Raw genomic sequence first — 110,064 nt, forward strand, 5'->3', positions numbered from 1 at the left:
ACGTCTTCCGCGGCCTCATGCGCTGGGGATTCAGCATGATCGTCATCGCACCCCTGCTCACCTGGCTGATCTTCCTCGCGCCCAGCTGGTCCTGACGCATGGTGGCCCCGCGGAGGATGTACTCTTCCGTATGGTAGAAAACGCCACCTGCCTCCGGAGACTGTGGACATGTCGGCACCACGCTCGGCCAACGGCGTGCAATCGCTGGAACGGGCTTTCGCGATACTGGAGCTGATGGCGGAAGCGGGTGGAGAGCTGCAGCTCAGCCGCCTGTCCACGCTCTCGGGCCTGCCGCTGCCGACCATCCACCGGATCATCAGGACCCTCGTGGGGTCGGGCTACGTCCGCCAGCTCCCCTCCCGCGGCTACGCGCTGGGGCCCCGGCTGATCCGGCTCGGTGAGAGCGCCTCCAGCATGTTCGCCACCTGGGCCCGGCCGGTCCTGACCGACCTCGTCGCCGCGGTCGGCGAGACGGCCAACATGGCGGTCATGGACGGCGACCGCGCCGTCTACGTCGCCCAGGTGCCCTCCACCCACTCCGTCCGCATGTTCACCGAGGTCGGCCGGCGCGTCTACCTCCACTGCACCGGGGTGGGCAAGGCCCTGCTCGCCCAGCTCCCGCCCGAGGACGCCCGCGCCCTCGTCGAACGCGCCGGCATGCCGGCCCAGACCCCCAACACCATCACCGACCCCGACCTGCTCATGGTCGAACTCGCCGAGATCAGGCAGCGCGGTTACTGCGTGGACGACGCGGAGCAGGAGCCTGGCGTCCGCTGCCTGGCCGTGCCGGTCACCGGGGCGCCGACGCTCTCGGCGATCTCGGTCTCGGGACCGGAGGGACGCATCGGGGCCGACGCCGTCGAATCCATCGCCGCCCAGCTCCAGGCGGCCGTCCCCAAACTTCTCGCCGAGATCACCTGACTCCGCGCCGATGGCGCCCTATCCGCTCCATGAACACCACAACGTACTTGGAGGTGCGGCGATGGACACGCCCGCGTATCTGAAGGCCGTCGTCGAGCAGACGAGCACGTTCGCCGACTGGGTGCACGGCGGGGACGCGGCGGCCCCGGTGCCGACCTGCCCGGAGTGGACGCTGACCGAGCTGGTCGACCACGTCGGCGGAGTGCAGCGTATGGTCACCATGCTCGTGGGCGAGCGGATGACCGAGCCGAGCAAGGCGTTCGCCGGCTACGTTCCGGGTCCGGCCGACTCAGGCCAGTGGCGCGCCTGGCTGAGCGACGGCGCGGCCGAGGCGAGCCAGGCGTTCGCATCGGTCGCCGACGACACGCCGGTGTGGGATCCCTCGGGCGCCGCCGCGGGTGTGCCGTTCTGGTCCCGCCGGCTCCTGGGCGAGGTTTGCGTGCATCGCGCGGACGCGGCCGCGGCGCTCGGCCTGCCGTACGAGCTGGCGCCGGAGTTCGCCGTCGCGGCCCTCGAGGACTGGCTGGAGACGCTGACGTCCCGCGGCTACTGGGAGAACCGGCCCGGCTTCGCCGACGCGATGCGCGGGAGCGGTCAGACCCTTCACTTCCACGCGACCGACGCGCCCGGGGAGTGGGTGGCCCGCCGGGAACCGGACAGGGTCGTGCTGGAGCGCGCGCACACCAAGGCGGACGTCGCGGTACGCGGCCCAGCCGCCGACCTCCTGCTCGTGATCAGCAGGCGCCGCCCCCTGGACGCGGCTCCCGCGCTGGAGGTGCACGGGGACCGGGCGCTGCTCGACCACTGGATCGAGCACATGGACTGGGTCGCCAACGGCTGACCCCCACCCGGACGCGACCCGTCCACCCTGCACCTGCCCCCGAGCAGGCATCCGGCCTTCCTCGTGCGGGAGCCGGGCATGAGGCCCGCGTAGCCTGGTGCCCATGGCATCGGAGCTCCAGCGACTGGTCGACAGCCTCGGCGCCCGCCTGAGCCGGTCGGTGGCGCTCGACGACGTGAGCATCCACCTGCTCGCCTACACCGCGCACACCGGCGAGGTCGACTCCGCCCGCGTCGAGTCGATCATGCGCCGGCGCGTCTCCCCCGAGCTGGTGGCCTACGTCCATGCCAGCGGCGCGCTGGCGGCCCACGACGTGTTCACCGTGCCGGCGAGGCCCGAACTCGGGCTCGACGTGGCTCGCGTCGGCATGGCCGTCCGCCACGAGCAGGCACTTCTGGGCTTTCTCTGGCTGCTGCAGTCGGACGGTCCCGTCAAGGACAAAGATCTCGCCGCCGTACGGCAGGCCGCCGAGAGCGCCGCGCTCACGCTCCACCGGGAATACCTGATCGGCGAGGTCAGCCGTGGCCGCGAACGCGAGCTGGTACGCGACCTGATCTCGGCCGACCCGCGGCTGCGCGACGACGCGGCGCAACGGCTGATCGAGGAGGAACTGATCACGGCCGGCCCGGTGCGCGCGCTGGTGGCGACGATCACGCATGACCAGGGCCGGCCGCTCGGCGAACGGGACCGGCTCGCCCTGGCGGCCGGCCTCGACCACGCACGGCGCCGCCTGCCCCCGCGCACGACCATCCCTCTGCAACGCCCCGACCACGGCATCCTGATCCTCGTCCAGCCCGTCCCCGCCAGGGCCGAGATCGACGACCTCGCCGCCGCGCTCCACCAGCGCCTGGCCGCCGAGAGCGGCCGGACCCCGCAGGAATGCTGGATCGGCATCGGCGCGGATCAGCCGGGCCTGACCGGCGCGTACCGTTCCTACACCGAGGCCAGGCAGGCCGCCGACGTGGCCCGGATCATCCGCGTCCTCGGCCCCGTCGTCCCCCACTCCGGGCTCGGCGTCTACGGGCTGCTGGCCGAACTGCCCGCCGACCGCCTCGGCCACAGCCTTCACCCCGGCCTGCGCCGGTTGCTCGACCACGACGCCGGTCACGAGGCGCTGGTCACCACGCTGGAGACGTTCCTCGACCACGCCGGCGACATCAAGCGCACCGCGGCGAGCCTGTGCATCCACCGGGCCAGCCTCTACTACAGGCTGCGCAGGATCGAGGAGATCGCCTCCGTCGACCTGTCCAGCGGGGACGACCGGCTCACCCTTCACCTGGGGCTCAAGATCGCCAGGTTGACCTCTCTGAGATGAGCGCCGTGCGAGCGTGCCCGGGTCAGGAGGTCTCGCCCTCCTTCACGCAGAGCCCCGATTCCTTGTTCGCGTGTTCCCCTTCAGGGGGCGTTCAGCGCAGGCGCCTGAGCCGGCCGGCCGCCGCGAGCACGGGGGTCGCCGCCGCGGTGACGGCGGCGCCCACCGGAGTGTCGGTGGCCAGGATCCAGCGGACCGTCCGCATGGCCAGGCCGAGGATCTCCGCGCCGCGGACCCTCATGTCCGCCTCGAACCGGCTGATCGCCACGGAGAGGGTGCTGGTCCCGGCGGAGACCTCGCACACGTGCGTGAACAGGTCGGCGGCATCGCGGATCGCGGCGCCCGCCCCCATGCCGGCCGTCGGCGGCGTGGCGTGAACGGCGTCGCCCAAGGCGGTGATACACCCGGCGGGCCAGGGAGCGAGGTCCTGTGCCCGTGTCGAGGCGGCGTTGAACCGGAACGCGGCGATGCTGTCCGCGTCGGCCTTGGCGATGACCTCCAGCGGGCCCTCGCCCCACCCGTGGCGGCGGAACCTGGCCAGCAAGGCGTCCCGCAGCTCGTCTCCGCGCAGACCGCGTACCGAGCCGGTCTCGGCGGACTCGGGAAACATCGCGCCCCAGATGTAGGCGGGGCCGGTCGTGACCGAGGCGCGCAGGTGAGGGGCATCGAGTACGGCATTGCCCACCGGGTCGAGGAAGCCGACGTACAGGGCCGCGCCGCGAGGCGCGATCACCATCCCCGACCGCGGCCCGAGCCGCTTCCGCTCCGGCGGGCTCAGGTCCCCGGCCGACGTCCTGCCGGAGAAGCCGATGATCCCGACGGGCCTGTTCGTGGGGCCTCCGGCGAGGTGCCTGGCGACCAGCGAATGGGCGCCGTCCGCGCCCACCAGCAGGTCGCACTGCCGCGTGGTCCCGTCCGCGAGGACGACCTGCGGCGTACCGTCGTCGGCGTGCCCGACGCCGGTGACGGTCTGCCCCAAATGAAGATCGTCGCCGACCGCGTCGGCCAGCAGGGTCCGCAGCGTGATGCGGTCGATGTCCACGCTCGGGCTGTCGGCCAGCCGCGGCCCGTGGCCCAGGACGCGTCCGTGCCAGTCCCAGAACGCGTCCGGGTCGCGGAGCCGGAGCGCCGATGACGAGGCCAGCAGTCGTTCGATGATCTCCGGCGGTACGAGCCGGCGCAGGGCCGCCTGGGCCCGGCCGTCGAGGGTGATGTGGTAGCCCCCTGTTGCCGTGACGTCGGTGTCACGCTCGAAGACCGCCACGTCGAACCCGTGCCGGCGTAGACCCGCGGCCAGCGCCAATCCGCCGATTCCGCCCCCGATGACGATGATGCGCATCCTTCTCCTTTGCTGCTTGTCCGAACAGGTGTCGACGGAGACAGTGCCATCGGTAGTGGACATCGAATGTCCACTACTGGTGCAGGATGGATCTCATGGCCGAAACCTCACGACGTGCGCTGCGGCTGCTGTCGCTGCTCACGACGGCTCGATGCTGGTCGCTGGGTGAGCTCGCCGCGCGGCTGGACGTCAGCGAGCGCACGGTACGCCGCGACATCGAGACCCTGCGCGAACTCGACTACCCGGTCACCACCGTCCACGGCCCGGCCGGCGGATACCGCCTGGGCGCCGGGCACGCCCTGCCGCCGTTGCTGCTCGACGACGAGCAGGCGCTCGCGATCACGGTGGCCCTGCAGACCGCGCCCAGCAGCGTCTTCGGGCTCGGCGAGGACGCCGAGCGGGCGCTGGACGCGCTGAAACGCATCATGCCGGCCAGGCTCAGAACGGCCATGGAGTCACTGAACCTGACCAGCCTGCAGAACTATTGGGAGTTCCCGGCCGACCCCATTGGCTCCGAACGGCTCAAGGCCGCCGGAATCGCGGTACGCCACCGCCACGTCCTGATCGTCGACACGGTGAGGGCCGACGGCACCCGCCCGGCCCCGGGCGAGGACGGCTTCTCCCCCGCCCGCCGGATCGAGCCCCACCACCTGGTGCTCTGGGCCGGGCGGTGGTACCTCGTCGCCTACGACCTCGCCGACGCCAGCTGGCGGGTTCGCCGCCTCGACCGCCTGCACCTGCGCTCCCCCACCGGTGTTCCCTTCCCGCCCAGAGAGCTCCCCGGCGGCGACGTCGCGCGCTTCGTCATGACCAGCCACGACCGCGGCGACACCCCCGCCACGTGGCCGTGCACCGGGACCGCCCGCCTGAACCTGCCCGCCGAAACCGTCGCACGCTGGGCGCCGGGCGGATCGGTGGTCGAACACCTCGGCCCCGATCACTGCCGCCTCACGATCGGAGCGTGGTCGTGGGCGGGTGTCGCCGGCATCCTCGCCACCTTCGACACCGATCTGGATGAGGTGACACCCGCCGAGCTGCGACAGGCCTGCCGCCGGCTCGTACGCAGATGGCGTGCCGCAGCGGCCGGCGATTGACACCCGTGCGGCCCTTACCGCGAATCCGCGCGCAGCGATGCGGGAGTCCCGAGAACTACTCCCGCCAGACATGAGCGATCGTTCATGACCCACAAGTGGTCCCGCATTGGTGCTCAGAGCGGGACACCGGCACCATGAGGGTCATGGACCGAACTCTGCGGGTCGCGGTCATCGGCGACCGCGACCCGGCCTTCCCCCCGCACCAGGCCACCGACGGCGCCCTGGCGCACGCGGCCGCGTACCTGGGCGTCGGCGTGGACGTGCGCTGGCTCGACACGCGACCGCTCGAAACCGACCTCGCCGAGGTCAGAGCAGCCGACGTGCTGTGGTGCGCGCCCGGCAGCCCGTACCGGAGTCTGCGTGGCGCCCTCGAAGCGCTCCGGTACGGCCGGCAGCACGACGTGCCCACCCTCGGCACCTGCGGCGGCTGCCAGCACATGATCATCGAGTACGCCCGCCACGAACTCGGCTACGAGGATGCCCAGCACGCCGAGTACGACCCCTACGCCTCCACGCTCTTCATCTCGTCGCTGGCCTGCTCGCTGGTGGGCAAGACCATGCCCGTCACCCTGAGCCCAGGCTCCCGGGTGGCCGGCTGCTACGGGCGGACCGAGGCCGAGGAGCGGTACTACTGCGACTTCGGCCTCGACCCCGCGCGCCAGCGGACCCTGCACGACGGCGGCTTCTCCGTCACCGGCGTGGACGCCGGCGGCGAGGCCCGCGTGCTGGAGATCCCCGGCCACCCCTACTACGTGGCGACGCTGTTCGTGCCGCAGGCCCGCTCGCGTCCTGACGCGCCGCACCCGCTGGTCGTCGGCCTGCTGCGGGCGGCACTGTGACCTTCACCCAGCTCAGGATCCTGCAGGCGGTCGCGCGTACCGGCAACATGACGCGCGCCGCCGAGGAACTGGCCATCACGCAGTCCGCGGTCAGCCACGCCCTGCGTACCCTGGAGAGCGAGCTCGGCGTCGCCCTGCTGGTGCGCGGCAACCACGGGGTGAGCCTCACGGCGACCGGTCGGGCCGTGTGCCGCCGCGCCACGCTCATCCTCACCCAGGTGGAGGCGCTGGAGCAGGAGGTCGCCGGGGTACGCGAGCGCGGCAGCCTGCGCGTCGGCACCATCCCCAGCGCCAACGTCCGCCTGCTGCCGCCGATCCTGCGCCGCTTCGAAGACGCCTGCCCGCGGGTGCGGCTCACCGTCATGGAGGGCTCGGACCACGAGGTGCTGGAATGGCTGGAAACGGGCGCGGCGGACGTCGTGACGGTCTCGGCCGGGATCCCGTTGCCCGCCGGAACGACGACGCGGACGCTGGCCACCGACCGCATGCTGGCCATCCTCCCCAGCGGCCACGACCTGGCCGTCCGCGACTCCGTGACGATGGCCGAGCTGGCCCGGCGCCCGTTCATCATGTCCACGGGCGGTTGCGAGCCCCTGATCACGAAGGTCGCCCAGGCGGCGGAGGTCAGCCTGCGCTGCCACTACCGGGTACGCGACACCAACAGCATCCTGGCCATGGTCGCCGAGGGGCTCGGCGTGAGCATCATTCCCGAGCTGTCCCTTCCCGCCCATAGTCCCGGCGTGCACGCCGTCCCGCTGGACCCGCCGGCTGGACGCACCGTCCTGCTCGCCCTGCCCGCCGACCCCCTCCCCACCGCGGGCGCCTTCGCCGAGCTGGCTGCCGTCCCCCTGGCACCTCGGCCCGTGTCGCTTGAGTCCTCGGATCGGGCTTGAGCCGGGTTCTCCTCGGCCTGTCCCGGTTCGAGAGCAGGGCCCTTTTCAGGCATCGTCCGTATGACAGGAGGAGGATTCGTCGTGTGGTTGCGGGGTTCCACGGACGAGGTGGCGGCCGGGGAGCGGGTGGAGTGGTAGCGGGATCTCGTGTCCCGGTCCGTGGTCCCTTACGACCTGGCGGTCACCGGCCCCGCGACGTTCCGCGTCCACTCGGCCATGCTCAGCCTGGGACAGGTCAGCCTTTCCCGGCACGTCGCCGCGGGCCACCAACTCTGGCGGACCATGCGGCTGATCCGCCGCGGTGATGCGGAGCACTACCTCCTGGGGCTGGTCACCCATGGCAGCTTCGTCCTCTCCCAGGGCCGTGCCGCCATCCGGCTGGAGGCCGGGGACGTGGTCCTGTGGGACACCCGTTCCGTCAGTTCCTCACCTGTCTGCACATCCACGCCGCCGAATGCGCCCCGCACGAGCTACCCGCGCTGGAGCAGACGGCGCTGGACCTCGCCTCCGGGCTGCTCGCCCAGCGCCTCAGCGCCTCCGACTTGCTACCGCCGGAAACCCGGCAGCAGGTACTGCTGCGCCGCATGGACACCTTCATCGGCCACCAGCTCACCGACCCCCGTCTGGCACCCCGATCCATCGCCGCCCACCACCACATCTCCCTGCGCACCCTCTACGCCCTGTTCGGCAGCCGGGAGGAGGGTGTCGCCGCGCTGATACGGCGCCGCCGCCTGGAACGCTGCCGCGCCGACCTGGCCCACTCCGGCCGGCCCATCCACGCGATCGCCCTGCGCTGTGGGTTCGCCAGCCCGTCCGCCTTCACCCACGCCTTCCGCCGCGCCTTCGGAATCACCCCCCGCGCCTACCGCCGCTCCCTGCCGGCGCCACCCGGTCGGACCGCGTAGAACTCCCGCCCGCCGTACCCCATCGAAACCGCGCGGCGGCCGCGGCGGGTGCCCGACCACGCCCGTGCCGTGCGAGATTTCTGTGCGATCCGTGCGCGGATCTTCCCGGCCGTGGCGGCGGTTGATATCCAGACTGAGCCCCGCCGGTCCCGCTGCCGCTCCGGCCGTGAGACCCGCGGGTGTGGTGTGCCCGAGATGACCGTGACCGGCGGCCCGCCCGGTCCAGAAAGGTGAGCAGATTGTCCGACGACTCCGTTGCAGAGCAGACAGATCCGGAGGTGTCGTCGAGTCCCTGGGCAGACGCACCGTCCGCCGGGATCAGCTCATGCCCGCACACTCCGAAGTGCCCGCCCTCTGGGTGCCTCCCGCCGAGCCTGCGGGATGGCTACGCTCCGGAAGCCGCGGGGCGCGAGGCGGCCGAGCCCGCGCGGGACAAGGGCGGTGTGGGGTTCCGTAGCGACTCGATCGTGTCGTTCGCCGAGGTGATGAACTCCTCGGCCGACGTGGTCGGCGTCATCCAGAGTGCCACCCCCAGGTTCGAGGGGTGGCAGCTCGCGCCCGTGGCCGGTGTCCCGATGATCGGGCTGATGTTCGTCAACAGGCTGAACACCATCGCCGACTCCTGGGCGGACTGCGCGGGAATCCTGCGCGAGGTGCTGAAAGAGGACGGCCACAAGCTGATGAAGGTCGCCCGGAACTATCGCGCCACCAACGAGCGGACCGTGGCCACCATCGAGCAGAGCGATCCCCGGAAGACGACCCCATGACGCCTCCCCCTCCCTCCAACCTGATCGTCCCCGGCGAGCCGTCTCCGCCCGGCCCACGCCAGGTACACGTGTACGGCCCCGACGGCAAGATCCTGCGGACCGTCTCCGTCGGGCAGCGCAGTGACCCCGGATTCTTCAAGAATCTGGTCACCCAGGTCCGCAATCACGACCAGCCGATCCGGCTCGGGCTGGCGATGTCCGGCGCCGGCGCGGCGGGAGGGGCGCTGGTCGTGGCAACGGTCCTGAACCTCGGCAATCCCTTCCTCTACCGCGACCGCCGGGAAACGTGGAAGGAACTGCACGGCACCCTCAAGGGCAGCGCCTGGGACGTGTGGATCACCTACTTCAGCGAGATCTCCGGCAACTGGACGGGCCACGCGGTCGAGACGTTCCAGCAGTACCTCAGGTTCAAGCTGATCGGCATGTTCGACCAGCTCGGCAGCCTCGCCAAGGACATGACCGAAGCCATGAACAGCCAATACAAGGAGGTGCACGAGTACGACGCGTCGGTCGGCGCGCTGTGGGCCACCTCCGCGCCGGTCTTCAAGGCGCTGATGGCCATGAGCGGCCATCCGGTCGGCAGGGTCGCCCTGATGACGCAGACCGGCCTCTTCCTCACCGCGGCCGGCACCCTGCTCAAGCAGTTCGCCGACGTCTACAACACACACGAGAGCACCCTCATGGATCTCGAACTCAAGCTCCACGAAGTACGCGGCATCTTCTACAACGCGGGCCGGCCCGGCATGGGAGCCCGGGACCTCAGCGTGCACCCGGACATCGAGGACCCCCGGCACTGGCGGCCCGCCTCCGAGGCGGAGCCGAAATGACCCACGGCAACGCCTTCCAGGAAGGCAGAGACGGCGACCTCGCCGGGCTCATCCGCGACTTCGAAGGATGGGTCGACGCGTTCGCCGGCGCGCTCCGCGAACTCGCCGAAGAGCGACTGACCGGCGTCGACGACACCGGCCTGGTGGCGGCCACGGTCTCGGGCACGGGACGCCTGCTCCGCGTGACCATCGACCCCAGGGCGATGCGCGACCTCGGCCACGCCGACCTGGGCCCGGCCGTTCTCCAGGCCATCCTCGCCGCCCGCGCGGCGATGGGAGAGGGACTGGAGAAGGCGATGACCGCCCTGTCCGGTGGCCGGTCATCGGCCGGACAGGACGTGCTGCAACCGTACTTCGACGCCGTGCTGCGCCAGGAGTGAACATGGACGAGATGTGGGAACCACGGACGTCCGCCGAGCAGCTCGCGGCCGCCTCCGCGAAGATCAACCCCATCGTCGAGAGCTGGAGCGCGCGGACCTTCACCGCCACCTCCGCGGACGGAGGCGTCGTGGCGACGGTGGACGCGGTGGGATCGCTGCTGTCGCTCGACATCAGCGCGCTGAGCAGGCGCAGGCACGACGGCGTCACCCTGGCGGACGCGGTGGTCGCGGCCGTACACGCGGCCGAAGAGATGGCAGCCCAGGCCAAGGCCGCGATGTCGGCCGAACTCGACGCGGCGGCCGGACACCACCTCGGCAGCCTGCGCGGCGATGCCCAACGCGACTTCGAGGCCCGCGCGCACGGCCGGACACCCTGAGCGTCCCACCGGTTCACCGGGCCGGGCAGAACTCGGCTTCGACGGTGGTGGTGAGGCCGGCGCCCACCCTCCGGTACGCCCTGATCTGGCGCACCGCCGCCGGCAATGCCGCCATCCATGCCCTCGGCCGGGTCGTCCTCTACCGGCGGGGCCCTCTAGTGGTCCTCGGCCCGGATCGACGCGCGGAAGTCCGCGAAGTCGCCGCCCTGGCCGCCGGCCGCGGGCATGGCGTCCAGCAACGCCTGAGTGCGCGCCTTGATGAGGTCGATCCCCGCGCGGTCGGTGTGCACGTAGGGCCGGTCCTCGCGGATGGCCTCCACCACGAGCTCGCCGACATGGCCGGGGGCCGCGCCGTACCTGGCGAGGGTGGCCTCGACCTTCGGCGCGAGTCGTTCCACCCGGTCCCGGGCCGTGGACAGGCCCCCGGCCGGGCCGGCGAACGCCTTGCGCGTGCTCTCCGCGATTCCGGTGGCGACGGCGCCGGGGCACAACACCGTCACCCCGACGGGGCTCTTGGCGGCCCGCAGCTGGTTGCCGAGTGACTCCGACAGTCCCACGACCGCGTACTTGGAGGTGGAGTACATGTAGCCGACGGCGGCGACCAGTCCGGTGCCACGTTCTTCAACTACTTCCCCGACAAGGAGGCCGTGCTCTTCGACGACACCACCGCCCACCACGATCTCCTCCGGGAGGTCCTCACCGACCCGTCCCACGCGGCCACGCCCCGGCAGGCCCTGCTTCAGGCCGTGGACCGCATGCTCGCCGCGCCGGTCTGGAGCCTGGAACCGGACAGCGAACTCGTCCCGGTGCGAGCCCGCCTGATCTCCACCGAACCGGCTCCGCGGGCCCGGGCGCTGCTCCGCGTCGCCGACGTACACGCGATCTGGGCCCGCACCCTCCATGAGGCGTTTTCCGGGCAACTCGACCAGGTGGAGGCCGCCGCGCTGGCCGGTGCCGCGATCGGCGCGGTCCTCGGCGCCGCCGCCATTCACCTGAACAGTGGCGCCGGGCACGGTTCCCTTCCCGAGACCGCCCGCAAGGCGGCTCGCTCCGTCCTGGCTCCCGGCGCCGTGCGTTAGGGTCACCGAGATCATGAAGCTTCCCACCCATCTCCCCAAGGACCTGTTCGATGCCTTCCGCGCCGTCGGCCTGGTCTGGCCCGGCCTCCGGCTGGACCTCCTTGACGGGGTGGTCGCCGAGCTGGGCGCGGACCCCGCGGCCGAGTCGCTGAGCGACCAGGTCCGGGTGATGCGGAAGGCGCAGCGCGTGTTCTTCGAGCACCTGCGCGACCTCGCCGACGAGCACGGCGGCGACGGCACACGCACCTCCTGCTGGACGGCCGCACCGGCCTGGTCTATGACGTCGACGAGGGGCTGGAGGAGGCTCGGCCGGCCCACCGGGGCATCGAGTCGTACGCGTACTTCGCCTATGTGATCGACCGGGAGCGCAGGTTGTGGTGTTACGAGGGCGCGCCGTCCGACGCCGCGTACTGGTGCGCCGAGGACCTCGCGCTGGAACTGCACACCTACGAGCCACAGGCCATGGCGGGCGACGACCGGCTCTGGCCGGCGACCCTGCTCGACTACACCCTGCTGACGTAGTCACCGATGCGGGGCCGGTGTCTTCCCGGCCGTGTTCGGCGTCCACCGGGCGAGGACGCGGCGGGCAGCCTCAAGCTGCCGGTCCTTGACGGCCGCTCCACGCGCCGAACGCGCGGGTGACCCGCTCGTCGCGCTGGGAGGCCTCGAAGGTGGCGAAGATGGTCTTGTTGAAGAAGGCCGCGTCGGCTTTCGCGGCTCCGGCACCGAGGTGATCGCGGGCCTGGCCGAGGCACTTCTTGGCGGCCTCACGCACGTACGGCGGCGATGCGGCGGGGCGCTCTCGCTGTCGGCGGGGACGGGCAGCGCCCGCCAGGCCAGGCCCCGGCTCTTCATGCAGTCACGGACGAGAAGATCCTCGGCGACGTCCAGCGTCATGAGCTCGGCAGGGCTGAAGTTGTAGGCGTCGAAGGGCAACGTGAGCCGCCGCGCCTGCGCGCCGGGTTCGGGGATAGTGATCTTCGCCGGTGGGTCCGAGCACGCCGAGGCCGTACCGGCGAGGAGCAGGACGAGGGCCGCGCGCCATCGCCGGAACGACATGGCTCATCTCCTACGTTCGGGTGGGCATTCGTGGTCCCGCGGGAGTCACAGCAGGAGCGAGGTGGTCTTGTTGTCGAAACCGTTGTTCGTCAGGTCCTTGTCCTGACTGTTGGCCCGAGCGCTGTAGCCGTGCGTTCCGGCGCAGTTCGCGCGGTCATAAAACCACACGGACCGGTCGTTGGTGTTCTTCTGCGAACTCGCCCAGTTGTTATATGCGCTCGGGAGATTCCCGCGGATACCCGCCGTGAGGGTGATCTGCAGGTAATAGCGACCGGTGAAGTTGTCGTGCTCATACAGACACAGCCGGTTGTTGGTGCATGCGGACTGGGCGGACACGCGGGAAGTGTCGACGACTTCGACGAGCGCTTCCTCCACGGCCTGAGCGGTCGGCTTGTCGGCAGCTTGGGCGGCAGGACCGAATCCCGCGAACCCCGCGAGGCCGAGCGAGAGAGCGCCGGCAACAATTGCGGCTTTGCGTTTCACGCGCATTCCCTTCCTTGCTTGCGGACGCTTCACAAAGCAATTCGCGCCCGGGAATCACCGGAAGATCGTTGCACGGAATCCTCGAATTCCCCGCACACCGGTCAAGCCCCTTGGCCGCCGCGACGCTGGCCTGTGGCCCGAGAATCTGGGCCATGAACTCCGATGAAGGGAACCGATCGCCATGTCTGATCATCAAACAGCCATGGGCAAATCGACATGGTTTCCGCTGCCGTTCGCCTTCGCCGTGGTGGTCATCAACGTCCTCGCCGTCCGCGAGGTGATGGATCGCCTTCCCGGCGCTCCCATCGACGCGAACGAGCACGTGGTGCCGCGGGCGATCGCCGCGTACCTCCCGTTCGCCCAGGGGCGTGTCGCTCTGCTCGCGGGCGTCTTCGTCGTGGCCGCGCTCCTGTTCGCCCTGGTCGAGCTGGGTTTGGGCGGCCGCCCTGCCGGGCTCGCGCTCGGGGCGGGCTTCCTGTGCGCCACCTACCTGGTCGCGATGATGGCCGTGTTCGCCCTGAATCCGGTGACCGGCTACGACGAGGAGTTCCCCGAGCCGTCGGGCGGATACTCCACGATGCCCTTCGACATGGGCGCGCTCTCGCCGCCTTGGTACCGGCCGCTGCTCGGCGGCGTCCTCCTCGCCGCGGCGATCGCCCAGATTGTCGCGGTACGCGGCCTCCTGCGCCGGCAGGCGCACGTTCCATCCGCTTCCCGGGGCACGTGGCTCCTGCTGCTGCCGTCGGCGTTCGTCCTGGCCTTCGCGGCGGCCAACTTCGCCTCCGACCGGATCGCCCGCGCCACCGCTCCGCCCGGATCCTTCTGGGAGGCCGACTACGCGCTGCGCCTCATGGTGCAGGTGACGGCGGTCGCCGCCGTACCCGCCGCCGGGCTCGCCGCCCACGGGATCCTCGTGTACAGGAACGGCGTTCGCCCGCGCTCCATGCTGGTCGTCGGCGTCCTCACCGCCGCCTTTGTGTTCACGCTGCCGCTCGTGGCGCTGGGCAACCTGCAGATGTACTCGAACGAGCAGTCGGGCTTCACCGAGCACCTGCCCGGCTGGAGGGAGGCGGTCACCGGCGGCATCCTCGGCGCCGCCGCCCTGGTTCAGCTCGCCGCCTTCCCCCTGCTGGCCCGGCGTGAGCGATCAAGCCGCTAGTCAGGCGAGCGGCAGGCGCCCGACGCCGGTCATGATCGACGTGTCCAGGAACTCCACGCCCTGGTCCGTGTCGACGCGCAGGTCATCGTAGCGATCGAACAGGAGGTTCAGCACGATCCTCCCCTCAAGCCGGGCCAGTGGCGCCCCCACGCAGAAGTGGCTGCCACGTCCGAAGGCCACGTGCGGGTTGGCGGCACGGCCCCCGAGGCCAGGACGTCGGCGGGAAACTGGCAGGAGATGGCCTTGCGCGCGTCGCTGACGTCCTTGTAGGAGGACGGGTTGTTGTTCAGGAACAGCATGTCCGCCCAGCGCTTGAACAGTTCGCGGTCGCTCGCGGGCACGCCGAGGAGTTCGGCGATGACGACGACCGGCAGCGGATAGGCCAGATCGGCCACGAGTTCCAGCCGGCCGCGTTCGCGGGCCGCGTCGAGCGGTTCGCCGGCGAGCGCGGCGATTCTGGGTTCGAGGTCGGCGATGATCTTGCGGGTGAACGCACTGCCGGCGAGCTTGCGCAGCTTGCCGTGCCCGGGTGGGTCCATGTGGGTGATGAAGCCGTCCAGGTGGACCGTCCCCTCGGAGGTGAGCTCCTCGGGGATAAGCCGAATGGTGTCGGAGGAGAACGCCACCGGGTCACCGAAGATGTCCAACGCCTCCTGGTAGCCGTGGACGTTCCACGACTCGGTCGCGGGGTCGTACTCGACCGGCGGTTGGGTGATCGGGCCGTGGAGCCAGAAGAGGTGGTGCGGGATGTCGTACTTCTTGGCAAATTCGACCATGGTCAACCTCACCGTCCGAAGTCTCGGCGGCGCAGGGTGAGCAGCCCGCCGTACAGCAGAATCGCCGTGATGATGAGCAGGGCGGCTTGGGGACCCACGTTGAACGGCTGCCCGCCGAAGGGGTTGGGGATGTAGTGGAACGGCTCCAGCGGGCTGCCGCCCCATAGCCCGTACAGGGGCCCGACGACCTGGCCGGACGCGGCGGTGAGGATCCAGGCGATCCAGCAGATCGCGGTGCCCGCCCGGGGAAGCAGGCCGTAGGCGAGCACGCAGACCGCCCCGACGCACCACGCCGCCGGCACCATGCTCAGCGAGCCCGTCAGGAACCTGGGCAGGTCGGTGGACAGATCGCCCACGAGCACGGAGAAGAGCGTGCCGAAGACGAGGCCGGCCACCGCCATCAGCGCCGCGGTGCCGAATCCGGCCACGACCAGGTGCCCGCCCGCCCATCGCAGCCGGGTCAGCGGCGTGGCCTGGACGGCTTCCGCCCGCCCCGACGTCTCCTCCTCACGCAGCCGCAGGGTCATGAGCACCGGGTACAGCGCGACGACGTAGGCCAGGATGAGGATCAGGTACCAGGAGTAGCCGCCGATGGCCGCGGCCGGCATGCCGAGCATCGTGATGATGCCGTCGGTGACGACGCTCGGCCGCGCGAGCAGGTCCCGGACGAAGGGGCTCAGCCCCGCGCCGGCGGCGGCGAAGAAGGCGACCCCGGCCGCCCACGCCACGAGCAGCGAACGGTGCAGCCGCCAGGCGATGCTGATCGGCCCGCGCAGGCGTGTGGTACCGGCGGGCCCGAGGCGTTCGGGCAGGATGCCGGCGCCCAGGTCGCGCCGGTCGCGCAGCCGGTAGGCGACCGCCAGGAGCGCGATGCCGGCCAGGATCGACAGGCCGAGCATCCACCACCTTTCGTCCTGGTACGGCCGCACCAGGTGGCTCCACCCGATCGGTGACAGGCTGATCAGGTAGTGCTGTCCTGTGGCGTCGCCCGCGTAGCGCATCACGTACGACACGGCCAGGACGGACAGGCCGATCATGGTGGCGGTCCGGGCGTTGCGCGCGAGCTGCGCGGCGACGGCGGCGATGCCGCCGAACACCCAGCCGGCCGCCGCGACGGCGGCCGCGTAGGCGAGCGAGCCGACCGGCTCGAACCCGATCCCGATGAGCACGACGGCGACGGCGAGCCCGCAGGCCGCGCTGACACCCGCCGCCACCAGGATGGCGGCGGTCAGCGGGGCGCGGCGGCCGACCGCGGCCGAGCCGACCAGTTCTGCGCGCCCGCCGTCCTCTTCCCCGCGGGTGTGCCGGATGACGGACATGACGGCGGCGAACGCGCTGAACACATACAGGAATCCGCCGCTGCGCCAGGTGGCGAGCACTTCCAGCCGGGGTTCGACGGTGCCGCCGCCGAGCGCGTACAGGAAGGCGTTGCGGCTGATGGTCTCGGTGTATTCGACCTTGAGCGCGTGGGTGCCCATGCGGGTGGTGATGTAGTTGACCATGATCAGGGCCAGGGCCACGATGAGCAGCACCCACCAGGGGGCGATGGCCCGTTCGCGGCGCAGCGCCAGGCGGATGAGCCGGCCGGTGCCGGTCAGCGCGCTCACCTGTGGGCTCCGGTCCTGTCGTAGTGCCGCAGGAACAGTTCCTCCAGTGTGGGCGGCCGGCTGACCAGGCCGCGCACGCCCGCCCGGGTGAGGTGGCGCAGCGCGGTGTCCAGCGCGGGCGCGTCGACCTCGAAGGCGACGTGGGCGCCGTCGACGCGCAGGTTGTGCACGCCGGGCAGGACGGCGAGCCCGTCCGGCGGCCCGGCCAGCTCGGCCTGGATGCTGGTGCGGGTCAGGTGCCGCAGGCCGGCCAGCGTGCCGGTGTCGACCGTGCGACCGTCGCGGATGATGGTCACGCGGTCGCACAGGGTCTCGACCTCGCTCAGGATGTGGCTCGACAGCAGCACGGTGCGGTCGCCACGGGCCTTCTCCTCCCGTACGGCTTCGCGGAAGACCTCCTCCATGAGCGGGTCCAGACCGGAGGTGGGTTCGTCGAGGATGAGCAGCTGGGCGTCACCGGCCAGCGCGGCGACGAGGGCGACCTTCTGCCGGTTGCCTTTGGAGTAGGCGCGGCACTTCTTGCGCGGGTCGAGGTCGAAGCGTTCGATCAGCTCACCGCGGCGCTTGGGGTCGAGGCCGCCGCGCAGCTCGCCGAGCAGGTCGATGACCTCGCCGCCGGACAGGTGGGGCCAGAGCGTGACGTCACCGGGCACGTACGCCAGCCGGCGGTGCAGCGTCGTCGCCTCGGTCCAGGGGTCGCCGCCCAGGAGCCCGATGTGACCGGCGTCCGCCCGGACCAGCCCCAGCAGGATCCGGATCGTGGTGCTCTTGCCCGCGCCGTTCGGCCCGAGGAAGCCGTGCACCTCGCCGGCGCGGACGACGAGGTCGAGGCCGTCCAGCGCCCGGGTGGAGCCGAACGTCTTGACCAGCCCGGCCACCATGACGGCGTCAGTCATCGTCTTCCTCCTCATCGTCGTGGGATCGGAGTGCGGCCACGCGCTCACGCGGGGGCGGGTTGCCGCGATGCCGGTCGAGGGCGTCGACGGCGGCGGCGGCCTGCTCCGGGGTGAGCATGGGGTGCGAGCGGATGTCGAGCAGGGCGCGGGCGAGCAGGTCGTCGCCTTCGGGGCTGAAGATGTCGATGCCGATGTTGCGCGACAACTGCCGGTGCAGAATCGGTACGGCCAGCGCCATCGCCACCCCGAGCGCCGCGCGGACCCGGCGGTCGGCGAGCGGCGGGTCGAGGCGGTCACGTTCGGATTCGGCCAGCCATTGCTCGCCCATCTCGACCATGCCGTCGAAGACGGGGGCCGCCCGGCCCTCGGTCAGGGCGCGTGCCAGGTACGGCTGGTAGGGCCCCAGGACCGCGCGGCCGAGCGCGACGTAGTTGACGTCGGCGGCGCTCATGTCAGCGGCTCTGACCTGGTCGTTGAGCCTGCGGAGCATCTTGGCGAGGTAGGCGTCGCACTCCTCGCGCAGTGCCTGTTTGGAGCCGAAGTGGTGGCGGACCAGCCCTGCTGACACGCCTGCGGTGCCGGCGATCTCCTTGAGGGTGGTGCGCTCGAACCCGTGCTCGCCGAAGTGCCGCAGGGCCGCGTCCCTGATTCTGGCGCGGGCGGTCAGGTCTTCCGAGCCGGGTGCGGGTGTGGCCATGTCCACTGATCCCCTATTCCGCCATGCAGATTACTATATGGCGAGAAAGCATACTACACACGTGTGTAGTGGCAGCGGGGGGCCAATGGGGCATTCCGGGTGGCCGAGCGCGCGTTCGCCGCGGCCGTGGAGGTACACGCGTGATTGCCGGCGCGTACACTGTCAACCTAGAGTGCACAGCGTGAACTCCTTTGACACCCCGAAACCCATCCAAGCCGCGGTCGACCTCGCGGCGGGAGAAGTTCGGCTCGTGGCCGAGCGCCGCGCCGACACACGGGTCAGGGTGAACCCGCTCGACCCGGCCAGCGACGACGACGCCACCGCGGCCGGTCTGACCGAGGTGGAGTACTCCGGCGGCCACCTGAAGGTGCGCACGCCGCGCCAGGGCGCGGTCACGGTGGAGATCCAGCTCCCCGAAGGCTCCGGCCTGGAGATCGACCTGTCGGCCGGCCAGGTGCGAAGCCACGGCCGGCTCGGGGAGACCAGGATCCACAGCGCCCACGGTGGAATCCAGCTCGACCAGACCGCCGGGCTCGACGTGGAGTCCGGATCGGGTGACGTGTGCGTCGCCGCCGTCGAGGGACCGGCCGTCATCACGATGCGGAACGGCGACCTGTGTCTCGGCGAGGCCGCCGGCGGTCTGCGGGTCACGACCACCCGTGGCCGGATCGAGGTCGAGCGGGCCCACGCCGACGTCGAGGTCACGACCGGGGAGGGCGACGTCAGGATCGGCGAGGTGGCCAGAGGCTCGGTGACCCTCGTGGCCTCGGGCCAGGTCGAGGTGGGCGTCAGAAGGGGAAGCGCCGCCCGGCTCAGCCTCGACTCCACCTACGGCGCCGTGCGCAACCTGCTGGAGGCGTGGCCGCCGCCCGAGGAGAGCGTGGAGATCCACGCCTCGGCCACGTTCGGCGACGTGGTGGTGCAACGGTCCGTACCGAAGTAGGGCCGCGCGCCCGCGGCTCTACGCGCGGGAGCCGACCTCATCAGGCCCGCACGAAGGCTCGGCGGGGACGTCAGGCTCGTGCCAGCGGCCGTCCGCCTGGGCGCGTTCGACCTCGGCGAGCCCGGCGGGCCGCATCCGGCCCTCCTTCCGCAGCCGTGCCACCCGCGCGATGTTCGGCCGCGACCAGGAGCTGCGCGGGCGGCGCGGGGTGTAGCGCTGGGTGTAGGTCGCCTCGTCGCGCCTGCGGGTGAGCCCGTCGATCCAGCCATGGCACAGCGCTTCCTGAACCGCCTGCTCGTGGGTGAGGCTGGTCGGCTCGGTGGTGCCCTTCTTGGCCAGCACCACCCACACCTCCGTGTCGGAGGTGTGGTGGGCGCTCAGCCACTCACGCCAGGCGGCGGCGTCGGTGAAGATCTTCACGACTCGCTCTTCATGGAGTTCAGCACCTCCAGGTAATGCGGGTTGTACATCAGGCCCAGGATGTTGCCCCACGGGTCGATCACCGTGGCGGTGATGAAACCGGTGCCGCGGTCGCGGGGCGCGTCGTGCTCCTTGGCTCCCATGGCCACGAGCCGCTCCAGTGCCGCGGGCACGTCGTCGACGTGCCAGAAGACCACCGCGCCCGCCGGCCGGCCCACCGCCTCCGGAGACGGGGTCCTGGCCAGCTCGCTGTCGGCGTAGGAGCTGTCGATGACGCCGAACTCGTGCTGGTAGTCGCCGATGCGCCACTCCAGGTAGGCCGGGGTGTCCATGTAGGGCGCGATCCCGAACAGCTCGGTGTACCAGTTCTTGGTGGCGTCCAGGTCGGGCGAGTAGAACGACGTGGTGGTGAGTCCTCGCAACATGCGATCTTCCTTCTCTCTCGAGGTCGTGTATCCATCATCCCGCTTAAAGTGCTCACCGATTGAGCACTTTGTTTGCCAAGATGAGGACATGCGCGCCGACCGTCTCGTGGCAGCCCTGCTGCTGCTCCAGGCCCGCGGCCGGGTGACCGCCGCGGAACTGGCCAAGGAACTGGAGACCTCCGTGGCCACCGCCCGCCGCGACCTGGAGTCGTTGTCGGCCGCGGGCATCCCGGTCTACCCCCAGCCGGGCCGCGGCGGCGGATGGTCACTCGTCGGCGGCGCCCGTACCGACCTCACCGGCCTGAACGCGGACGAGACCCGCGCCCTGTTCCTCCTGCTCGGCCGGGCCGGCACGGCCACCCCCGAACTGACCTCCGCCCTGCGCAAGCTCGTCCGCGCCCTGCCGGCGACCTTCCGCGCCGACGCCCAGGCCGCCGCACAGGCCGTCGTGTCCGACCGCGCCGGCTGGGGCGAGGCGGACCGTGAACTTTCCGTCCCGCACGAGTCCCTGCAGACCGCGGTGGTGCGCAGAGTCAAGGTACGGCTGGCCTACAACGGGCAGGACCGGCTCGTGGACCCCCTGGGCCTGGTCGACAAGGACGGCATCTGGTACCTCATCGCGGACACGCCCGCGGGCCGACGTACCTTCCGCGCCGACCGCATCACCGAAGCGGTCATCACCGACCTGCCCGCCGAGCGGCCGGAAGAGTTCGACCTGGCCACGGAGTGGTCGCGCACCGTCGAGCAGATGGAACAACGACGCTCACTCGTCACCGCGCAGGTGCTGATCGACGCCAGGTTCCTGCCCGTGCTGCGCTCACACTTCGGACGGCACTGCGAAGTCGTCGCCACCGAGCCCGGTGGACGCGTCCGAGCACGCGTGGCCGCCCACATGCCCCGCGCGATCGCCGAACAACTGGCCGGCTGGGGCGCCATGGTCGAGGTGATCGAGCCCCGCTCCGTCCGCGACGAACTCGCCCGCATCGGCCAAGAACTCACCGACCGCTACGCCGAGTCCTGACAATGGCGGCCGTGAAGACCGCACCTGATCTTCTCCAGCCATTCAGGCAGGATGCGCGCGCGGGGCGACGGCCGGCTGAAAGAGATCGGGCCGGTGCCGGCGGATCCGGTCACCCATCGGGCCGTATTCCCACAGGGGATCGACAGCGCCGAGGGGGATGCTGATTTTCTGTAGCCCCGATGCCGGATCGAAGGGCAGCCGGGCCCGATGGGCCGATAGCCAGGTGGGGGCGTGGCGGGGAATCTCGTAGTCGCCCCAGCCGACCAGGCCGACGCATTGCCTGGCTCCGGTTCGGACGCCTATCCTGCCGGCCTTGGTCAGGGTTCGCGGACTGGGAATCCGGCTTTCCACGACATCGATGCGCTCGATGTGCCGCCAGGCCAGGTGCACACGCGATCCGTACCGATCCTCCATCTCCACGCCGTCAGGAGACAGGCGCGCGACCGTGGCCGCGGCCAGTTGCCGCCACCAGGCCAACCGCACGGCCGGTAAGACCACCGTCGCCCCTGCCGCAAGGAGTATCGGCCCGATGCGGTGATGATCAGGGACCAGGGCTATGAATATCAGCCACACAGGAATCAAGAGCACAAAAGGAAGACACAGCCGAACAACGGTCGCGACGGAAAATGCCCGCGCCATGCGAAACTCCTCCATGACCCCAACCTGGGACCTCGACGCCATCGATGTCAACGCGGGATGTGCCGCTTGTGTCGTGACCGCGAAGGCCCTGACCTGCCGGGGCGGAACCACGTCCTCGCCGACGTAGCGGACGAGCGCTATTTCTTGATTCCGTAGCGCAGGATTACCACGCCGTTCTCGAACGGGGTGGCGTCGATGAGCTCCAGGTTCTGCCGATCCTCGAAGACGCGCGTTCCCTTGCCTCGGGTGACCGGGCAGACGAGCAGGGTGAGCTCGTCGACGAGGCCGGCGTCCAGCATGGACCGCATGAGTGTCAGGCTCCCCCACATCCAGATGTCCTTGCCGCTTCGCCGCTTGAGTTCCCGGATGGTGGCGGCCGGGTCGCGCGTCACGGTCGCGGCGGGAAAGTCGCCCCAGGGGGCGTCATCCAGCTTCGACGAGGCGACGTACTTGGTGAGGTTGTTGAGCTTCTCGCCGTACTCGCCCTGCTCGGTGGCGTACGCCCAGCCCGTGGACTGGGCGTAGGTGGTCGCACCGAGAATCAGCGTGTCGACCGCGTCGATGAGCCCCATCACGCTCGCCTTGTACGCGGGCTGTGTGGTCTCGGAAAAGGGCTCCACCGACACGAAGCTGAGCCCGCCGTCCTCCTCCGCGGCGATGTTGTCGACGGTGACCCACTGCTGAACGATGAGCTTTCGCATCACTGACCGTGCCTTTCGTGTATCTGCCGGCTGTACCCGGAGCCTTGGTGACGAACCCGACGCCGAGGGACGCTATCCCTCCGCTGGGCCTCCTCGCCGGTCGCTGATGCCCCGGGGACGAAGCAGACGCCAGGTTCTCGACACCCGAGAGCAGGTGGATTCACAGAATCTTCTTCTGGTGGCTGAAGCGAATCTGGCGGCAAGCCGGTGCGAACCCGTGATCCCGCATATGCGCCTCCCTCCTGCAAGGTCTGTGGTGCGTCCATCCTTTGAGAGCGTCAGATCGGGCGTCCCGGCTTACTGTCACGAACAGGGCATCCCGCAGACCCCCGAGAACGGATGACAGATGACGGCGAACGTCATCGCGATGTGGCTCACGGCAGGTTTCAACCTCCCGCCCCCCTGCATGACCGGACCCATCAGAGTCCGGACGCCGAGAAGTGTCGCCTGCCCTCGGGCGGCGCCGGGCCGGGTGAACGAGTCCGGAATCTCCGCCGGCCGATCGCGCTGACCGCCGACGGGGACGGCCTTCTGCGGCTCTGGGACCTGCGCGGCCGTACCCTTTTGCGCAGGTCCTTCAGGTTCGCGGGCGGTGCGCGCGGTGTTCGGCGTCACGACGGGTCAGTCGCTCACCGGACCGTGGATGTGACGCCGCCGGTGGTGGCGGAGCCGAAGGGCGGGTTCCAGGCCAGGGCGCCGCCGACGGCCTTCATGAGCAGAGGGGTGGGCAAAGCGGCGGTGATGGTGTCGCGCAGCAGCGCCGCGGTGGGGCCGGCGGTCTGGAGGATGTGCCCGAGCCCGCCGGACATACGGGCCATGCGCTCCGTCCGGGGTCGCCGGAGCCTGTCGTGGGCGTGCAGCCCGTCGTCGATGCCCCTCTTGCCGATGGCGGCGGCGAGCGTCACCGCGTCCTCCACGGCCAGGCACGCGCCCTGGCCGATGTCCGGCGTGACCGCGTGGGCCGCGTCGCCGAGCAGGACCACCCGGCCGCGGACGAAGCTGGGCAGGCGTTCGCGCAGGTAGTAGACATCGTGCCGGAGCAGCGTCCCGGGAGAGCCGGCGGCGAGCATGGCGGGGATGGGTGCGTGCCAGTTCCGGAAGCGGATGGCGAGCCGCGCCAGGTCGTGGGCGGGCTGAGCGTGTTCGGCGATGGTTTCGCAGGCGAACCTGTAGATCTGCCCGTCGTTGATGGCGGCGTGGCCGAACCGGGCGCCGCCACCGCCCCAGGTCTCCGACAGCACGCTCGGCACGTTCAGTGATCGGGCGGGCACGAAGCCGCGCCAGACGGTGTATCCGGCGAAGGCCGGCCCCGGATAGCCGGGGAACAACTGGGCGCGCAGTGCGCTGTTGACCCCGTCGGCGGCCACGATCAGGTCGGCCGATTCCGTCACGATGCCGTCGGGTGCGCAGCACGACCGTGGCCTGCCCGGCTTCCGTGGTGATCTTCTCGGCGCGGTGGCCCACGCGCAGCGTGCCCGGTTCGAGCCCGGCCGACAGGATGCGATGCAGTTCGGCCCGGTGCAGGGCGTAGAACGGGGCGCCGTAGCGGCGTTCGATGCCTTCCGCCGGGATGTGCCCGACGCGAGCCCCCTTCACGCCCTTCCCGGTCTCGACGACAACGCCGTCCGGTTCGCCTACACCAGCATGCTGGGCCTGCTCAGCCTCCACCAGTCCGGCGCCTTCACCGCACTCGACTGGCCGCACCACCTCAGCCCCCGCACCGGCCGGACCGTCACCGCCGACCGCGAGCGCCTCATCACCTTCATCACCGCCGGCATCCTCACCGCACTCACCGCGCAGGAGACCCCAACAGGTCAGGCTCTTAGCCCTTGAGCTAGTCAATACGCATGACTACAGTTCTGGCCATGGATCACGCCGTGCTGTCCGAGCGCCTGTCCGCCCTGGTGGGCATCGAGTCCCCCTCCGGTCACGCGGAGGGACTGGAGGGCTGTTACGCCCTGATGCGCTCCTGGGGAGAGCCCCTGCTCGGCAGGCCGGCGGAGATCGTCACGGTGAACGGCACCCCGCACCTGCTGTGGCGCGCATCCGCGGAGGGCGGGGTGCTGCTGCTCGGCCACGCCGACACGGTGTGGCCGCTCGGCACCGTCGCCCGCCGCCCGTTCCGTGCCGAAGGCGGCCGCGCGTACGGTCCGGGGGTGTTCGACATGAAGGCCGGGCTCGTGACGGCGTTCGCCGCGCTCGCCGGGTGCCGCGATCCCGGCTCGGTGAGCATCCTGATCACCGGCGACGAGGAGATCGGCTCGCCGACCTCGCGGGCGCTGGTCGAGGAGATGGCCGGGGCCCGCGACGCCGTACTCGTGCTGGAACCCAGTCAGGCGGGGGCGCTCAAGACGGCGCGCAAGGGCGGGGCGTTCTACAGCGTGGAGATCACCGGCAGGGCGGCCCACGCGGGGCTGGAGCCGGAGCGCGGCGTCAACGCGCTGCTCGAACTCGCCGCGCAGGTGGTGGCGGTGTCGGAGCTGGCCGACCCCGAACGTGGCACGACGGTCACCCCGACGGTCGCGCGCGCGGGCACCGCCACGAACACCGTGCCCGCGCGGGCGCACCTGCGCGTGGACGTCCGCGCGTGGGAACCGGCGGAGCTGGCGCGCGTCGACGGGCGCCTGCGCGCGCTCGCCCCCACCCTCCCGGGAGCCGTGGTCCGGGTCGACGGCGAGATCAACCGTCCGCCGCTGGAGCCGGCGAGTTCCCGGGAACTGTTCGCGGCGGCCCGCAAGGCCGCGGCGCGCCTCGGGCTGCCCGATCCCGAAGAGGTCGCGGTCGGAGGAGCGTCCGACGCCAACTTCACCGGCGCGCTGGGCATCCCCACGCTCGACGGGCTCGGCCCGCCGGGGGACGGCGCCCACGCGGAGCACGAGTGGGTCGACCTGGCCTCACTCCCCGGCCGGGCCCGGCTCGTCACCGCTCTGATCGACGCGCTGACGCGCGCGTGAGCGTTCGGCGCGCACCTCGATCGCGTCGAGCATCATCTCCAGGCCGACGTCGAAGGCGGACGGGCCGCCGAGGCTCGGGAGCCGGTCGGCATGATGGGCGATGGCGGGGTACGCGTCGGCGTCCAGCTGCCGGTACTCCACCTGCCAGGCGAGCTCGTCCCTGCGCCGTACCTCCGGGTCGAGCGCGTGGACGGCCGCCTCCAGGCTCGCCACGGAACGTACGAAGCTGCCGAACGCGCGCTGCACGACCGCCACCTCCTCGTCGGCGACTCCGGCCCGCCGTACGGCGTCGAGGGTGAAGTCGACGCTGGAGAACTCCGTGGGCCGCCGCGTGGTGCGCATGACCATCTGCTGGGCGAACGGAGCGTAGCGGAGGTAGTGCTCGCGTACCCGCTGGGCGATGTCGCGCAGGTCGGCCCGCCAGTCGTCGGTGGGCGTGACGGTGCCGCCGTAGGAGCGGGCCCTGAGGCCGTCGACCAGTTCGAGGAGCAGTTCGTCCTTGTCCTTGAAATGGCGGTACAGCGAGGTCGGGTGGGCCTCGAGCTCGGTTCCGAGCTCCTGGAAGGTCAGCGCGTCCAGGCCGTCGCGCAGAGCGATCTTCTCGGCGGCCGCCAGGATCACCTCCCGGTTGAGGCTGTCACGCGCACGGCGTGGCCGCGCCTCCCCCTTGGCACCCGTCTCCTTCGACTGGCGTGTTGATGCCACCAAAGCCTCCCTCGTCGACCCACGCATTTTCGCACCACCTGATCGCAGTGACGGGCTAAAGCATAGTCAACGCGAATGACTATAAACATGCCCAATACCCTTGCCTAGCTTCTGACTTGCCCATACTCTCCCTCTCATCACCCCCCAGAAAGGTCAGAGCATGAGCACCAGGTTCAGACTCGGAGCAATGGGGCTCGCCGCCCTCGCCCTCCTCGCGGCCTCGTGCACGAGCGGAGGCACCGGCACGGCCCTGAAGCCCGACGCCCGCACCGCCACGGCCGCGCCGGTGCGTCAGGGGGGAAGCATCGTCATCGGCGCCGAGCAGGAACCGGACTGCACCGACTGGATCGCGAGCTGCGCCACCTCGATCTGGGGCACGTTCATCATGGACATCCCGACGATTCCCCGGGTGTTCGAGCCCAGGAAGGTCGACGGCACGTGGGGGCTCGCGGCCACGAACGTCATGGCGTCGGAACCCGAAGTCGCCGCCGGGCCGCCGCAGAAGGTCACCTACCGGATCAACCCGAAGGCCGTCTGGTCGGACGGCGAGCCGATCACGTCGGCGGACTTCGCCTACACGGCACTGGCGATCCGCGACGGCAAGGACGTCCTGAACCGGACCGGATACAGCCACCTCACCAAGATCGACACTCCCGATCCCCAGACGGCGGTCGTCACGTTCGACGCCCCTTACGCGAGCTGGAAGGGCCTGTTCAGCGACGGCAGCGGCCTGCTCCCCAGCCACCTGCTCAAGGGCAAGGACCGCAGCGCCCTGATGAAGGACGGCTACACCTGGAGCGGAGGCCCGTGGAAGATCGAGTCCTGGACGAAGGGCGTCTCGGTCGTCCTCGTGCCGAACCCCAACTACTGGGGCGACAAACCCAAGCTCGACAAGGTCACCTTCCAGTTCACCGCCGACACCGCCGCCGCGTTCCAGGCGTTCAAGACCGGCCAGCTCGACGCGCTCTACCCCACGCCCCAGCTCGATTCGATCGACCAGATCACGAGCGGGCTGCCCAACGCGAGCTCGATCGTCGACCCCGAATCGGGCAACCTTGAGGCGATCTGGTTCAACAACGCCAGAGCGCCCTTCGACTCCGTGACGTTCCGCAAGGCCGTCTCGCACGCGATCGACCGCAAGGCCGTCGTCACCCGCCTGTACGGCGCGCTCGGCGTCAGCGAACCCGCCCAGAGCGCGCACACCCCGCTCGTCGGCCGCTACGGCGGAACCGACTTCGCCCAGTACACCCCCGACCTCGCCAAGGTCGACTCCCTGATGCGGGGCGACGGCTGGGCCAGGGGCTTCGACGGCATCTGGGCCAAGGCGGGAAACCGGGCGGCGTTCTCCGTCAGCACGATGACCGGCAACAAGCGCCGCGAGCTGACCGAGCAGATCTTGCAGGAGCAACTGCGCGCCGCCGGCTTCGAGGCGAAGATCGACAACACCTCGGCCACGGACCTGTTCGCGAGCAAGCTCCCCAAGGGCGACTTCCAGATGGGCCTGTGGACCCTCGTCGACACCTTCCCCCAGCCCTCGCTCGCCGCGTCCTTCTCATCGAGCGCGATCCCCACCGAAGGCAACGGCCGCTCCGGGCTCAACATGTCACGGATCGACCTGCCCGGCCTCGACAAGGTGCTCGACGCTGCCGCGTCGTCTCTCGACGAGGCCGAGCGCGTCGAGATCTCCCGCCAGGCGGACAGGCTCCTCGCCGACTCGGCCGCCCTCCTGCCGCTCGACGTGATCCCCAACATCCTGCTGTGGAACAACAAGATCGGCGGCCCGCTGGCCATCGACCCCGCGCGCGGTCCGTTCTGGAACCTCGCCCAATGGGGCCTGGCGAGCTGAGACGCCGATGTTCGCCTACCTCGCACGGCGGCTGCTCTACTCGGTGCCCGTCGTCCTCATCGCCTCCTTCCTGCTCTTCTGGGCGGTCAGGATCGCCTTCGACCCGCTGGCCAAACTGCGCGGCGGGCGTGACCCCGGCGCGCTCGCCCGCGCGGCCGAGCGCCTCGGCCTCGACCAGTCGATCCCCGTGCAGTACTGGCACTGGCTCACGCGGTTCGTCACCGGCGACTGGGGAGTCAGCTCGCGTACGGCGGGCCCGGTCCACGGCCTGATCCTGCCCGCACTCGGCACCACCCTGCAGCTGATCGTCTGGGGTGTCCTCGTCGCCGCGGTGATCGCGCTGGCCGTCGGCGTCTACTCGGCGGTGCGGCAGTACTCCGCCGGCGACCTGGCCTTCACCGGGCTGTCCTACCTCGGGGTCGCGATGCCGCCGTTCTGGCTCGGGCTGATCCTCATCCAGATCCTCGCGGCCTGGCCGCAGGAACTGCTCGGCCTGACCGATCCGCCGCTCTACTTCGTGGGCCTGCACTCCCCCGACGGCGGCGGCCCGCTCGACTACGCGCGCCATCTCGTCCTGCCCGTGCTGACGCTGACCGTGGGCCTGGTGGCGAGCTGGAGCAGGTTCACCCGGGCCACGATGCTCGACGCCCTCACCAGCGAGTACGTGCGGACCGCGCGGGCCAAGGGAGTGCCGAAACGCCGGATCGTCACGCGGCACGCCCTGCGCACCGCGCTCGGTCCCTTCGTCAGCGTCACCGCCGTGGACGCCGGCCTGTTATTCGGCGGGCTCGTGGTCACCGAGCAGATCTTCGCCATCCAGGGCATGGGCCGGTTGTTCCTCGACTCCCTGCTCTCGGGCGACGTGTTCGTCCTCGTGCCGTGGACGCTCGTGGTCGCGGTGGTCGTGATCGTGTTCAACCTGCTGGCCGACCTCGCCTACGCCGTACTCGACCCGAGAGTGAGGCTCCGATGACAGCCGAACGCACCCCGTGGCAACTGGCCCGCCGGCGGTTCCTGCGCCACCGTCTGGCCGTCGCGGGGCTCGCGGTGCTCCTCCTCCTGCTGCTCGGCTGCTTCGGCGCGGACCTGATCGCCCCCTACGAGCGCGGCGCCCAGAACCTGATGCTCGGGCCCGTGCCGCCGTCGGCGGCGCACTGGTTCGGCACCGACGAGCTGGGCCGCGACTACCTCACCGAGCTCCTGTACGCCGGGCGGATCTCGCTGGCGATCGGCCTGTGCGTCGCCGTGCTCGCCACCGTGGTCGGCACCGCGCTGGGCGCCGCGGCGGGCTTCTTCGGCGGCTGGGCGGACGAGATCATCATGCGGATCACGGACCTGTTCATCGTCCTGCCCGCGATCGTGGTCCTGGCGGTCGTGCTCCAGGGCGCCGGCCGTTCCCCCGTCGTGATCGTCCCTGTGCTGGCGGCGATCGGCTGGACCACCGTGGCCAGGATCGTCCGCGGCCAGGTGCTGTCGCTGCGGGAGAAGGAGTACATCGCCGCGGCCACCGTGCTGGGCGTGACCAGGTGGCGCATCATCGTGCGACATATCCTGCCCAACCTCACGGGTGTCATCGCCGTCAGCACCTCCCTCGGCGCGGCGAGCGCGGTGATCGTCGAATCGACGCTCTCCTTCCTGGGGTACGGCGTGCAGCCTCCGGAGTCCAGCTGGGGCAACCTGCTGAGCCAGGCGTCCGGGCTGATCGGCACCGGCAAGGTCTACCTGCTGTACTTCCCCGGCCTGTTCATCCTCCTGACGGCGCTGGCCATCAACTTCCTTGGCGACGGCCTCAGAGACGCCTTCGACCCGAAGGGAGCACGCCCGTGACCGCCCTGCTGGAGGTCGACGACCTCACCGTCCGGCTCCCCACGGACGGCGGCACGGTCGCGGCCGTCACCGGGCTCTCGTTCTCCGTCGCGCCCGGCGAGACGCTCGCCATTGTCGGCGAGTCGGGCTCGGGCAAGAGCGTCACGTCGATGGCGGTGCTCGGGATCCTGCCCAGCCGCGCCCGGGTCACGGGGTCGATCCGGTTCCGCGGCGAGGAACTCCTGGGCCGCTCCGAGTCCGACCTGCGCACCCTGCGGGGCAGCCGCATCGCGATGATCTTCCAGGACGCGCTGACCGCGCTCACGCCGGTGCACACCGTCGGCGCGCAGATCGCCGAGGCCATCAGCGTGCACGACGCCTCGGTCACCCGCGCCGCGCTGCGCGAGCGGGTCGTCGAGCTTCTCGACCTGGTCGGCATCCCCTCGCCGGCCAGGCGCGCGAGCCAGTACCCGCACGAGCTGTCCGGCGGCATGCGCCAGCGCGTCATGATCGCGATGAGCATCGCCAACGAACCGGATCTGCTCATCGCCGACGAGCCCACGACCGCCCTCGACGTGACCGTGCAGGCGCAGATCCTCGACGTGATCAGACGGATCCAGCAGCGCACCGCGACCGCGCTCATGCTGATCACCCACGACCTGGGCGTGGTGGCCGGCGTCGCCGACCGGGTGCTGGTGATGTACGCGGGCGCCAAGGCCGAGGAGGCCGCCGTCGAACCGATCTTCTACACGCCCGCCCACCCCTACACCAGAGGGCTGCTGGCCTCGCTCCCCCGGCTCGACGCCCGGCACGGCGAGCGGCTCTACCAGATCCCCGGCCAGCCCTCGCGGGCGCCGGGCTGCCCGTTCCATCCGCGCTGCGAGCACGCCCGCGCCGGTCTGTGCGACACGACGGTCCCGCCGCCGGTCCGGATCGGCGACGGCCACACGGCGTCCTGCCTGCGCGCGGCGGAGCTGAAGGAGGTGCGGCCGCGATGACGGCGCTACAGGTCACAGACCTCGTCAAGACCTATCCCGTGCGCGCTGGGGCGTTCCGCCGCCGGTCCGGCACCGTGCAGGCCGTCTCCGGGGTGTCGCTGCGGATCGAGCGCGGCAAGACGCTCGGGCTCGTCGGGGAGAGCGGCTGCGGGAAGTCCACGCTGGCCGCATGCCTGGTACGGCTCGTCGAACCGACCTCGGGCCAGGTGCTTCTCGACGGCACCGACTTCACGGCGCTGCCGTCCGACCGGTTGCGCCGGTCGCGGCGGCGCATCCAGATGGTCTTCCAGGATCCGTACGCCTCGCTCAACCCCCGCATGACCGTCCGCGCGATCCTCACCGAGGCGCTCGAGACCCACGGCCTCGGCACCGGGCGCGTCCCCGAACTGCTGGAGCTCGTCGGACTCGACCCCCTGCACGCCGGACGGTTCCCGCACGAGTTCTCCGGAGGCCAGCGCCAGCGCGTCGGCATCGCCCGCGCGCTCGCCGTCGAGCCCGACGTGATCGTGCTGGACGAGCCGGTCAGCGCGCTGGACGTCAGCATCCAGGCCGGCGTCATCAACCTCCTGGAGGACCTCCAGGACCGGCTCGGGCTGACCTACCTCCTCATCGCGCACGACCTGTCGGTGGTACGGCACGCCAGCGACGAGGTGGCCGTCATGTATCTCGGCCGGATCGTCGAGCAAGGACCGCCGGACGAGCTCTACCAGCGTCCCCGCCACCCCTACACCCAGGCACTGCTGTCGGCGGTGCCGATCCCCGACCCGCGGGCCGAGCGCGCCCGCCGCCGGATCATCCTGACCGGCGACGTCCCGAGCCCGACCGACCCCCCGTCGGGCTGCCGCTTCCGGACCCTCTGCCCGAAGGCGAGCCCGATCTGCGCCGCCGAGGTCCCCCCGCTCGTCACCGACGCGCGGGGCCACGGCGTCGCCTGTCACCACCCGGAGTTGATCCATGTCCTCTGACGCCTGGCGCGACCGCTTCGACACCCCGATCATCCAGGACATCCGTCCCTGTCCCGGCGACCTCAACCTCGAAATGATCTACGCGGCCGGCCTCAGCGACGCCGAGATCTCCCTGTGGAATCCGGCCACCGGCGAGACCCTGCGGGTGCCGAACCTGCCGCCGCACGTCGCGAACCCGCTGCCCGCCGCGGACGGGCGCTCCATCCTGGTGCTGCACGACGAGGACGGCGGCGAGGTCGGCCATCTGTGGTCCTGCCCGGTCGACGGCGAACCCGCGGACCTCACCCCCGAGCTGCCTCCTTACACGCTGCGCGGCATCGACGTCGCGCGCGACGGCTCGGCGGTCGTCATCGCGACGGTCACCGACGAGGGATTCACGCTCTACCACCTGACCGGGTCAGGCCCCCACCGGCTGTACCGCAGCAGGAACGAGGCCTGGAACAGCCTGGTCTCCGCCGATGGAACGCTGGCGAGCATCGACACCACGGACCACAACCCCGGCATCCGCCGCTTCGCCGTCACGGTGCTCGACGCCTCCGACGGCGCGGTGCTGGCGTCGGTCTCGGACGGGCCGCTCGCGCCCGTGCGCGGGGTCCGGTTCTCGCCGGTCGCCGGGGACCCCCGGATGCTGCTCAGCACCGAACGCACCGGGTACGCGCGTCCCGCCGTGTGGAACCCCCTCACCGGTGAGCGGACCGACGTCGAGGCGCCCGAGCTGGAGGGTGAACTCGTCCCGCTCGACTGGTCCGACGACGGCGCCCGGCTGCTGCTCGTCCACGTCGACGGCGGCCTCCACCGCGTCTGCGAATACGACCTGCGGGCCGGTCGGCTGCTGCGCGTGTCCCATCCTGACGGCGCCTACTTCTTCCCCGAGGTGGCGTGCGCGCTGACCAACCAGTGGAACTCGCACTACGGGCCCCGTGGTCAGATCCGGCTGCTGCGCCAGCGCGCCGACCTGCCGTTCGAGATGCTCGCCCTGGAGCGCGGCCAGAGCGAGCCGCGCGGTGTCATGGCCCCGCGCGGGGTCGTACCGGGCATCCCGACGCGTTCGGTCACCGTCACCTCCAAGGACGGGACCGCACTGCAGCTGTGGGTCGCGGTGCCGGAGGGCGCGAGCGGGCCGGTGCCGCTGGTCCTGCGGGTGCACGGCGGCCCGAACCTCGCCGACGTGGGCGGATACCACCCCGCCGCGCAGGCGTGGCTGGCCGAGGGCTTCGCCTACGCGTCGCTGAACTACCGGGGATCCGTCACCTTCGGCAGGGCGTTCCGCGAGGGGTTCTGGGGAGCCGTCGGCGACCGCGAGCTGGAGGACGTCGAGGCGGCCTGGCGGTGGCTGGTCGACGAGGGCGTCGCCGACCCTTCGGCCGTGTTCATCCGCGGCTCCTCCTACGGCGGGTTCCTGACGCTGCTCTCGCTCGGCCGGCTCCCCGGCCTGTTCGCGGGCGGGTTCGCGTTCATCGCGCTGGCCGACTGGAAGCTCGCCTACGAGGACATGCACCCCGCCCTTCAGGCGGCCTGGCGCGGGTTCCTGGGCGGGCGGCCCGAACTCGCGGAGGAACGCTTCCGGCTCAGCTCGCCCATGACCTACGTCGAGGACGTGCGGGCGCCGGTGCTGATCAACCAGGGGCGCCACGACACCCGCACCCCGGCCCGCCAGGCCGAGGAGTACGCGCGCCGGCTGCGCGCCGCCGGCGGTGACGTGCTGCTGCGCTTCTTCGAAGGCGGGCACGGACCCGTCGGCAACGACGGCGTGGTCGGCAAGATCGAGCTGGAGATGGAGCTGGCCCGCAAGGCCCTGCGCGGGGAACGCTGGTCCTGAGGGCCACTCCGGCCGGGGCCCTGTCTCAGGCCCCGGCCAGGAACGCCTCCAGCTCCGCGGTGACCAGGCCGGGGGCCTCCTCCGGGAGGTAGTGGTCGCTCGGCAGCGCCGTACCGCCGAGATGATCGGCGTACTCGCGCCAGACCTTCAGGACGTCGTAGGCGCGGCCGACGAAGCTGTGCTCGCCCCACAGCGCCAGCACCGGGCAGCGCACGCGGCGGCCCGCCGCGGCGTCGGCCTCGTCATGCTCCAGATCGACGCCCGCCGCCGCCCGGTAGTCGGCGCACGACGCGGCGATCGCGGCGGGGTCGGAGAAGCAGCGCACATACTCCCGGACCGCGGCCTCGTCGTAGGCGGCTCCGCCGGAGTGCCGTGCCGTCATCCGGCTACGGATCCAGAACTCGGGATCGTTGCCGATCAGCCGCTCGGGGACGCCGTTCCCGGCGGCGAGGAAGAACCAGTGGTAGTAGCCGAGGCCGAAGGCGGCGTCGGCGTGCGCGAACGTGTGCCGGGTCGGCACGACGTCCAGGACGGCGAGCGCCTCGACGGCGCCGGGGTGATCGAGGGCCATCCGGTGGCCCACCCGCGCCCCCCGGTCATGGCCCACCACGGAGAAGCGCTCGAACCCCAGCTCCCGCATCACGCCGAGCTGGTCACCGGCCATCGCCCGCTTGGAGTAGACGTCGTCGGTGACCGGCTCCGGCTTGGCGCTGTCGCCGTACCCACGCAGGTCGGTCAGCACGACCGTGTGCCGGGACGCCAGCGCCGGGGCCACGTCGTGCCAGATGAGGTGCGTCTGCGGGTAGCCGTGCAGGAGCAGCACGGGCGGCCCGTCACCCCCGACGACCGTGTGGATGGCGACGCCGTCCACGTCGATGGTGCGTGATGAGAACGTGCTGGGCAGCGGGACGCTCATGCTTTCCTTCACCGGGCTTCGACAGTGGATGGTACCGATTCGAGCAGGCCCGTCGGGCCGGCGTCCAAGAGCCCCTGCCTATCTGACCGATCGCCACCGCCTATCCATCGAGTGCCATGGCGCGCTGGTCGAAGAACAGGCGGGCGACCAGGTCACCCCTGGACCCGGTGCCCGACTTGGCGAGATGGTCCTGAACGGCGTACGTCGTCAGGTGAAGCCGGTTGGCGATCTGCCCTCACCTACGGAGGCGGCCACTACGACATCGCGCAGTGGCCGATCATCGCCGGCGCGGGCAAGGGGCTCAACCTCGGCGGCGGCTCCACCACGATGGCCTGCCGCGACAGCGACGGCGGTCCGGTCCTGACGAACGTCCCCTTCGGCAGCGAAGCGGCGCCCGGCGCCTCGTCTGAAACTACTTCGGCCGACGTAGAGCACGTTCATCCGTGCGCGACCGGGCGACCCGCTCAGGACGCCGCCACCTGGCCGAGATGTGCCCGCACGGCGGCCCGGTCGACGCCCAGGTGGTTCAGGAGCTGCGCCACCGGGTCCGGCTCGCGCTGGGCGAGCAACGCCAGGAGCAGCTGGACGGGCGCCTGGGCGTTCCTGTTCTTGCGCGTCGTTGCCTTGATCGCGTGATTGACGGCGGCTCGGGCGCCGGTGGCGAGCGCGGAGACGGGCACCGGAGGGTGCCGGCGTGGTCCGGTCCGCGGCGCCTGGCCGACGTCCAGGCCGATCGCGCGCAGGGCCGCCGTGTCCAGGTCGGCGAGCGCGGCCCGCGCGGTGGCCATATCCACGCCGAGCGCGCGGCTCGTGGCGGAGCCGGGGTCGCCGAGCAGGCCGAGCAGGAGGTGCTCGGTGCCGATGCGACGGTCGCCGCGCTGCCCGGCTTCCCGCGCGGCGGCCTTGACGGCTGCCGCGAAGGGACTCTTCTCGCTTGCGAACATCGCGGTGTCTCACTTCCCGTATCTGGCGTGCACGGATTGCCGGGACATGCCGAGCGCGTCGCCGATCTGCTCCCAGGTCCATCCCTGCTCGCGGGCGAGCTCCACCGAGACGGCCTCGACCTGTTCGGCCAGCCGGTGCAGCGCTCCCACCGCGCGCAGCCCGACGGCGGGGTCGTTCGACCTGATGTGCTCAGACAGTTCTTGCATATCCACGCTGTCAGGCTAGATTGACAGCTCATATTTGTCAATCTAGCCTGACAGGCATGGACGATGTTGTGATCATCGGTGCGGGGCCTGTCGGGCTCATGCTGGCCTGCGAGCTGAGCCTGACCGGCGCCCGCCCCGTCGTGCTGGACAAGCGAGCAGAACCGGGCCAGACGCCCAAGGCCAACGGACTGGGCGGGCAGATCATCGACCTCCTGGAGCACCGCGGCCTCCTGGAACGCCTCAGCGCCGACAGCCCCTTCTGCGGGATCCCCCCGGGCTTCCCCTTCGGATCGGTCCCGCTGCGCTTCTCCGCGGTCGGCGACATCCCGCTGCGCATGCTGATGATCGCGCAGCCCTGCCTGGAGCGGCTGCTGCGCGAGCGGGCGGCCGAGCTGGGCGTGTCGATCCGCTGGGGGCACGAGCTGGCCTCGCTCACGCAGGACGAGTCCGGCGTGAGCGCTCAAGGCGCCGGATTCAGCCTGCGCGCCCACTACGCCGTGGGCTGCGACGGGGGCGGCAGCCGGGTCCGCGAACGGATGGGAATCGGCTTCCCCGGCACCACTGACGAGGAGGAACTGTGGATCGGCCACTTCACCGCCGACGCCGAGACCGGTGTGTTCGACCACCCCCAGCTGGCCGGACTGGAACCGGGGTGGAACCGCACCCCGGCCGGGCGCATCCTGGCCGCCTCGCTCCAGCCCGGCGTCCACATCGTCGGCGTGCGGGAGAAACACCGGCACCCGGCCGGACCGGTCACCATCGCCGGCTTCCTGGCGGCCGTCCACCGCGTGCTCGGCGATGACCTGCCGCTGGGCGAGCCGATCTGGCTGTCACGCACGAGCGCCCAGGCCCGGCTGGCCGACCACTACCGAACCGGACGGGTGTTCCTCGCCGGTGACGCCGCCCACCTGTTCCCGGCGGGCGGCTCGGCGCTCAACGTCGGCATGATGGACGCGGTCAACCTCGGCTGGAAACTGTCCGCCACGCTCAAGGGCCGAGGACCGGAGCACCTGCTCGGCACCTATGAGTCCGAGCGCCGTCCCGCCGCCGAACGCGCCCTGCTGCAGACCCGCGCCCAGGCGGCCCTCGATCGCCTGGGGCAGGAGGAAGGCGAGGCCCTGCGGACACTGCTCACCGAGGTCTTCGCCTACGAGCAGCCCCTGCGCCACATGGCGGCGCTGCTGCACGGCTCCGACCTCCCGTACGGCACCGCCGCCCATCCGCTGGCCGGCCGTCTGCTCCCCGGCCTGCGCCTGACCACCGACGCCGGCGAGCGGCGACTGGCCGCGTCCATGCGGCGGGGCCGCCCCGTCCTGCTGGATCTCGGCTGTGAGGCCAGGCTCGGCGACGACGCCCACAGCTGGATCGACGTGGTGCGAGCGCGCTGCGACGACGCTCCCGCCGACGCCCTCCTGGTCCGCCCGGACGGGATCGTGGCCTGGGCCGGCAGCGATGGGCTGGCGACGGCCGCGGAGGAATGGTTCGCACCCCGCGCCCACCCCTGAAGGCCACGGGCGTGGTCGCTCATGAAGCAGTGCTCGAACTCGGCGACGGCGTGGAAGACGTGGCGGGCAGGGTGAGGGTCAGGACGGCCCCGCCCCGCGCGCGGTTGGCCGCGGTGAGTGTGCCGCCGTGCAGGCGCGCGTTCTCCGCGGCGATGGCCAGGCCCAGGCCGCTGCCCTCGGTCCGGGCGCGGGCGGCGTCGCCCTTGGTGAACCGGTCGAAGACGTGCGGCAGCAGGTCGGCGGGGATGCCGGGCCCGTCGTCGGAGACGGTGACGACGAGCCGGTCGGTCTCAGCCCGTACCCGCACGAGCACCGGCACCGCCGCGCCGCCGTGCCGCAGCGCGTTGCCGACGAGGTTGGCCAGGATGACGTCCACGCGGCGCGGGTCGAGGCGGGCGCGCAGCCCGGCCGGGATCTCGGTGCGGACCCGCTCCTGCCAGTGCCGCAGCGCGAGCGTGTTGGTGATGAGCTCGCCCAGGTCGACCTCGTCGAGGTGGAGTACGGCGGCGCCGGCGTCGAACCGTGACACCTCGATCAGGTCCTCGACCAGGCGGGTGAGCCGGCGGGTCTCGTCGGAGACCAGGTGCAGCGCCTCGGCGGTGAGCGGTGTGAGCCTGCCGCCGGCGGCGCCGGCGTCGAGCACTTCGGTCACCGCGCTCATGGCCGCGAGCGGGGTGCGCAGCTCGTGGGAGACGTCGGCGGCGAACCTGCGTGCCCGCGCCTCCATGGCGCGCAGCGTGTCGGCGTCGGCCTGGAGGGTGGCGGCCATCGTGTTGAAGGTCCGGCCGAGGTCTGCGAGCTCGTCCTCGCCGGCGACGTTCACCCGGGTGTCGAGCCGGCCGCCGGCCATCTGCACGGCGGCCGCGCGCAGCCGCCGCACCGGCCGCAGCAGCCGGCGCGCCGCCAGCAGCGCGACCGCGATGGAGGCCACGGCGACGGGCAGCGCGGCGGCGCGCGCGGCGGCGGCCAGCGTGTCCACGTCCTGCTGCTGGGAGGTCAGCGGGAAGGACGCGTAGACGACGAGCGGCGCGGGACCGTCCGGGCGCGCGGCGGCGGTGACGGGCAGGGCCACGGCCAGCCAGGGCGACCGGACGTGGTGGAAGCGCTGGGCCAGCGCCGTGGTCGCCGTGGCCGCCCGGGCGCGCAGCGGCGCGGGCAGCGGCGGCGTCGGCTCCCCGGCGGTGACGAGCGGGCCGCCGCGATAGGACAGGGCGGTGCGCCAGCCACGTGTGCCCATCGCGCGGTCCAGTTGCAGGGCGAGGGCACGCAGGTCCGCCTCGGCGGGGTCGGCGGGCAGGTCGGGCGTGCGGGAGGCGAGGTGGGCGCGCAGCTCCTGCAGGGCGTCGGCCTGGGCGCGTTCCACGATCGCGGTGCGGCCCTGGTGAAAGGTGACCGCGGCGGCGACCACCGCGCTGAGCGCGGAGACCAGGAAGAACGCCATGACCAGCTGGGCTCGCAGGCCGCGGGCGAGCGACAGCCGGATCACAGCGGGCCGAACCGGTATCCGAAGCCACGTACCGTCTGGATGTAGCGGGGATTGCGGGAGTCGTCCTCGATCTTGGCTCGCAGCCGCATGACGCACGCGTCGACCAGCCGGTAGTCGCCGTGGAAGGTGTGCTCCCACACCTGTTCCAGGAGTTGCTGGCGGCTGAAGGTCTGTTCGGGCGCGGCAGACAGGAACAGCAGCAGCTTCATCTCCGTGGGCGCCAGCTCGAGCGGTGCGCCCTTCTTGAGCACGCGCAGCGCGACCCGGTCGATGAGCAGGTCGCCCTGGGTGGTGCGCGCCTGGTTGCCGGAGGCCGGCGGTGCGGTACGGCGTAGCACCGCGCGCATGCGGGCCTCGATGACCTCGCCGCTGGCGGGTTTGATCACGTAGTCGTCGGCGCCCGCCTCCAGGCCCACGACGATGTCCACGTCGTCGTCGCGCGCCGACAGGATCACGATGGGCACCTGGCTGAAGGCGCGGATGCGGCGGCAGGTCTCCAGGCCGCTCATGCCGGGCAGCATCAGGTCGAGCAGAACGATGTCGGGGGCGCCGGCGACGAGTTCGGCCAGCCCGTCCTCACCGTTCGTCACCGCCACGGGTTCGTGGCCGTGATGGCGAAGGCCGAGGCTCACGCCCCGGCGTACGGCCGGGTCGTCCTCGATCAGCAGGACCCGGGTCATGAGAAGCCTCCCCGCCCGACGGGATCGGCCGTCCCGTTCTCGTCACACCTGACCCGCCAGGTGCCGTTCCCCATGCCGGGCTCCAGCACCTCGATGACGGGATCGCCACCGGCGTCCGAGGCGGCGGCGGCCGTGCACACCAGCTGACTCACCGCCACGCTCTTCATGTCGCGCACCAGCCACGGCAGGCGCACTTCCACTCCGCCCTCCGTGGTGCGGGCCTGGATCGGCCGCGCCGCCCACGGCAGGTGCGTGACCACCCCCCGGGCGCGCTCGTCCGCCGTGGGACCTTCCCACAGCGCCTTCATGGCCTGCGGCAACCGGTCGCCGGCCTGGGCCGGGCGGGACACCGGCCACGTGCCCTGCGGCGTGACGAAGTACACCCGCAGGAGGCGGCCGCCGCTCGCGGTCAGGCTGCCTCGGACCAGCTGACCGGCGGGATGGGCGTCGGTGTCGGTGATCCCGCAGCCCGCCAGCGTCGCCGCGGCGGCCATGACGGCCACCACGCGGCACAGCACCCCCGGCATCTGTCGTCTCCTGTTCTCCAGCATGATCGGTGCGCTCACGACTGGTCGAGCCTGCTCAGGTCCACCGTCCCGGCGCCCGGCACCGGTCGCGGGATCGCCGTCCACAGCCCCACCGCGGTCACCGCCGTGACGGCCAGCACCGCCCATCCGCGCCGCCCGGTGGCCCATCCGGCGCGCAGCCGTACCGGATCCTCGACCGCGGTCTTCGAGACTACCGCAGCCAGCAGAGACAGCCCGATCGCGGCGATCGTCCAGGCCCAGTTCCAGGCCCAGTTCCAGGCCCAGCTGCCGGGTCCGGGCGCCGGCCGCGGTAGCAGCAGGTAGATCGGCCAGTGCCACAGGTACAGGCTGTAGGACAGCTCGCCCAGCCGGCGCGGCGCGGCACTGCCGATCACCCGGCCCACCCGCCCGTCCGGCAGGTGGGACAGGAGCGCGATCAGCACGGCGCCGCCCAGGGAGTGGGCGAACATCCCTCCCTGGAACAGGCCGGGCGCCTTCTCCCCCGCGGTCACCACCCATGAGGCGCCCAGCCCGCACAGCAGCAGAACGCAGATGACGTCCGTGACGGTGCGCGGCAGGCGGGCCACGACGTCCCGCGCGGGCGCGGTGGCGGCGGCGGCGCCGAGCAGCAGCGAGAACGCCCGGGTGTCGCTGCCTTCGTAGGCGCGGGTGGTGTCCACCGCGGCCGCGAGCCTGATCATGAGCAGGAGTGAGACGAGCGCGCCGGCGACCGCGACGAGCGCGACCCGCCGGTGCCCGCCCGGCCCCCGCCCGGCCACGGCGACGATCAGGGGCCACACCAGGTAGAACTGCCACTCGACGCCAATGCTCCACAAATGGGCGAACAGGCGGGTGCCGGAGGCGTCCCAGTAGCCGATCTGCTCGCCGATGTAGTGCCAGTTGACGCTCTGGGCGGCCACCCACGGCGCGTCCTGCAGCGCGGACCTCAGCATGTCCGGCCTGGCGAACGCCCAGGCCAGCAGCAGTGTCGCCACCACCATCAGGGTCAGCGCGGGTAGCAGGCGGCGGGCCCGGCGCGCCCAGAAGGCCGGCAGATCGAGACGGCCGTGCCGGCCGAGCTCGTCCAGCAGCAGGCCGGTGATCAGAAAGCCGGACAGGACGAAGAACAGGTCGACGCCCAGGAACCCGCCGCCCAGGTGCCCGGCGTGAAACAGCAGGACCGCCGCGACGGCGAGCCCGCGTATCCCGTCGAGCGCGCCGATGTGCGCGCGGCGGGAGATCGCGGTCATCAGCCGCAGCCGAGTTTGACGAACCGCTCGTCGCCGGTCCATGACCCGGTGGCCCAGGCGGCGGGGGCGGCCGGGGTGAAGCCCGCCAGCTCGCCGAGCCGCTTGGTGAACCAGGTGGCGAAGGCCGCCGACCCCTGCTGGCAGGAGTGGATGCCGTCCTTGGCGCGCTGGGCCCTGCCGGCCGCGTAGTCGCTGCCCCACAGCTCGGTGGCGTCCAGATAGCGAGCGTCGGCGCCGCCCTCGGCGGCCTTGGCGGCCATCGCGGGCGCCCTCTTGATCGCGGCCTCGTGCGGCTTGAAGAACTCGTCGATCTTGAACGGCGGCGCGGACACCAGCACGAGCCGGGCACCGGCGTCCTTGGCCGTCCGGGCGAGCTTCTGGTAGGCCGACAGCTGCTGGCGGGCGGTGCCCCAGTCGTAGCCGGTGAGCTGGTAGGCGATCACCGTCGGGCGGAAGGAGGAGAGGTCCTCCTTCAGCGCCTTCCAGGTGTCGGCGGCTATCTTGCTCGTCACCGGGTGGCCGCCGGCGACCAGGGTGCCGCCGCCGGCGGAGCTGGCGTTCTTGAACGCCGCCCCGCCGGCCTTCAGGGCCGCTTCCAGGGCCGGGGCCTGCGCGCCGGCGATGGAGTCGCCCATCCACAGCACGCGGACATCGGTCGCGGTCTGCCGCTTGTCCTTGGCCGTCCCGCCGGCCACTGCTGGTCCGCCGCCTGCCGACGTGCCGCAACCCGAGAGCATGACCACCGATGCCACGGCCACGGCCGCTGCGGCACGGCGGCCGGCCGACCTCTGGGCAAACCGGACGTTCAGGGAGAGATTCATCGATCGCATGGCCGTCAGGCAATCAGGCGAACCCGGAGTTCACCGGCGTTGTCATCGTTTCATCACACAATGAGGGACTTGCCGTCACAGAGGCGGGCGCGGCGCGCCGGGCCGATACACGGGCTCCGGCAAGCCTTCCAAATCAGCAGAAACCAGGTTAAAACAATCACCCCGATAAAGATTATTGACGCCTTTCGGCGAAGAGCTCCAGCGGGGTTTGAGCCGGGCTCTAGTCGCCCACGCCACTATCAGTAGATATGCCCAAAGTTCCGGTGTAGAAGAGGGTCACATGGCCACCGAAAGTCGCCCGGCGTTCCCCCACAGGTGGCTCGCGCTGCTCGTCGTTCTCACGGCCATGTTCATGAACCAGCTCGATGTGACGATCGTCAACGTCGCCCTGCCCTCCATCCAGCGTGATCTGGGGGCGGGTTTCTCGCTGCAGCAGTGGATCCTGGCCGGGTTCGCGCTCGCGTTCGCGTTGCTCCTGGTCACCGGGGGGCGCCTGGGGGACATCGCGGGCCGTAAGAAGGTCTTCCTCGTCGGCGTCGCGGGGTTCACCGCCGCGTCGGCGGTGGCGGGCCTCGCCCAGAACGGGCAGATGATGGCCGGCGCGAGGGTGGCGCAGGGGGTGTTCGCGGCGCTGATGGTGCCGCAGGTGCTGTCCGTGATCCAGGTGATGTTCCAGCCGCCCGAGCGCATCAAGGCGATGGGACTGCTCGGTGTGGTCGTCCCGATCGCCTCGGTCGCCGGACCCGTCGTCGGCGCCCTGCTCACCGCCGGGCCGGGCTGGCGCTGGATCTTCTGGGTGAACGTCCCGATCGGCGTGCTCACGTTCGGGGGCGCGGCGCGCATGGTGCCCGAGTCGAAGTCCGACCGGCCGCTGCGCCTGGACATGCCGAGCGTGCTGCTGCTCGGGCTCGCCTCGGTCATGCTGATGTTCCCGCTGGTCCAGGGGCACGAGCTGGGCTGGCCGCAATGGGCGGTGGTCTCGATGACCGCCTCGCTGCCGGTGTTCACGGTCTTCGGCCTGCGCCAGTTCCGCCGGGAGGGTCTTTCCCCGCTGGTCCCGCCGGTGCTGTTTCGCAACAGGTCGTTCGTCGCCGGATCCATCCTGATGGCGCTCGTCTTCTCCGGCATCATGTCGTACATGATCGTGCTGGTCTGGGACTTCCAGATCGCGCACGGCTGGACTCCCCTGCGCATGGCGCTGACCGGCCTGGGCTGGACGGTCGGACTCGGCCTCACCGCCACCCTCGCGATCAGGTACGGCGCCGTCGCCGGCCGCCGGCTCATCGCCGCCGGCCTGGTCGTCATGGCCGCGGGCATGGCCGCGCTGATCGTGGTGCTTCGGCTTCACGGCGGCGCCACGGACTCCTGGCAGATCTTCGCCTGTCTCCTCACGGCGGGGATGGGCTCCGGCCTGGTCGTGCCCATCCTGGTGGACCTGGTCCTGGCCGGAGTACCCGCCGGCGACGCGGGCGCCGGATCCGGCGTGGCCAACGCCACCATCCAGCTGGGCACCGCGGCGGGCGTGGCCGTCGTCGGCGCGATCTTCTTCGGCCTGGCCGGCACCGGACCGCGCGACCCGGCCGCCTGGGCGGGCGCCACCTGGCAGACCCTGCTCTACAACGCCGGGGTGTTCCTCGCCGCGGCCCTGCTGGTCCCGCTCCTGCCCCGGCGCACCCGGGCGCGCGGTGCGCCGGCGGGCGCCCGGCAGTTGCCCACGGGCACTTCCTGAATTCTTCCCTCCCTTAACAGGAATAGGTGTATGCCCAAATAGGGGAGAAAATCGTTTGCGCCCATTAAAAGGATCTCCGCATAATGGTTAGGGATTCTTGTCAAGGCGAGGCAACTTTGTAACACTGACCAAGTGGGGTGGCGCGATGACTCCGCGGCCCGTGGGCCGGCGGGGACCATCGCGTACGTAATGTTCGAGCGCACTTCATGTGCCATTCATTACACTCCTGCACGGGGGGCAATACCCATGGAAAAGGGGATACGGTTCGCGATCCTGGGACCGTTGGACGTGCAGCGTGGAAACCGGACGATCGCCGTCAACGCCGAGAAGCAAAGAGCGATCCTCGCCACACTGCTGCTGTCAGCGAACCGTGTCGTCCTGGCGGACGACCTCATGGAGCGGCTCTGGGAAGACCGTCTGCCGCGCTACGCGCGCGCCTCGTTGCAGACACATCTGGCCCGGTTGCGCCGCACGCTCGGCGACGTGGAGGTGATCCACACCATCCCGGGCGGCTACCTCGTCGAGTCCGACCAGGATCACCTCGACCTGCTGCGTTTCCGCGCTCTCGTCGATCGGGCCGCGAGGGTGGAGAACGCCGGCGACCTGCCGGGCGAGCTCAACCTCCTGCGCGAGGCGCTGGCGCTGTGGCGCGGTACCGCGCTGGCCGGTATCCGCTCCGACTCCATCCTGCGCGATGAGGTGCCGCAGCTCACCGAGGAGTGGTTCCGGTGCCTGCATCGGCGGTTCGACGTGGAACTCCTGCTGGGAAACCACGACGGCGTCGTCCCCGAACTGCGAAGGCTCGTCCGCAAGTATCCCTTGCGCGAGCGGCTGTGCAGCCAGTTGATGATCGCGTTGTTCCGCTGCGGCCAGCAGGTGGAGGCGTTGAAGGCGTTCGCCTCCGTCTCCGCCGTGCTGCGGCACGAATACGGGCTCGATGTCGGCGACGAACTGGAGCGCCTCCAGCATGCCGTGCTGACCGGCGACCCCGACCTCGTCTCCGTAAGCGGTTACAGAAGAGGAGGCATGGATCTGGGCGCGGCCGTCTCCTCATGGACGACGCCGCGTCAGTTGCCCGTCGGCATCTCCGATTTCGTGGGACGCACCGAGCTGCTGAAGCGGGTCGGCACGGTCCTGGACCCCGGCAGGACCGGCTCGATGGCGATCGTCACACTGACGGGGCCCGCCGGGGTGGGCAAGACCACCACGGCCGTCCGGATCGCCCATCACGTCCAGGACCGCTTCCCCCACGGCCAGATGTACGTCCGGCTGAACGGGACGGGCGAGCATCCGCGCACCCCCGCCGAAGTGCTGGGCGAGCTGCTGGAGGCCACGGGGCTGAGCCTGTCGGCGATCCCGGAGGGCCAGGAGCAGCGATCGGCGCTCTTCCGGTCCCGGCTGGCCGACCGCCGGGTCCTGCTCGTCTTCGACGACGTGCGGGACGTCCAGCAGGTACGCCCCCTCCTTCCCGGCACGCCGGCCTGTGCCGTGATCGTCACCAGCCGCCGCCTGCTGTCCGCGCTGGCCGGGACCGTCTCGGAGCGCCTGGTCTGCCTGTCGGAAGGCGAGTCGCTCGACCTGCTGACCGTCCTGGCCGGACGCAGGCGGGTCCAGGAGGAGGCCCAGGCGGCCGAGGAGATCGCCGCCGCCTGCGGACACCTGCCGCTGGCGCTGCGGATCGCGGGGGCGAGGCTCGCGGCCCAGCCGCTGGCGCGCCTGGGGTCCTTCGCCGCCAGGCTGCAGGATGGGCACCGCCGCCTGGACGAGCTGAGGATCAGTGATCTCGACCTGCGGCGCAGCCTGGAGCGCAGTTACGTCGCGCTGGACGCGCCGGCCCGCGCCGCCTTCCGCCGGCTCGGCCTGCTGTCCGACACCGTGGTCACGCCGTTGACCTTGGCCGCGCTCGCCGATCCCGCCGACGAGCGACTGGCCGACCGGCTGATCGAGCACAACCTGCTCGAACCGGTCGGCCTCAACACGCTGCTCGACCCGACCTATCGCCTGCACCCCCTGTCCTCCCTCTACGCGGCCGGCCTCGCCGAGCACGACGACCCGGTGATCACGAGCGCGGCCCTGCGCCGCTACACCGACTCCATCCTCGCGTTCGCGGAACGGGCGTCGGGGCACCTGCCCCGGGCGGTCGGCCAGCTCCCGCCGGAGAGCGGTTTCGGCGCGCCGGTCCCCGCGCACGACATCTCCCGCATCGACGACCTCCCCTGGCGGTGGCTTGCCGCCGAGCGCGACCATCTCCGGGCGATGGTGGTCCGCTGCTGCCGGTACGGCTGGCACGAGCGGGCCGCCCGCATCACCGAGATCATCGCCCAGCTCGCCGGCCACAGCGACGACCTGGCGATGCTCATCCGGTTGTGCGTCGTGGTCCGCGACACCGCGTGGGCCAACGGCGACGAGCGGACCGGGTGGCGGGCCGAGCACTGCCGCGCCCTGCTGCTGCTCAGGCAGGGCCGGGTGAGCGAGGCGCACAGGCTGATCGTCAAATGCGTGAGCAACTTCGAACGGCTGGAGGCCGCCGAGGAGCTGCCCTACAGCCTGGCGGTCCTGGCCTTCGTGAACGTGACGCGGTCGAAGGCCGGTGACGCGCTGGCGCTGGCGAAGCGCGCGTACCACCTGGCCAGGGGGCGCGCTGACCCGCACGCCGAGATCCTCGCGCTCGGCACCACCGCCGACGCGCTGCTGGGCCTCCGGCGCAAGGCGGAGGCGCGCGTCACGCTGGAGCGGGTGCTGCGGCAGTCGCGCGAGCTGGGCGAGACCCGGCTGGAGGCGGTGACGCTCAACCGGCTCGGCTGGTCGTCGCTGCGCGTCGGCGATCTGCGCTCGGCGCCCCTCAGGGCCCACGAGGCCAGGGAGCTCAGCGGCATCGGCGACCGCTACGGCAAGGCGCGCCCACTCGCGCTGCTCGGCGCCGTCGCGCTGGAGCAGGGGCAGTTCCCGGAGGCGATGCGGCTGGCCGAGGAGAGCCGCCGCATCTTCGCCCGGCTCGGGGACACCTGCGGCGAGGCGGAGGTCGCCTGCCTCGAAGGGCAGATCCATCTGCGGGCCGGGCGGGCGCGGGACGCCGTCGCCCTCCTGGTTCCGAGCCTGAGCCGGCTCAACGAACTGGGCGCGTACCGTGTGCGGGAGCGCGCCTCGCGCATCCTCGCCGAGGCCAACATCGCGCTCGGCGAGCACCAGCGGGGCGGCCGGTGGCCCGGGGAGTTCACGGCGCGCTCGCTCAGGCGGGACGGTCGCAGCGGCGCCGCCTGAGCCGGGCGCGCACGACGCGGACCGCCACGACGACGCCCACGATCGCCGGCGGGATCAGCGTGCCCCACAACCCCAGTTCGGAGCCGAACTCACGATAGGAGGCGCCGACGGCCGCACCCACCCCCACGTAGAGGCACGACCAGGCCAGGGCCGCCGGCAGGGCCCAGCCGATGAACCGCCGGTACGGCATGGCCAGCGTGCCCGCCGCGATCGGCACCAGGGAATGGATTACGGTGACGAACCGCGACCCGAAGACGGCGGGCCCGCCCCGACGGCGGAGGAAGCTCTCGGCCTTGTCCCATTTGGCGGCGCCGATGCGCCGGCCCGCCCAGCTGTGCCGGATCGACGGGCCGAACGTGCGCCCCAGCACGTACCCGAGCGTTTCCCCCGTCAGGCAGCCGACGGTGGTGGCCGCGACGAGCAGGACGAACCGGAGCGGCGAGTCGACGGTGGTCCCCGCCAGCAGCACCACCCCGTCGCCCGGGACGAAGAGCCCGACCAGCAGCGAGGTCTCCACGGACATGAACAGCAGCGCGGCTGCGCAGAGCAACAGCGGGTGGGCGTCGGTCAAGTATTCGATCAGCCCCATGCCGGGCGATCTCCTCTGAAGGTGTCGTTTTACCTCATGGTGCCGTTGACCGCACTTGTCAGCTGACCGATCGCCGCTTTGTCAGGGTCATCTCAGGGACGGCCGGGCAAACGTCAGGGTTGTTCCCGATGGCACCCGTCACCGTACCTGACGAGCATGGTGGTACGCGGTCGGTGACCGGCGCCCGCCTCTCCCGTGCGAACGACACCTGCGAAGGAGTGGTCCCATGATCTCCTGTCCTTCGGGGCATCCGATCGACGGAGCCGAGGGCGAGCCACGAGCGCTACGGCTGCTCATCGGCACCGACACCTACCCGCCCGACGTGAACGGCACGGCCGGCTCCGCCTACCGGCTGGCTCACGCCCTGGCCGCCCGGGGGTACGACGTGCACATCGTGTGCCAGTCAGAGCACGGGCCGCCCCGGGTGGAGAGGGCGGGCGGCGTGACGGCGCACCGGCTGCGGTCGGTACGCACGCGGGCCCGGCTGACGAAGCGCGTCACCGTGCCGCTCCTGCTCATGGGCACGCTCACGAAGTTGCTGCGGCGGATCGCCCCCGACGTGGTCCACGTGCACAGCCACTTCCTGGTCGGGCGGACGCTGATCAACGCGGCCCGCCAGTTGTGCGTGCCCGTGGTGGCCACCACCCATGTCACGCCGCCGATCCACCCGCCGCACCGCGCGCCGCACCGCGCGCCGTCGCCGGCGGGGCGGGGGTCGGTGGCGGGTAACGCGGTGGACGATCTCGTGGGGGCGCTGGCCTGGCGCGATCTCGCCCGGGTGTTCGGGCGCGCGGACCACGTCGCGGTCCCCACCCGGGGCGCCGCGGAACTGCTCGCCGACAAGGGCCTCACCCGGCCGGTCGAGGCGGTGCCGTGCGGCGTCGACCTGAGCCGGTTCCGGCCGCGGGAGGAGCCGAAGACGTGGGCGCGCGCGAAACTCGGCCTGCCCGACCGGGAGACCGCGCTGTTCGTCGGCCCGCTGGACGCGGAGAAGCGGATCGACGACCTGCTCCGCGCCCTCCGGTGCGTGTGCCGCCAGGCGGACGCGCAGGTCGTCCTGGTGGGAGTCGGACCCGAGCGCCCGCAGCTGGCGCGGCTGGCGGACACGCTCGGCGTCGGCCGCCGCACCCACTTCCTCGGGCACGTCGCGGAGGACGACCTGCACCTCGCCTACGCCTCGGCCGACGTGTTCGCCATGCCGAACGTCTCCGGCCTCGAGAGCGTCGCCACCCTGGAGGCGATGGCCAGCGGCCTGCCGGTCGTCGCGGCCGAGACGAACGCGCTCACGCACCTCGTCCAGCAGGGCAAGGCCGGATATCTCTACCGCACCGGCGAGGTGCCGGCGTTCGCCCGCCTCCTCACGCGGGTGCTGACCGACTCCGAGCTGGCGGCGACCATGGGCGGGATCGGCCGCGCCGTCGCGGTCACGCATGACCATCTGCGCTCGCTCGCCAGGCTTGAGGAGATCTACACCGGCCTCACCCAGACGTACGGCCGGCGGGTCCAGCAGCTGGCCTAACCGGCCGCCTTGTCCGCCACCAGGACACGGAAGGCCAGGCCGGGAACCTCGTGCCGATGGCCGTTGGTGAACCCGGCCGCGGCCAGCATCCGCGTGTAGGACCGGACGGTGTGCACCTCTTCCTCGAACGTCCACGTCAGCATCAGGATCGAGAACAGGTGCGGGGCCGGGTCCTCGGCGGGCGGCGCGTCCAGGGTGAAGCCGACCAGCACGATCTTGCCGTCCGGCTTGACCGCCGGGGCGAGCCTGCGCAGCAGCTCACCCGCGCGTTCCTCGGAGAAGTGGTGCAGCACGTTCGTGACCAGGACCACGTCGTACGGCCCGCCGAGCGGCACCTCGAACATGTCGCCCGGCAGCCGGTGGACGCGGTCGTGTACCCCCATGCGCTCGGCGTTCTGCTCGGTCAGCGGGAGCACGTTGGGCCAGTCGAGCGCCCACATCCGCGCCTGGGGGTTGCGCTGGGCCAGGGTGAGTCCGTACATGCCGTGGCCGCAGGCCACGTCCAGCACGTCGAGGCCGTCCCGCCCGGCCGCCCAGGGTTCCAGGGCGTCGGCCACGACCTGGGCCGTGGGGCGGGCCACCGTGACCGCGTAGGACGCGAAGTCCTCCCAGTACGCGTAGCCGGGGGTCTCGGCGTGGACCTCCATGACGGTCCCGCCGTGGCGTACGGCCTGGTCCAGCCTCTTGAGCGCGTCCCACTCCCAATCGCTGGCCATGACGCGGACCATGTCGCCGAAGTACGCCGGGCTCTTGCTCACCAGGAACCGCTCGGCTCCGGCCGGCAGGGCGAAGCGGCCGTCGTTCTCCTCGGCCAGGCCGACGGCGGCCAGGGCGTTCAGCAGGATGCGCATGCCGCGCACGTCGCTGCCCAGGCGGCCCGCCACGGTCTCGGCGTCGGCGGGACCCTCCTCCAGGCAGTCGAACACGCCCATCGAGACGCCCGTCCTGAGCAGGCTCGTCGTCTTGTACGCCTGCATCATGCCGAGCAGCGACTCGCGGGTGATGGATTTCTTGCTGGTGTTCATCGTCCCTCCCTGCCGTCGACGAGGTGGACGGGAGAGCCCGCCGGGTCGGCCTCCCATCGGTAGAACTCCCTGGCCATCGCATCGCGCGGAGAACGCCAGGTCTGCGGGTCGTACGGCTCGATGAACTCCGTGAGCCGCTCGCTCAGCCGCCGGAACTCCGGGTGCCGGCGGATCTGGCTCATCGTGTGCCGGGCGTTCCCGCGTACCTCCATGAGCTGGAAGTACAGGTCGTGGAAGGAGAAGAGGCTGCGGCTCACGGCGCCGCCGAGCCAGGGCAGCTCGGTTTGGTCCGATGCGGCGAATAACCGGGCGACCTCCGCTTCGGCGGAGGGCCGCATGCGCGCGACGACCAGGATGCGTTCCATTCGGTTTCTCCTCGGCGTTTCGCTGACGGCCTTCGGCCGCGCGTCGGGCGGGAAGCGGGGACCGGAAACCAGATAACGATCTGGCCGCCAGTCTGCATCGGCGGGCTAGCACGGGGCTCGAATCCCCCTCGAGGACCTCGACCGGCCTTCGACCTGCCCTCTAGTCGCGGCCTGGAGCATGGCAGGTGTCCGGAAGCCTTGGAGGCGTCATGCATCCCCCTTCCAGCACCCCGAAGCCGCGCGAGCGGCCGCGCTGGATCGTCACGCTGTTCCTGACCGACATGTGGGAGAGGTTCAGCTTCTTCGGGATGCAGGCGATCTTGATCTTGTTCGCGGTCGCCCCCGCGGGGGAGGGCGGGCTGGGCCTGCCGCACTCGACCGCGGTCGCCCTGTACGGCGCCTACGTGGGCCTGATCTTCGTGCTGTCCCTGCCCGGCGGCTGGCTCGGCGACCGGGTCCTGGGCGAGCACCGCGCGACCCTGTACGGCGGGATCGTCATCGCGCTGGGCCACTACCTGCTGATGCTGCCGGCCCGGCCCACCGCCTACCTCGGGCTGGTGACGATCGCCGTGGGCACCGGGCTGCTGAAGCCCAACATGCTGGCGCTGCTGGGGCGGTTCTACGGCCCGCACGAGAGCAACCGGCGCGAGGCCGCGCTCGTCGTCTTCTACGTCGGCATCCAGATCAGCGCGCTGCTCGCGCCCCTGGTCACCGGATTCCTGGGCGAGCGCATGGACTGGCATCTCGGATTCGGGGCCGCCGGGCTCGGCATGACGTTCGGGGTGATCCAGTACGCCGTCGGCTCGCGCAGGTTCGGCGAGATCGGCCGCGCGCCGGCGCAGCGGGCGAGCGGGACCGAGCTGCGCACCGTGGCGGCCCGGGTGGCGCTGGCCGCCGGCGTCCTCGGCGCGCCGCTTTCGGCCGCCGTCCTGTCGGGCGGCTTCGCGATCACCCACGGGATCGCGCTCGTCGGGCTCGTCACCCTGGTCGCGCCGTTCGCCTACCTGGCGATCCTGCGCCGGCGGGCGCGGCTCAGCCGGGCCGAGAACCGGCGGCTGTCGGCGTTCCGGTGGATGCTGCTCGCGGTGGCGCTCTTCTGGATGTTCGTCATCCAGGCCGGCTCGACGCTCAGCCTGTTCGCGCAGCGGCACACCGCGCGCGAGGTGGGCGCTTTCCTGATCCCGGCGAGCTGGTTCCAGGCGGCCATCCCCTTGTTCATCCTCGTGACCGCGCCCGTCGCGGCATGGTTCTGGACGCGCGGAGGCGGACGCGTCGGCGTGGTGGACAAGATCGCTTTTGGGCACGGGCTGGCGGCGACCGGCTTCGCCGCGATCGGCGTGGCGGCCGTGCTGGCGGCGGGCGGGCAGGCCGTCTCGCCGGCGTGGCTGCTGTTCGCGCTGCTCACGCTGGCGATCGGAGAGGTGATCCTCGGGCCGACGGTCATGAGCGCGACCGTGGATCTGGCCCCTTCCGCGTTCGCCGGGCGCACCATGGCGCTCTACTGGATGTTCGCGGGTGTCGGGGGCGGGCTCGGCAGCCTGCTCGGCCGGGTGGTCTCCGGCGGGGATCCGCAGCCCGGGTACTTCCTCGGCCTCGCCGTACTCGCGCTCGTGACGGCCCTGGGGTTCGCCGTCGCCAGGCGGCGGCTCGCGGAGGCGATGTCGCCCTCGGACGCGGTAGCCGTGTCCTCGGCGGTCTCCTGAGTACCAGTACCGGTTTCCGGGGATCTCCCGCCAGATAATGCGCGAAAGAAAGACGAAAGCGGCAGTTTAGCAGCATCGACTACAAAGGGTGAGGGGACCGCACTCCCCAGTACACAGGACCCCGGATCGAGCCGACGCCGCTACGTGAGGAAACGATGCGACATGCGCTTTCAAGTGCTCGGAACCCTGGAGGTACAGGACGGTAGGCGTCGGTTGACACCGAGCGCGCCGAAGCAGCGGACCGTGCTCGCCCTGCTGCTGTCCTCGGCGAACGAGGTCATGCCGACCGAAGCGCTGGTCCAGGAACTCTGGGAGGGGCACCCGCCGGTGAGCGCGCCGACCACCCTCCAGACCTACGTCTACCAACTGCGCAAACTGCTGTCGCGGGGCGACCGGGAGGCCGACGGGCCGCGGCTCGTCACCAAACACGGCGCGTACCTGCTGGCCGTCGAGGACGACACGCTGGACGCCGTCCGCTTCGAACGGCTCGTCGACGCCGCGCGGCAGCACCTCAAGACGAACAAGCTCGAACCCGCGTCGGCGGCGCTGTGCCAGGCCCTCGGCCTCTGGCACGGATCGGCGCTCGCCGACGTGGTCACCGGGCCCCGGCTGGCGATCTACACGACCCGGCTGGACGAGCTGCGCGTCCACGCCACCAAGCTCAAGATCGACGCTTGGCTGCGGATGGGCCGCCACCACGAGGTGATCGCCGAGCTCAAGCAGCTCACCGCGGTCCACCCGCTCGACGAGTGGTTCCACCTGCGGCTGATGGAGGCGCTCTCGCTGGCCAGCCGGCGGCATGAGGCACTGGAGGTCTATCACCGGCTTCGCTACATCCTGCGTGAGGAACTGGGCCTTGAGCCCGGCTCCGAGATGCAGGAGTTGCAGCGAACGGTGCTGGCCACCGGCCACGTTCCCGTTCAGGGCCACGGCACGGCGAACGGGCGTCGCGGGCCGGCGTCCACGCACAAGGCCGACTGCGTCCTGTGAGCTCACGACCTCATGGCCACCATGAGGTCGGCGAGCGACGTGGTGTGCCGGGCGTCACGAAAGCGCGGATCCGCCAGCACGTCCTGGAGGAAGCCGATCGTCGTGCTGATCCCGCGCCCCGTGACCTCGAACTCGCTCAGCGCGCGCGCCATCCGGGCGATCGCCTGGTCGCGGTCGGGCGCCCACACGATGACCTTGGCCAGGAGGGAGTCGTAGTCGGCGCCGATCGTGACGCCGTCGGCGCCGTGGGTGTCGACCCGGGTGAACGGCCCCCCGGGCGGCACGAAGCGCTCGACGACGCCCGGTGTCGGGAGGAATCCTCGCCTCGGGTCCTCGGTGTTCACCCGGCACTCGATCGCCACGCCGCGCAGCACCACGTCCTCCTGGCGGGGGGAGAGCGGGCGGCCGGCGGCGATCAGCAGCTGCTCCCTGACGATGTCGGCCCCGGTGACCATCTCGGTCACCGGGTGCTCGACCTGGACCCGGCAGTTGGCCTCGATGAAGAAGAACCCGCCCGCGTCGTCGACGAGGAACTCGAACGTCCCGGCGCTCACGTAGCCCACGCGCCGCGCCAGAGCGACCGCGGCCTCCCGGATGTGCCCGGCCAGCCCGGCCGGCAGCCCGGGAGCCGGGGACTCCTCGATCAGCTTCTGCCTGCGCCGCTGGACGGTGCAGTCGCGCTCGCCCAGGCTCACGAGGCCGCCGTGGAGGTCGCCCAGCACCTGGACCTCGATGTGGCGGGCGTGCTCGACGTACTTCTCGACGAAGACCCGTGCGTCGCCGAACACCGCCTGGGCGCTCGCCCTCGTCTCGGCGAACGCCCGCGGGAAGTCCCGCGCGTCGCGGACCACCGCCATGCCGCGGCCGCCGCCGCCGGCCACGGCCTTGATGATGACGGGGTATCCGATCGTGTCGGCGACCTCCTTGGCCTCCGGCCCGCTGTGGAGCGGGCGCGGGCTGCCCGGAAGGACGGGCAGCCCCGCGGCGGCGGCCAGGTTGCGCGCCTGCGTCTTGTCCCCCAGGGAGGCGATCACCGACGGTGAGGGGCCGATGAAGGCCAGCCCCTTCGACGCGCACATCTCGGCGAAGTCGGCGTCCTCGGACAGGAAGCCGTAGCCGGGGTGGACGGCCTGCGCCCCCGTGTTCAGCGCCGCCTCCAGGATCGCGGGCGGGTAGAGGTAGCTGCGCTTCGCCGCCGCCGGGCCGATCTGCACCCGCTGGTCGGCCAGTCGCAGCGCGGGCGAGTCGCGGTCGGCCGTCGAGTGGATCATGATGACGCGGATGCCGAGCTCGCGGCAGCTCCGGGCGATGCGCAGCGCTATCTCGCCCCGGTTGGCGACGAGGACCGACGAGAACATGGAGCCTCCAGGCGCGCGGCCGTTCACGGTGTGGTGAGCGGGGCGACGGCGAACAACCTCTGCCCGTACTCGACCGGCGTGCCGTCGGGCACGAGGATGTCGATGAGCCGGCCGGAGGTGTCGGCTTCGATGGGATTCATGAGCTTCATGGCTTCGAGGATTCCGATCTGCTGCCCCTTCTCGACCAGGTCGCCGACGCCGACGAACGGCGCGGCCCCGGGCTCGGGCGCCAGGTAGAAGGTGCCCACCATCGGCGCGCAGACGTGGCGCAGGTCGTCGGGCCCGGCGGGCGCGTCGGGCATCGGAGCCGAGGCGGGCGCAGGGACCCCGGCGGCCTCCGGCCGTTCCAGCTCGACGACCGTGTCGCCGTGCCGCAGCCGCACTCTGCGCATGCCGCCGCCGACGGCGATGAGCTCGGCGGCGTGGCGGCACAACTCGGCGATCAGCCCCCGTTCCATCGGGTCCTCCGCGCTCATCGTGACCCCGCGTCGTACTGGCGGAACCGCCGGCGGCGCTCCGCGATCAGCTTGCGCGGCTCAAGGGCGGCCAGATCGTCGAACGCCTCGGACACCGCCGCCGCCAGCAGCCGCGCCGCCGCCGCCGGATCCGCGTGGGCGCCCTCCCCCGGCTCGGGGATCACGCCGTCGACGATCCGGTGCCGCAGCAGCTCACGGGTGTCCAGGCGGAGCGCTTCGGCGGCCAGCGGCGCGGCCGCAGGGCTCTTCCACAGGATCGACGCGCAGCCCTCGGGGCTGATCACCGAATACACGGCGTTGGACAGGGCCAGGACACGGTTGGCGACGCCGAGCGCGAGCGCCCCTCCGCTGCCGCCCTCGCCGGTGACGACGGTGACGACCGGCACGGGCAGCGTCGACATCAGGCGCAGGTTCTCGGCGATCGCCCACGCCTGGCCGTCCTCCTCCGCCTCGATTCCGGGGTACGCGCCGGGCGTGTCGACCAGCGTGAGAATCGGATGTCCCAGCTTGGCGGCCAGCCGCATCAACCGGGCCGCCTTGCGGTATCCGGCGGGCGTGGGCATGCCGAAGTTGCGCTCGACACGCTCCCTGGTGGTGTGGCCCTTCTGGTGACCGATGAAGACGATCGGCCGGCCGTCGAGCCGGGCGAGACCGCCGACGACCGCCGGGCAGTCACCGCTCAGCCGATCGCCGTGCAGTTCCACGAACTCCTCCAGCATGTAGCCGGCGTAGTCGAGCGTCGTGGGCCGGTCGGCGTGCCGGGCGAGCTGGACGGCCGTCCAGCCGTCCCTGACCGGCAGCCGCTCCGGCTGGAAGAAGAGCTGGGACGGCTCGGCGGCGGGCACACGCTGGGCCGGCTCGCGTAGGGAGCAGAGGCGGGCGAGCGTGGATCGCAGCGCGGCGCGGGGCCGTACGTCGTCGATGAGCCCTTTCGCGCGCAGGAACTCCGCGGTCTGGAATCCGTCGGGCAGTTCCTGGCCGATCGTCTGCTCGATCACGCGCGGGCCGGCGAACCCGATGTGGGCGCCCGGCTCGGAGAGGATGACGTCGGGCAGCGTCGCGAAGGACGCGGCCACCCCGCCGTAGGTCGGATCGGTGATCACCGCGATGGTCAGGATCCCGGCCTCGTCGAGCTCGGCCAGGGCCTGGCTGGTCCTGGCCATCTGCATGAGCGACAGCGCGCCCTCCTGCATACGCGCTCCGCCCGAGGCCGTCACCAGCAGGAAGGGCACCTGCTCCACCAGCGCCACCTCGGCCGCGGCGACGATGCGCGCTCCCACGCCGACGCCGAGGCTGCCGCCCATGAACCGGAAGTCCATGGCGGCGGCGACGGCCGCGTGGCCCTCGATCGTGCCGCGCACGCACAGCACGGCCTCGTCCATCCCGGTCTTCGCGCGCGCCTCGCGCAGCCGGTCGGGATAGGGCCGGCTGTCGACGAACCCGAGCGGATCTTCGGTGGCCGGCGGCGTGCCGATCGTCCGCACCGAACCGTCGTCGAAGATCTGCTCGATCCGCTGCCGGGCGGTGAGCCGGGTGTGCGACGCGCATCCCGGGCACACGCCGAGATCGCGGGTGAACCGCTTGCCGTACACGATCTCCCCGCACCGCGCGCACCGGATCCATTCGGCGACGCCGACCGTGGGGGGAAAAGTGATGGTCATCGTCGTTCCTCCTCTTCCTCGCTCGACCGCCCGTCGGCGAAGCTCATCCGCCCGATTGCCTGCAATCCAGCCCATAAGTGCTGCCCCACCACGTGCATGATCTGCCGCAGGTCCCCGGGGCCCGGCCGTCCTTCAGAACTGGTCCACGACTTCATAGATCCCGTAGCCTTTGCCGCTGTCGTCGTCGCGGTACGAGCGCAGCGCGGACGTCTGCCCCTTGTGCCGCGAGCCCTGTTCCCAGGCGTTGAACTGCGACAGGCTCGTCCACTCGCTCAGCACGGCGAACTCGCTCGGATCCAGCGCCGACTGCAGGAGCTGGCTGTTCAGCAGGCCCGCGGTGCCGCGCATCCCCCTGCTGACCAGCCGGTAGGCGTCGATCACCGAGCCTTCGTCGCCGGCGGCGGCCGCGTAGAAGACCAGGACGCGGACCGCGCCGCTCACCGGCCCGCCTCCGAGCGTTCGCGGCCGAGGTCGTACACCACGTGCAGGGTCGTCATCGTGCCGTGCGAGCGATAGGGGTGCAGCTTCTCGCGGTGCTCGACGTGCGCGTCGCTGCGCTCGAAGGCGCGGAACCTGGCCTCGTCGGCCCAGTCGCTCATGATGTAGTAGACGCCCGCTTCCTCGGCGCTCTTCGACAGCCACTGGCCGACGTTGGCCGGATCGTCGCCGACCACGTCCGCGACGGAGTACCAGACCCGCTCGAAGTCCTCCTCCTTACCGGCGATGATCTGCATTCTCAGCATCACCCGGAACACCCGCGCGTTGTCGCTCATCTCAGATCCCTCCGTCGACGTGGACGGTCTCGCCGGACATGTAGCGGGAGCGGTCGCTGGCCAGGAACAGCACGACGTCGGCGACCTCCTCCGGCTCGCCGAGCCGGCCGAGCGCGGTCATGGAGCGGTAGCGCTGCTCCTGCTCGGCGCTGAGGCCCTCGGCGGCGTGGGTGGAGATGATCCCGGGGGCGATCACGTTGATCCTGATCCCGCGCGGGCCGAGCTCCTTGCACAGCGATCTGGCCAGGCCGAGGACTCCCGCCTTCGAGGCCGTGTAGTGCGTACGCAGGGGGACGCCGACCATCGCCGCCTTGGAGCCGATCGCGACCACGGAGCCGCCCTCCGGCATCAGCGGCAGCGCGCCGCGTACCACGAGGTACATGCCGGTGAGGTTGGTGTTCAGCACCCGCTGCCACTCGTCCGGCTCAAGCCGGGCGAACGGTATGTGGCTGATGGCGCCGGCGTTGTGCACGACGACGTCCAGGGTGCCGAGCCGCGTACGGCATTCGTCGATCAGCGCGCCGACCTCGTCCGCCTTGCCCACGTCGGCCTGGACGACGCCGTGCTTGCCCGGTGTGGCGGACAGGTCGTTCTCCAGCCGTGCCGCCGCCTCGGCGTCGGCCCGGTAGCACGCGACGACGTTGCAGCCCTCCTGGGCCAGGCTGAGCACGACCGATCGGCCGATCCCTCTCGTTCCTCCGGTGACCAGGACGTTCTTGCCCTCAAGCCGAAAGCTCATGATGATTCTCCTCTGGATTCGCGGTTCAGAGCAGCGCGACCGCGGCGCCGGTGTTCAGCGTGAGCGCGAGTACGGCCAGCCCCGTCCGGGTCCTGTTCCACCGGGCCCACCGGCGGCGGAAGGCGTCCATGTCCCAGCCGGGCGGCAGCGCGTCCGGATCCTGCGCTTTGACCCAGCGGTTCATCGGCACGTTCCGGGTGAGCGAGACGGCCACCACCGAGCCGGCCGCCAGGGCGGCGGCCGCGCACAGCAGCCGCCCCGCCGGGCGCGGCTCCACCGCCGCGACGAGCACGTCGGCCAGGAGGGCGACCACCAGGCAGACGGGCTGGAACGGGTCGTACCGCCCGACGGCGAACGCGTGGGCCCTGACGTAGTCGCCGGCCGTGAGCGTCATGTAGAACGGCACGACCCCCAGCACGGTGGCCATCAGCACGCCCGCGGCCAGTCCGTTGGCCAGCAGGGCCAGCGGCAGCGCCACCTCGGTCATGGCCCGCTCACGTCTTTCCGGCCCGCCGCGCCGCCCGCTCGACCTTCTCCTTGATCAGCTTCATCTGGCCGGGCGAGTTGCCGTTGATGCGGTCGGTCATCTGCTCCAGGTTCACCGGGGAGTCCGGCTTCATGCGGAAGTCCTGGATCCAGCGCATCTCCACGCCGCCGGGTACCTCCACGTACTCCCAGTGCAGGCGCATGTACTCGAACCAGCCCAGCTCGGCGCGGTGCGCCCGCACCGTGCGCGTCTTGGCGTCGGCGGTGCGCTCCGACACCCACGACCAGGCGTTGCCGTCCTTGTCGGGGTGCATCGTGAGGCGGAAGCGGACCATGTCGCCCTCGCGGTGCAGGATCTCGGCCTTCGCGTACTCGCTGAACAGGCTCGGCCACGACTCGACGTCGTTGGTCATGGTCCAGACCAGCTCCATCGGCGCCGCGATCACGATCGAGTTCTCGGTGTGTCCCGCGGCCATCGCTAGTTCACCGCCGCCCGCCCGTTGACGTAGTCGAGGACCGCGCGTGGCGTCTCCAGCATGGCCGCCACCTCGTCGGGCACGATCACGCCCCAGTCCCGCTCCAGGCGGCCGGCCATTTCGAGCACGGCCAGGGAGTCGTAGGCGAGGTCCTTGAACGTGACGTCGATGATGTCGCCGTCGAGGTCGATCGACTCGTCCTCACCGGCGCTGAGCCGCATCAGGCTTCGCAGGTCGTCAAGCGTGAGTTCTTTCATCGGTCTCCTCCTGTCGCGTGCTGTTGGGTGCGCGCAGCACGAGCGCGGCGTTGAACCCGCCGTATCCGCGGGCGATGATCAGTGCCGAGCGCACCCGGCGGGGGCGGGGTTCGTCCCTGACCAGGTCGATCTCGTAGTCCGGGACGAGCTCGGCCACGCCGACCGTCGGCGGCAGCACCGAGTCGCGCATGGCCAGCAGCGCGGTGGCCACGTCCAGGGACGGCCCGCCCGCGTACAGCCGGCCCGTCATGGTCTTGGGCGCCGTCACCGGCACCCCGTGGGCGCCGAAGACGGCCGCGATCACCTCGGCCTCGGCCCGGTCGAGCTCCGGAGTGCCCGCGGCGTCGGCGAAGACCACGTCGACGTCCCCCGGCGCCAGGCCCGCCTCGGCGAGCGCCAGCTCGACGGCCCGGCGCAGCGCGGGCGGGCGTCCGGTGCCCGGGGCCGGGTCGAACGTGGCGGCGTGGCCGGCGATCACGCCGTAGACCTTCTCCGCTCCGCGCGCCCGTGCGCTCGCGGCGTCCTCGACGATGAGGATGGCCCCGCCCTCGCCCGCCACGTAGCCGTTGGCGCCGATGTCGAAGGGCCGGTAGGCGAGCGCGGGATCGCCGTGGGTGCTCATCAGGCCACCGGCGATCTGGCAGGTCAGGCCGTACGGGCTGAACGGGGCCTCGGTGCCGCCGCTCACGACCAGGCGGGCGCCGTCCTCCAGCACCCGGCGGGCCTGCGCGAGCGACTCCAGGGCGCCGGCCTGCTCGGCGACCACGACCCCGCACGGGCCGCGCATGCCGTGCCGGATCGAGATCTGGCCGGTGGTCGCCGCGTAGAACCAGGCGATCGACTGGTAGGCGCCCACGTGCCTCGGGCCCTTGCTCCACAGTTCCTGGATCTCGCGCTGGCCGAACGCCACCCCGCCCGCCGAACTCGCCGTGACCACGCCCATCTCGTACTCGGGCAGGGCCGACGGGTCCACGCCCGCGTCGGCGAGCGCCATGTCGGTGGCCACCAGCGCCATGTGGGTCCAGTGGTCGGTCTGCGGGATCAACCGGCCGGGCACGTTGCCGGCCGCGACGAAGTTCCCGGCCTCCCCGGCCACGCGCACCGGGTAGGAACCGCTCTCGAACCGCCTGATCGTGCCGATCGCCCGCGTCCCGCTCAGCGTCGCGGACCAGTGCGCCTCCGCGCCGAGACCGGTGGGGGCGACGACCCCGATCCCGGTGATCACGGGGGCGCTCGTCATGCGACCTCCAGTCCGGGCGCGGTGAGCACCATCGCCGTCTGGAAGCCGCCGAAGCCGCTGCCCACGCTGAGCACCACGTCGACGGGCTGCTCGCGCGCCACGTGAGGCACGTAGTCGAGGTCGCACTCCGGGTCGGGAGTCTCCAGGTTGGCCGTCGGCGGAACCGTGCCGTGCTCGATCGCCAGCGCGCTGGCGGCCACCTCGATGGCCCCGATCGCGCCGAGCGAGTGCCCGACCATCGACTTGATCGAGCTGACCGGGGTCCGGTAGGCGTGCTCGCCCAGGCTGCGCTTGAACGCGGCCGTCTCGTGCCGGTCGTTCTGCTTGGTGCCGGAGCCGTGGGCGTTGATGTAGCCGACGGCGTCCGGGTTCAGCCTGGCCTGGTCGAGGGCGACCCGGATGGCCTCCGCCATCTCCCGGCCGTCCGGCTTCAACCCGGTCATGTGGTACGCGTTGCCGCGCGTGGCGTACCCGGCGATCTCGCAGTAGACATGAGCCTCGCGGCGCCGCGCGCGCTCCAGGTCCTCCAGCACGAACACGGCCGCGCCCTCGCCCAGCACGAAGCCGTTGCGCTCGCGGTCGAACGGGCGGGAGGCGTGGGCCGGGTCGTCGTTCCTGGGCGAGGTCGCCTTGATCGCGTCGAAGCAGGCCACGGTGATGGGCGAGATCGGGGCGTCCGTCGCACCGGCCAGCACGACGTCCGCCGAGCCCTCGGCGATCAGCCGCGCCCCGTACCCGACGGCGTCGAGCCCCGAGGTGCAGCCGGTCGAGATGAGCGTGACCTGGCCCTCCGCGCCGCACGCCCAGGCGACCTCGGCGGCCATCGAGCTCGGCACCAGGTGCCCGTACAGGTGCGGGACACCGTAGGAGGAGTCGACGAGCCAGCCGCGACCGGAGTCGCTGACGACCACGTACTCCTCTTCGAGGCTCATGGTGCACCCGACCGCGCTGCCCAGGGTCACGCCGGTGCGCGCCGGCTCCAGGTCGGAGGGGTCGAGGCCGCTGTCGGCCAGCGCCTCCCGCGTGGAGACGACCGCGAACTGCGCGGCGCGGTCCATGCGGCGGATCTCGCGCGCGCTGAGCCCTTCCGCGGCCGGGTCGAAGTCGCATTCGGCCGCGATGCGCGACCGGAACGCCCCGGCGTCGAACATCGAGATGGTCCGCGTCGCGGTACGGCCGGCCGTCAGCAGCTCCCAGAACGCCTTGTGGCCCGTGCCGCCGGGAGCCACGACACCGATGCCGGTGAGGGCCACCCGCCTGCGGTTCATGTCGTCTCCCCCACGTTGAGCGAGGGCTCGGCGGGGCCGGGCAGCGGCTCGGTGTCGACGTGGCCGAGGTCCGGCCGCGGCGCGAGCGGGCTGAGGTGGAACACGACCATGGCCTGCGCGTCGCCGGTGTTCTCGACCCGGTGCCGGACCTCGATGGGAATGTGGAGCGCCTCGCCCGGACCGAGCCGGACCGGCGTTCCGTCCACCAGGACGGTCAGTTCGCCCCGGACGAGACAAAGGAACTCCTCCGAGTAAGGGTGGTAATGCTCGGACACGAACTCCCCCGGTTCCAGCGTGAGCATTCCCATGAATCCGGACGTCGCGCCCACCGTCGCGGGACCGAGCAGAACCCGAATATCACCGCCACGCCGCCGATTGGGTGTGATCTCACTGGCCATGATCTTTGCTGCCCGGGTAATCGTCACGTCGAAGCCTCCCATTCAAGCGGACGACTCTGCTGGAAGCAGCATGGCGGTGCGGGCTAGAGGAATGCTCGAAGCGTGCTCAAGCTTTCCGCAAATGGCGCTCGGCGCTATTTCCCCACCGATATTCGAGTCCGCCTCAAGGTGCCGGCCGGATACTTCGGATGGCGACAGAGGGAGGAGCGACAGACGTGATGGCCCACATTCTCACCGCCGCCGTGCTGGTCACCAGCGGGATCGCCGCCGGCGTGCTGTTCGCCCACGCCGTCGGCGTGTGGCCGGCGCTGCAGGCGATGACACCGGAGCGCTACGTCGCCGCCCACAAGTTGCTGGGCCGCGCCTACGACCCCATGATGCCGATCATCGTCGGCACGTCGACGCTTCTCGACGTCAGCCTGGCCTTTATCACCGAAAGCAGCCTGACCCAGAATCTGTTCATCGCCTCGGCCGTGTGCCTGGTCGGCGTCGGCGCGGTTTCGCAGACCAGGAACGTGCCGATCAACCGGCGGGTGAAATCACTCGACCCCCAGGCCATTCCAGCCGACTGGAAAGACCCGAGAAGCGCCTGGGGAAAATGGAACATGGTCCGGACGACATTCGCCGTGCTCGCCCTCGTGGGAAATGCCGCGGCGGCCGTATCCGCGTTCTGAAAACAGAACTCAGCCCGAGAGGATTCACATGTCCGCGACCGGCACCGCGCGGGGCGTCGGCCTCGCCCCGCCCCGCGACCCCGCCCAGCGCAAAGCCGACGTGCTCGGCCGGCTCGAGACGGCACGGTACGCCTGGCTGGCGACCGGCGGCGAGCCCGGCGCCCACCTCGTCCCGCTCGGCTGCGTGTGGGACGGCGCCCGCCTGGTGATGGCCACGCGGCAGCAGTACGTGACCGTGCGCAACCTGCGCCGGCGCTCCGAGTGCCGCGTCGCGCTCGGCGATCCCGCCGACGTCGTCCTCATCGACGGCGCCGTGGAGATCGTCGCGCACCGTGACCTGCCTCCCGGCGCCCCGGGCGTGCTCGCGGACCTCCCGGTGAACCCCACCCGGGTTCCGGGCTGCGTCTATCTCTTCCTCACGCCCCGGCGCATCCTCGCCTGGCGGCACCGCGGCGAGATCCCCGGCCGCACCGTGATGACCCGCGGCCGCTGGGTCGTGTGACCTGCCTGAGAAGATCTCGGAGGAGCACAGATGCCTGAGGTGACGGTGCCGATCGGCGGCATCCCTCATTCGGCCCTGACCGACCCGTATCCCTTCTATGAGCTGTTGCGGGCGCAGGGGCGGGTCCACCACCTGGACACCCCCATCGGACTGAAAGCGTGGTTCGTCCCGCACTACGCGGACGCCCGCCCGCTGCTCAACGATCCCCGTTTCAGCAAGGCCACGCACCACTCCGACGTGGTCAAGGAGGACGGGCAGAAGGCCGAGAGCTCGTTCGCCGACAACATGGTCAGCACCGACCCTCCCGAGCACACCCGGCTGCGCAAGCTGGTGCAGAAGGCGTTCACCCGCCGCCGGGTCGAACTCCTGCGCCCGCAGGTGGAGCGGTTCGCCGGCGAACTGCTCGACCAGATGGAGAAGGCGGGCGAGGTGGAGCTCATGGAGGACTTCTCCTTCCCGCTGCCCATGATGGTCATCGGGGAACTCCTGGGCCTGCCCCCGGAGGACCTCGCCGACCTGCGCGAGAAGAGCATCTTCTGGTTCATGGAGGAGGAGTTCACCGGCAGCCCGGTCGACGTCTTCCGGGCGCGGCAGGCCGGCATCGGGGCGTACGTGCGCGATCTGATCGAACGCCGCAGGGGCGCTCCCGGCGACGACCTCATCCAGGGGCTGATCGAGGCCCGCGACGGCGAGAACCGGCTCTCCGAGCGGGAACTCGTCGCGACGGTGATGCTGCTCATCTTCGCCGGCTTCCTGACCACCGTGAACCTGATCACCAACGGCATGTACGCGCTGGTGCGCAACCCCGGCCAGCAGGCCCTGCTCGCCGCCCGCCCCGACCTCATCGGCTCCGCCGTGGAGGAGTTCCTCCGCTACGACAGCTCGCTGGCCCTGATCGAAGGCCATGCCACGCAGGACATCGAGATCGCCGGAACCCTGATCCCGGCCGGCTCCCTGATCATCGTGCCCGTGCACTCGGCCAACCGCGACCCGGCGGCCTTCCCCGACCCGCACCGGCTCGACATCACCCGCGACCCCAACCCGCACCTGGCCTTCAGCCACGGGGTGCACCACTGCCTGGGCGCGCCGCTGGCGCGGCTCGAAGCGCAGGTGGCCATCACCGCGCTGCTGCGCCGTTTCCCGAACCTGACGCTCGCCTGCGACCCCGGGGAGGTGCGCTGGCACCGCGACTTCTTCCAGCGGTCCCTGCACGCGCTCCCCCTGCGGCTCAACCCCTGACCGTTTCCTCTGGACCGTTGAGAAAGGACGCCGATGTCCGCAACGCCCCTTGTCAAGACAGCAACGGGATTCTTCCAGGCGCAGGCCCTGTTCGCCGGGATCGAACTGGGGCTGTTCGCCCGCATCTGCGCCGCGCCGGCCACCGCGGAGGAGATCCAGCGCGCGTTCGGCCTGCATCCCAAGCTGACGAGCGACTATCTGGACTCGCTGGTCGCGATGGACCTGCTCGTGCGGAACGGCTCCGCGTACGAGGCGGCCCCCCTGACCGCGGCCTACCTCGACCCGCGCCGGCCCGAGTACATCGGCGGCTTCCTCGCCCACAACCAGCGCCGGCTCTACCCGGCCTGGGGCGAGCTGCCCGGCTTCCTGCGCTCCGGCGAGAGCCTGGTGCGGCAGTTGTCGGAAGCCGACTTCACCGAGGGCCTGTACGCCGACCCCACGCGCGCCCGCCACTTCGCCGACGCGATGGACGGCTACGCGGTGCTGCTAGGGCGCCCGCTGGCGGAGAAGTACGCGTGGGACACGGTCAAGTCCTTCACCGACCTCGGCGGCTGCCGCGGGCTGCTCACCATGCGGCTGGCCGCCGCCCACCCGCACCTGCGCGGGGTGACCTTCGACCTGCCCCCGCTGGAGCCGCTCTTCGACGAGCTCATCGAGAAGGAGAGCGGTGCGAGCGACCTGCGTGACCGGGTCAGCTACCGGGCGGGCAGCTTCTTCACCGACGACCTGCCCGACACCCAGGTGTACATCTTCGGCCACGTGCTGCACGACTGGGTGGACGAGCGGCGCAGGGCACTGGTGAACCGGGCGTTCGAGCAGCTGCCCCCGGGCGGAACACTGCTGATCTACGACAGCATGATCGACGACGAGCGGCGCGACGCGGCCTTCGGGCTCCTGATGAGCCTCAACATGGCGATGATCAGTGGATCCTCGGAGTACACGGCCGCCGAGGGACTCGGCTGGCTGAAGGAGGCCGGATTCGAGGTCCGGCCTCCGGTCGCGCTGAACGAGCTCAGCACCCTGCTCATCGGCGACAAGCCGGTCTGACGGCACCGCTGTTCTCGGCCGGGGTTCAGGCGGCTCCGGCCGAGAAGGCGCGCTCCTTCAGCATCGGGATCCGCTGGGCGGTGCGCAGGAACGTGCGGAAGCCCAGGCGGGCCAGCGGGCTCCTGGTGACGAACCGCCTGGCCGTCTTCAGGGAGTCGCGCACGGCGGCGAAGCCGTACTCCGTCATCTGTCTCTCGTAGGCGGCGATCGCCGCGACGACGTCCTTCCCCTGGGCGGCCGTCAGTTCCTGGCAGAGCAGCCGGGCGTCGCGCAGCGCGGTGTTGGCCCCGAGGCCCAGGTGCGGGGCCATGGTGTGGATGGCGTCGCCGAGCAGCGTGACGTTCGTGGCGGCCCATGGCCCCGTCGGTACGGCGCTGCGGATCGGCAGCAGCGACACCGTTTCGGCGGGGGTCAGGTCGATCATCCGGAGCAGGTCCGGGTGCCAGTTGCCGATCATGCCGGTGACGAGGTCGCGGATCTCGGCGCCCGGCATCTCGGCGGCGTCCGCCGGGAACCGCCGGGTTTCGGCGCCGAAGGCCCACAGGATGTAGCTGCTGGTGTTGTCGTGCATCGCGCCCTCGCGCTCGCTGGCTCCGATGCCGCCGGACAGCACGACCGGATCGCCGCCGAAGTCGTGGGGCGCGCAGAACATCGAGTAGCCCCTGGCCGGGACGATGTTGGTCAGGCCCTCGTACAGGTGGGCCGGGATGAGCCGCTTCGTCTCCTCGGTGAGCGGGAACTTGCCGGCGACGCGGGTGATGCCGGTGTCGATCCGCTCGGCCTGCGGAAGGTACTGCCGCCGCACCCGCGAGCCGCTGCCGTCGGCTGCCACCAGGACGTCGGTGGTCTCGGTGGAGCCGTCCGCGAAGTGCAGCGTGATCCGGCCGTCGGCCCTGCGCTCGTACCGCTCGAACGTCCGGCCGAAGCGCACCACCTCGTCCAGGCCGGTGAGGAGGATCTGGCGCAGGGTGATCCGGCTGACCGAGTGGTGGTCGCGCCAGTTGGCGTCCCGCTCGCCGGCCTCCAGCTTGATCAGCGGCCGCAGCCGCTCGGTCATGAACACGAAGTCGAGCCCGCCCCTGCCCGTGGTGGCCAGGAACGCCTGCCACAGCTCGGCGGACATGCACGCGCGCAGCGCTTGGGCACCGAGCGGGTTGATGTGCAGGCGGTAGCCCTGGAGGCGGTTGGCCGGTGTGCGGTCCCGCTCGTACACGGTGAGGTCGACGCCCGCCTTGTGCAGGCCCTGGGCCAGGCAGAGCCCGCCCACCCCGGCGCCGATGACTGCTACGTGGAAGGTCATGCTTCCCCGTCCCCGACGATCATCCATTCGGATGACTGTCTCAACCAAACGTATGGATACTTAGAAGGTAACCCGGATCCGCGCACGCGGCAATCGCTTCTTGACGTGGGGTCGCCGACGACGGCCACCTTCGCGTCGTTGACGGCGCCCACGCCCGCCCAGCGCCCTGACCAGCCACCATCCGCGAGCACGCCACGGCAATATTTACGTTTTCTTGACGCCATGATCGCGCGGGATCGACCTTCGGGCTCAGTAGCGTGCATTCGTCTGACATGCCGCACAAGTGGAGGTGGCCCGGTGGCCGGCGCTGTCCGGGAGCGAACGATGCGGCAATGGCTGCTGAAGGGTCTCAAACGTCCCGAAGGGCTGAGCAGCGCGCCCCACGAAGAGGAGACGCCGGAACACCAGCACTCCTGGTGGCAGGTCATGTGCCTGACCGGCGTGGACTACTTCTCCACGCTGGGCTACCAGCCGGGCATCGCCGCCCTGGCCGCCGGCGCGCTGAGTCCCATCGCCACGCTCGTGCTGGTGGGGCTGACGCTCTTCGGCGCCCTGCCGACCTACCGGGCGGTGGCCGAGCAGAGCCCGCACGGGCTCGGGTCGCTGTCGATGCTGGAACGGCTGCTGCCCGGCTGGCGCGGCAAGCTGCTGGTGCTGTTCCTGCTCGGGTTCGTGGCCACCGCCTTCATCGTCACCATCACCCTGTCTGCGGCCGACGCCACCGCGCACATCCTGCACAATCCGTTCGTGCCCGAGTTCCTGGCGAGCTGGCAGGTTCCCGTCACGCTGGTGCTGATCGCGGCGCTCGGCGGGGTGTTCCTGGCGGGCTTCAGCGAGGCGATCTCCGTCGCCGTCGTGCTGGTGGCCGTCTACCTGCTGCTCAACGTGGTCGTGGTGGGCTCGGCCGTACAACATGTGCTCACGGCGCCGGAGAAGGTGACGGGCTGGCAGAACGCGCTGAGCACCGACTACGCCAGCCCGCTCGCCATGGTCGCGGTCGCGCTGTACGTGATGCCGAAACTCGCCCTGGGCCTGTCCGGTTTCGAGACCGGCGTGGCCGTCATGCCGCTGGTCAAGGGTGACGTCGCCGAGCGGGTCAAAGGCGCGCGCAAGCTGCTGACCACGGCCGCGCTCATCATGAGCGTCTTCCTGATCACCTCCAGCTTCGCCACCACCGTGCTGATCCCGCCCGCGGAGTTCGCCGAGGGCGGCGCGGCCAACGGCCGGGCCCTGGCCTACCTCGCCCACCAGTACCTGGGCGACTGGTTCGGCACCGCCTACGACCTGTCCACCATCGCCATCCTGTGGTTCGCCGGGGCCTCCGCGCTGGCGGGCCTGCTCAACATCGTGCCGCGCTATCTCCCCCGGTACGGCATGGCCCCGGACTGGACCCGGGCCTCACGCCCGATGGTCCTGGTCTTCACCGCCGTCGCCTTCGTCATCACCGTCGTCTTCGGCGCCGAGGTCGAGACCCAGGGCGGCGCCTACGCCACCGGTGTCCTGGCCCTCATCCTGTCCGCGGCCGTCGCCGTCACCCTCTCGGCCTGGACCGCGGGCCGTACCCGGCCCGCCCTGTTCTTCGGCTTCGTCACCCTGGTCTTCGCCTACGCCACCGTCGCCAACATCATCGAACGTCCCGACGGGCTCGTCATCGCCCTGCTGTTCGTGCTGGCCATCGTGGTCGTCTCCCTCATCTCGCGCGCCACCCGCTCCACCGAACTGCGCGTCACCCGCATCTCCCTGGACGACGAGGCCCGCCGCTTCATCAACGAAGCGGCGGAGCTCTACCTCATCGCCAACGAACCCCACGGCAGGGAGGCCAAGGAGTACGTCGACAAGGCCCGCGAAGCGTGGGAACTGCACCGCCTGCGCACCGGTGAAGGTCTGCTCTTCCTGGAGGTCACCGTCCCGGACGCCTCCGAGTTCGCCGGGGAACTCCGCGTCACCGGCGAGGAACGCCACGGCTTCCGTGTCCTGCGCATGCACAGCACCACGATCGCCAACTCCATCGCCGCCCTCCTGCTGCACCTGCGCGACCAGACCGGCAAGACCCCGCACGTCTACTTCCACTGGGCCGCGGAAGGCAACCCCATCGGCGCCCTGCTGCGCTATCTCGTCTTCGGCGGCGGCGACATCCCGCCCCTGACCCGCGAGGTCCTCCGCCAGGCCGAACCCGACCCCGACCGCCGCCCTGTCGTCCACGTCGGCTGACCTCGCCGAGTCTCGTGGCTCGGGCGGTATGGCGTGATCTGTGGGGTACGCGTCGTTGCGCCATCCCCGGGACGTCAACGACGCTGAAGGGGTGACTCCACGACCACGTGTCGCCTTCGTCATCTTCGAGGGCTTCCAGCCGCTGGACCTGGCCGGCCCGTACGAGGTGTTCAGCTATCCGGGTGAGTACCTGTGCCAGATCGTGGCCGCCGAATCCGGGCCTGTGCGCTCCGCCGGCGGCCTGTGCGTCCAGGCGGGGCACGGTGTCGGCGACCTCGACCCATACGGCGTCGACACGCTGATCGTCGTCGGCGGCAACGGCGTGGACAGGGCACGGCACGACAGCGCTCTGACCCGGTGGATCGCCGCCGCCGGGACGTCCGCGCGGCGTGTGGCCTCTGTCTGCAGCGGCGTGTTCCTGCTCGCCGCGGCCGGCCTGCTGGAGGGCCGCCGGGTCACCACGCACTGGCGCAGAGAAGATCAGCTTGTCCGGGAGCATCCCGAAGTGATCGTGGACTGCGATCCGATCTTCATCCGGGACGGTCGCGTGTGGACCTCAGCGGGGGTGAGCGCGGGGATGGACCTCGCGCTCGCGCTGGTCGAGGACGATCTCGGACGGCGCGTCGCCCACGACGTGGCCCGCGAGATGGTGCTGTTCCTGCGCCGTCCTGGCAGCCAGTCGCAGTTCAGCGTGCCGTTGTGGTCCACGCAGCCCGCCAGCGACCGGATCCGTGTGGTGGTGGAGGCGATTCACGCCGATCCGGGCGCCCGGCACGGCCTGCGGGAGCTGGCCGCCCGTGCCGGGCTGAGCCCGCGTCACCTGCAGCGGCGCTTCAGCGCCGAACTCGGCGTGCCGCCCGCGACGTACGTGGAGCGGGTACGGGTCGAGGCGGCGGGCCGGGCCCTGGTCGAGGGTGACGAACCGGTCGAGGTGGTCGCCCGGCGAAACGGTTTCGGCACGGCGGAGTCGCTGCGCCGTACGTTCCACCGCCATCGTGGAGTTGCGCCATCCGAATACCGGGACCGATTCCGATCCGCGAAGGAGTACGCATGACGAGCTACGGGTTGCTGATCTTCGAGGGTGCGGAGGAGCTGGACTTCGCCGGGCCCTGGGAGGTGTTCACCGCTTCGGCCATGCTCCGCGACCAGGGTGACACCGCCGTGCTGATCGCCGAGCGGGAAGGCCCGGTTCGTTGTGCCAAGGGCATGCGCGTGCTCCCCGATCACACGCTGGACGACCACCCGCCGCTGGATGTCCTGCTGGTGCCCGGCGGCATGGGCACCCGCCGGGAGGTGGGCAATCCGGCGGTGACCGGCTGGATCACCAAGGTCTCCGCCGAGGCGGCCTGGGTGACCGGCGTCTGCACCGGCGCGCTGCTCCTGCACGAGGCAGGACCGGCACGCAACCGCCGTGTCGCCACCCATCACGCGTTCGAGGACACGCTCCAGGCCCGTGGAGAGATCACCGTCGTGCGTGACGCGCGATATGTCGTCGACGGCAACCTCGTCACCAGCCAGGGCGTCTCGGCCGGAATCGACATGGCGCTGTGGCTGATCGGCCGCCTGCACGGCCGCGACCACGCGCGTGCGGTCCGCCGCTACATCCAGTACGAGCCCGCGCCGCCCTACCTCGCCGACGAGCCCACCGCCTGAGAAGGTCGACGCCGGAATCGACGTGACGGCGGCGTGATCACGTTGCCCGCAGCCGCTGTCCCGCACTCCCGGATACAGACGCGGATCTCCCGCGCCACGCCGCAGCGGGATGACGCGCGGCGACACGTCATCCATCCAGCCTCCGTCGGCGAAGTATGGAAGGACACATCGGACCGACGGAGGGGCTTCACATGCGTACCGTCATCAGGTTTGCCGTCATGCTCGCCGGGCTGGTCATCGTCGCCTCGACGGCAGCCGCCGCTTCGGCCGCGACGGCCATCGAGTACGGGCTCATCTTCTGACCCATGCGACCGATTCTCGGCGCTCGCCCGCGACGTCGAAGCGGCGCTGGCCGAGGTCGCGATGCCGCTGGGCTTCCACGCCGAGGTGCTGGGCGAGTACGCCGAGCGGCAGGCCGCCCAGCAACGCCTGTTCGGATACGCCGTCCTCGCGCTCGTCGTCGTGCTGATCCTGCTCAACCTGTCCTTCCGTAGCTGGCGGCTGGCCGTCCTCAGCCTGGCCACCCTGCCCGTGGCCCTGGTCGGCGGTGTCCTGGCCGCCTACCTCGGGGACGGCATCGTCTCGCTGGGCGCGCTGGTCGGGTTCTTCACCGTCATGGGCATCGCCGCCCGCAACGGCATCCTCATGATCAACCACTTCCAGCACCTGGAAGAGCAGGAGCACGAACCCTTCGGGGTCGCCCTCGTGCTGCGGGGCGCGCGCGAGCGGCTGTCGCCGATTCTCATGACCGCGCTCGCCGCCGGGCTGGCGGTGCTGCCGCTCGTCATCATGGGTGACATCCCCGGGCACGAGATCGAACACCCGCTGGCCGTCGTCGTGCTGGGCGGACTGTTCACCTCCACCCTGCTCAACCTCTTCGTCACCCCGTCGCTCTACCTGCGCTTCGCCAAGCGCAGGCGAGACCGGGTCGCCGCCTGAGACCCGGACCGGGCATCTCCTGCTCCGCGCGGACCAGGAGATGCCCGGCACTCTTCCACCCGCGCCGGTCCGTACTCACCCCTGCTTCCCCACCCAGGGGACCGCACCTCGCATACCCGGGGGGAGACTTGATCCATCGTGGTCGTTGGTCGGGCAGCCTTTGACTCCCTCAGATCCACGGCAGATCGACGGCTTCCGGCTGAGCGAGGTTCTGGGCCGGGGCGGACAGGGGTCGGTGTATCTCGCGGAGGACTCCGCCGGAGGCAAGGCGGCGGTCAAAGTGCTGCGCACCTCCTTCGCCGGGCAACCGGCCGCTCTGCGCCGCTTCACGCGGGAGGCCGAGACCACCGTCATGATCGTGACCATGCTCTCTGGAGTGCTGATCATCTTGTGGCTGGTGGTGCTGAGCATCCTGCTGATCCGCAGCGCCGCGAGCAGACCCGCCCGCGCTGCCACCGCGTGATCCCGAGCGCGTCGACCACGACATCCATGCGCTCGGAGTGCCCCGCACTCTCGGACAAGACCGCCGGCGGCCCTCCTTCACCGTGCTGGGCGAGGGGAGAGCGTTCTGCCTTCGGATCGTCTGACGAGGCCCAGCACCGCGAGGACGCACACCAGCCCCAGCATCCCTCCCCCGTAGATGACCTGGTGGACGGGGAAGAACTCGGCCGCCAGCCCGGCCAGCGCCATGCCGAGCCCCTGGGCCGTCATCAGCCCGGCCGTCATGACCGTCATCGCCCTGCCCCGCAGTTCCTCCGGCACGGCCGCCACGAACCACTGGTCGAGCCCGAGCGTGTACGCGATCCCGAACCCGGTCATGACCTGCAGCAGCAGCGCCCACCCCGGCCCCGGCTCGAACACGTATCCCAGCGCGGGCACCGAGGAGAACAACGCCACGGGCAACGTCAGCCGGGCCCGGCCACGCGGCCCGAGCAGCGACCCCGCCAGGCTCTGGCTCAGGATCGCCCCGATCGGCATCCCGCACATCAGCAGCCCGAGCCAACCGGGCGCCAGGCCTTCGCCGTACGGGATCATGAGGGCCTCGGAGACGACGACGAACATCGGCGGCACCCAGGCCAGCAGCAGCAGCGCCCGGATGCGCCGGTCGGCGAACAGCAGCCGCAGCCCCGACAGCGAGGAGCGCAGCAGCGTCCCGCCCGAGCCCGGCCTGGCCGGGCGGGCGAGCGTGCCGAGACGCAGCAGCAGCGCGGAGCCGAGAAAGGTCACGACCGTCACCACGAGTACGGCTCGCGCCGACGCGAGCCCCAGCAGCAGCCCGCCCACCCCGAACCCCACGAGCTGCCCGCTCTGCCCGACGATCCGGATGACGGAGCGCCCGAGCACGAACAGTTCGCCGTCGCCCAGGATGTCGCCCAGCGTCGCCGCCCTGGTCCCCTGGAAGACGGGTGCCACGGCGGCGGTAACCACGCGCAGCGCCAGCAGCGCCACGACCGGCATCCCGGGCGCCGCCATCCCCAGCGCGCAGGCCGCGCAGATCAGGTCGCAGACGACCAGCACCCGCCGGGCGGGGAAACGGTCGGCGACGGAGGAGAGCAACGTGCCGCCGAGCGCGTACGGGAGCAGCCCGAGCGCGAAGGTGAGCGCGCTGAGCAGCGGCGACCCGGTGATCCCGTAGACCAGGACCGACAGCGCGATCTCGGCGACGACGACGCCGAGCGTCGACAGCGCGTGCGCGGCGAAGACGGCGCGGAACTCGCGGACGGCGAAGACGGCTCGATATCCCATCCCGACAGGCTGCGAGCGGGCCCGGACCGTCTTCTACTCTTTCGTGCACAGGCGAATCACCTGAAGGGGGGACCGTGCGGCTGGAGTTCGGCGCCGACGACCTGCTGCGCTGCCGGTTCGCGATCTCGCCGCTGTGCGAGACGCACGAGGCGGTACGGATGCTGCGGCGCGGCAGCCGCCACGGCTACCACCAGCCGTGGCTGCGGCGGATGCGGGCCGCGACGGAAGGGCTGGACCTGTCGGATCTGTGGCTGTTCATGCCGGACGGCGGCTACATCCCCGACTTCCTCGGCCCGCCGCCGGCCACCCCGGACACCTCGTTCGAGCAGGAACTGGCGCGGCTGCGGGCCACCGATCCGGTGCTCGCCCGCGAGGAGATGGTCCGCTCCCTCGGCGGCAGGGCGCGCTCGTCGCGGGCCCGCAGGATGCTGGACGACCCCGAGTGGGCGGTACGGCGGCTCGCCGACCTGACCGAACGGGTGTGGACGGAGCTGGTCGCCCCGGACTGGCCGCGGCTGTCGGCGCTGCTCGAGGCCGACATCGCCTACCGTTCACGCAAACTCGCCGAGGGCGGCCTGGAGCGCGCGCTGGCCGACCTGCACACCTCGGTGCGCTGGTCGGAAGGCTCGCTGACGCTGCGCGACTCCCGCGGCCCCGACCGCGACCTGCGCGGGCGGGGCGTGCTGCTGATGCCGAGCGTGTTCGTCTGGCCGGACGTGGTGAGCGGCTTCGCGCCGCCGTGGCAGCCCGCGCTGATCTACCCGGCGCGCGGCATGGCCGGGCTGTGGGAGCCGATGGCGGCGCGGCGGGAGCTGGCGGGGCTGCTCGGCGCGAACCGGGCGGCGATCCTCTCCGGGCTCGACGAGCCCGCCTCGACGACCGGGCTGGCGCACCGGCACGGGCTGGCGCCCTCGACGGTCTCGGCGCACCTGTCCGTGCTGCGCGAGGCCGGACTGCTCGACTCACGCCGCGACAGCCTCCAGGTGCTGTACGAGCGGACGCCGCTGGGTGAGGCACTGGTCAGACGAGGAACTCGCGGCCAAGATCGGCGATGAACCCGGCCCGCCCCGCCCGGAGACCCCGGCCGCGGCCGCCATGCCGTACACGCGACCGGAGACGGCGGACCGCCGGACGACCACGGCGAAGTCAGGCCCGGGAGACCTCGCCCCGAGTTTCATCACACCCGCGAAAGCCAGCATTTCTCACGGCGGCCACCCCGACACGTGTCATCGCCGACCTCGGCCATAGAGTGTCCGGGTGATCCTGGAGCTTCCCCCGGGTGAGTTCGGCGCCTATCTCTTCGACTGCGACGGGACCATCGCCGATTCCATGCCGCTGCGTTTTCTCGCCTGGCGACGGGCGTTGGGCGAGTGGGGATGCGAGCTTTCCGAGGAACTGTTCTACGCGTGGGCCGGTCGGACGGTGGCCGACATCATCACCGACCTTAATTCGAGCCAGGGGCTGGCCATGCCGGTGCAGGCCGTCGCCCGCCGCGGTGAGGAACTCTGCCAGGAGATGCTGCCCCGGTTGACTGCGGTGCCCGGTGTGCTGGAGCACATCGAAGCCGCGTTCGGCCGCATCCCGTTCGCTGTGGTGTCTGGTAGCGACCGTGCGTCGGTGACGGCGACGCTGACCGCCCTGGGGTTGCTCGGCAGGTTCGAGGTGATGGTCTGCGCCGGTGATTATCCGCGGGCCAAACCCGCCCCGGACCCGTTTCTGATGGCGGCCCGGCGGTTGGGCGTCGACCCGAGGCGCTGCCTGGTCTTCGAGGACGCCGACAACGGGATCCAAGCGGCTCAGGCGGCCGGCATGGCCTGGGTTCGCGTTCCACCGCCAGGGCGACGCTGACCCGGTGGACCCCCTGCTCAGGCCGGGGACGGCTTCGGGTGCTGCACGATGGAGGAGGTGGAGCGGACGACGCCGATCCCGGAGACGGCGCGGCCGTCGTTGTCCTTCCAGAGCTCGAAGTTGTAGCGGCCCGGACGCAGGCCGGTCCAGGTGTGCATCTGCCAGGAGCCGCACCCGAACCGGGCGGACGCGCCACCCGGGCGTAAGGCGATCCAGTACTCGATCATCCCGTTGGGGCAGGAGAAGTTCGCCCAGATCTCGAGATCGCCCTCCGTGTGCTGAGTCCACTCGCGCGAGGTCACCTGCTTGTACATGTTGGTGACCTTCCAGGGGAAGCCGCTGGCCGGGGACACCGGCGGAGAGGCCGAGGCGGGAGCCGCGTTCGCGGGACCCGGTTCCCGGCCGGAGAGCCAGAGGTATCCGGCGCCCCCGGCGACGATCACGACGGCGAGCGCGGCGGTCAGCGGGAGCCGCCAGGACCCGCTCCGCGGCGGCTCGCCGGCAGGTTCACCTGGAAGATCCAGGGATGATCCCCGCTCCCCGGCGATTGCGCGCCACCGGGCCTCCCAGACCTCCAGGTCCCCGCCGCAGGCCTCGACATACGAACGGACGAAGTCCAGCGGCGGCAGCTCCGCCGGATTCAGCCGCCGGGAGATGGTGCTGGAGTGGTAGCGCATCCGCTGCCCGACCTCCTGCAACGACATCTCGCCTCGCAGCCGGCGCAGATCGTCGACGAACTCCGCGACGGGACCCGTCTCGCGGTCGATCGGCTGATCCTTGCGTCCACCTCGCGACATGGCCCGCTCCGGGTTGTTGCGGTTGTTGTTGCTATTGATGCGCAGCCCAGAAGCGATGACAAGAGCAATCGGCTATGGCGAGCTAGCACTGTCCCCCAAACTCCCGACCAAAGGAGATGACGGATGTCAGGCCGAGTCCGGACACTGCTGGGCGCCCTCTCCATCATCGCGGCCACCCTGGCCCTCACACCGGCGGTGGCGTCCGCCGACAGCGTCCTGCACCGAGACGTCTATTCCTACGCCGGCGGCTACAAGATCAACCTCACGATCTTCGGGAACGCCGCCCAGGCCCGCGCCATGTGCGCCATCACCAACCTGCCGGAGTCGATGATCATCCGCGCCTGCCAGCTCCTCCGCAGCACCTCCGGTGGCGCCGGTACGGAAAGCGGCAACGGCTGGCAGAGGTACGCCCCCAGGGCCTACTCCAGGATGCTGGGGCTGGCCTGCGGCACCTCCTACCGCGTCTTCATCCGCTTCCAGGCCGTGAGCGCGAGTGCGCCGTCCACTGCCTACGGGACGTGGTGGCGCCCCTGCTAGAGGCCCACGGGTAGATGCTGGGCATTCGCTCAACGAGGTTGGGCGAATGCCCCACTTGACCTTGACACAGTGACAAGGCCTTCACTGTCGCCAAGGAGGTGGTTCCCATGACCATGATCTACAAGTCCCCAGAGGGCGAGCTCGAACTTCTCGACCACTACCGGCAGGTCCTGGACACCTGGCCGGTTCCCGCCGAGCACAGACGGGTACCGACTCGCGAGGGCGAGACCTTCGTCCTCGCCTCCGGCCCGCAGGACGCGCCGCCCCTGGTGCTGCTGCACGGCTCGGGCGCGAACACGTCGATGTGGCGAGCGGATATCGCCACCTGGTCGCGGCACTTTCGCACGTACGCGGTCGACCTCGTCGGCGAGCCGGGCCTGAGCGCGCCCTCGCGTCCCGCCCTGGACTCCGACGCCGTGGCCCTCTGGCTGGATGACGTGCTGGACGGGCTCCACGTCACCAGCGCCGCGTTCGCCGGCACGTCCCTCGGCGGCTGGACGGCCCTGGACTACGCGATCCGTCGTCCGGGACGCGTGACCCGCCTGGCCCTGATGTGCCCCGGTGGTGTGGGACGCCAGAAGGTCGGCTGGATCTTCAAGGCCCTCCTGGCCCGGCCCTTCCGGCGCGGCGGCCTCCGCGCGTCGGCCATGGCCGTCGCAGGACTGGACGCGGAGAAGGACCGGCGGGCGCTCGACGCCGTCGTCCTGACGTTCACCCACTTCAACCCGCGCAGGGAGAGGCTCCCGGTGTTCCCCGACGACGCGTTGCGCGGCCTCACCATGCCCGTCCTGGCCATCGTCGGCGGCCAGGACGCCATGTTCGACTCCCATCAGAGCGCGCGGCGCATCCGTGAGTGCGTCCCGCACGCGACCGTGACGCTGCTCCCCGAGACCGGTCACGCCATCTTTGGCCAGAGCGAGCCGATCGCCGATTTCCTCACCCAGGAGCAACCTTCGGTCTGGGGGACGTGAAGACCATGACCGCCACCAGCAGCATGGCGGCCGGCAATGCGTCCATCAGGAAGATCCAGGCATAGGAGAAGAGGTCGGCACCGCGGCCGCCCGCCACGCCCGAGCGGGAAAGGCGGCGGTGTACGAGCCCATAGCCCGCCCGCACCGCGATCGCGGCCGACAGTCCCTGAACGGCCCGGCCGCCGATCGGCCGCTCATTCTTCCCGGCGCAGCAGGAACGGCGATCCACGGAGCGTCGGCGCCTCCAGAGCACCGAACGCCCACAATCCCGGCCCGCCGGACATCGCGCGTACCCGCACCACGTCCTCGCGCCCCCCGGAGAGAGGGCGTTCGCGCGCCCATCGGCGTCCGTCGTAGTGCGCCAGCGTCACCTGGCCGCCGCCGGCCCACACGTGGCCGTCCGCGGTGACCGTGACGCTGAACAGCCTCAGATCCCAGCCGGGCAGTTCCACCCGCTTCCAGGCCGCGCCGTCATAGTGCATGACCAGCGGCTCGGCCGGGCGCGAGGCCGGGGCGGGCGTGGTGTCGCACTCCTCGCCCCCGCTCACCTCGCCCACCGCCCAGACGTCGTCCGGTGCCGCCTGCCACACGTCGTGCAGTGCCCCGCCGGGCACCCGCGGGATCCGCAGGGCGCGCACGCCCTGTCCGTCTCTCCGGTCCTGCGGGCTCTGTCCCATGATCAGCGGGGTGACGTTCCCGCACTTTTCGCTCCCGTACGGCTCCGCGCCCACCGCCCAGATCTGCCCCCGCTCCAGGCTCACCGCGTTGAGCACGCCGCTGGTCCCCTGGTCGAGCGTGAATTTCGTGCCGTCCCACTCCAGGATCAAGCGGCCCTGGGGAGCCTTGCCCACCATGACCACCCGCCCGTCCCCGGCGGCGAGACCGCTGATGTAGTGCCCGCGGGCGACGCCGAACGGCTCGTAGGTATGCCACTCACCGGCGTTCCATCGAGCGAGCGTGCCGCCGTTCGCGATCCACACGCCGCCGTCGCCGTCGCCGTCGAGGGCGTCGACGGAGATGAAGTCGTCCCGCGGCACAGCGATCTTGGTCCACGCCCTGCCGTCCCAGCGCATGAGCAGGGCGTCGCCGGGCTGGTCGTCGGCCGCGTCCTGGTAGCCGCCCGCCCAGGCCTCCCGGGGGCCGGTGACGCTCATCGCGCTCACCTCACCTCTGGCTTCGACCTTGGGAAACCCGGCCTTGGCCCACGGGTGGAGCGAGACGGGGACCTCGGTGGCCGAGGATGCCGGGGACCGTACCGGCTGAGGGGGTTGAGCGGTGCAGGCCGCCAGCGCGAGGCCGGCGACCGCCGCACCGAGCCGCCGTAAGGTGATCACAGAGCACAAACTAGCCGGAAAGCCGACCAGCGACGTCTTCCCGCGCACGGCTGCCGGAGCTGTCACCAAGGGATGGGACGAAGGAGCGCGGATGCACGCAGAGGGCCGGATCGAGCAGGCCAGGCTGGCCTATGAGCGGGCTGTCTTCGCCGGTGACCTCGGCGTGCTGCCCGAGGCGGAGCGGGGGCTGGACAAGGTCGAGGCCGATCTCGCGCTGGCTCGGGGCCGGATCCTGCATGCGCGGTTTCTGGAGGAACGTCGCGAGGATCCCCAGGAGCTTGCCTTGATGGAGCGTGCGGCGCACCTCTACCGGAGGCTCGGTGATGTGGCCGGAGAAGCCGAGGCGCTGTTCTGGGTGGGGTGCGTCCACCAGGTCATCCGGGGCGATGCCGATGCCGCGATCCCCCTGTTCGAACAGTCTCGCGAGTTGGCGCTGCAAGCCGGCGATCCGGGGATTCAATCCGAGGTGCTTCGCCACCTGGGCATCGCCGATCATTTCGCGGGCCGGTTGGACGCCGCCCGGGAGAAGCTGGAGGAGTCGGTACGGCTGCGCCGGGACATCGAGCATTGGGCGGGAGTCGCGGCCGACCAGGTCGGCCTGATCTACCTCGCCGCGGCACAGGGCCGCCGGGACGACGCGCTGGCGCTGGCGGAGGAAGCGTACGCGACCGCGGAGTCCTGCGGCGCCGCGCGCATCATGCGCCAGATCGACGAGGCACGAGCACAGCTTCAGACCCCGGAGACCTGATTTCCGAGAGGGTCGAAGCGAGTCTGCCTACCCCGCCGAGCTGCGCGGACGAGCGGTTGTCCGGTCAGCGGGTGCGTTGGCGCTGAGATCGGGCGGGCCACCCACGCCACCACCATCCCCGCGACGGGCGCCGTCGCCCTGTGCTACCGCCGCCCCTGAGCCGCGCGTCGCACCTTGGCGCGTTGGTCACGTGGGATCGTTGAGCGCCATGCGGGCGGCGCGCATCTCCGCGTACATCTCCCATGGTCCTTGCGGGAGGACGTGCCCCGTCTCCAGGAAGGTCTTGAGGTTGGCCAGCACGGACGGCCACCCGGCGGAGACCGAGACGTGTTCGTCGTGGTCGGCCAGGTTCTCGTGAGTGACGGTGAGCCGGACGATGTCGCCGTGCGGCTCGATGTCGAAGGTGACCCGGCCGGGGCCGCCGGGGCGCTCCTCGTTCGGGCCGCGCCGGGTGATCACCAGCCGCTTGGGCGGTGCGGTCTCCAGCACCGTGCCCACGAGGTCGACGATCCCGGAACCATCGGTGCGCGGGTGCTCCCAGGCCGAACCGACCTGCCAGTCGGAGACGTTGCGGTGCCCTGCCCAGTATTCGGCGGTCACGTCGGCGTCGGTCAGCGCGTGCCAGACTCGCTCCGGCGTGGCCTGGATGAAGGTGACGTACACGAAAGCCAGCTCGTCCGCCATGTCGTGCTCCTCTCCTCAGATCGCCCCTTACCTTGAGCTATCAAGGTACGCTAGAGACACCTACCTTGGCCTGTCAAGGTAGGGCGTGGATCAGGTTCTCCGCGAGATGACCATGATGTACTCGCAGGGAGCGTTCGTCCGGTTGGCGAAGCCGTGGTCCGCATCGGCCTGGAAGAACAGGGAGTCGCCTGCGTTCAGGGTCTCGCTGATCCCGCCGATCGCGACGGTGAGGGTGCCTTCGAGCACCACGAGCTGTTTCTCCGTACCCAGCGGATACGCGGGCAGCAGCCCGGTGGAGACCTGCGCGGGGAGGTGGTGGACGACCATCTCGGATCCTCCCGCGCCCGGGGCCGCTGACACGATGTGCCGCTCGAAGCCGGTTTCCGGGTCACGGAAAACGGGGCGATCGTTCTTGCGCATGACGATGGCCACACCGGACGCGGCAGCGGCCGGCGCACCGACCAGGTCCGAAAGCGACGCGTCGAGCGCGTGGGCGATCCTGGACGCGACGCCGATCGTCGGGCTCTTCTCGCCGCGTTCGACCTTGGACAACATCGCCCGGCTGACCGACGACCGCGTGGACAGCTGCTCCAGCGTCAGGCCCGCCTCCTCGCGGCGTCGCCGTACGTTGCCGCCGAACGCGCCGGCCAGGTCGTCACCGTGTTGTGGTTCGGCCACCGTGCTCCTCGATTGATGGGTACCTCGCTGCGACAGTGTATGGTTTCTCCTAAAGTAGATCTCATCTTCCATTGGAGATACCATGCGTTTGATCTCTCGTGGCCGGCTCCACACCACGTTCGAATTCGGCGATCTGCAGGTGGTCTCGTTGCGGGACGGGTACATCGACATGCCGCCGACACGGCTCCGCGACGAGGACGGGCGCACGCTCGATGAGCTGCCGGCCGCCGTCCCGCTGACCGGCGACAACCTGCGGCTGTCGGTCAACGCCTTCTTCGTCACCGACGGCACGCGATCGGTGCTCATCGACACCGGCGCGTCCAACGCCTGGCACGACCCCACCATGGGATTGATCTACGACGCGCTCGACGAAGCGGGAGTCGACCGCGCGCAGATCACCGATGTGGCCATCACCCACAAGCACGAAGACCACGTGAGCGGCCTGATCGCGCCGGACGGCTCAGAGGCGTTCGCCAAACTCGAGCGCGTGTGGATCGGCGCGGGCGACACCTCGGTGTTCACGGGGCGGCTCGAGCCGGTCCGCGACCGGGTCGTCCCCGTGTCGGAGAAGGCCGCGATCAACGACTGGATCACCGCGATCCCGACACCTGGCCACACCCCCGGTCACACCGTCTACGACGTCAGGAGCGGCACCGGTCACCTTCTCGCCTGGGGCGACACCGTGCACGTTCCCACGCTCCAGTTCGAGCAGCCGAACGTGTCCTGGGAGCTCGACGGCGACCAGTCCCAGGCCCGCGCCGCGCGAGCGGCCCTCCTCGAACGACTGACCCAGCCACACCACTTCGTGGCCGGCGCCCACCTCGACTCACCCGGCATCGCCCGCGTAACCCCCTCCGGCGACGGATATGCGCTGGAATACCTCGGCATCGACACGAAGGGATAGTTCGCGCGCCACTCCTCATTTCTCGTACGGCTCGGACTCGATCCGCAGCACGTTCGCGAACTGCCCGAACATCCAGTAGTAGCCGATGACTTGAATCAGCTCGACGATCTGGCGGTCGCTCAGTTCGGCCCGGACCGGTGCGAACACCGCGTCGTCCACCGGCAGCCCGCGCGCCACCGCCGTCGCGAAGGCGAGCACGGCCAGATCGAGACCGCTGAATCCGGAGTGGTCGCCGCGGTAGACCGCCTCGCGCTCGTCCGGCGTGATCGGCGCACCGGGCGGGTTGTGGCGGACGCGCAGATAGTCCGCGCCGAGCACGCGGGCGGTGGCGTTCGCCGCGAGTTCGCGCAGCCGCGCCGGCAGCTCCAGCTCTCTGATCTGCTGCAGACCCACCTGCATGAGCGTCGCCGCGCTCGCCTCGGAATGGGCGAGCATCATGAACAGATGGGAGTTCGGCGGCAACCTCGCGTGCCACTCCCGCAGATCGTCGGGTAAGGCGGACATGTCCGCGTACGGGATCCGGGCCATGCCCAGAGCCTAGGACAACGGGTGCCTACCGGGGCGAGGGCTTTCGGATGGGATGGCCGATGCCAAGATTCGAGGGTGGACATGACCGACATCACGCGCGCGATCGCGGCTGCGACTTCGGTCGCCGCATCGCTCGACCTGCCAGCCGGCGACGCCATCGTTCTCCACAACTCGAACAGGCTGGCGCTGCGGCTGACGCCGTGCGACGTCCTTGCCCGGGTCGCCCCTGCGGGGCATGAGGCCGCGCGGTTCGAGGTCGACCTCGCTCAACGGCTCGCCCGGGCCGGGTGCCCGACGGGGCTCCTGGACCCTCGGGTGGACCCACGTGTGTACACGCGCGATGGCTTCACCGTGACGCTGTGGACCTACTACGAACCCGTGACACCTCGCACCTCACCAGCCGACTACGCCAAGGCGCTGGAGCGGTTGCACGCCGGCATGCGCGAGGTCGACGTGCCGGGCCCGCGGTTCACGGATCGCGTCGAGGAGGCGGAAGACGTGGTCGGCAACCCGCATCGCTCGCCAGAGCTCGCCGACGCGGACCGCGCGTTCCTCAGCGGCAGGCTGGGAAGCCTGCGGCGGACGATCGAGGACCGCGGCGCCGTGGAGCAACTGCTCCACGGCGAGCCGCATCCAGGCAATGTGCTCGCCACGATGAACGGCCCCTTGTTCATCGACCTTGAGACGTGCTGCCGTGGACCCGTCGAGTTCGATCTCGCCCATGTCACCGAGGCGGTCTGCGAGCACTATCCGAACGTTGACCACGGGCTGCTGGACGAGTGCCGGCAGCTCGTTCTCGCGATGGTCGCGGCCTGGCGCTGGGAACGTGGCGACCAGCTTCCGAACGGGAGGCGATTCGGAGAGGAACTCCTGCGCTCGCTGCGTGAAGGTCCCCCTTGGCCGACACTCGACACGATCACCGGGCGACTGGATGGAATCGCGCGAACCGAAGGGTTCTCCTGACGGGCTGCCCTGCTGTCAGCCTTTGGCCGGCTGGGCACAACCGCGGCCCTCCTCGCCCACCAGGCCGGCCTCCTCTGACCGGCAAGAGGCGCACCGCGACCCACCGGCTTGAGGTCACAGCAGTCGGTCGACCAGCCCGTCGACGTAGTCCGGGGCGAGCGGGCCCATGCCGAACAGGACGCGGATGTACATCGGGGCCAGGATGTGGTCCAGCACGCCGAACGCGTCGGGTGCGTGCTCGCCACGTTCGCGGGCGCGATCGAGCATGGACTGCAGTTGCCGGGTGCGTTCGGCGAAGAGGTCGTCGCGCGCCTGTGCGCCCTGGTGGCCTTTGCTGGACAGGGCGACGGCCAGGCGTACCACCGCCAGGCCGTCGGGTCCGGTGATCTCGCGGGCCACGTTGGCCGCGTAGGTGCGCAGGTCGCCGGCCAGGCTCCCGGTGTCGGGCATCGGCGACTGCGCGTTGAGGCGGGTGAGCGCCACGTCGGTGAGCAGGGTTTCCAGGCTGCCCCACCGGCGGTAGATGCTGCTGTCGGCCACGCCCGCGCGGGCCGCGACATCGCCGACGGTGAAGCCGCCGTAGCCACGCTCGCCGATCAGGTCGGTGACGGCCTGGTGCACCTCCGCGCCGACGCGGGCGCTGCGCCCGGCGGGCCGCCGGGCTCGCTGTCGCTCGTTCATGCCCTCACCTTAACGCAGTTCCGACTTGCGTTTACGAGACAACCCTTCCTACACTCGCCTAACGCAGCCACTAGCTGCTTTTAGAGCAACCAACGATGGAGAGGAATCCCCGTGGCCGCGTCGCCCGCAGCCGCAGGCAGTCGACCGAACCGGGCCGTACTGCTCACGGTGACCTGCCTGGGCCAGTTCATGGTCCTGCTCGACAACACGATCGTCGGAGCAGCGCTGCCCGACATGCAGCACCGGCTGCACACTCAGCTGACCGGTCTGCAATGGATCGTCGACGCGTACGTCCTGCTGGTCGCCATGCTGCTGCTGTCCGGCGGTGTCTTCGCCGACCGGTTCGGCCGCAAGCGCGTGTACCTGACCGGCGTGGCGGTGTTCACCATCGCGTCGGTGCTGTGCAGCCTCGCGCCCTCGGTCGGCTGGCTGGTCGCCGGCCGGGTACTGCAGGGCATCGGGGCCGCGGCGCTGAGCCCTGCCTCGCTGGCCCTGCTCGTCGCCGCCTACCCCGTGCCGCGAGAACGCGTCAAGGCGATCGGGCTGTGGGCCGGATTCAGCGGGATCGGCCTGGCCGCGGGCCCCGTGGCCGGCGGCATGCTGACCGAGGCCTTCGGCTGGCCCGCCATCTTCCTGGTCAATCTGCCCATCGGCGTGGTCCTTCTCCTGGTCGGCCTGCGCGGCCTTGACGAGACCCGCAATCCGGACGCCCCCGCGATCGATGTCGCGGGGACGGTGCTGTCCGTTCTGGGAGTGGGGGCGCTGACCTACGGGCTGATCGAGGGTGGCGCTCGCGGCTGGACGTCGCCGGTGATTCTGGGCAGCTTCGCCGCCGCGGTGATCCTCCTCGCCGCCTTCGTCACCGTCCAAGCGCTTCGTTCCGCTCCGATGCTGCCGCTGCGGCTGTTCCGGGAGCGGCTGTTCACCGTGTCCAACACCGCCATGGTCGTGGTGGGGTTCGCGCTCATGGGTTCGTCGTTCTTCTTCTCCCAGTTCTTCGTGTACGTCCAGGGGAGCTCGATCCTGCGCGCCGGCCTGCAGACCCTGCCGCTCTCCCTCGCCATGGTGATCGTCAGCCCGTACGCGGGCCGGCTCGCCGCCCGTTACGGCTTCCGCGTCGTGGTGACCACCGGCCTGGGCCTGGCCGGCCTGGGGCTGCTGGCGCTCGGCATGGTGCACGCCGACACCGGTTACGGGAACGTGTGGTGGCGGCTGGGAGTCGTCGGCATCGGCTTCGCCCTGACCATGTCCCCGCTGACGGGAGCCGCCATCCAAGCAGTCAGCCCGCAGGAGGGCGGCCTCGCGTCGGGCATCAGCAGCACCACCCGGCAGATCGGCGCGGTGCTCGGCGTGGCGGTACTCGGAGCCGTCGTCCGCGCCCAGCAGTCCGGCGGCGCTTCCTTCGAGACCGGCCTCAACAGCGCCTTCCTTACCGCCGGCACCGTCACGTTGGTCACCGCCGTGTTCACCGGCCTGTGGCTGGCGAAGTCCAGGCCCGCGGAGGACTCCGCCGCGCCGCAACGTTCCACCGAGCCGGATGCGGTCACCACCTCGAACAGCCGCTGACGGCGAGCGCCCCGCATTTCCGCCGACCTGGCTCATGGGAGCGGCTGCGACGAAGCCACAACGTTTCCCCAACGCCGTCCAGACATACTGAGCCCGGAGAGTCCGGCGAAAGGATGATCATGAAGCGTCTGGCCCGTCTGGTCGTGTTAGCCGCGGTCCCCGCCTTCGCGGGAGTGGCGCTCGCCGCGTCGCCCGCCCAGGCGGCACAACCTGGCTACACCTGCGCCGAGGTGCGCTCGGAACCCAACCCGTTGCAGCAGGTGGTGGCCACCGGGTGCACGCCCCGCAACGGAGCGCCACAGGAGGGCCTGGTCAGAGAGCTCTTCATCTCCTGGCCTGGGGGCCGCATCGAGTGCTTCAGCGGAAGGGCGGCTCCCAGCGGGGCCCATGTGACCGTTCGCGCGAGCGCGTGCAGGTGACGCCCCTGTCGCGGCACCCGCGCGCCGATCGAACGAGAACTGGCCGTCGAGGCGGCGCAGCGGCAGTGCCCAGCCCCGGGTGCGGCCCGGCGGCCGGAGGTGCAGCCGTCCCCGTCTCCCCTGCCAGCAGGCGACCATCACGAAGGTGACGCTGACCAGCAGCGCCCAGGCTCCGAACTTGGCCGGATGGACCAGCTGCCACGCCCCCCGCTGATGGGGGTACTGCCAGGCGCCCAGGTAGGTCGCGATGTTCTCCGCCACCCACAGGAAGAATCCGATGAGGACGAGCGACTGTGCCAGCGGCATCTGGTAGCGATGCTCGCCGACGGTGAAGTGCACCACCGTTCCCCACGTGGCCAGGACGAGCGCGAGGGCGAGCGGGATGCGCAGGTCGATCCACCAGTGCTGGGTGACGAAGTTCGCGTAGATCGCCAGTGCGACCAGTGTCACCGGCCTCGTTCTGTAGGCCACCAGGCGTAACGCGAAGATCCGCCAGGCCGCGCAGATGTAGCTGCCCACAGCGGCGTAGAGGAATCCGCTGTACAGCGGCACCCCGCCGAACTTGGTGAAGGCGTCCCCGGGATAGCTCCACGACCCGAACCTCACCTTGATCAGCTCGAAGGCCAGCCCGATCAGATGGAACCCGGCGATGACCACCGTCTCCTGGGTGCTCTCCCATCGCAGGGCACGGAAGATCACCGTCACGGCCACGGCGTAGACCAGCAGTGCGTCATAGCGCGGGATCGGCAGCGGCAGCACCGAAGAAGCGGCCAGGCCCGCGAACATGGCCACCGCGAATCGGCACGACCTGGCCTCGGCGCACGCGAAGCGGATCAGCTGGGCGGCAGAGAACGTCATGCCCTGTCCGAGCTCCCCCGCGACGCCGAAGTTCTGGGGGCATCGGGGAGGTTCTGTGCAGAAACGAGGAAGCCGGCACGGAGACTCACACCAGATCCTCGAACCTACCGGGCCGCCCTCTTGACCCTGGTCAGGGTGCGCTCCTATAGTCAGCCGCTAACCGTCTGGAAAGTATCCAGACGGTTGTGTTCAGGAGGAGCCATGTCCCCCAACCGCCGCGACGTCCTGCGCGGGCTCGGCCTGGCCGCGTTGGCCGCCCCCCTCGCCGCCTGCGCGACCGCGAGCCGTACCGCCGCTCCTGCCCCCTCCGCCACCGCCGCCGCGACGTCGGCGGCCAACCCGCTCGGCGTGCAGGCCGCAAGCCCGCTCGAAGTGGTCATCTTCAGCGGCGGCAACGGTGACAAGTACGCCGTCGACCTGCACGAGGCCGCCTACAGCAAGGCCTACCCGAACGCGAAGATCAAGCACGTCGCCACCCAGAAGGTCGGTACGCAGCTGCGCCCGCGCTTCATCGCCGGCGACGTCCCCGACGTGATCAACAATTCCGGGCCCGAGGCCCTGGACCTGCAGGCCCTCGTTCAGGAAGGCCACCTGGCCGACCTCACTCCGCTGTTCGAAGCCCCCTCGCTCGCCTTCCCCGGCAAGAAGGTCAAGGACACCCTCGTCGGCGGCGTCTACGAGAACTCCCTGATCGACGGCGTGCCCCGGGTGCTGCAGTACACCGTCGCCCACCGCGCCCTCTGGTACAACGCCAAGCTCTTCGAGGCCAAGGGCTGGACGGTGCCGAAGACCTGGGCCGAGTTCAACGCCCTCGGCGAGGAGGCCAAGAAGGCGGGCATCGCCCTGTTCGCCTACCCCGGCCAGGTCGGCCCCTTCTACCAGCTCTGGAATCTCGTCTACAGCGCCGCCAAGATCGGTGGCAACAAGGTCATCATCGACATCGACAACCTCGCCGACGGCGCCTGGACCGCCGAGCCGGTACGGCAGGCCGTCGCGGCCTGGGCGCAGATCCAGAAGGACTTCGGCGACAAGGCCTACTTCGGCCTCGACCACACGCAGACCCAGATCAAACACCTGCAGGACAAGGTGCTGTTCTACCCGTGCGGCTCCTGGCTGGAGAACGAGATGGCCAAGGACAGGCCGGACAGCTTCGAGTACGCCATCGCCCCCGTCCCCAGCATCGGCGCCGCCGACGCCATGCCGTACGAAGCGATCTTCGTCGGGGTGTCCGAGGCCTTCTTCGTCGGCGCCAAGGGCAAGAACCCCCAGGGCGGCCTGGAGTACCTGCGGTTGATGCTCTCCAGGGAAGGCGCGCGCGGATACACCGAGCTCACCAAGAACCTCACCGTGGTCAACGGCGTCGTCGACGGTCTCAAGCTCACCTCGGCGGTCAACAGCGCGGCCAAGGCCCAGGAGGCGGCGGGCCGGAACACCATCACCGACGCCCGCTTCGAGACCTGGTACAAGGAGCTGTTCGACTACGCCCAGACCCAGACCAACTCGGTCATGGCCGGGCGCAGCACCGCCGAGCAGTTCTGCGCGAACATGCAGAAGAAGGCGGACGAGCTCAAGAACGACTCCGCGATCACCAAGCAGACCCGGAGCGTCTGACCGATGCGGCGGCACGGCTTCGTCGCGGGGTTCCTGCTCCTGCCCGTCGCGCTCTACCTCGTCTTCGTGATCAGCCCGTACGCGCAGGCGTTCCAGATCGCGCTGACCGACTGGCGGGGCGTGTCGGCCGGGCTCAGCTACGTCGGGCTGGACAACTTCGGGCGGCTGTTCGGCAACGACGCCTTCTGGCAGGCGATCCGCAACCACGTGGTCCTGCTCGTCGCCATGCCGCTCGCCACCATCGCCCTGGCCCTGGCCTTCTCCTACCTGCTCAACGCGCAGGGCGGAGTCAAGGGCTCGGGCTTCTACCGGGTCGTCTTCTTCCTTCCTCAGGTGCTGGCGGTCGCGGTGGTCGGCGTGCTGTTCAAGGCCATCTACCGCCCCGACGCCAGCGGCGTGCTCAACGGCGCGCTGATGACGTTCGGGCTGGAGCCCGCCGGCTGGCTGACCGACCAGCGGCTCGCCCTCTGGTCGATCATCGCCGTCATGGTCTGGCAGGCGGTCGGCTTCTACGTGGTGCTCTTCTCCGCGGGCATGGCGGCCATCCCCAAAGACATCTTCGAGGCGGCCTCGCTGGACGGCGCCGGCCGGCTGACCCTGTTCTTCCGCATCACGCTGCCGCTGATCTGGGACACCGTCCAGGTCGGCTGGATCTACCTCGGCATCGCCGCCTTCGATGCGTTCGCCCTGGTCAACGTGCTCTCCATCGAGCAGGGCGGCCCCGACGGCGCCACCACGGTGCTGGCCACCGAGATCTACAAGAACGCCTTCGGCTACTCGCGCTTCGGCTACGCCTCGGCGATGGGCGTGGCGCTGTTCTTCCTCACCCTCACCTTCGCCGCGGTGACGATGCGGGTCACCAGGCGAGAGAGGATCGTGTACTGATGCGCCGCAGGCTCTTCGGCGGCCTGTCCCAGGCCGTGCTCGCCGTGTGGGCGCTGCTCATCATCGGCCCCCTGATCTGGACGCTGCTCGCCTCCTTCAAGAGCAACTCCGAGATCTTCGGCGACGCCCTGCAACTGCCCGGTGAGCTGCGCTGGGACAACTGGCTGCGGGCCTGGGAGAAGGCGAACGTCGGCACGTACCTGCTCAACACCGTGATCGTGGTCTTCTTCGGCGTGCTCGGCACCATGCTGCTCAGCTCGATGGCCGCGTACGTGCTGGCCCGCTACCGCTTCCCCGGGAACCGGGCGATCTACTTCCTGTTCGTCTCCGGGATGGCGTTCCCGGTCTTCCTGGCCCTCGTCCCGCTGTTCTTCGTGGTCGACGGGCTCGGCCTGCTCAACTCGCACGTCGGGCTGGTGCTGGTCTACATCGCGTACTCGCTGCCGTTCACCGTCTTCTTCCTGACCTCCTTCTTCCGCGGCCTGCCGGACGCGGTCGCGGAGGCGGCGATGATGGACGGCGCCTCGCACACCCGCACCTTCTTCCAGATCATGCTGCCCATGGCCAAGCCCGGCCTGGTCAGCCTGACCATCTTCAACGTGCTCGGCCAGTGGAACCAGTACCTTCTGCCGCTCGTGCTCCTGCCCGGCGACAAGAGCAAATGGGTCATCACCCAGGGCATCGCCGACATCTCCACCATCGCCGGATACGAGGCCGACTGGCCCGCTCTGTTCGCGGCCCTGAGCATGACGGTCCTGCCGGTCGTCGTCGCCTATATCGTCTTCCAGCGACACATCCAGTCCGGGCTGACCTCAGGAGCCGTGAAGTAAGCATGTCCACCGGGAACCCCACGGTCTTCCGCACCCTCAACGAACGCGCCGCACTCGAGCTCCTGCTCCGCCACGGCGGGCTCACCCGCGCCGAGCTGGAACTGCACACCGGCCTGTCCAAGGCGTCGGCCGCCGAGGTGCTGCGCCGTCTGGAGAACGGCGGCCTGGCACGCAAGGCCGGCACCAAGCCGGGCAACGCCGGGCCGGCCGCGCAGATGTGGGAGCTGGAGGGCGGCGCCGCGCTCGTCGCCGGGGCCGACCTGACCGCGAGCTCCGTGGAGGTCTCCGTCGCCGACCTGACCGGAACGACCCTGGGCCGCCACCGCGCCGAGGCGCCCGGCCCCGGGGCCGACGCCGTGGAGTTCCTGACCGCCGCGGTCGCCGCGGCCGCCGCCGAGGCCGGGCTCGGGCTCGGCGACCTCGACCAGATCGTGCTCGGCGTGCCCGGCATCGTCGAGGCCGGCGGGCAGCGGCTGCGCCAGGCGGTCCAGTTGTCCGGCTGGTCCCACCTCGACGACCTCGCCGACCTGTGCGACGCCCTCGGGGCCGACCGGTTCCGGCTGGAGAACGACGTCAACCTGGTCGCCATCCGCGAGCTGGCCGACCGCGAGGGACAGAGCTTCGTCCTGCTGTGGGTCGGCGGCGGCGTCGGCGCCGGGGCCGTGCTCGACGGCGCGCTCTGGCGCGGCGTCACCGGGCGCGGCGGCGAGGTCGGCTCCGTGACCGTGCCCGACCCGGCCCGCCGCGGCCGCCTCTACGGCCCGGAGGGCGGTCCCCTCGGCGCCCTGCTCGGCGCCGCTCCCCTCGCCGCCCTCGCCGCCGCCCACGACCTGCCCGTTTCCGCCGGCGGCGGGCTGGCCGAGGTGTCAGCCCTCCTGAGCGCCGGCACCTCCCGGGCCTTCCTCGACGACGTCGCCGCCCGCGTCGCGATCGCCGTCACGGCCGCCGTCGGCGTGCTCGATCCCGGCTGCGTCATCCTCTCCGGTCCCCTCTGCGCAGCCGGCGCCGAGCCGCTGCGCTCCCGCGTCGCCGCGCTGCTCGCCCCCACCGGACTGGCCCCGGTCACCGTGACCGCCGGCCGCGCCGGCGGTGGCAGCGTGCTCGAAGGTGCCGTCCGCTATGCCCTCGATCTGGCCCGCGAGCGGGTCTTCCATGCCGGTACGGCAGGCCGTACCGGCGAGCAAATCCCCTGAAGAAAGCTGAGACATGTTGCGCACGCTGGTCATCGCCGCCCATCCCGACGAACCCGAGATCTACGCCGGCGGCACCGCCGCCCTGCTGGCCGGGGCCGGGCACGCGGTGAAGTTCCTGACGCTCACCAACGGTGACGCCGGCCACCACGAGATGGAACGCGCCCCCCTGGCCCGCCGCCGCGCCGAGGAGGCCTGGCGCGCGGCCGACGCGCTCGGCGTGACCACGTACGAGATCTTCGACGACGTGCACGACGGTTTCCTCGAACCCACCGTGGAGCTGCGCGTGCGCGTCCTGCGCGAGATCCGCGGCTGGCGTCCCGACCTGGTGATCGCCCTGCACGCCGACGGCGGCGGCCACCCCGACAACCGCGCCGCGGGCGTGCTCGCCGGGCAGGCGGTGGAGTTCTCCACCACCCGCAACGTCGAATGCGGCAAGCCCGCCCTGGACCGGCAGCCGGTCTGCCTGCTCATGACCGACTACGTCTCCCGTCCCGTCCACCGGGACGACGTCGTCGTGGACGTCACCCCGGTGCAGGAGGCCAAGCTCGACGCCTGCCTGGCGCACGCCTCCCAGTTCCTGGAGTACTCGCCCTTCCAGCGCGGGCTGCTGGCCAAGGTGCCCGACCCCGCTGACGTGGCGGCCTGCCGTACCTTCGTGAGCGAGCACTGGGCCGAGCACGTCGGGCCGGAGACCTTCCAGCTCGCCCCCTACGGCCGGCGACCCGCAGACGGTGAGCTGCTCGACCTGCTGCCTTTCGCCACGGTACGAACCCGCTGACGGAGCGTCGGCCGGGTGCCACGGAGGATCGGGGGACCTTGAGACGTCGGGGTCATCGGCAATCTCGCCCACGGCCGCCAAGCCAACATGAGCGCATTGCGTGAGGCGGATGCCCGGCTCGAGGAGGGCCGGTAGCAGCGCGAGCGGTTCGTCGCGCAGCGCGAGCGGTTCGTCGCGCAGCGCGAGCGGTTCGTCGCGGCCCGGGAGATTCACGACATCGTCGCTCATTCGCTCACCGTCGTGATCGTGCAGGCCGACGGCGCCGCGTACGCCGCCGAGCACGCGCGGCCCTGGGATCGCGGGGACGCGGGGAAGGTCCTCGCCGCGATCGGGCGGGCCGCCCGGTCGGCTCTCGGCGAGGTGCGCGGCGTCATCGACGTTCTTCGTGATGCCGATGAGGGACCGGACCAGGTGCACGGGGCCGGGCTGGGAATCGCCGAGCTGCGGCAGCTCGTGGACTCGGTACGGGCGGCGGGACTTGACGTGAAGACGGACCAGATCCGTCGACGAGCCAGCCCAAGCCCCTCCACCGTCACGACTGCCCGCCCGTCCACGCCCGGACCCGGCCTCAACCAGGCTGATCGAAGTACGCTCTACCACGACGTTATGCCGTCCTCCTGACCGCCGCATCAAACGATCACTGAGAACCGCCGGAAGCCGCACCCGCCCGGCCGAGGCTGCGGCGGACTCCGCATGTCCGGCGACCGATGGGGTCCATCCGTAGCTGCCCCTACAGTTGCTCGGTTTGGTGCGTATCCGCCTTGCCCGTTGCGGCCCCGCTCGGCGGACGCTGGCTGTGCTCGCCCTCGTGGTCCCGGCGCCAGAGCCAGGCTCGCTTGTGGCGTTCGACAGGAGTGGTGGCCGGATCCCGTTGCCGCACGGCACGGGCCTGGTCCCGGCCGTCGCTGGGCGACGTTGGATTGGGCATCTGCACTCCATTGGTGAGGGGTGGGCGGAATGCGGGGGTGATCACCGTCCTGACCGAGAAGGGGCAGGTCTCAAACGCGCAGATCTCGGTGCAGGCGCGCGACTCGGCCAGGTTTCGACGAGCTTTGCATTCGACATCCGGTTTTATGAAACATGTACTTTTTGACCGATTCGTGGCTATGCCCGGATTTCACGTTGCGATACCCCTGAACATCTCGTCATGACAGGGCGGCTGGGATACTCTGAGGATCCCTCACCGAGAGGCTCGCGGCAATTTTCTCCGGAAGTATATCTATTCTATTCCGAGAGATATATTTAGAACCCCTCGGCGAGGATTACCCCTTGTCGTTCGAGGGAAGAGGCAGCATGGTGGATCGGATCAGTAACGTTGTGCGACATCGCCTGCTGGCCGCCGAGCTGCGAAGGATGCGCACCGAAGCACACCTTTCCGGTCCACTCGTGGCCAAGGATCTTGGAATGTCACCCGCGAAGTTCTCGCGCCTCGAATCCGCGAGCGTCAAACCCTCAGCGACGGATATCCAGGCACTCCTGAACTACTACGGCGTTCCCGCGGCGAAGCAGGGCGGGTATCTCACGCTTGCCCGCCAATCGAGCGAGTACGGCTGGTGGGACAACCACGCCAAGATGCTCCCGGCGCCGTTCGTGAACTACATCGGCCTTGAGCACGAGGCCAAGGTGATGATCAACTGGGAAACTCTGGTCCTGCCCGGCCTGCTGCAGACCGAGTCGTACATGGATGTCATCAACCGCGTCGGCCTCGAGTTCCTCAGGATGAAGCCGAGCTGGGTGAAGCTGCGCTCCACCGTACGGCTCACGCGGCAGAGCCTTCTGACGTGCCCGAATCCACTGCAGTTCATCGCCGTCATGGACGAGGCGGTCATCCATCGGGCTATTGCCACGTTGCGCAATGCCGGCGGTTCAGAACTGGTCCGCGAGCAGTTGTCCCACTTGATCTCCATGGCGAGGCTTCCCAATATAACGGTCCGAATCATTAGATTATGGGAGCCCTATTCGCTCTTCGCGCGAGCCATGGTGCTTTTGCGTTTTGGAGCGGTGGACGCTGTGCCCGGACTTGTGCACCCTGACGTAATTTTTGAGGAAAGCGTGGCGGGTGGGTCGGTAACCGACACGGAGGATGAGACTTATCAGATTGACCAGCTCCTGGACAGTCTGATTCACGTCTCACTCGACCCTCATGAGTCTCTTCGGCGACTACAGCAGCTGGCCGATGAGAATGGCAACTGACAAAAGAGATGAAAGGGAGGTACTTGTGACTTCTTTGAACTTCGCGCCGCAGTGGTTCAAGAGCAGCTTCAGTACGCCAGGAGGCGAGTGCGTAGAGGTCGCAGGCCTGCCTGGAATGCGCATGGCGGTCCGCGATTCCAAGAACCCTTCGGGGCCCGTCCTCGAGTTCTCCATGGATGAGTGGCAGGGGCTCATCAGCATCATCAAGGCAGACTCGAAGGAGTCTCACTAGCTGGGCCTGCTACCCGTAAAGGCTGTGGGGCGCTCAGACATGAGCGCCCCACAGCCTTGTCGTGCCCCGTCGCTGATGACAGGTGTCCTCCACTCCTGTCCCCCACGAGGGATTCTCGCGTACCGGCCGGCGAGTGGCGGCCCATCCGGAGGTCCGCCCGGCCCTGCCTCGCGGAGGTCGCGCCCGGCGTGCGCGCCTCGGGCGCCGATGCCCGTACAGGGCCTCTCGCTCGCAGCCTCCCCTCTGAATTAACCCGATGTATCAGATGCCCCAGAGGCGACAAATAGGGACAAAAGCACACTCGGATCACCCAGTCAGCGTTACGCGAGCGTTAAAAATCGGGGCATTGACACCGCGCAGGGTGCGCTCGTACGGTGCTCTTACCCCGCAAACATCGGGTCAATTCGCGGGAGTCCGTGCCATCCAGATAACAAGTAGATGATCGTGTGCGCCGGCGGTGCCGGGTCGTGGCGCAGCCCGTCAAGATGGGAGGTCGCGAGAGAGAGGAGCCCGGTGGCGCTCACAGACGACGCCGTCGACAGAATCCGGCAGATGATCATCACGGGCGAGGTCCGGCCCGGAGATCGGCTGCCGCCCGAGAAAGAGCTGGCCGCCCGGCTCGGCCTGTCGCGGAACTCGCTGCGGGAGGCGGTCCGCGCGCTCACCATGCTGCGCGTGCTGGAGACCCGCCGGGGCGACGGCACCTACGTGACCAGCCTGAACCCCGAACTGCTCCTGGGCACCATGAGCATGGTCGTGGACCTGCACCAGGACAGCACCATCCGGCACTTCCTGGAGGTGCGGCGCCTCCTTGAGCCCGAGGCGACCGCGATGGCCGCTCTGCACGTCGGCGCGGACCGGCTGGCGAAGCTCGCCGCGCTGCTCGCCGAGGCCGCCCAGCTCACGGCCGCCCGCCCGGTCGACCGGGCGGCGCTGCGCGCGAACGGCGAGGACTTCCACCGGCTCATCGCGCACGCGTCGGGCAACCCCGTGCTGGCGACGATCGTGGAGACGGTCTCCGGCAAGACCCTCCGCGCCCAGGCATGGTGCGGGATGACCGACGAATCCGACCTGCACCTGACTCTCACCGAACATCAGGCGATCTACGAGGCGCTGGTCGCCGGCGACACCTACCGCGCCCGGATCCGCGCTGCCGCGCACGTGGCGGGTATCGAGGACGCCGTCCTCACCGTCCGCTGACCCCCTGCTCGGACGCCCCTTTCCGACCTCTTCGCGACGCGCTCGCCGTCAGCCGCGGCGACGCGTGAGCATGCCTGCCCGCGCCCCGAACGCGGCAACCCCCCCGAAAGGACGATGACCCATGCCTACCGAACGCGGAGCCGTAGGGCGTGCTCTGCCGCCGACCGGAGACTCCGATGGCTGACCCGCTGCTCGAAGCGCGAGGCGTACGCAAGCGGTTCGACCATGTCGACGCGCTCAGAGGAGCCGACTTCACCGCTTACGCCGGTGAGATCGTCTCGCTCATCGGCGACAACGGGGCGGGCAAGAGCACCTTGGTGAAGGTGCTGTCGGGCGCGCTGCGGCCGGACAGCGGTCAGATTCTCATCAACGGCGAGCCCATCGCCTTCTCCTCGCCCAACGACGCCCAGGCGGCCGGCATCGAGACCGTGTACCAGGACCTCGCGCTGGCGCCCGCTCTCGGCCCCGCGGCCAACCTCTTCATGGGCAGGGAGAGGATGCGCCGCGGCCCGCTCGGACGGCTCGGGTTCCTCGACAAGTCCGCGATGCGCGACAGCACGATCAAGGAATTGGCCTCTCTCGGCGTACGGCTGGCCGATGTGGACGCCCCGATCTCCACGCTCTCCGGCGGCCAGCGGCAGAGCGTGGCGATCGTGCGGGCGGTCACCTGGGCCAAGCGGGTGGTCTTCATGGACGAGCCGACGGCCGCCCTCGGCGTGGTGCAGACCAGGCGCGTGCTCGACCTGATTCGCCAGGTGCGCGACTGCGGCATCGCCGTCGTTCTGATCAGCCACAGCATGCCGCAGGTGCTGGAGGTGTCCGACCGGATCGAGGTGCTCAGGCTGGGCGCCAGGGTCGCCCGGTTCACCGCGGGCGAGGCCAGGGCCGAGGACCTCGTCGCCGCCATGACCGGCCTGCTGACCCATGGGGTGCGCCTGGAGGAGACGGCATGAGCACGGCGCTGATCGAGCACGCTCCCTCCCCGTCCGCGGCACTGCGCCGCCGGCTGGTCTCCTCCCCGCTCACCTACCTGTCCGCATCGCTGGTCGCCATGATCGCGGTGTTCTCCGCAGCCGCGCCGGACGCGTTCCTGTCGGCCTACAACGTCCAGACGATGCTGACCGTCACCTCGGTGCTGCTCGTGATGTCGGTCGGCATGACCTTCGTGATCGCCACCGCGGGCATCGACCTGTCGGTCGGCTCGGTGCTGGTCTTCTCGGCGGTGATGTCGCTCAAGGTGATGACCGCGCTGGGCGGCTCCGGGTTCGGTGTCGTCCTGGCCGGGTTCGCCGTCGCCGTGGTGTCCGGCGTGGCCTGGGGCGCCCTGAACGGTTTCCTGGTGGCCAAGGCTAAGGTGCCCGCGCTGATCTCCACGCTCGGCACGATGGGCGCGGCTCTGGGCATCGCGCAGCTGGTCACCGGCGGCAACGACCTGTCCGGCGTGCCGAAGGCCCTCTATGAGAGCGTCGGCCTCGGCAAGCTCTTCGGCGTGGTGCCCTGGCTGGTCGTGATCGCGCTCGCGGTGATCGTCGCGGGAGGGGTGGTGCTGAACCAGACCAGGTTCGGCCGGTACACGCTGTTCGTCGGTTCGGGAGCCGAGGCCGCCCGCAGGTCCGGCATCAACGTGGACCGCCACCTGATCAAGGTGTACGGCCTCGCCGGTCTGCTGGCCGGTGTGGCCGGCTTCCTCGACCTGGCGCTCTTCGCCAGCGCCAACATCGCCGGCCACTCCACCGACAACCTCCAGGCCGTGGCCGCCGTGGTGCTCGGCGGGACCAGCCTGTTCGGTGGCGTCGCCACCATCGGCGGAACGGTGATCGGCGTCTTCATCCCGGCCATCCTGCAGAACGGCTTCGTGATCCTCAAGGTCCAGACCTTCTGGCAGGAGGTCGCGATCGGCGTGGTGCTCGTCCTCGCCGTCTACATCGACCAGCTCAAGCGCAAGGCACGCGAGAAGTCGTAGCGGTCTCGCCCGGCAAGAAGAACCCCGTTTCGAGAAGAGGTCATCCCAGCATGCGCGGAAAAGTCCTGCTGGCCGCCGCGGCGCTCGCGTTCGCGGCCAGCTGCTCCAGCGGCACCGCCTCCACCGCGGAAGGCGGCGCGAAGCCGTACAAGATCACTTATGTCCAGGGGATGGCGGGCAATCCGTTCTTCACCTCCCTGACCTGCGGCGCGCAGGAGCGCGCCCGCGAGCTCGGCGTCCAGTTCGACGCCCAGGGCGGCAAGGACTACAGCCCGCAGAGCCAGACCCCCATACTCAACGGCGTCATCGCGCAGAAGCCCGATGCCCTGGTCATCTCCCCGATGGCGGGCGAGGCGATGGTGCCCGCGCTGAGCAAGGCCAAGGCCGCCGGAATCAAGCTGGTCTTCGCCGACTCGGTCGCCGCCGACGAGAGCCTGGCCGTCTCCCGGATCGCCTCGGACAACTACGCGGGTGGCGTGCTGGCCGCGCGGACCCTCGCCAAGCAGGTCGGGGAGAAGGGCAAGGTCATGGTGATGGGCGCCAAGCCCGGCATCTCCACGACCGACGCCCGGCAGAAGGGGTTCGAGGAGGAGATCGTCAAGCACGCCGGGATCACCTATCTCGGCCCGCAGTACAGCGAGAGCCAGCCGGCCACCGCCACCTCCAAGTTCGCCGCCGTGCTCGCCGCCAACTCCGGCCTGGCCGGGGTGTTCGCGGTCAGCACGCAGGAGGTGGAGGGAGTCGCGACCGGCGTGCAGAACGCGGGCAAGTCGGGGAAGGTGCAGATCGTCGGCTTCGACACCTCCGACCCGATCCTGGACGACGTCAGGAACGGCGTCGTCCAGTCGCTGGTCGTCCAGCAGCCGCTGCAGATGGGCAGGGACGCCGTCGAGCAGGCCGTGGCCGCGCTGGAGGGCAGGGCGACCACCTCCGCGATCTCCACGCCGTTCGTCGTGCTCACCAAGGACAACATGGCTCAGCCCGGCATCGCGAAGTTCATCTACAAGACCACCTGCTCCTGAACTCCGAAAGGTCCTGACCATGCGGTTACTCGCCGCCGCGGCACTCGCCCTGTCCGCCTTCGCCGTCGCCCTGCCCGCCCAGGCCGCCGGCGCCTTCACCGAGAACTTCGAGGGCGGCTCGCTGCCCTCGGGCTGGCGGATCGTGTCGGGCTCGTTCGGCCGGCTCATCACCGACCGGGCGACCTTCCACAACGACGCCAGGCCGTACAACAAGGAGGGCAGGTTCTTCCTGTCCACGTTGGAGACTCCGGCGCAGACGCCGAGCGACGGCTACCGCGGCGTGGTCGTCTCCGCGCCCTTCACCGTCGTCCAGCCCGTCGTCACCATGCTGGTCGGCGGCGGCAGCGGCGCGGACACCTATGTCGCGGTCTGCGCCTACGACGAGACCAAGCCCGACGGCTGCGGGCAGGAACTCGCCGTGACCAGGGGCAACAGCGCCGAGGTCATGGCGCGGCGGCAGCTCGACGTGTCCGCGCACGTCGGCCGGCGCGTGATCGTCAAGGCCGTGGACGACTCCACCGGCGGCTGGGGCCACATCACGCTCGACGACATCCGCAACGACCTGCCCGCCACACCGGGCGAGGTGCGCGTGGCCCGCACCGCCGGTGAGACGGCGCTGAGCTGGGGCGCGGCGATCGGTGGCGGCACGTACGCGGTCTACCGCTCCACCGAGCGCGACTCGGGCTTCACCAGGCTGGGAGAGGCCGCGGAGCCGGGCTTCACCGACCGGACGGCGAGGCCGGGTACGGCCTACTTCTACGCCGTGTCCTCGGTCTCCTCGGGCGTCGAGTCCAGCAGGGTGTACGCCTATGCCCGGCCGTACAGCGACCTGCGGGCACGGGGGGAGACGGTCACCTACGCAGGGCAGAGACTCACCGACACGCGCTTCCCCGTCGGCCCGCTGGGCTCGGCCGGCATCGTGCATGACGGTACGGGCGCCAGACCCACCTGGTGGATCTTCAACAACCTCGGCCGCGGCGGCTGGCACCTCGATGCCGATTCCTATGCCAAGGGCAAACTGCCCAACAGCTTCTTCGCGGTACGCGCCAAGGCCGCGGGCGGCGAGCCGGTGGTGCGGGCGCTGCAGACGACCGGAGTCGGCGCGTTCGAGCCGGTGAAGTCGCTCACCCAGCAGGGCGAGTACCCGATCCTGAAATATCGGTACAAGGACGAATCGTTGCCGGTCAAGGTCTCCTCCGAGATCCTCAACCCGATGATCCCGGGCAACGTCAAGGACTCGGCCATCCCCACCGCGATCTACAACATCACCGTCGAGAACCCCGGCGACCGGCCCGCCGAGGTGTCGGTGCTGGCAGCGCAGCAGAACGCGGTCGGCTTCAACGGCTACGACACGATCGGCGGCGCGAACAACCGGGTCGTCGCGGGCTACGGCGCCAACCGCACCGTGGTCGACGGCGGAAGCCTGCGGATGACCGGCGCCGACGGCGCGGGCGGCATGAACCTCGCCGCGCTGGCCGGCGGCGTCACCGGCACCGCCGCCTGGAGCACGCTGGAGGCCCTGCGCGGCGACCTGGCCGACGACGGCGCGCTCAGCGGCCCCGCCGACGCGAGCGGCCCGGCGGCGAACACCACCGTCGACGGCGCCCTGGCCACCGCGGTGACGCTGAAGCCGGGCGAGTCGAAGACCATCCCCGTCGTGCTGAGCTGGCACTTCCCGAACGCGCAGAACTTCAACGGAGGCTCGGGCCGGCAGTACGAGAACTGGTGGAACAGCGCCGACGCGGTCGCCGACTACGTGAAGGGCGACCTTGAGCGGCTGGTCGGGCAGACGAAGCTCTACCACGACACCGTCTACGACTCCAACCTGCCGCAGTACGTGCTGGACCGGATCACCTCGGCGACCTCGGTGCTGCACTCCCCGACGGTGTGGTGGGCCAAGAACGGCTTCTTCGGCGCCCGCGAGGGCTGGGGCTGCTGCCCCGGCATGCCCACCCACGTCTTCCACTACGCCCAGAGCCAGGCCTGGCTGTGGCCGGAGGTCGGCCGGCGCTGGACCCAGCAGTGGCTGGACAACGCCGACGACTCGGGCAAGATCCCCATGCGCTTCGACAGCGACTCCAGCTTCACCCTCGACGGCCAGACCGGCGTGATCCTGTCGGCGTACCGGACCTACCAGACCACCGACCAGGCCTGGCTGGCCGCGAACTGGCCGAAGATCAAGCGGGCGACGGAGTACGTGGTGCGGCAGGCCGACCCCGACCGGGACGGTGTGCTGACCGGCATCCACAACACCACGCTCGACGGCGGCGAGACCGGCAACGGCTCATGGCTCGGCTCGCTGTACCTGGCCTCCGTCAACGCCTCGGCGAAGATGGCCGAGCTCGCCGGTGACGGCACGGCCAAGGCCGGCTACGACGCGATCTACGCTTCCGGCCGGGTCAAGCAGGAGCGGCAACTGTTCAACGGCGAGTACTTCCAGGAGGCCTACTCGGCGCAGGGCCACTCCTACGGCGACGGCGTGGCGATCGACATGCTGCTCGGCCAGTGGTGGTCCACTCAGCTCGGCCTCGGCGACATCTACGACTCCGCCAAGATGACGACCGCAGCCAGGAATCTGTTCCGCCACAACTTCAAGGAGCACTTCACCGGCTACAACGACAGCCACCAGTTCCGGCAGTACGTCGAGGAGACCGACGCCGGCCTGCAGATGATCAGCTGGCCGAACAGTCCCAAGCCGGGCAACAGCCCGCTCTACTACGACGAGGTCATGTCCGGCTTCGAGTACTCCGCGGCTGGTCTCATGCTCCAGCGCGGCCTGCTCGACGAGGGCCTGCGCGTGGTCAAGGCGGCCTCCGACCGCTATGACGGCCGGGCCAGGACCGAGCACATCGACAAGAGTCCCTGCTCCACCGGCGACGGCACCGGCAGCCCGTTCGGTGACGACGAGTGCGGCAAGTGGTACGGCCGGACGCTGTCGTCCTGGTCGCTGCTGACCGCGCTGCAGGGTTTCACCTTCGACGGCCCCGCCCAGAAGATGAGCTTCGCCCCGAACTGGAAGCCGCAGGACCACCGCTCCTTCTTCAGCACCGGCACCGCTTGGGGCACCTTCACTCAGAAGCGGGCGGGCCTTACCCAGGATGACCGGATCACCGTCAAGCACGGCGCCGTCACCCTGAAGACGGTCAGCGTCGCCCTGTCCCGGGCGGGAAACCCCAAGCACGTCAAGGTCCATCTGGACGGCAGGAAGCTCGGGGTGACGTCCTTCGCCGTCGACGGCGCGACCCTGACGGTCACCCTGCCGCGGGCGGTCACGTTGCGGGCCGATCCGCGCCGCGCCGCCACCGCCGAGCTCGCCGGCTCGGCCCTGCGGGTGCACGTCGTCCGCTGACAGCTCGTGCGGCCCGGACGCCTCCGCCATCTGCCCGTCGCGGAGCGTCCGGGCCGCGCGCTTGTCCCAGAAGCAGACGTACGCCTCCGTCACCGCATACGCGCCAGGTTTAATCGGTTTCCTTCCCGTGATTTCGGTCGGTACGGTCGAACGCGGCTCCCCGCATGACGCGAACCCCCGCCGCGACAATCCCGAAGCAGGACCAGGAAAGGAACCCCGTGAGCGGGACGGAACACCATCACAGCCCCGAACGTCGCGCCCTGCGCGACCGGGTGACCGCTCCATCGGCCGTCGCCCTGCCCACGGCCGGCGACGGGCTCACCTGGAGACCCGTCACCGCCGCCGACATCGGCCTGATCCTCGACCTGAAGCGTGCCTCGGGAAAGATCGATCATCCGCGCTCGCTGATGATGAGGGACGAGCTGGAGGAGGAGTTCAAGAGCGCGGTCTTCGACCCCGGGCGCGACGCGGTCATCGCCGTCGACGACGCCGGGCGGGCCGTCGCCTACGGCTCGGCCACGGCCCCGGCGAGCCAGGAGACGATCGTCTGGGTCGACCTCGACGGAACGGTCACCCCGGCCCGCCGCGGCGAGGGCATCGGCAGGGCGCTGCTGGCATGGCAGGAGGCCCGCGGGCTTCAGCATCTCGCGGCCTGTGACGCCACCCTGCCCGGGTGGCTCGCCTCGAGTGCGCACGACCACTCCACGGCTGCGATCCGGCTCCTGGAAGCGCACGGCTACGAGCGCGCCCGGTGGTGGCTGGAGCTGGAGCGCGACCTCAAGGCGCCGGTCGCCGAGCCGCCGTCCACTCCCGGAGTACGGCTGGTGCCGTACGGACAGGAGTGGCAGGAGCGGGCCAGGTCCGCGATGAACGACGCCTTCCGCGACCACTGGGGCAGCCAGCCGGTCACCGCCGCCGAATGGGCCTCCGGTGACCGCCTGGAAGCGTTCCGCCCGGACCTGTCCGTGCTCGCCGTCGCCCCCGGCACGCCCGGCTGCCACGACGGCGAACGCGTCGTCGGCCTCGTCTTCGTCGACGTGGCGCCGGAGGAGTGGCCGCTGCGCGGCGGCCCGTTCGGCTCCATCACGGCCGTCGGCGTGCGCCGGGAGGCACGAGGTCGGGGGCTGTCCCGCACCCTGCTGGCCCACGTGCTGCGGGCGCTGCGGGCCGAGGGGCTGGACCGGGCCGTGCTCGACGTCGACGCGGACAACCCCACCGGCGCCCTGGGCCTGTACCAGAGTCTCGGCTTCACCGTCACCGACCGCGCGGTCAGTCTCGTCAAGCGCTTCTGACCTTCCCAGCCCCGCGGCGCACCCGGCCGGCCGGCCATGAAGAGGAGACAGCACGGCACGTTCCACGTCGTGGACCCCGGCAGCTCACGCGGCGGCGTGTTCGAACGCCAACGAGCCGCAGGGCGCGATGGCCTCGTGCCCCGGCGTCGTACGTCACTCGGGCCCCGCGAACGCCTCCACGGCCGGGGGCCGTAGTGCGAGCCGGGCCGGCAGCATCACGGCGGGCCACGCGATCACCGCGGCCGCGATCACGATGCCGAGGTACGTCAGGGGCGGGATCGAGGGGAACACCGAGTGGCGCATCGCGTAGCTCATCCCGATCAGGGACGGCAGCGCGGCGATCGTGCCGACGGTGACCGCGCAGACCACGATGAGGGCGGCCTCCTGGCGCATCATCGACCGGACCTGGCTGGTCCGGGTGCCGACCAGGCGCAGCAGGGCGAACTCGCGTCGCCGTGAGATCGTCGCCATGACCAGCGTATTGACGACGGCGATGGCGAGATAGCCGAGCAGTATGGCGTTGAGCACGAGGCTGATCCCGCTGCCGCCCGCCTCGCCGGCCGGTGCGGCGGTGATCGCCGCGGCATCGCGCACGCTCATCGTCGGGTACGCCTCCAGCGCCGCGCGCAGATCCGCCTCCCGGTCGGAGTTGACCAGCAGCCACCGGTCGAGGTGGTCGGTGGTGTGCGCGAGGACCAGGTCGCGGGGCAGCGTGACGTCGCCGAAGCCGAGCCCGTTCTCGTAAATCGCGATCACCGTGGCCTTCACCGTGGCGCCGTCGCCGAGGTGCACGTCGACGCGGCCGCCCACGTCGACGCCGGCCGTACCGGCGACGAGGCGGCTGAGTGCGACCGCAGACCCGGTGAGACCGCGCAGGTCGCCGCGGAGCACGTCCAGGTTCATGGTGTCCGGTACGGCCGCGGGGTCGACGCCCTGCGCCGTGGAGACCCGGTACTGGATGCCGTCGCCATCAGGCCAGGTGAGGATCGTCGAGGTCCGGGCGACCGGGCTGACCGTACGGACGCCGGGAACGCTCCGAAGCTCCTGGGCCAGGCCGGGTGAGATCCCCGCGCTGCCGGAGGTGACCACGTGGTCGGCGATCACACCGCGGGCGACCTGGTCGTGCGCGGTCGCGGCGAGCGTCGTGCCGCTGAACAGCTGGGCGCACGCCATCGTCACACCCATGATCAGCGGGGTGGTGGCGGCGCTGAGCCGGCGGGCCCGCGCCCGGGAGTTGGCGACGGCGAGGAACCGGGTGACGCCGCCCGCGCGACGGCCGAGCAGCGTCGCGACGCCGCCGAACACCCTCGGTCCGAGCAGGCCGGCAGCGATCACGAGGACCAGGGCGGAGCCGGCGGCGCCCTGGACGGCCGACTCGCCGGGCAGCGCGATCGGCAGCACGATCGCGACGGCCAGGCCCGCGGGCACGAGCAGCACGCCGAGCGAGAGCCGGAACCGGCCGAGCTTCTTCGGTCCACGGCCGCGTCGCCGAGCGCCTCGACGGCACTGACGTTCGCGGCGCGCCGGGCCGCGAGCCGGCCGCCGATCCGGGCGGCGGGGACACAGATCAGCAGGGCGAACAGCACGGGCAGCGGCGTGATAACCAGCGAGAATCCGGGCGGCAGTGCGCCGGCCGCCGTGAACACGGTGTGCAGCAGCAGGGCGAGCAAGATGCCGGGGACCGCGCCGAGCGCGGCACCGATGACGCCCACGAGCACGGCCTCAGCGCCGAGCATGCGCAGCACCTGCCGGGGGGTGGCGCCGACGGCCCGCAGCAGGGCCAGCTCGCGGCGGCGCTGCTGCACCGACAGGGCCAGGGTGCCGGCGACCACGATGATCACGAGCAGGATCATGGTGGCGCCGAACGCGATGGCCACCTCGACGAGGAACGACCGCATCTGCCCGACGTCGAGTGTCTCGACGTCGCCGCGGTCGTCGCGGGTGTGGGTGACCACGCCGGGCACGGCCTTCTTGATCCGGTCGGCGAGGTCGTCCGCGTCGGTCCCCTTCGCGGCCAGCACGCCGACCGCGTCGATCTTGCCGGACGGTCCGTGGAGCCGCGTCGCCTGGCCGTCGGTGAAGAAGACCGCGGACTGCCGCTGGAGCGGGGTCGCGGGCTCGGCGACGCCGCTGACCCGGTACGACCCCGGCTTCGACCCGGTCACCAGGGTGAGCGTGTCTCCCGGGGCGACTCCGGCCCGCCGGGCGAGGTCGCCGTCGAGCACGACGTCGTCGTCCGCTCGCGGCCGGGTGCCCGAGCGCAGCGTGAACGGCGCCAGCGCCGAGGCGGACCAACCGTGCCCGTATACGGACGGGCCGCCGAGGACGGAGCCCTTCTTCAGGACGGTGATGCGGACGCTGACGTCCCCGACCGCGGAGGCGACGCCCGGGACCGCGGCGACCTTCGCGACCGTGTCGGCGGGCAGCCTGACCCGCTCGGAGAGCCGCGGGTCCGCATCGCCCTCGACGGGCATGGCCTGGTAGCCGCCCACGACCACGGCCGCCCGATGGTACCGCTCGGCCGGGACTCCCGATCTGATGCCGGTCTCCAGCAACACGCCGCAGGCGGTGATCACGGCGGAGCCGACCGCGATGGCGATCAGCACCGTCGCGAAGCCGCCCTTGCGGCCGCGAATCGTGCTCCAGGCCAGCGAGAGGTTCTGGCGTGAGAGCGTGCGGATCTTCTTCCTGGCCGCCGGCGGATCCGCCGCCTCGCCCCTGCTCTCGCGGCTCACCACTCCCCCAGCCTGGTCATCCGGTCGGCCACCTTCTCCGGTGTCGGCCCGGCGAGCTCGCCGGCCAGCCGGCCGTCGGCCAGGAAGGTCACCGAGTCCGCGTGCGAGGCGGCGACCGGGTCGTGGGTCACCATCACCACGGTCTGGCCGGTCCGATCGACGACCTCTCGCAGCAGTCGCAGGACCTGCCCGCCGGTACGTGTGTCGAGCGCGCCCGTCGGCTCGTCGGCGAAGACGACGTCGGGTCCGGTGACGAGGGCGCGAGCGATGGCCACGCGCTGCCGCTGACCGCCGGACAACTGCCCGGGGTAACGGTCGCCCATGTCGGCGAGCCCGACGTTCACCAGCTCGGCGCGTACCCGGTCGTCGGGGACCGGACCGCCGCCCAGCCGGAACGGCAGGCCCACGTTGCCGGCGACGGTGAGCGAGTCGAGCAGGTTGTACGCCTGGAAGACGAACCCGACCCGTTCCCTGCGGAACTCGGTGAGCTGCTCCTCGTGCAGGCCGGCCAGGCGGGTGCCGCCGAGGGTCACGCCGCCCTTCGTGGGCCGGTCGAGACCCGCCGAGCAGTGCAGGAACGTGCTCTTGCCCGAGCCGGAGGGACCCATGATCGCGACGAACGACCCGTGCGGCACGCCCATCGTCACGTCGTTCAAGGCTGTGACCGCATGACGACCGGAACCGTGGACCTTCGTCACCGATTCCAATGTGAGCGCGTATCCCTTCGTCACCGCACACCCTTTCCCGTCGCCGGACACGAAGCTGACCTGGGCTGCCGGCCGCGATGGGGGTGTCGCGACCTCGGGGGAAGGTCAGGCATGGCACGTCGGATCGGTGGCGGGGAGGGTTCCGGTGGCCAGGTAGGCGTTGACCTTGGCGTCCACGCGGGCGTCGCCGTACTCGCCGTGGATCCCGTGGCCGGTGGCGCCGCGCAGGGTGAGCAGGCGGGAGCCGGTCAGCGCCCGGTGCATGGCCTGGCTTCCCTGGTAGGTGGTGGCGGTGTCGCCGGTGGCCGGCACGATCAGCGCGGGGGTGGGGCCGGCGACGTGGGTGAGGCGCTCGCGGGGCTGGTTCGGCCAGAAGGCGCAGGGCCAGATGTTGTTCTTGAGGGGGCCGAAGAGGGGATGGCGCGCGCGGCTGCGCTGGACGTCGTTCCAGTAGGCGGCGGGGTCGCGTGGCGCGGCGCGGTCGCCGCAGGTGATCGCGGCGGCCGGACCGGCGAGCGGGGAGCCGGCACTTGCCGGGGGCGCGGCGGTGGCGGACACGATCGGGGCAAGGACGGGGACCAGGCGTCCGAAGGTAGGCTCACATCTCAGTTTCATGGTCGAGAACGCTATTTCGGCCGGTCAACCGGCACGATACAGGCGCCCGTACGCGCGTTGGTACAGCCTGCTGTAGTGCCCGGCGGGGTCCGGGCGAGAATAGTGATCTCCAAACCGGCGTCGTGAGGAGGTGCGCATGCGTCACCGGGCATTGGCCGGTTCGATCTACCTGCTCGGCACGCTGGCCACCGCCGTACTCACGCTGCTCGCGTCGCCGGTGCTGCTCGCGCCGCCGGCGGCGCGGCGCTGGGCGGGCTGGCACCGCCGGCGGGCCGGCAGGCTGCTCGGCGTCCCGGACGGCGGGCGGTGGCCGGGCGGGCGGCGGTGTCTCGCGTGGGCGTTCACGCACGTCGCGGTCGGGCTCCCGCTCGGGATGGCCACCCTGATCTGCCTGGGCAACATCCTGGTCGCCGTCGTGGTGATGTCCTTGTGGTGGGTCTTTCCCGTCGACGAACGTCCCAGCCTGTTCGCCTTTCTCGACGTCCATGTGGGCGATTGGATGACCGCGCTGGCCGGGAGCTCCGTTCAGATCGCCGTCCTCAGTGGGGCGGCCTTGTGGGTGCTCCCGGTGCTGGCGCGCCTGCACGCGCGCTTGTCCCTCGCGGTACTCGCGCCGTCGGCCCGCGAGCGGCTCACCGAGCGGGTCGACGTCCTGACCAGGAGCCGGGTCGGCGTGGTCGACGCCCACGGCACGGAGCTTCAGCGAATCGAACGCGATCTGCACGACGGGACGCAGGCGCGCCTGGTGACCATCGCCATGCAGGTGGGCCTGGCCCGGGAGTCGCTCGCCGATGATCCGGAAGCGGTGGCGAGGCTGCTTGAGCAGGCGCACGAGACGACGGAGGAGGCGATGGCCGAACTCCGCGCCGTGCTGCAGACGATCTACCCGCCGATCCTCGCCGACCGCGGGCTCGACGGGGCGCTGACGGCGCTGGCCGCCCGGTCGAACGTACCGGTTCACTTCGAGCTCGCCGATCTGGGCGCGCTCTCGGCGAGCGTGGAGGCGGTGGCCTACTACGTGATCGCCGAGGCGCTGACGAACGTGACCAAGCACGCCGCCGCCACACGGGCGACCCTGCGGGTCGAGCGTACCGCCGACGTGCTGTCCATCGAGGTCACCGACGACGGCGGCGGCGGCGCCGACGAGAGGCGCGGCAGCGGGATCGCCGGGATACGCCGGCGGGTCGCCGCCCTGGACGGCTCCGTCCGCCTCGACAGCCCGCCGGGCGGGCCCACCACGCTCGCCGTCCAGGTGCCATGCGCCCAGTGATCGTTCAGGAGGTCTCGTGCGGGTCGTGATCGCCGAGGACAACGTCCTGCTGGCCAGCGGTCTGGAACTCCTGCTGGCGGCCAAGGGCTGCCAGGTCGTGGCGGTCGTCGGCGACGGCGAGGCGTTCCTCGACGCCGTCGCCGAACACCGCCCCGACATCGCCATCGTCGACGTACGGCTGCCGCCGTCGTTCCGCGACGAGGGAATCCACGCCGCGCTGCGGGCCCGCCGCGAGCACGGCGCGCTGCCGATCCTGGTGCTGTCGCAGTACGTCGAGCGCGAGTACGCCGGCGAGCTCCTGTCCGACGGCCGGGGCGGCATCGGCTACCTCCTGAAGGACCGGATCGGCCGGGTGGCCGAGTTCGTCGACGCCCTGCGCCGCGTCGCGGCCGGCGGCACCGCCATGGATCCGGAGGTGATCTCCCAGCTCCTCGCCCGCCGCGCCGGCGGCCCCCTGGACAACCTCACCTCCCGGGAACGGGAGTCGCTCGCCCTCATGGCGCAGGGCCACGACAACGCCACGATGGCCGAGCGGATGCGCATCAGCGACAACGCCGTCCACAAGCACATCGGCAACATCTTCGCCAAGCTCGGCCTGGCGCCGGACGACTCCGGCCACCGCCGCGTGCGAGCCGTACTCGCCTACCTGGAGGGCACCGCGGGGCCGGCCGAGCCGGACCCCGGCCGCGGGAACCCGCGCTGATCCGGGATCAGGCCTGCCCTCCGGCCTGGTTGATCGGTGGCCGGCATCCGTTCCAGGAGGAGCGAAAGACGGTCATCTGGATGTGGTTTCGGTCAGGTCACGCACCTCCACGTCCGTCACGCGGCCACGCGCCGGATGGCCTCGACGAGCCGGTCGGCGTCCGGCACCGACACGACGACCTCGTCGAACTCGCCGCCGGAGCTCGCGCGATCCAGGATCAGGTGGGCTGCGGGCTGGTCACGGCCGGCCGCCACCAGCTGGCGGGGGCCGCCGAACAGACCCCAAACGCCGATCTTGGTGTGACCCGATACCGCGAGGCCCTTTCTCGCGCCGCGGGCTATGCGCAGCGGCTGGTGGGTGACCACCGCCTGCCGTACCGCATGAACGGGAATGACGTGCCGGGGGCGGCCGACGAACACCCGCTCCCACAGGCCGAACTCGATGGTGATCAAACCGTCAGTGATCATGACCGTGGCCATGCGTGTCATCCTTTCGTCAAGGGGAGAAG

114 protein-coding genes and 3 pseudogenes (1 of these 117 only partly in view) are annotated in these 110,064 nt (G+C 70.8%); 65 read left to right on the forward strand and 52 right to left on the reverse strand.

All coding sequences use genetic code 11. The features are described from left to right. Positions 1–168: 168 nt before the first annotated feature. The 3 genes from ACIBI5_RS21105 (at position 169) to ACIBI5_RS21115 (ending at position 3,077) form a co-directional block, all read left to right on the forward strand. Positions 169–921 carry an IclR family transcriptional regulator gene (locus ACIBI5_RS21105; protein ID WP_397249156.1) on the forward strand — a complete coding sequence of 251 codons (753 nt, stop codon included), beginning with the start codon at positions 169–171 and terminating at the stop codon, positions 919–921. Positions 922–982: 61 nt separating this feature from the next. Continuing rightward, positions 983–1,762, forward strand: a complete 780-nt coding sequence (locus ACIBI5_RS21110) for a maleylpyruvate isomerase family mycothiol-dependent enzyme (protein WP_397249158.1) — start codon at positions 983–985, stop codon at positions 1,760–1,762. A 103-nt stretch (positions 1,763–1,865) separates the two neighbouring features. Then, positions 1,866–3,077 (forward strand): PucR family transcriptional regulator, encoded by a 1,212-nt coding sequence (locus ACIBI5_RS21115; protein ID WP_397249160.1) that lies wholly within the window; start codon positions 1,866–1,868, stop codon positions 3,075–3,077. A 91-nt stretch (positions 3,078–3,168) separates the two neighbouring features. On the opposite strand, the gene ACIBI5_RS21120 is transcribed toward ACIBI5_RS21115, so the two are convergent. After that, entirely contained in the window at positions 3,169–4,413 is a 1,245-nt protein-coding gene (locus ACIBI5_RS21120; RefSeq protein WP_397249162.1) for an FAD-dependent oxidoreductase, read from the reverse strand. Positions 4,414–4,508: 95 nt separating this feature from the next. Between ACIBI5_RS21120 and ACIBI5_RS21125 the strand changes: the two genes are divergently transcribed. The 9 genes and pseudogenes from ACIBI5_RS21125 to ACIBI5_RS21165 all read left to right on the forward strand — a co-directional run bounded on the left by ACIBI5_RS21125 (position 4,509) and on the right by ACIBI5_RS21165 (position 10,495). Beyond that, entirely contained in the window at positions 4,509–5,507 is a 999-nt protein-coding gene (locus ACIBI5_RS21125) for a helix-turn-helix transcriptional regulator (RefSeq protein WP_397249164.1), read from the forward strand. Between the two features lie 143 nt (positions 5,508–5,650). Then, complete coding sequence (locus ACIBI5_RS21130; protein ID WP_397249166.1) at positions 5,651–6,346, forward strand: hypothetical protein; 696 nt, start codon at positions 5,651–5,653, stop codon at positions 6,344–6,346. Continuing rightward, positions 6,343–7,239, forward strand: coding sequence for a LysR family transcriptional regulator (locus tag ACIBI5_RS21135; protein WP_397249168.1), 897 nt, complete (start codon positions 6,343–6,345; stop codon positions 7,237–7,239). The genes ACIBI5_RS21130 and ACIBI5_RS21135 overlap by 4 nt, the downstream gene beginning before the upstream one ends. Before the next feature lie 159 nt (positions 7,240–7,398). Further along, positions 7,399–7,590 (forward strand): annotated as a pseudogene (locus tag ACIBI5_RS21140) (hypothetical protein); the annotation flags it as partial. Between the two features lie 50 nt (positions 7,591–7,640). Beyond that, on the forward strand, positions 7,641–8,144 hold the full coding sequence (locus ACIBI5_RS21145) for a helix-turn-helix transcriptional regulator (RefSeq protein ID WP_397249170.1): 504 nt from the start codon (positions 7,641–7,643) through the stop codon (positions 8,142–8,144). Between the two features lie 443 nt (positions 8,145–8,587). Further along, positions 8,588–8,911: a hypothetical protein gene (locus ACIBI5_RS21150; protein ID WP_397249172.1), complete on the forward strand. Its 324-nt coding sequence runs from the start codon at positions 8,588–8,590 to the stop codon at positions 8,909–8,911. After that, positions 8,908–9,738 (forward strand): hypothetical protein, encoded by an 831-nt coding sequence (locus ACIBI5_RS21155; protein WP_397249174.1) that lies wholly within the window; start codon positions 8,908–8,910, stop codon positions 9,736–9,738. Before ACIBI5_RS21150 ends, ACIBI5_RS21155 begins: the two co-directional genes overlap by 4 nt. Next, positions 9,735–10,118: a YbaB/EbfC family nucleoid-associated protein gene (locus tag ACIBI5_RS21160; protein ID WP_397249176.1), complete on the forward strand. Its 384-nt coding sequence runs from the start codon at positions 9,735–9,737 to the stop codon at positions 10,116–10,118. The genes ACIBI5_RS21155 and ACIBI5_RS21160 overlap by 4 nt, the downstream gene beginning before the upstream one ends. 2 nt (positions 10,119–10,120) lie before the next feature. Beyond that, entirely contained in the window at positions 10,121–10,495 is a 375-nt protein-coding gene (locus tag ACIBI5_RS21165; protein WP_397249178.1) for a YbaB/EbfC family nucleoid-associated protein, read from the forward strand. A gap of 155 nt (positions 10,496–10,650) precedes the next feature. Here ACIBI5_RS21165 and ACIBI5_RS21170 read toward each other — a convergent pair whose 3' ends face one another. Continuing rightward, the gene (locus ACIBI5_RS21170) at positions 10,651–11,169 is read right to left on the reverse strand and encodes an SDR family NAD(P)-dependent oxidoreductase (RefSeq protein ID WP_397249180.1); all 519 of its coding nucleotides are present in this window, start codon (positions 11,167–11,169) and stop codon (positions 10,651–10,653) included. Between ACIBI5_RS21170 and ACIBI5_RS21175 the strand changes: the two genes are divergently transcribed. The 3 genes from ACIBI5_RS21175 to ACIBI5_RS21185 are packed head-to-tail and all read left to right on the forward strand — an operon-like array spanning position 11,143 to position 12,096. Beyond that, positions 11,143–11,574 (forward strand): hypothetical protein, encoded by a 432-nt coding sequence (locus ACIBI5_RS21175; RefSeq protein WP_397249182.1) that lies wholly within the window; start codon positions 11,143–11,145, stop codon positions 11,572–11,574. The two genes, ACIBI5_RS21170 and ACIBI5_RS21175, sit on opposite strands and share 27 nt — an antisense overlap. Before the next feature lie 13 nt (positions 11,575–11,587). After that, positions 11,588–11,929 carry a hypothetical protein gene (locus tag ACIBI5_RS21180; RefSeq protein WP_397249184.1) on the forward strand — a complete coding sequence of 114 codons (342 nt, stop codon included), beginning with the start codon at positions 11,588–11,590 and terminating at the stop codon, positions 11,927–11,929. Continuing rightward, positions 11,869–12,096, forward strand: a complete 228-nt coding sequence (locus ACIBI5_RS21185; protein WP_397250302.1) for a hypothetical protein — start codon at positions 11,869–11,871, stop codon at positions 12,094–12,096. Before ACIBI5_RS21180 ends, ACIBI5_RS21185 begins: the two co-directional genes overlap by 61 nt. A 70-nt stretch (positions 12,097–12,166) precedes the next feature. Here the strand turns inward: ACIBI5_RS21185 and ACIBI5_RS21190 are convergent, their stop codons facing one another. Further along, the gene (locus ACIBI5_RS21190; protein WP_397249186.1) at positions 12,167–12,349 is read right to left on the reverse strand and encodes a hypothetical protein; all 183 of its coding nucleotides are present in this window, start codon (positions 12,347–12,349) and stop codon (positions 12,167–12,169) included. 329 nt (positions 12,350–12,678) lie between these two features. Next, on the reverse strand, positions 12,679–13,116 hold the full coding sequence (locus tag ACIBI5_RS21195) for a peptidase inhibitor family I36 protein (RefSeq protein WP_397249188.1): 438 nt from the start codon (positions 13,114–13,116) through the stop codon (positions 12,679–12,681). A 202-nt stretch (positions 13,117–13,318) separates the two neighbouring features. On the opposite strand from ACIBI5_RS21195, the gene ACIBI5_RS21200 reads away from it, so the two are divergent. Continuing rightward, positions 13,319–14,275, forward strand: a complete 957-nt coding sequence (locus ACIBI5_RS21200; RefSeq protein ID WP_397249190.1) for a hypothetical protein — start codon at positions 13,319–13,321, stop codon at positions 14,273–14,275. A gap of 107 nt (positions 14,276–14,382) precedes the next feature. On the opposite strand, the gene ACIBI5_RS21205 is transcribed toward ACIBI5_RS21200, so the two are convergent. Genes ACIBI5_RS21205 through ACIBI5_RS21220 form a run of 4 tightly spaced genes read right to left on the reverse strand, consistent with a single transcriptional unit; the run spans position 14,383 to position 18,251 of the window. After that, positions 14,383–15,051, reverse strand: coding sequence for a hypothetical protein (locus tag ACIBI5_RS21205; protein WP_397249192.1), 669 nt, complete (start codon positions 15,049–15,051; stop codon positions 14,383–14,385). An 8-nt stretch (positions 15,052–15,059) separates the two neighbouring features. Continuing rightward, positions 15,060–16,658: an ABC transporter permease gene (locus tag ACIBI5_RS21210; RefSeq protein WP_397249194.1), complete on the reverse strand. Its 1,599-nt coding sequence runs from the start codon at positions 16,656–16,658 to the stop codon at positions 15,060–15,062. Then, positions 16,655–17,554, reverse strand: a complete 900-nt coding sequence (locus ACIBI5_RS21215; RefSeq protein ID WP_397249196.1) for an ATP-binding cassette domain-containing protein — start codon at positions 17,552–17,554, stop codon at positions 16,655–16,657. The genes ACIBI5_RS21210 and ACIBI5_RS21215 overlap by 4 nt, the downstream gene beginning before the upstream one ends. Further along, positions 17,547–18,251 carry a TetR/AcrR family transcriptional regulator gene (locus ACIBI5_RS21220; protein ID WP_397249198.1) on the reverse strand — a complete coding sequence of 235 codons (705 nt, stop codon included), beginning with the start codon at positions 18,249–18,251 and terminating at the stop codon, positions 17,547–17,549. Before ACIBI5_RS21220 ends, ACIBI5_RS21215 begins: the two co-directional genes overlap by 8 nt. Before the next feature lie 181 nt (positions 18,252–18,432). Here ACIBI5_RS21220 and ACIBI5_RS21225 point away from each other — a divergent pair, with 181 nt between their 5' ends. After that, positions 18,433–19,194, forward strand: a complete 762-nt coding sequence (locus ACIBI5_RS21225; RefSeq protein WP_397249200.1) for a DUF4097 family beta strand repeat-containing protein — start codon at positions 18,433–18,435, stop codon at positions 19,192–19,194. A gap of 18 nt (positions 19,195–19,212) precedes the next feature. Here the strand turns inward: ACIBI5_RS21225 and ACIBI5_RS21230 are convergent, their stop codons facing one another. After that, complete coding sequence (locus ACIBI5_RS21230) at positions 19,213–19,614, reverse strand: YdeI family protein (protein ID WP_397249202.1); 402 nt, start codon at positions 19,612–19,614, stop codon at positions 19,213–19,215. Continuing rightward, entirely contained in the window at positions 19,611–20,039 is a 429-nt protein-coding gene (locus tag ACIBI5_RS21235; protein ID WP_397249204.1) for a VOC family protein, read from the reverse strand. Before ACIBI5_RS21235 ends, ACIBI5_RS21230 begins: the two co-directional genes overlap by 4 nt. A gap of 88 nt (positions 20,040–20,127) precedes the next feature. Between ACIBI5_RS21235 and ACIBI5_RS21240 the strand changes: the two genes are divergently transcribed. Then, entirely contained in the window at positions 20,128–21,060 is a 933-nt protein-coding gene (locus tag ACIBI5_RS21240; protein WP_397249206.1) for a helix-turn-helix transcriptional regulator, read from the forward strand. A gap of 42 nt (positions 21,061–21,102) precedes the next feature. On the opposite strand, the gene ACIBI5_RS21245 is transcribed toward ACIBI5_RS21240, so the two are convergent. The 3 genes from ACIBI5_RS21245 to ACIBI5_RS21255 all read right to left on the reverse strand — a co-directional run bounded on the left by ACIBI5_RS21245 (position 21,103) and on the right by ACIBI5_RS21255 (position 23,791). Beyond that, a complete protein-coding gene (locus ACIBI5_RS21245; protein ID WP_397249208.1) occupies positions 21,103–21,714 on the reverse strand; it encodes a hypothetical protein in 612 nt (203 codons plus the stop codon). A 122-nt stretch (positions 21,715–21,836) separates the two neighbouring features. Beyond that, a complete protein-coding gene (locus ACIBI5_RS21250; RefSeq protein WP_397249210.1) occupies positions 21,837–22,400 on the reverse strand; it encodes a dihydrofolate reductase family protein in 564 nt (187 codons plus the stop codon). 629 nt (positions 22,401–23,029) lie between these two features. Further along, positions 23,030–23,791, reverse strand: a complete 762-nt coding sequence (locus tag ACIBI5_RS21255; protein WP_397249212.1) for an FAD-dependent monooxygenase — start codon at positions 23,789–23,791, stop codon at positions 23,030–23,032. Between the two features lies 1 nt (position 23,792). On the opposite strand from ACIBI5_RS21255, the gene ACIBI5_RS21260 reads away from it, so the two are divergent. Both ACIBI5_RS21260 and ACIBI5_RS21265 read left to right on the forward strand, forming a co-directional pair. Further along, positions 23,793–24,233: a hypothetical protein gene (locus ACIBI5_RS21260; protein ID WP_397249214.1), complete on the forward strand. Its 441-nt coding sequence runs from the start codon at positions 23,793–23,795 to the stop codon at positions 24,231–24,233. A gap of 14 nt (positions 24,234–24,247) precedes the next feature. After that, positions 24,248–25,354 carry a M20 family metallopeptidase gene (locus ACIBI5_RS21265; RefSeq protein ID WP_397249216.1) on the forward strand — a complete coding sequence of 369 codons (1,107 nt, stop codon included), beginning with the start codon at positions 24,248–24,250 and terminating at the stop codon, positions 25,352–25,354. On the opposite strand, the gene ACIBI5_RS21270 is transcribed toward ACIBI5_RS21265, so the two are convergent. After that, positions 25,295–26,059 (reverse strand): TetR/AcrR family transcriptional regulator, encoded by a 765-nt coding sequence (locus ACIBI5_RS21270; RefSeq protein WP_397249218.1) that lies wholly within the window; start codon positions 26,057–26,059, stop codon positions 25,295–25,297. The two genes, ACIBI5_RS21265 and ACIBI5_RS21270, sit on opposite strands and share 60 nt — an antisense overlap. A 160-nt stretch (positions 26,060–26,219) precedes the next feature. Here ACIBI5_RS21270 and ACIBI5_RS21275 point away from each other — a divergent pair, with 160 nt between their 5' ends. From ACIBI5_RS21275 to ACIBI5_RS21300, 6 genes are read left to right on the forward strand one after another with little or no spacing between them, the layout of a single operon-like run. Then, a complete protein-coding gene (locus tag ACIBI5_RS21275; protein WP_397249220.1) occupies positions 26,220–27,905 on the forward strand; it encodes an ABC transporter substrate-binding protein in 1,686 nt (561 codons plus the stop codon). 7 nt (positions 27,906–27,912) lie between these two features. Next, the gene (locus ACIBI5_RS21280; RefSeq protein WP_397249222.1) at positions 27,913–28,878 is read left to right on the forward strand and encodes an ABC transporter permease; all 966 of its coding nucleotides are present in this window, start codon (positions 27,913–27,915) and stop codon (positions 28,876–28,878) included. Continuing rightward, a complete protein-coding gene (locus ACIBI5_RS21285; RefSeq protein WP_397249224.1) occupies positions 28,875–29,732 on the forward strand; it encodes an ABC transporter permease in 858 nt (285 codons plus the stop codon). Before ACIBI5_RS21280 ends, ACIBI5_RS21285 begins: the two co-directional genes overlap by 4 nt. Further along, a complete protein-coding gene (locus ACIBI5_RS21290) occupies positions 29,729–30,709 on the forward strand; it encodes an ABC transporter ATP-binding protein (protein WP_397249226.1) in 981 nt (326 codons plus the stop codon). Before ACIBI5_RS21285 ends, ACIBI5_RS21290 begins: the two co-directional genes overlap by 4 nt. Further along, the gene (locus ACIBI5_RS21295; protein ID WP_397249228.1) at positions 30,706–31,674 is read left to right on the forward strand and encodes an ABC transporter ATP-binding protein; all 969 of its coding nucleotides are present in this window, start codon (positions 30,706–30,708) and stop codon (positions 31,672–31,674) included. Before ACIBI5_RS21290 ends, ACIBI5_RS21295 begins: the two co-directional genes overlap by 4 nt. Then, entirely contained in the window at positions 31,664–33,493 is a 1,830-nt protein-coding gene (locus tag ACIBI5_RS21300) for a S9 family peptidase (RefSeq protein ID WP_397249230.1), read from the forward strand. The genes ACIBI5_RS21295 and ACIBI5_RS21300 overlap by 11 nt, the downstream gene beginning before the upstream one ends. Positions 33,494–33,518: 25 nt before the next feature. Here ACIBI5_RS21300 and ACIBI5_RS21305 read toward each other — a convergent pair whose 3' ends face one another. The 3 genes from ACIBI5_RS21305 to ACIBI5_RS21315 all read right to left on the reverse strand — a co-directional run bounded on the left by ACIBI5_RS21305 (position 33,519) and on the right by ACIBI5_RS21315 (position 35,560). Next, positions 33,519–34,409, reverse strand: coding sequence for an alpha/beta fold hydrolase (locus ACIBI5_RS21305; RefSeq protein WP_397249232.1), 891 nt, complete (start codon positions 34,407–34,409; stop codon positions 33,519–33,521). A 464-nt stretch (positions 34,410–34,873) separates the two neighbouring features. Then, entirely contained in the window at positions 34,874–35,353 is a 480-nt protein-coding gene (locus tag ACIBI5_RS21310; RefSeq protein WP_397249234.1) for a Clp protease N-terminal domain-containing protein, read from the reverse strand. A 9-nt stretch (positions 35,354–35,362) separates the two neighbouring features. Further along, positions 35,363–35,560 (reverse strand): hypothetical protein, encoded by a 198-nt coding sequence (locus tag ACIBI5_RS21315; RefSeq protein ID WP_397250304.1) that lies wholly within the window; start codon positions 35,558–35,560, stop codon positions 35,363–35,365. A 56-nt stretch (positions 35,561–35,616) separates the two neighbouring features. Here ACIBI5_RS21315 and ACIBI5_RS21320 point away from each other — a divergent pair, with 56 nt between their 5' ends. After that, a complete protein-coding gene (locus ACIBI5_RS21320) occupies positions 35,617–37,065 on the forward strand; it encodes an FAD-dependent oxidoreductase (protein WP_397249236.1) in 1,449 nt (482 codons plus the stop codon). Between the two features lie 19 nt (positions 37,066–37,084). Here ACIBI5_RS21320 and ACIBI5_RS21325 read toward each other — a convergent pair whose 3' ends face one another. The 5 genes from ACIBI5_RS21325 to ACIBI5_RS21345 are packed head-to-tail and all read right to left on the reverse strand — an operon-like array spanning position 37,085 to position 41,838. Continuing rightward, entirely contained in the window at positions 37,085–38,551 is a 1,467-nt protein-coding gene (locus ACIBI5_RS21325) for a sensor histidine kinase (protein ID WP_397249238.1), read from the reverse strand. Further along, a complete protein-coding gene (locus tag ACIBI5_RS21330) occupies positions 38,548–39,231 on the reverse strand; it encodes a winged helix-turn-helix domain-containing protein (RefSeq protein WP_397249240.1) in 684 nt (227 codons plus the stop codon). The genes ACIBI5_RS21325 and ACIBI5_RS21330 overlap by 4 nt, the downstream gene beginning before the upstream one ends. Further along, positions 39,228–39,797 carry a hypothetical protein gene (locus tag ACIBI5_RS21335; protein WP_397249242.1) on the reverse strand — a complete coding sequence of 190 codons (570 nt, stop codon included), beginning with the start codon at positions 39,795–39,797 and terminating at the stop codon, positions 39,228–39,230. Before ACIBI5_RS21335 ends, ACIBI5_RS21330 begins: the two co-directional genes overlap by 4 nt. Beyond that, positions 39,794–41,008 carry an acyltransferase family protein gene (locus ACIBI5_RS21340; RefSeq protein ID WP_397249244.1) on the reverse strand — a complete coding sequence of 405 codons (1,215 nt, stop codon included), beginning with the start codon at positions 41,006–41,008 and terminating at the stop codon, positions 39,794–39,796. The genes ACIBI5_RS21335 and ACIBI5_RS21340 overlap by 4 nt, the downstream gene beginning before the upstream one ends. Next, positions 41,008–41,838, reverse strand: a complete 831-nt coding sequence (locus tag ACIBI5_RS21345; RefSeq protein ID WP_397249246.1) for an SGNH hydrolase domain-containing protein — start codon at positions 41,836–41,838, stop codon at positions 41,008–41,010. The genes ACIBI5_RS21340 and ACIBI5_RS21345 overlap by 1 nt, the downstream gene beginning before the upstream one ends. Positions 41,839–42,118: 280 nt before the next feature. On the opposite strand from ACIBI5_RS21345, the gene ACIBI5_RS21350 reads away from it, so the two are divergent. Further along, positions 42,119–43,567, forward strand: coding sequence for an MFS transporter (locus ACIBI5_RS21350; protein ID WP_397249248.1), 1,449 nt, complete (start codon positions 42,119–42,121; stop codon positions 43,565–43,567). A 288-nt stretch (positions 43,568–43,855) separates the two neighbouring features. Next, the gene (locus tag ACIBI5_RS21355) at positions 43,856–46,828 is read left to right on the forward strand and encodes a BTAD domain-containing putative transcriptional regulator (protein ID WP_397250306.1); all 2,973 of its coding nucleotides are present in this window, start codon (positions 43,856–43,858) and stop codon (positions 46,826–46,828) included. Here ACIBI5_RS21355 and ACIBI5_RS21360 read toward each other — a convergent pair. Beyond that, on the reverse strand, positions 46,797–47,417 hold the full coding sequence (locus ACIBI5_RS21360; RefSeq protein WP_397249250.1) for a DedA family protein: 621 nt from the start codon (positions 47,415–47,417) through the stop codon (positions 46,797–46,799). The two genes, ACIBI5_RS21355 and ACIBI5_RS21360, sit on opposite strands and share 32 nt — an antisense overlap. 226 nt (positions 47,418–47,643) lie before the next feature. Here ACIBI5_RS21360 and ACIBI5_RS21365 point away from each other — a divergent pair, with 226 nt between their 5' ends. Then, the gene (locus ACIBI5_RS21365) at positions 47,644–48,936 is read left to right on the forward strand and encodes a glycosyltransferase (RefSeq protein ID WP_397249252.1); all 1,293 of its coding nucleotides are present in this window, start codon (positions 47,644–47,646) and stop codon (positions 48,934–48,936) included. On the opposite strand, the gene ACIBI5_RS21370 is transcribed toward ACIBI5_RS21365, so the two are convergent. Both ACIBI5_RS21370 and ACIBI5_RS21375 read right to left on the reverse strand, forming a co-directional pair. Then, positions 48,933–49,961 (reverse strand): methyltransferase, encoded by a 1,029-nt coding sequence (locus ACIBI5_RS21370; RefSeq protein WP_397249254.1) that lies wholly within the window; start codon positions 49,959–49,961, stop codon positions 48,933–48,935. The genes ACIBI5_RS21365 and ACIBI5_RS21370 overlap by 4 nt on opposite strands. Beyond that, a complete protein-coding gene (locus ACIBI5_RS21375; protein WP_397249256.1) occupies positions 49,958–50,326 on the reverse strand; it encodes a TcmI family type II polyketide cyclase in 369 nt (122 codons plus the stop codon). The genes ACIBI5_RS21370 and ACIBI5_RS21375 overlap by 4 nt, the downstream gene beginning before the upstream one ends. Positions 50,327–50,535: 209 nt before the next feature. Here ACIBI5_RS21375 and ACIBI5_RS21380 point away from each other — a divergent pair, with 209 nt between their 5' ends. Both ACIBI5_RS21380 and ACIBI5_RS21385 read left to right on the forward strand, forming a co-directional pair. Continuing rightward, positions 50,536–52,029, forward strand: coding sequence for a peptide MFS transporter (locus tag ACIBI5_RS21380; RefSeq protein ID WP_397249258.1), 1,494 nt, complete (start codon positions 50,536–50,538; stop codon positions 52,027–52,029). A gap of 162 nt (positions 52,030–52,191) precedes the next feature. Next, entirely contained in the window at positions 52,192–53,019 is an 828-nt protein-coding gene (locus ACIBI5_RS21385) for a BTAD domain-containing putative transcriptional regulator (protein WP_397249260.1), read from the forward strand. Between the two features lie 2 nt (positions 53,020–53,021). On the opposite strand, the gene ACIBI5_RS21390 is transcribed toward ACIBI5_RS21385, so the two are convergent. From ACIBI5_RS21390 to ACIBI5_RS21445, 12 genes are all read right to left on the reverse strand, one after another. Beyond that, positions 53,022–54,377: an acetyl/propionyl/methylcrotonyl-CoA carboxylase subunit alpha gene (locus ACIBI5_RS21390; RefSeq protein WP_397249262.1), complete on the reverse strand. Its 1,356-nt coding sequence runs from the start codon at positions 54,375–54,377 to the stop codon at positions 53,022–53,024. Positions 54,378–54,400: 23 nt separating this feature from the next. After that, positions 54,401–54,835, reverse strand: a complete 435-nt coding sequence (locus ACIBI5_RS21395; protein ID WP_397249264.1) for an acetyl-CoA carboxylase biotin carboxyl carrier protein — start codon at positions 54,833–54,835, stop codon at positions 54,401–54,403. Between the two features lie 14 nt (positions 54,836–54,849). Then, on the reverse strand, positions 54,850–56,514 hold the full coding sequence (locus ACIBI5_RS21400) for an acetyl-CoA carboxylase carboxyltransferase subunit alpha (protein ID WP_397249266.1): 1,665 nt from the start codon (positions 56,512–56,514) through the stop codon (positions 54,850–54,852). Positions 56,515–56,646: 132 nt separating this feature from the next. Next, complete coding sequence (locus ACIBI5_RS21405) at positions 56,647–56,955, reverse strand: antibiotic biosynthesis monooxygenase family protein (protein WP_397249268.1); 309 nt, start codon at positions 56,953–56,955, stop codon at positions 56,647–56,649. Then, positions 56,952–57,287, reverse strand: coding sequence for an antibiotic biosynthesis monooxygenase family protein (locus ACIBI5_RS21410; RefSeq protein WP_397249270.1), 336 nt, complete (start codon positions 57,285–57,287; stop codon positions 56,952–56,954). The genes ACIBI5_RS21405 and ACIBI5_RS21410 overlap by 4 nt, the downstream gene beginning before the upstream one ends. A gap of 1 nt (position 57,288) precedes the next feature. Continuing rightward, positions 57,289–58,026: an SDR family NAD(P)-dependent oxidoreductase gene (locus tag ACIBI5_RS21415; protein WP_397249272.1), complete on the reverse strand. Its 738-nt coding sequence runs from the start codon at positions 58,024–58,026 to the stop codon at positions 57,289–57,291. Positions 58,027–58,051: 25 nt separating this feature from the next. Then, on the reverse strand, positions 58,052–58,513 hold the full coding sequence (locus ACIBI5_RS21420) for an anthrone oxygenase family protein (protein WP_397249274.1): 462 nt from the start codon (positions 58,511–58,513) through the stop codon (positions 58,052–58,054). Positions 58,514–58,520: 7 nt separating this feature from the next. Further along, a complete protein-coding gene (locus ACIBI5_RS21425; protein ID WP_397249276.1) occupies positions 58,521–58,988 on the reverse strand; it encodes an SRPBCC family protein in 468 nt (155 codons plus the stop codon). Positions 58,989–58,990: 2 nt separating this feature from the next. Continuing rightward, complete coding sequence (locus ACIBI5_RS21430) at positions 58,991–59,245, reverse strand: acyl carrier protein (RefSeq protein WP_397249278.1); 255 nt, start codon at positions 59,243–59,245, stop codon at positions 58,991–58,993. Further along, positions 59,226–60,485, reverse strand: coding sequence for a ketosynthase chain-length factor (locus tag ACIBI5_RS21435; RefSeq protein ID WP_397249280.1), 1,260 nt, complete (start codon positions 60,483–60,485; stop codon positions 59,226–59,228). Before ACIBI5_RS21435 ends, ACIBI5_RS21430 begins: the two co-directional genes overlap by 20 nt. Then, positions 60,482–61,753 carry a beta-ketoacyl-[acyl-carrier-protein] synthase family protein gene (locus ACIBI5_RS21440; protein WP_397249282.1) on the reverse strand — a complete coding sequence of 424 codons (1,272 nt, stop codon included), beginning with the start codon at positions 61,751–61,753 and terminating at the stop codon, positions 60,482–60,484. The genes ACIBI5_RS21435 and ACIBI5_RS21440 overlap by 4 nt, the downstream gene beginning before the upstream one ends. Beyond that, a complete protein-coding gene (locus tag ACIBI5_RS21445; protein ID WP_397249284.1) occupies positions 61,750–62,055 on the reverse strand; it encodes a cupin domain-containing protein in 306 nt (101 codons plus the stop codon). The genes ACIBI5_RS21440 and ACIBI5_RS21445 overlap by 4 nt, the downstream gene beginning before the upstream one ends. A gap of 314 nt (positions 62,056–62,369) precedes the next feature. On the opposite strand from ACIBI5_RS21445, the gene ACIBI5_RS21450 reads away from it, so the two are divergent. From ACIBI5_RS21450 to ACIBI5_RS21465, 4 genes are read left to right on the forward strand one after another with little or no spacing between them, the layout of a single operon-like run. Beyond that, positions 62,370–62,825 carry an anthrone oxygenase family protein gene (locus tag ACIBI5_RS21450; RefSeq protein WP_397250308.1) on the forward strand — a complete coding sequence of 152 codons (456 nt, stop codon included), beginning with the start codon at positions 62,370–62,372 and terminating at the stop codon, positions 62,823–62,825. Positions 62,826–62,853: 28 nt separating this feature from the next. Then, on the forward strand, positions 62,854–63,327 hold the full coding sequence (locus ACIBI5_RS21455) for a pyridoxamine 5'-phosphate oxidase family protein (RefSeq protein ID WP_397249286.1): 474 nt from the start codon (positions 62,854–62,856) through the stop codon (positions 63,325–63,327). A gap of 30 nt (positions 63,328–63,357) precedes the next feature. Beyond that, positions 63,358–64,566, forward strand: coding sequence for a cytochrome P450 (locus tag ACIBI5_RS21460; RefSeq protein WP_397249288.1), 1,209 nt, complete (start codon positions 63,358–63,360; stop codon positions 64,564–64,566). A gap of 33 nt (positions 64,567–64,599) precedes the next feature. Continuing rightward, complete coding sequence (locus ACIBI5_RS21465) at positions 64,600–65,613, forward strand: methyltransferase (protein ID WP_397249290.1); 1,014 nt, start codon at positions 64,600–64,602, stop codon at positions 65,611–65,613. Positions 65,614–65,638: 25 nt separating this feature from the next. On the opposite strand, the gene ACIBI5_RS21470 is transcribed toward ACIBI5_RS21465, so the two are convergent. Next, positions 65,639–66,913 carry an FAD-dependent oxidoreductase gene (locus tag ACIBI5_RS21470; protein ID WP_397249292.1) on the reverse strand — a complete coding sequence of 425 codons (1,275 nt, stop codon included), beginning with the start codon at positions 66,911–66,913 and terminating at the stop codon, positions 65,639–65,641. Between the two features lie 324 nt (positions 66,914–67,237). Between ACIBI5_RS21470 and ACIBI5_RS21475 the strand changes: the two genes are divergently transcribed. The 5 genes and pseudogenes from ACIBI5_RS21475 (at position 67,238) to ACIBI5_RS21495 (ending at position 72,179) form a co-directional block, all read left to right on the forward strand. Then, positions 67,238–69,124: an amino acid transporter gene (locus ACIBI5_RS21475; RefSeq protein ID WP_397249294.1), complete on the forward strand. Its 1,887-nt coding sequence runs from the start codon at positions 67,238–67,240 to the stop codon at positions 69,122–69,124. Between the two features lie 91 nt (positions 69,125–69,215). After that, positions 69,216–70,178, forward strand: coding sequence for a GlxA family transcriptional regulator (locus ACIBI5_RS21480; protein ID WP_397249296.1), 963 nt, complete (start codon positions 69,216–69,218; stop codon positions 70,176–70,178). Next, positions 70,175–70,777: a DJ-1/PfpI family protein gene (locus ACIBI5_RS21485; protein ID WP_397249298.1), complete on the forward strand. Its 603-nt coding sequence runs from the start codon at positions 70,175–70,177 to the stop codon at positions 70,775–70,777. Before ACIBI5_RS21480 ends, ACIBI5_RS21485 begins: the two co-directional genes overlap by 4 nt. A 339-nt stretch (positions 70,778–71,116) precedes the next feature. Beyond that, positions 71,117–71,716 (forward strand): annotated as a pseudogene (locus ACIBI5_RS21490) (efflux RND transporter permease subunit); the annotation flags it as partial. 160 nt (positions 71,717–71,876) lie between these two features. After that, positions 71,877–72,179: a hypothetical protein gene (locus tag ACIBI5_RS21495; protein WP_397249300.1), complete on the forward strand. Its 303-nt coding sequence runs from the start codon at positions 71,877–71,879 to the stop codon at positions 72,177–72,179. A 77-nt stretch (positions 72,180–72,256) separates the two neighbouring features. Here ACIBI5_RS21495 and ACIBI5_RS21500 read toward each other — a convergent pair whose 3' ends face one another. Continuing rightward, on the reverse strand, positions 72,257–73,462 hold the full coding sequence (locus ACIBI5_RS21500; protein ID WP_397249302.1) for an MFS transporter: 1,206 nt from the start codon (positions 73,460–73,462) through the stop codon (positions 72,257–72,259). Between the two features lie 74 nt (positions 73,463–73,536). On the opposite strand from ACIBI5_RS21500, the gene ACIBI5_RS21505 reads away from it, so the two are divergent. Both ACIBI5_RS21505 and ACIBI5_RS21510 read left to right on the forward strand, forming a co-directional pair. After that, the gene (locus ACIBI5_RS21505) at positions 73,537–74,517 is read left to right on the forward strand and encodes a DUF5937 family protein (protein ID WP_397249304.1); all 981 of its coding nucleotides are present in this window, start codon (positions 73,537–73,539) and stop codon (positions 74,515–74,517) included. A gap of 202 nt (positions 74,518–74,719) precedes the next feature. Continuing rightward, positions 74,720–75,310 (forward strand): HAD family hydrolase, encoded by a 591-nt coding sequence (locus ACIBI5_RS21510; protein WP_397249306.1) that lies wholly within the window; start codon positions 74,720–74,722, stop codon positions 75,308–75,310. A 17-nt stretch (positions 75,311–75,327) separates the two neighbouring features. Here the strand turns inward: ACIBI5_RS21510 and ACIBI5_RS21515 are convergent, their stop codons facing one another. After that, positions 75,328–76,107 (reverse strand): hypothetical protein, encoded by a 780-nt coding sequence (locus ACIBI5_RS21515; protein WP_397249308.1) that lies wholly within the window; start codon positions 76,105–76,107, stop codon positions 75,328–75,330. Between the two features lie 123 nt (positions 76,108–76,230). Here ACIBI5_RS21515 and ACIBI5_RS21520 point away from each other — a divergent pair, with 123 nt between their 5' ends. Further along, positions 76,231–76,644, forward strand: coding sequence for a hypothetical protein (locus tag ACIBI5_RS21520; RefSeq protein ID WP_397249310.1), 414 nt, complete (start codon positions 76,231–76,233; stop codon positions 76,642–76,644). 107 nt (positions 76,645–76,751) lie between these two features. Beyond that, the gene (locus tag ACIBI5_RS21525; RefSeq protein WP_397249312.1) at positions 76,752–77,615 is read left to right on the forward strand and encodes an alpha/beta fold hydrolase; all 864 of its coding nucleotides are present in this window, start codon (positions 76,752–76,754) and stop codon (positions 77,613–77,615) included. Between the two features lie 194 nt (positions 77,616–77,809). Here ACIBI5_RS21525 and ACIBI5_RS21530 read toward each other — a convergent pair whose 3' ends face one another. After that, entirely contained in the window at positions 77,810–78,949 is a 1,140-nt protein-coding gene (locus tag ACIBI5_RS21530; RefSeq protein ID WP_397249314.1) for a hypothetical protein, read from the reverse strand. Positions 78,950–79,040: 91 nt separating this feature from the next. Here ACIBI5_RS21530 and ACIBI5_RS21535 point away from each other — a divergent pair, with 91 nt between their 5' ends. Continuing rightward, positions 79,041–79,697 (forward strand): tetratricopeptide repeat protein, encoded by a 657-nt coding sequence (locus ACIBI5_RS21535; RefSeq protein ID WP_397249316.1) that lies wholly within the window; start codon positions 79,041–79,043, stop codon positions 79,695–79,697. A 186-nt stretch (positions 79,698–79,883) separates the two neighbouring features. Here the strand turns inward: ACIBI5_RS21535 and ACIBI5_RS21540 are convergent, their stop codons facing one another. Both ACIBI5_RS21540 and ACIBI5_RS21545 read right to left on the reverse strand, forming a co-directional pair. Further along, on the reverse strand, positions 79,884–80,381 hold the full coding sequence (locus tag ACIBI5_RS21540) for an SRPBCC family protein (RefSeq protein ID WP_397249318.1): 498 nt from the start codon (positions 80,379–80,381) through the stop codon (positions 79,884–79,886). 90 nt (positions 80,382–80,471) lie between these two features. Beyond that, entirely contained in the window at positions 80,472–81,131 is a 660-nt protein-coding gene (locus ACIBI5_RS21545; protein ID WP_397249320.1) for a helix-turn-helix domain-containing protein, read from the reverse strand. Between the two features lie 10 nt (positions 81,132–81,141). Between ACIBI5_RS21545 and ACIBI5_RS21550 the strand changes: the two genes are divergently transcribed. Continuing rightward, a complete protein-coding gene (locus ACIBI5_RS21550) occupies positions 81,142–81,963 on the forward strand; it encodes an MBL fold metallo-hydrolase (protein ID WP_397249322.1) in 822 nt (273 codons plus the stop codon). A 15-nt stretch (positions 81,964–81,978) separates the two neighbouring features. On the opposite strand, the gene ACIBI5_RS21555 is transcribed toward ACIBI5_RS21550, so the two are convergent. After that, positions 81,979–82,491 (reverse strand): carboxymuconolactone decarboxylase family protein, encoded by a 513-nt coding sequence (locus ACIBI5_RS21555; protein ID WP_397249324.1) that lies wholly within the window; start codon positions 82,489–82,491, stop codon positions 81,979–81,981. A gap of 81 nt (positions 82,492–82,572) precedes the next feature. Between ACIBI5_RS21555 and ACIBI5_RS21560 the strand changes: the two genes are divergently transcribed. Further along, the gene (locus ACIBI5_RS21560) at positions 82,573–83,454 is read left to right on the forward strand and encodes a phosphotransferase (protein ID WP_397250310.1); all 882 of its coding nucleotides are present in this window, start codon (positions 82,573–82,575) and stop codon (positions 83,452–83,454) included. Between the two features lie 114 nt (positions 83,455–83,568). Here the strand turns inward: ACIBI5_RS21560 and ACIBI5_RS21565 are convergent, their stop codons facing one another. After that, the gene (locus ACIBI5_RS21565; protein ID WP_397249326.1) at positions 83,569–84,135 is read right to left on the reverse strand and encodes a TetR/AcrR family transcriptional regulator; all 567 of its coding nucleotides are present in this window, start codon (positions 84,133–84,135) and stop codon (positions 83,569–83,571) included. Between the two features lie 111 nt (positions 84,136–84,246). Here ACIBI5_RS21565 and ACIBI5_RS21570 point away from each other — a divergent pair, with 111 nt between their 5' ends. Beyond that, positions 84,247–85,701: an MFS transporter gene (locus ACIBI5_RS21570; protein ID WP_397249328.1), complete on the forward strand. Its 1,455-nt coding sequence runs from the start codon at positions 84,247–84,249 to the stop codon at positions 85,699–85,701. A 146-nt stretch (positions 85,702–85,847) separates the two neighbouring features. Here the strand turns inward: ACIBI5_RS21570 and ACIBI5_RS21575 are convergent, their stop codons facing one another. Beyond that, on the reverse strand, positions 85,848–86,978 hold the full coding sequence (locus ACIBI5_RS21575) for a DUF817 domain-containing protein (protein ID WP_397249330.1): 1,131 nt from the start codon (positions 86,976–86,978) through the stop codon (positions 85,848–85,850). Between the two features lie 201 nt (positions 86,979–87,179). Here ACIBI5_RS21575 and ngcE point away from each other — a divergent pair, with 201 nt between their 5' ends. The 14 genes and pseudogenes from ngcE to ACIBI5_RS21645 all read left to right on the forward strand — a co-directional run bounded on the left by ngcE (position 87,180) and on the right by ACIBI5_RS21645 (position 103,526). After that, the gene (gene ngcE, locus ACIBI5_RS21580; RefSeq protein WP_397249332.1) at positions 87,180–88,589 is read left to right on the forward strand and encodes an N-acetylglucosamine/diacetylchitobiose ABC transporter substrate-binding protein; all 1,410 of its coding nucleotides are present in this window, start codon (positions 87,180–87,182) and stop codon (positions 88,587–88,589) included. 3 nt (positions 88,590–88,592) lie between these two features. Then, positions 88,593–89,474 (forward strand): carbohydrate ABC transporter permease, encoded by an 882-nt coding sequence (locus tag ACIBI5_RS21585; RefSeq protein WP_397249334.1) that lies wholly within the window; start codon positions 88,593–88,595, stop codon positions 89,472–89,474. Beyond that, positions 89,474–90,304: a carbohydrate ABC transporter permease gene (locus tag ACIBI5_RS21590; protein WP_397249336.1), complete on the forward strand. Its 831-nt coding sequence runs from the start codon at positions 89,474–89,476 to the stop codon at positions 90,302–90,304. The genes ACIBI5_RS21585 and ACIBI5_RS21590 overlap by 1 nt, the downstream gene beginning before the upstream one ends. Positions 90,305–90,306: 2 nt before the next feature. Beyond that, positions 90,307–91,497 (forward strand): ROK family protein, encoded by a 1,191-nt coding sequence (locus tag ACIBI5_RS21595; RefSeq protein ID WP_397249338.1) that lies wholly within the window; start codon positions 90,307–90,309, stop codon positions 91,495–91,497. 13 nt (positions 91,498–91,510) lie between these two features. Continuing rightward, positions 91,511–92,275 (forward strand): PIG-L deacetylase family protein, encoded by a 765-nt coding sequence (locus tag ACIBI5_RS21600; RefSeq protein WP_397249340.1) that lies wholly within the window; start codon positions 91,511–91,513, stop codon positions 92,273–92,275. 204 nt (positions 92,276–92,479) lie between these two features. Next, a pseudogene (locus ACIBI5_RS21605) lies at positions 92,480–92,896 on the forward strand (histidine kinase); the annotation flags it as partial. A 672-nt stretch (positions 92,897–93,568) separates the two neighbouring features. Further along, positions 93,569–94,468: a helix-turn-helix domain-containing protein gene (locus ACIBI5_RS21610; protein ID WP_397249342.1), complete on the forward strand. Its 900-nt coding sequence runs from the start codon at positions 93,569–93,571 to the stop codon at positions 94,466–94,468. Beyond that, a complete protein-coding gene (locus ACIBI5_RS21615; RefSeq protein WP_397250312.1) occupies positions 94,458–94,700 on the forward strand; it encodes a DUF397 domain-containing protein in 243 nt (80 codons plus the stop codon). Before ACIBI5_RS21610 ends, ACIBI5_RS21615 begins: the two co-directional genes overlap by 11 nt. 513 nt (positions 94,701–95,213) lie before the next feature. Next, positions 95,214–95,900 carry a FadR/GntR family transcriptional regulator gene (locus ACIBI5_RS21620; protein WP_397249344.1) on the forward strand — a complete coding sequence of 229 codons (687 nt, stop codon included), beginning with the start codon at positions 95,214–95,216 and terminating at the stop codon, positions 95,898–95,900. Positions 95,901–96,076: 176 nt separating this feature from the next. Then, positions 96,077–96,853, forward strand: a complete 777-nt coding sequence (locus ACIBI5_RS21625) for an ATP-binding cassette domain-containing protein (RefSeq protein ID WP_397249346.1) — start codon at positions 96,077–96,079, stop codon at positions 96,851–96,853. Continuing rightward, complete coding sequence (locus tag ACIBI5_RS21630; RefSeq protein ID WP_397249348.1) at positions 96,850–97,863, forward strand: ABC transporter permease; 1,014 nt, start codon at positions 96,850–96,852, stop codon at positions 97,861–97,863. Before ACIBI5_RS21625 ends, ACIBI5_RS21630 begins: the two co-directional genes overlap by 4 nt. 50 nt (positions 97,864–97,913) lie before the next feature. Next, a complete protein-coding gene (locus ACIBI5_RS21635; RefSeq protein ID WP_397249350.1) occupies positions 97,914–98,885 on the forward strand; it encodes an ABC transporter substrate-binding protein in 972 nt (323 codons plus the stop codon). Positions 98,886–98,904: 19 nt separating this feature from the next. Then, entirely contained in the window at positions 98,905–102,234 is a 3,330-nt protein-coding gene (locus tag ACIBI5_RS21640; RefSeq protein ID WP_397249352.1) for a GH116 family glycosyl-hydrolase, read from the forward strand. A 218-nt stretch (positions 102,235–102,452) separates the two neighbouring features. Beyond that, on the forward strand, positions 102,453–103,526 hold the full coding sequence (locus ACIBI5_RS21645) for a GNAT family N-acetyltransferase (protein ID WP_397249354.1): 1,074 nt from the start codon (positions 102,453–102,455) through the stop codon (positions 103,524–103,526). A gap of 153 nt (positions 103,527–103,679) precedes the next feature. Here ACIBI5_RS21645 and ACIBI5_RS21650 read toward each other — a convergent pair whose 3' ends face one another. The 4 genes from ACIBI5_RS21650 to ACIBI5_RS21665 all read right to left on the reverse strand — a co-directional run bounded on the left by ACIBI5_RS21650 (position 103,680) and on the right by ACIBI5_RS21665 (position 107,583). Then, entirely contained in the window at positions 103,680–104,963 is a 1,284-nt protein-coding gene (locus ACIBI5_RS21650; protein WP_397249356.1) for an ABC transporter permease, read from the reverse strand. Next, on the reverse strand, positions 104,858–106,261 hold the full coding sequence (locus tag ACIBI5_RS21655; protein ID WP_397249358.1) for an ABC transporter permease: 1,404 nt from the start codon (positions 106,259–106,261) through the stop codon (positions 104,858–104,860). The genes ACIBI5_RS21650 and ACIBI5_RS21655 overlap by 106 nt, the downstream gene beginning before the upstream one ends. Continuing rightward, on the reverse strand, positions 106,258–106,992 hold the full coding sequence (locus tag ACIBI5_RS21660; protein WP_397249360.1) for an ABC transporter ATP-binding protein: 735 nt from the start codon (positions 106,990–106,992) through the stop codon (positions 106,258–106,260). Before ACIBI5_RS21660 ends, ACIBI5_RS21655 begins: the two co-directional genes overlap by 4 nt. An 81-nt stretch (positions 106,993–107,073) precedes the next feature. After that, positions 107,074–107,583, reverse strand: coding sequence for an alpha/beta hydrolase (locus tag ACIBI5_RS21665; protein ID WP_397249362.1), 510 nt, complete (start codon positions 107,581–107,583; stop codon positions 107,074–107,076). A 136-nt stretch (positions 107,584–107,719) separates the two neighbouring features. On the opposite strand from ACIBI5_RS21665, the gene ACIBI5_RS21670 reads away from it, so the two are divergent. Together ACIBI5_RS21670 and ACIBI5_RS21675 are read left to right on the forward strand one after the other, a co-directional pair. Then, entirely contained in the window at positions 107,720–108,853 is a 1,134-nt protein-coding gene (locus ACIBI5_RS21670; protein ID WP_397249364.1) for a histidine kinase, read from the forward strand. A gap of 16 nt (positions 108,854–108,869) precedes the next feature. Continuing rightward, a complete protein-coding gene (locus ACIBI5_RS21675; protein ID WP_397249366.1) occupies positions 108,870–109,556 on the forward strand; it encodes a response regulator in 687 nt (228 codons plus the stop codon). Between the two features lie 116 nt (positions 109,557–109,672). On the opposite strand, the gene ACIBI5_RS21680 is transcribed toward ACIBI5_RS21675, so the two are convergent. Together ACIBI5_RS21680 and ACIBI5_RS21685 are read right to left on the reverse strand one after the other, a co-directional pair. Continuing rightward, positions 109,673–110,035 (reverse strand): hypothetical protein, encoded by a 363-nt coding sequence (locus tag ACIBI5_RS21680; RefSeq protein ID WP_397249368.1) that lies wholly within the window; start codon positions 110,033–110,035, stop codon positions 109,673–109,675. 5 nt (positions 110,036–110,040) lie between these two features. Further along, positions 110,041–110,064 carry the 3' end of a helix-turn-helix domain-containing protein gene (locus tag ACIBI5_RS21685; protein WP_397249370.1) on the reverse strand. The gene runs 519 nt beyond the window's last position, so the window shows 24 of its 543 coding nt (coding positions 520–543); its start codon lies off the right edge, out of view; its stop codon occupies positions 110,041–110,043.

This window comes from Nonomuraea sp. NPDC050540 (assembly GCF_044457485.1).
Lineage (GTDB): Bacteria > Actinomycetota > Actinomycetes > Streptosporangiales > Streptosporangiaceae > Nonomuraea.

Bases quoted from the DNA above. Each gene is read 5' to 3' on its own strand.
- ACIBI5_RS21585 (WP_397249334.1), top strand. From the start codon at position 88,593: ATGCGGCGGCACGGCTTCGTCGCGGGGTTCCTGCTCCTGCCCGTCGCG.
- ACIBI5_RS21365 (WP_397249252.1), top strand. From the start codon at position 47,644: ATGATCTCCTGTCCTTCGGGGCATCCGATCGACGGAGCCGAGGGCGAG.
- ACIBI5_RS21475 (WP_397249294.1), top strand. From the start codon at position 67,238: ATGCGGCAATGGCTGCTGAAGGGTCTCAAACGTCCCGAAGGGCTGAGC.
- ACIBI5_RS21240 (WP_397249206.1), top strand. From the start codon at position 20,128: ATGCGCGCCGACCGTCTCGTGGCAGCCCTGCTGCTGCTCCAGGCCCGC.
- ACIBI5_RS21680 (WP_397249368.1), bottom strand. From the start codon at position 110,035: ATGGCCACGGTCATGATCACTGACGGTTTGATCACCATCGAGTTCGGC.
- ACIBI5_RS21375 (WP_397249256.1), bottom strand. From the start codon at position 50,326: ATGGAACGCATCCTGGTCGTCGCGCGCATGCGGCCCTCCGCCGAAGCG.
- ACIBI5_RS21160 (WP_397249176.1), top strand. From the start codon at position 9,735: ATGACCCACGGCAACGCCTTCCAGGAAGGCAGAGACGGCGACCTCGCC.
- ACIBI5_RS21430 (WP_397249278.1), bottom strand. From the start codon at position 59,245: ATGAAAGAACTCACGCTTGACGACCTGCGAAGCCTGATGCGGCTCAGC.
- ACIBI5_RS21180 (WP_397249184.1), top strand. From the start codon at position 11,588: ATGAAGCTTCCCACCCATCTCCCCAAGGACCTGTTCGATGCCTTCCGC.
- ACIBI5_RS21635 (WP_397249350.1), top strand. From the start codon at position 97,914: ATGCGCGGAAAAGTCCTGCTGGCCGCCGCGGCGCTCGCGTTCGCGGCC.
- ACIBI5_RS21395 (WP_397249264.1), bottom strand. From the start codon at position 54,835: ATGGAACGGGGGCTGATCGCCGAGTTGTGCCGCCACGCCGCCGAGCTC.
- ACIBI5_RS21130 (WP_397249166.1), top strand. From the start codon at position 5,651: ATGGACCGAACTCTGCGGGTCGCGGTCATCGGCGACCGCGACCCGGCC.
- ACIBI5_RS21575 (WP_397249330.1), bottom strand. From the start codon at position 86,978: ATGACGTTCTCTGCCGCCCAGCTGATCCGCTTCGCGTGCGCCGAGGCC.
- ACIBI5_RS21330 (WP_397249240.1), bottom strand. From the start codon at position 39,231: ATGACCCGGGTCCTGCTGATCGAGGACGACCCGGCCGTACGCCGGGGC.
- ACIBI5_RS21515 (WP_397249308.1), bottom strand. From the start codon at position 76,107: ATGTCGCGAGGTGGACGCAAGGATCAGCCGATCGACCGCGAGACGGGT.
- ACIBI5_RS21320 (WP_397249236.1), top strand. From the start codon at position 35,617: ATGGACGATGTTGTGATCATCGGTGCGGGGCCTGTCGGGCTCATGCTG.
- ACIBI5_RS21640 (WP_397249352.1), top strand. From the start codon at position 98,905: ATGCGGTTACTCGCCGCCGCGGCACTCGCCCTGTCCGCCTTCGCCGTC.
- ACIBI5_RS21120 (WP_397249162.1), bottom strand. From the start codon at position 4,413: ATGCGCATCATCGTCATCGGGGGCGGAATCGGCGGATTGGCGCTGGCC.
- ACIBI5_RS21310 (WP_397249234.1), bottom strand. From the start codon at position 35,353: ATGTTCGCAAGCGAGAAGAGTCCCTTCGCGGCAGCCGTCAAGGCCGCC.
- ACIBI5_RS21345 (WP_397249246.1), bottom strand. From the start codon at position 41,838: ATGCGATCGATGAATCTCTCCCTGAACGTCCGGTTTGCCCAGAGGTCG.
- ACIBI5_RS21465 (WP_397249290.1), top strand. From the start codon at position 64,600: ATGTCCGCAACGCCCCTTGTCAAGACAGCAACGGGATTCTTCCAGGCG.
- ACIBI5_RS21360 (WP_397249250.1), bottom strand. From the start codon at position 47,417: ATGGGGCTGATCGAATACTTGACCGACGCCCACCCGCTGTTGCTCTGC.
- ACIBI5_RS21125 (WP_397249164.1), top strand. From the start codon at position 4,509: ATGGCCGAAACCTCACGACGTGCGCTGCGGCTGCTGTCGCTGCTCACG.
- ACIBI5_RS21280 (WP_397249222.1), top strand. From the start codon at position 27,913: ATGTTCGCCTACCTCGCACGGCGGCTGCTCTACTCGGTGCCCGTCGTC.
- ACIBI5_RS21305 (WP_397249232.1), bottom strand. From the start codon at position 34,409: ATGAGCGTCCCGCTGCCCAGCACGTTCTCATCACGCACCATCGACGTG.
- ACIBI5_RS21545 (WP_397249320.1), bottom strand. From the start codon at position 81,131: ATGGAAGATGAGATCTACTTTAGGAGAAACCATACACTGTCGCAGCGA.
- ACIBI5_RS21615 (WP_397250312.1), top strand. From the start codon at position 94,458: ATGGCAACTGACAAAAGAGATGAAAGGGAGGTACTTGTGACTTCTTTG.
- ACIBI5_RS21205 (WP_397249192.1), bottom strand. From the start codon at position 15,051: ATGGTCGAATTTGCCAAGAAGTACGACATCCCGCACCACCTCTTCTGG.
- ACIBI5_RS21155 (WP_397249174.1), top strand. From the start codon at position 8,908: ATGACGCCTCCCCCTCCCTCCAACCTGATCGTCCCCGGCGAGCCGTCT.
- ngcE (WP_397249332.1), top strand. From the start codon at position 87,180: ATGTCCCCCAACCGCCGCGACGTCCTGCGCGGGCTCGGCCTGGCCGCG.
- ACIBI5_RS21110 (WP_397249158.1), top strand. From the start codon at position 983: ATGGACACGCCCGCGTATCTGAAGGCCGTCGTCGAGCAGACGAGCACG.
- ACIBI5_RS21265 (WP_397249216.1), top strand. From the start codon at position 24,248: ATGACTACAGTTCTGGCCATGGATCACGCCGTGCTGTCCGAGCGCCTG.
- ACIBI5_RS21560 (WP_397250310.1), top strand. From the start codon at position 82,573: ATGACCGACATCACGCGCGCGATCGCGGCTGCGACTTCGGTCGCCGCA.
- ACIBI5_RS21315 (WP_397250304.1), bottom strand. From the start codon at position 35,560: ATGCAAGAACTGTCTGAGCACATCAGGTCGAACGACCCCGCCGTCGGG.
- ACIBI5_RS21435 (WP_397249280.1), bottom strand. From the start codon at position 60,485: ATGACGAGCGCCCCCGTGATCACCGGGATCGGGGTCGTCGCCCCCACC.
- ACIBI5_RS21370 (WP_397249254.1), bottom strand. From the start codon at position 49,961: ATGAACACCAGCAAGAAATCCATCACCCGCGAGTCGCTGCTCGGCATG.
- ACIBI5_RS21245 (WP_397249208.1), bottom strand. From the start codon at position 21,714: ATGGAGGAGTTTCGCATGGCGCGGGCATTTTCCGTCGCGACCGTTGTT.
- ACIBI5_RS21385 (WP_397249260.1), top strand. From the start codon at position 52,192: ATGCGCTTTCAAGTGCTCGGAACCCTGGAGGTACAGGACGGTAGGCGT.
- ACIBI5_RS21445 (WP_397249284.1), bottom strand. From the start codon at position 62,055: ATGCTCACGCTGGAACCGGGGGAGTTCGTGTCCGAGCATTACCACCCT.
- ACIBI5_RS21595 (WP_397249338.1), top strand. From the start codon at position 90,307: ATGTCCACCGGGAACCCCACGGTCTTCCGCACCCTCAACGAACGCGCC.
- ACIBI5_RS21390 (WP_397249262.1), bottom strand. From the start codon at position 54,377: ATGTTCTCGTCGGTCCTCGTCGCCAACCGGGGCGAGATAGCGCTGCGC.
- ACIBI5_RS21115 (WP_397249160.1), top strand. From the start codon at position 1,866: ATGGCATCGGAGCTCCAGCGACTGGTCGACAGCCTCGGCGCCCGCCTG.
- ACIBI5_RS21525 (WP_397249312.1), top strand. From the start codon at position 76,752: ATGACCATGATCTACAAGTCCCCAGAGGGCGAGCTCGAACTTCTCGAC.
- ACIBI5_RS21340 (WP_397249244.1), bottom strand. From the start codon at position 41,008: ATGACCGCGATCTCCCGCCGCGCGCACATCGGCGCGCTCGACGGGATA.
- ACIBI5_RS21550 (WP_397249322.1), top strand. From the start codon at position 81,142: ATGCGTTTGATCTCTCGTGGCCGGCTCCACACCACGTTCGAATTCGGC.
- ACIBI5_RS21455 (WP_397249286.1), top strand. From the start codon at position 62,854: ATGTCCGCGACCGGCACCGCGCGGGGCGTCGGCCTCGCCCCGCCCCGC.
- ACIBI5_RS21295 (WP_397249228.1), top strand. From the start codon at position 30,706: ATGACGGCGCTACAGGTCACAGACCTCGTCAAGACCTATCCCGTGCGC.
- ACIBI5_RS21540 (WP_397249318.1), bottom strand. From the start codon at position 80,381: ATGGCGGACGAGCTGGCTTTCGTGTACGTCACCTTCATCCAGGCCACG.
- ACIBI5_RS21590 (WP_397249336.1), top strand. From the start codon at position 89,474: ATGCGCCGCAGGCTCTTCGGCGGCCTGTCCCAGGCCGTGCTCGCCGTG.
- ACIBI5_RS21565 (WP_397249326.1), bottom strand. From the start codon at position 84,135: ATGAACGAGCGACAGCGAGCCCGGCGGCCCGCCGGGCGCAGCGCCCGC.
- ACIBI5_RS21625 (WP_397249346.1), top strand. From the start codon at position 96,077: ATGGCTGACCCGCTGCTCGAAGCGCGAGGCGTACGCAAGCGGTTCGAC.
- ACIBI5_RS21165 (WP_397249178.1), top strand. From the start codon at position 10,121: ATGGACGAGATGTGGGAACCACGGACGTCCGCCGAGCAGCTCGCGGCC.
- ACIBI5_RS21670 (WP_397249364.1), top strand. From the start codon at position 107,720: ATGCGTCACCGGGCATTGGCCGGTTCGATCTACCTGCTCGGCACGCTG.
- ACIBI5_RS21520 (WP_397249310.1), top strand. From the start codon at position 76,231: ATGTCAGGCCGAGTCCGGACACTGCTGGGCGCCCTCTCCATCATCGCG.
- ACIBI5_RS21665 (WP_397249362.1), bottom strand. From the start codon at position 107,583: ATGAAACTGAGATGTGAGCCTACCTTCGGACGCCTGGTCCCCGTCCTT.
- ACIBI5_RS21380 (WP_397249258.1), top strand. From the start codon at position 50,536: ATGCATCCCCCTTCCAGCACCCCGAAGCCGCGCGAGCGGCCGCGCTGG.
- ACIBI5_RS21425 (WP_397249276.1), bottom strand. From the start codon at position 58,988: ATGGCCGCGGGACACACCGAGAACTCGATCGTGATCGCGGCGCCGATG.
- ACIBI5_RS21410 (WP_397249270.1), bottom strand. From the start codon at position 57,287: ATGAGCGACAACGCGCGGGTGTTCCGGGTGATGCTGAGAATGCAGATC.
- ACIBI5_RS21485 (WP_397249298.1), top strand. From the start codon at position 70,175: ATGACGAGCTACGGGTTGCTGATCTTCGAGGGTGCGGAGGAGCTGGAC.
- ACIBI5_RS21555 (WP_397249324.1), bottom strand. From the start codon at position 82,491: ATGGCCCGGATCCCGTACGCGGACATGTCCGCCTTACCCGACGATCTG.
- ACIBI5_RS21420 (WP_397249274.1), bottom strand. From the start codon at position 58,513: ATGACCGAGGTGGCGCTGCCGCTGGCCCTGCTGGCCAACGGACTGGCC.
- ACIBI5_RS21600 (WP_397249340.1), top strand. From the start codon at position 91,511: ATGTTGCGCACGCTGGTCATCGCCGCCCATCCCGACGAACCCGAGATC.
- ACIBI5_RS21450 (WP_397250308.1), top strand. From the start codon at position 62,370: ATGGCCCACATTCTCACCGCCGCCGTGCTGGTCACCAGCGGGATCGCC.
- ACIBI5_RS21610 (WP_397249342.1), top strand. From the start codon at position 93,569: ATGGTGGATCGGATCAGTAACGTTGTGCGACATCGCCTGCTGGCCGCC.
- ACIBI5_RS21200 (WP_397249190.1), top strand. From the start codon at position 13,319: ATGGGCAAATCGACATGGTTTCCGCTGCCGTTCGCCTTCGCCGTGGTG.
- ACIBI5_RS21235 (WP_397249204.1), bottom strand. From the start codon at position 20,039: ATGTTGCGAGGACTCACCACCACGTCGTTCTACTCGCCCGACCTGGAC.
- ACIBI5_RS21260 (WP_397249214.1), top strand. From the start codon at position 23,793: ATGCCGTCGGGTGCGCAGCACGACCGTGGCCTGCCCGGCTTCCGTGGT.
- ACIBI5_RS21215 (WP_397249196.1), bottom strand. From the start codon at position 17,554: ATGACTGACGCCGTCATGGTGGCCGGGCTGGTCAAGACGTTCGGCTCC.
- ACIBI5_RS21500 (WP_397249302.1), bottom strand. From the start codon at position 73,462: ATGGGATATCGAGCCGTCTTCGCCGTCCGCGAGTTCCGCGCCGTCTTC.
- ACIBI5_RS21440 (WP_397249282.1), bottom strand. From the start codon at position 61,753: ATGAACCGCAGGCGGGTGGCCCTCACCGGCATCGGTGTCGTGGCTCCC.
- ACIBI5_RS21220 (WP_397249198.1), bottom strand. From the start codon at position 18,251: ATGGCCACACCCGCACCCGGCTCGGAAGACCTGACCGCCCGCGCCAGA.
- ACIBI5_RS21415 (WP_397249272.1), bottom strand. From the start codon at position 58,026: ATGAGCTTTCGGCTTGAGGGCAAGAACGTCCTGGTCACCGGAGGAACG.
- ACIBI5_RS21460 (WP_397249288.1), top strand. From the start codon at position 63,358: ATGCCTGAGGTGACGGTGCCGATCGGCGGCATCCCTCATTCGGCCCTG.
- ACIBI5_RS21535 (WP_397249316.1), top strand. From the start codon at position 79,041: ATGCACGCAGAGGGCCGGATCGAGCAGGCCAGGCTGGCCTATGAGCGG.
- ACIBI5_RS21470 (WP_397249292.1), bottom strand. From the start codon at position 66,913: ATGACCTTCCACGTAGCAGTCATCGGCGCCGGGGTGGGCGGGCTCTGC.
- ACIBI5_RS21350 (WP_397249248.1), top strand. From the start codon at position 42,119: ATGGCCACCGAAAGTCGCCCGGCGTTCCCCCACAGGTGGCTCGCGCTG.
- ACIBI5_RS21300 (WP_397249230.1), top strand. From the start codon at position 31,664: ATGTCCTCTGACGCCTGGCGCGACCGCTTCGACACCCCGATCATCCAG.
- ACIBI5_RS21285 (WP_397249224.1), top strand. From the start codon at position 28,875: ATGACAGCCGAACGCACCCCGTGGCAACTGGCCCGCCGGCGGTTCCTG.
- ACIBI5_RS21630 (WP_397249348.1), top strand. From the start codon at position 96,850: ATGAGCACGGCGCTGATCGAGCACGCTCCCTCCCCGTCCGCGGCACTG.
- ACIBI5_RS21400 (WP_397249266.1), bottom strand. From the start codon at position 56,514: ATGACCATCACTTTTCCCCCCACGGTCGGCGTCGCCGAATGGATCCGG.
- ACIBI5_RS21105 (WP_397249156.1), top strand. From the start codon at position 169: ATGTCGGCACCACGCTCGGCCAACGGCGTGCAATCGCTGGAACGGGCT.
- ACIBI5_RS21275 (WP_397249220.1), top strand. From the start codon at position 26,220: ATGAGCACCAGGTTCAGACTCGGAGCAATGGGGCTCGCCGCCCTCGCC.
- ACIBI5_RS21250 (WP_397249210.1), bottom strand. From the start codon at position 22,400: ATGCGAAAGCTCATCGTTCAGCAGTGGGTCACCGTCGACAACATCGCC.